Source organism: Enterovibrio gelatinilyticus, assembly GCF_028683095.1.
Classification (GTDB): Bacteria; Pseudomonadota; Gammaproteobacteria; order Enterobacterales; family Vibrionaceae; genus Enterovibrio; species Enterovibrio gelatinilyticus.
The window spans coordinates 57,672-173,014 of the sequence record NZ_JAJUBC010000008.1 but is presented as its reverse complement, the minus strand read 5'-3'; the positions used below and the strand labels follow the sequence as shown (position 1 = coordinate 173,014).

Here is a 115,343-nt window from a genome sequence, read left to right as displayed (position 1 = left end):
ATCAAATGGCCAAGGGTAACGAAAGGCTTCCCACGCCAAATTTACCGATGCACGTCGTATCGCATCAGGTCCTAATCGCGCCCCTGATCGGCCAGTTGTCGCCATGTCATACGGCATACCCAGTACCACGATATCGGCTTCGGTCGCGGTAGGGTCTTTCACCATGGGAAGACGAAGAAACGAGTAGGCATTGGAATATAGCGAATCGTCTTTTCTTTCAAATACGTTTTCCATAACTACCTCATAAAATGTTTAAGCCTCGGTGAATGGGTAAACAGCGCTAGTCACTGAATCGATAGCCTTCTTTTTTCAAAGTAGCAGGATGAAAAAAATGCTTTGTCTATTTTCTGCGGCAGCGGACAAATGGGTGCAAGCTTTGAAAGGTAAAGCCCCAAAGTGTGAGACTGGCTAGCTTGTTGTCTGGTGAACGGAAATCTTAACCATGATGTCTGACTTATTGGTCTATAAAGACTGCTAACTGCTGATTTATATACACATCATTTCCCTTTATAGACTAAGGACACAGTATGGCGACGACACGAAAAAAGAAAAAACCAACGGTATGTTTGGTGTTACAAGGAGGAGGGGCGTTAGGGGCTTATCACATTGGAGCTTATCAGGCGTTAACTGAGGCGGGATACACGCCTGATTGGTTCGCTGGCATTTCAATTGGCGCGTTGAATGCGGCGATCCTCGCGGGGAATACGCCAGAAAAACGACTAGGACAACTTGAAGCATTTTGGGAGCGGATTTCTCGACCAGGGACGGATATCGATATCCCTCCTTTTTTTGCGCAAGCATTTAATAGTGTAAGTGCGCAACAAGCGCTGATGTTTGGTCAGCCTGATTTCTTTACCCCCCGCCCAGTAAACCCATGGTTGGCGCCAGCGGGCGAAGGGGCAACAAGCTTTTATGATACAACGCCGCTGTTTTCGACGTTAAGTGATCTCGCTGATTTTGACATGATCAGTAAAGGCGCAGCGCGATTAACTGTTGGAGCCACACGAGTTACTGACGGCGAACTGGTCTTTTTTGATAGTAAGACAGATACGATTGAGCCCGCACACGCTGTGGCAAGTGGTTCTTTGCCACCAGGCTTTCCAGCAACGAAGATCGGTGAAGACCATTACTGGGACGGTGGTGTGGTGTCGAACACGCCGCTAAACGGCATTTTGGATCTTGCTGATGACGAAGAGTTGTTGATCTTCATGGTGGATTTGTGGAATGCCAACGGAGAGTTACCACAAACCATGAGCGAAGTGCTTTGGCGAGAAAAGGAAATTCAGTATGCCAGCCGATCATGTGAGCATATTGAAGCCTTGGTGGCTAAACGTAATCTTGACCAAATTCTGGCAACATCGCCTGAGATCATTGCCAGCCAACAAGTGCCTGACAAAACATCGCTCAGTGTCGGCAAGAAGATTGATATTGTGCATATCACGTTTGACCCGCTTCAGGGCCATATCCCGCTCAGTGATGCAGAGTTCTCTCGTCGTTCGATCCGTTTGCGTCGTGATAGTGGCTACGCTGACATGAAACAAGCTATTGAAGAATCGCCTTGGACACAAGACAACGAAGGATTGCCTGCGCATTTTTACCGTCGTCATCGTGATGGAAGTTGGTTGGAGAAAAAGCCGCAAACCAAGCTACAAACCAAGCCACAAAACAAGTCACAAGATAAGTCACAAGATAAGTCACAAGATAAAGCGTTAGATGAAGCCTCTTAATGAGTGAACTGATCAGTCTGTTGGCAGCCAAAAAATAGGCTGGTGAATAACGCAAAAAGCCCCAATCATGGGGCTTTTCACTTTCTCTCACAGGGCAGTGGTATATCGCGGGGATCAATCGCGATGATGTGGAGAATCTTTGCTATATCGCCTTTGACAGCTTAAAGCGTCCTACAGAGCGTTGGAATTGACTAACAAGACCATTCACTTCACGCGCCGAACCTTGCACATCGGCAGCGGATTGGTGATTGTTATTGGCCATGTCGGCAATATCTTGAATACGGTGTGCGAGTTCTTGGTTCGCTTGTGATTGCTCGTGGAGAGAGCGAGAGACCTCTTCAATAATATTGATGAGATCTTGTGATTTCTGGTGCATTTCACGGACGGTTTGTTCCGCCGAATGGGTTTGTGACATGTTGTCACTCACTACAAGTACACTATCTTCGATGTGGCTGACCGTGGTTTCGATACCGGATCGTAATTCTTGAATGGTTGATGCAATCTGCTTGGTCGAATCAGATGTTCGTACAGCGAGGTTTCGTACTTCATCAGCAACCACCGCGAAGCCGCGGCCTTGGTCGCCTGCACGCGCGGCTTCAATGGCGGCGTTTAACGCAAGTAAATTGGTTTGCTCTGCCACGTCATTGATGACACTGATGATGCCTTCAATTTCTTTGGAGTGCTGATCAAGCTCAGAAACAGCCGTGCTTGAGCGCTGGGATTTTTCTGACATTTGATCCATGTTGGCAATAGTACGCTGCATGCTGGTGGCGCCTGCTTGCGCTTGTATGCCACTCTCATTGGACAGTGATTTCATCGTGTCAGCATCATGGGAAATGGTGTTGATACTGGCTGCAAATTCTTCAACCAAGGCGGCAATACTGCCCGTGTCTTCTGATTGACGTGTAGACGCGCCAACAATGTGGTCAGATAGGTTCTCTAATTTGGATACTTCGTTGTTCAGATGATTTGCCCCAGATGCAATGCTGGTTAACGTCTCTTCAAAGGCGCTCATTAAGTTATTAAATGCGCGACCAAGATCTGCAATTTCATTCTTACCTTGAGGGCGGAAACGTACAGTGAGGTCGAGATTTCGTTCAGCATCTTGTAGCAAGCTTTGTAGGCGACTCATTGGTGTAGTGATGCTTTTTGTAATGGTGATTGAAATCGCCATCAAGACTAAGGCTATCGCGCCTACGAGAAGTAGTAGTCGTTGTACGTCCTGGTAGAACACCGCATCGACATCATCCACATATAGTCCAGTATTTAGTACCCAACCCCAAGGAGAGAAAGGCAGTGAGTAAGCCACTTTTGGGTAAGGTGTGTCGTCTTGGCCTGTTTTCTTCCAATGGTAAGTGACGAAGCCGCCGCCATTCGCTGCCATTCGAACTTGGTCACGAATGATATATACGCCATTGGTGTCTTTTAAATCCACCAGATTCTTACCGATCAGGTTCGCCGCGATAGGGTGGTGGACCATGTCTGAGTTCATGTTGTAAATCATGAAGTAGCCATTTTCACCATAACGCATGGCATCGAGCGCATTGATGGACTGTTGTTTAGCTTGCTCCATCGAGATGTCGCCATTTTGCGCTTGTTGATAATAACGTTGTACCAAACTTTGTGCGGTTTGGACTAACACTTGGATTTGGTTCTTGCGTTCATCCATCATGTTGTCCTTTTTCAGAACAAGAGAGATGGTGGTGACTGAAACCAAAGACAGCACAGCAATGGCAATGATGAGCGATAACCGTTGCCTAATCGACAGGGCATTCATAATCGTCGTCCTTAAGTGATAGTTAACTCACTAAATAAAATAGAAATTATCTGTATTGAATGTAGCACTCACGCATCGTCTTGCAGGGGATTCATCGGAGTGTTTGAGTAGGAGTTTGTAGCAATGAGCAGACGAATAAATGTTTGAATTAATGGACACTCAGGTACCTAAAGGGCTGCAGGCTGATAAGGTCATCATTGATTGGTTTGGTGAATTTTTTATTGCAAATTATGTCATTTAAGAAATGTGAACTAAGGCGGTTTGATAAGTAACTTTTGTTGGTGTGGTGTTGAAGAGTATCGATGAAATGTAGCGTTTAGAAATCGGCTTGGTAACCAAGTTAGGTGGCTGAAAGTATAATCCCATAAAAAGTGGGTGCTTATCATGTTTGGCGCTACCCGTCCTTGACCGATTGGTTTAGACTACCACCCTCTTTACCCATGTGAACCGAGGTAATCATCAATGTCTCTACCAAATTGCCCACAGTGCAACTCTGAATACACTTACGAAGATGGCGCATTATATGTATGCCCTGAGTGTGGTCATGAGTGGTCACAAGATGCATCTGCTGATGCTGACGACGTTAAAATCATCAAAGATTCTAACGGTAACGTCCTGCAAGATGGTGACACAGTCACAGTCATCAAAGACCTGAAAGTGAAAGGTTCTTCACTTGTGGTTAAAGTGGGTACTAAAGTTAAAAACATCCGTCTGGTAGACGGTGACCACGACATCGATTGTAAAATCGACGGTGTTGGCGCAATGAAGCTGAAATCTGAGTTCGTGAAAAAAGTGTAATCAACACTTAAATTAACTGATAAAGCCGCGCCTTGAAGTGAATTCAAGGCGCGGCTTTTTTGTACCTGCGTGTTTGCACTGAGAGATTTTTTGCCAGTGTTCGTTGACCTCTGATTCACATCAGCGACTTGCCTTTCTTAGCGCTGCTGAATATCGTCAAGAGTGAACGATTCTTATCGAGACTCGTACTGAAATGTAAATCACACTCGCCGGAGGCATTGTGGCCGCGTACGATAACGGAAAAGACGGTAAGAAAATCCCGAGCAATAGACTTAGCCGAGTTGGCATGTTTGGTTCGGTTGTCACCAAAGTCGCCACTAACATGGCTACTGAAGGTGCCAAGCAACTCTTATCGGGAAAACGCCCGTCAGCAAAAGATCTTCTGCTCACGCCTAAGAACATCGGCAGTATTACTGATCAACTCGCGCAACTTCGCGGGGCAGCCATGAAAGTCGGCCAACTGCTGAGTATGGACGCTGGAGATGCGCTACCCAAAGAGCTTACGGATATACTTGCCAAGCTAAGATCTGACGCCGCTCCTATGCCTGCAAAACAGTTGGCTTCTGTGTTGGAAACTGAGTGGGGAAAAACCTGGCAAAAGCACTTTATTTCATTCAAGTTTAAACCTATTGCCGCTGCGTCTATCGGACAAGTCCATTTTGCTTACGGTGATGATGCTTCTGAGTTAGCGATTAAAGTGCAATATCCCGGTATCAAAAAAAGCATCAGTAGTGATGTAGACAATGTTGTCACTCTGCTACGTTTGACTGGCTTAGTACCAAAAGAAGTTGATTACAAAAGCTTGCTAGATGAAGCAAAAAAGCAGCTTCATGATGAAGCCAATTATGAGCTTGAAGCGGAAATGGCTGATGCGTTTTATCAGCTACTCAACGATGACAATCGGTTCATCGTGCCCAGAGTTTTTAAATCACTCACTACTTCCTCAATTTTGACCATGAGCTTTGAGCAAGGAGATCCGATCGAGAACTTGCAAGATTTACCACAAGTGGCTCGTAACCATTTGGTGAGGAACCTGTTTGAGCTTCTGTTCAAAGAAGCGTTTCAATTTAAATTGGTCCAGACAGACCCCAATTTTGCCAATTATTTGTATCAACAAGAGAGCGGGAAAATCGTGTTGCTCGATTTTGGCGCAACAAGACGGTATAGCGATCATATCAGCGAGGGCTATCAAAAGCTGCTGACCAGCGCCCTGAACAACGACAAAGACGGCGTATCAGAGTCAATGGCCCAAATTGGATTTTTCAGTGACCATATCTTCCCAGAACAAAAAGCCGCGGTGGTGAACATGGTGATGACCGCGTGCGAGCCAATCCAATATGATGGCGACTACGATTTTGGCAATACTGATCTCGGTAGTCGAATTCATGCAGCAGGGATGGCATTGAGTATGGAACAAGGTTACTGGCACACCCCGCCAGCTGATGCCTTGTTTCTACACAGAAAAATTGGCGGTTTGTTTTTGCTTGCAGCGCGACTTAACGCCAAGGTGAATTTGCGAGAAGCCTTTGAACCGTTTAAATGGAAAGCAACGTCAACGTGCAAGCGCGCAGGTTAGGTGCGAAAGCAACCAAGTACTTAAAATTACAGGCTTAGGGTCAAACTTTTGGTCACCCTCTTTTGAAAAAGAGGGTGGGGAGGAGTAAAAGCGAAGTAACGTTTATCCAAGTTAATACCAAGGACAGCCCGTATGCCAAGCCGCATTTACAAACACCTCGAAACCCTTTGGGATTTTCACCAACTTGGTCACGCCCCACAGCCTTCTGATTGCATCTTCATTCTTTGCAGTAACGACGTGCGCGTCGCTGAATATGCTGCTGCGCTATATCGACAAGGTTTTGCCCCTTATGTGATGATATCCGGTGGTTTTGGACGATTCACACAAGGTCAATTTGTAAAAACCGAAGCGGAGACCTTTGCCGATGTCCTTCTCGATGAAGGCGTGCCAGAGTCTGCAATTCTTTTGGAAACCAAGGCCACCAACACGGGTGAAAATGTCACCTTTGGTTATCAAATCATGCGAGAGAAAGGGCTCGATTTCAAAAAGCTACTTTTGGTGCAAAAGCCATTCATGGAGCGCCGCGCATATGCCACGTTCATCAAACAATGGCCGGGTGAGTGGGAGTCAGTGTTGGTGACATCGCCACCGATTTCACTAGTGGAATACCCAACCGAAGACATCCCGTTTGATATGGTGGCAGAGGCCACGGTATCTGATTTCGAGCGGGTACGTGATTACCCAACGCAAGGCTTTCAGATCGAACAAAGCATTCCTGCTCATGTTACCGCGGCATATGACGAAATCAAAAAGCAGGGGTTATGGTGAATCTTGCGGGGAATACTCTGTGGTATCCACATAAACATACGCTATGAACTCTATCGAATATGAGAAAATTTGCGAGCAGGCGAATGTTCAATCTGCAAGCTTCTTAAGGGACACGTTGTTGGCCCTTAAGAAAGTGGGAGCGAAAGAAGCAGGCTTAATCGAAGTCATCCTTCGTTCTGTACCTATTCCTTTTCCAGAGAAGCACAGTCACAAATCAGAGCGCTTTTATACCCAAACAACCTGAAGATGCTCGATTTCAGAGGCCATCAGTGTGTTCAATTCAAGGCAAATTCTTGTAGGAATAGTTTTTTATTTCACGGGAATTTAACGATGAAGTGGGCGCACTGAGAGCCTCCCTTCGGGCGAGTTTACTGACGCCATGCTCGGTGTTATCCCTTTTTGAGGGAGATCACTACATCGGCAAAGGGACGCCTTGATCATAACGTCAGTAAACCTCGCTGAATCCTGCATCTTCAGGTTGCTTGGGTATATATATTAGGTCTGACTGAGTTTGAAGTGGAGAAAATCATCGATATATTATTTGAACTTGAGGCATCATCTGTTCAAATTGATGGTGTTGCTACCACAGAAACTTATGAGTATGTTGATTTGGTTAACACTTGGAGTGAAATGACTGGAAAAATATAATCATTCGGGAAAGATGTGGTTTGACTTCTTTAATATGAGCTTGGGTTAGTATTACACCCGCTGGCTTGGGAGTATATAACGCTAAGTTGATATTTAATTTCTCCATCTATATGTTTGGGTTCTCATGAAAGATTACCAAGAAAAGTTAGAAATATTTAAACAAGAGTATGTTAAGTATTTGCATTCCGACTTTGTATCGGAGGCGGAGGATACGGATGAAAATGTTCGAATAAAATCGGGAGTGCTCAATTTACTGACGGTCGTTAAAAAACATGAGAGCTATGAAAGCTACAAATCGTTCAAGGATTCAGTGGTGAACTACTTGTGTGAAATTTCAGGTTGTTCTGAAGACTTAGCCATTCTCGAAGATCATTGCCCTGAGGTGTTATCGCCAGATGATATTGAATATATTATTCAATATTCCGCTTTATCAAGGTGGTTTTAACATTAAATAAAGTCTTAATCGTGTTGGCTTCGTCTCTCTCCAGAATGTCATGAGTACTAAGTCGTGAATGTCAGAGAGTATATCTGCTTCTATGAGTGGTGAGACGCTGATTTTCCATACTATTTTCAGGGTATATCACGTATCGATCATTTCTTGTGTTGTAATATGCTTTTTATTTTGATTTATTAGAGTAAAAAGTCTAGGAAATACTGTCTAATTTTTTAGAGAAAATTGTTAGGGTGTTCGCTTGAGTGAGACATTACACAATGTGAAATTATGGCACCATGCATGCACCTAATAGATGAATACTATGAATGAAATAGTTAAATCAGGACTGATTGTTATTGTATTTTCGTCTTTGCAAGTGAATGAAAAGGTTTTGGTGGGGAATGTGTTTTTCCTGATATTGAGAGTTTATTAAATTTCGACTTCAATGCTGTTCGAAAAGTGACAATTGGCCATTCTCAACGCCAGAATTGTTTGAGAACCAGCTTCGTGATCTAATTGTTTATTGCTTGGTTACCGTTGTAGAGTATGAAGCTATAACAAATGAAGAATTTGATTCAACCGTTGAACTTTATGAGTGGCTAAATGAGGTTTGGGATAAGGTTATTGGTAAGCCGATTTGACAGACATAACAATTACAAACCATTTGAGCTAACTTCACGGCACTTCAACAGTAGGATGCGATTAGATACACGAAGTGTATTTTTAGTTATTGCTGGATGAGGTGAACAGAGAGAGAATAAACTTGCGTGTCGCACGGCACGAAAATGGGTATTAATGATTGCGGATGGTTTATTTTAAAGAGATGAGCTGTTGAGAAGAATTTTTCGTTGAAGTAAATATATCAGCATCGCAGAAGGAGGCAGAGTGAGCGCTATTAAGGATATTAGTATAAATGAAGTAAAAGTTATGTTAGAAGACACGAACGATCCTATTGCAAATAAAATAAGCTGGAATCCCGTCAAGCGCGGCGGCGCTAACTTTCAAATCCATAAAATGGTTGAAAGAGGTCTAAAGATTGTTGTTAGACGTACCTTTAGAGCACTAGTGTTTTATTCTGCATTCATGATTCCCGGCTTAGGATTGCTCTTGTACATCAGTCCTATTATGTATCAGCAAGGTGCGGATGCCGCAGGTACAATATCGCTAGTGATTGGTATAACATTTACTGTATCTAGCTTTTTTATGTGGGCGAGGAACCAAGGGATGACCTTTGATAAAGCGTCAGGCACTTATTTCAAAGGTAAACGCTATGATTCATTGATAAAAGACAAACCAACTAGCCAAGGAAAGCTGAGCGATATTTATGCGTTGCAGATAATAAGCGAGAGCGTACGCTCTGATAATGGCTCTTTCCAAAGTTATGAGCTGAATTTAGTCTTTCGTGATGGAGAGCGTGCGAATGTCATGGAGCACAGTAAAAGCTCAGCTCTCGATAAGTCTGCTAAAAAATTAGCAGGTTACCTCAACGTGCCTGTTTGGAAGGCAAAATACTAGGACATGTTGATCTTTGTTGTATCGAGAAAGATCTGAATATCGTGCCTCGTTCAATACATTTGTTGGGGTGTGGTTTTTGGCGAAACACATTGCATAAAAGAGTACGGTGTACGTCCTTCTCATTGTTTAGTGAATAGATGTTTTGATATTGATTGCCTAACAATTGTCGAACATTGTGGTCTCAAGTTTGAACTCGACATTAAATGTTATTTGAGTACCTTAACAGTTTTCCGCCTTATGCAATCATGACAAAAACGACCCTCAAACAAAGGGCCGTTTTTATTTTTCTAGTAAAGCTTAAATCAAACGTTGTTGATTAAACGATATCGATACCAGATTGCGTCACATGTTCAGCATCGGTCCAGACAGTAATTTGAGCACTACTATCTGAGTCTTTAGTAAAAACGTACGCTTGTAGGTCGGCGGCTTCAACTGACGTTAACCCCATTTGTAGCAGCATCTCTGGAGAAATATCTGCGTTGGAGGTGCCTGCTGCATCATAACTCCAGTTTGTACCTACAAGGTTGAGTGTGTCGTCACCTTCTCCCAAATAAGCAACAAAGCCATCCCAATTGCTACGATCGATATCGTCTGATTGTGCAAAGATAGCATGTTCTTTAACGGTAACGGTTTGATCTCCCGCGTCACCAATGACGGCTTCAACACCAGAAATGACATTGCCCTTGATGCTGGCGTCTGATTGATATGCTTCACCCGTAAAATCGGCATGAACATCACCATTCACTTTGAGAATGTCAAAGCTGGTTGTCGCAGCGTAAACCTTCGTGTTGACTTCACGGCCAGTTGAACTGGTAGATGTGCTGCCATCGAAGTCATTCACATCGAAAATAAGCGTATCGCTACCAATTCCGCCACGATAACTGTCAACGCCTGCGCCACCATCGAGTGTGTTGTTGTGTCCGTTACCAGCAAACAGATAATCGTTACCTTCCCCCCCCAGCAACGTATTGCTGCCAGTACTGCCGAACAACTTGTCATCGCCAGCACCACCCTCTAAGGTGTCATTTCCGGCTTTGCCGTGCAAAATATCATTACCATCTCCGCCATCTAAGGTGTCATTACCAAGACCTCCTCGAAGGTCGTCGTTACCTGCATCACCACTTAGTTGGTCGTCACCACGTCCGCCGAAGATAAGGTCATTTCCTTCGCCACCGGAAATTGTGTCTTCGCCAAGCCCACCATAGACAATGTCATCACCACCTTCAGCTGAAATCGTGTCGTCATCAGGTTGGTTTGGAAGGAATTGATTGACGTAAATATCAAACGTTGTATCAACGAAATCGCCACTGCCTAGATTCCAGCGGTCATCCCAGATACTGGTATCGCCATCGATTAGCTCATGGTCTTGTCCATCGCCATTTTCGTTTGCTTGAGAAACGTAAACGATCGATTCAATCGCACCTTGAGCAACAATGGGAACCTGGCCAGAAATATCTAAGGTGACTTCGCCATCAAGGAAGCCCTGTGAGGCGCCATCGGGAATAAGGAACAGACTCAGAGACGTTGCACCTTCAGTATCTACTTCATAGTCATTGGCGCTGGTAGCGGTTTGTGCATTAGAAGCCATGACTTCAGCTTTGAGAATGTTTCCGCTGCTATCGAGGAGAAAATATCCGATAGAGTTATTGAATTCAGTGTCGTTAGTGAAATTCGATAGGCTGATGTTGAATGTGTCGCCGTTGCTTACATCATATGTGCCATCAGTGTTTCTTGAGCTTGGTGAGGCGCCGTTGGCTAACTCCCCCCCAATAATGACATCATTGCCATCACCACCATTGAGAACATCATTACCCGCTAAACCATAAATGGTGTCGTCGGTAGAGGTGCCATTTAGTGTATCGTTTTGGTCGGTACCAATAATAGAAGCCATTTTTCATTGCCCTGTTTATAGATAGAGTCGAAGCTCTGCAACTGACATTCATTAAAATTCCCAACACCTTTTATGTTCGTCACCACGATGAGATCGTGATGCGATTATTCGCCTTGTGGCCGCTGTCTTATGTTGTGCTGAGTGAGAATGTACTGAGAAGACCGACGACATTCTGGTCAAGTACATAGGCAGAATGTAAATGTACAAATTTCTATGACAAGGGATAGGCTGTTAATTAAGTGGAATATGGAAAATAGTCTGATTTAAGTGTGAGCATATTCTTCTTAAAGTATGTAGTACGGTTTAATGTAAGTGCCAATAAAGAGGGGGAGAGACAATATGTTAAAGTGGCTCACTTGCTTGTTAACCGCCACTATTCTCCTTGTTTGAGAGCCAAGAAAACCAGAGCTTGGTGTGTATGGAGTTCAAGGTTGTCCCATGTTGGCTTTATGGGTTGTATGAAAAACTGATGATAAATTGCACGGTTAACTGTGCATTAAATTGTGATCGAGAATGTTGTTGGTGAGGAGAATCTAGGCACTCTTCATCCTCTCGTTAACGAGCAATATGTTCATGAGGAATCTTATGCTTGTCGGTATCAGCGTGCGGTATTACACAGTGGTCTCGTCTTTGGCGAATGGTGGTGTGCTATTTTTGACCTGTTTCTTGTAACGTTCGCTTATGGTGAGTTTGCGATTTTTAGATGTGGAATGCGTTATGGTTAAACGCATAATTTATAGGCTTTCACTATTTTGATACGCGTAGAGTTAATGATGCTAGAGAAGTTTGAACCGTTGTTTTTGGATTTTATTAAGCGTGAAATGCAGCAAGACTTAGCCCATGATTTGAATCATGTTCTTAGAGTCGTAAAGGTAGCAAAATCGCTATGCCATGAAGAAGGCGCGAAGCTTGAAGTGGTTGTTCCTGCGGCTTATTTGCATGATTGTTTTTCTTTTCCTAAAAATCATCCAGAGAGGGCTACAAGCTCTTTGTTGGCAGCACAAAAAGCTCAGGAATTTCTAGAGGGTCTGGCATATCCTTCAGAGTATTTTCCTGAAATCAGCCATGCAATTGTTGCTCACAGCTTTAGTGCCAAGGTGAAGCCGAAAAGCTTAGAAGCGAAAATTGTGCAGGATGCCGATAGGTTGGATGCCATTGGTGCAATTGGGGTTGCGAGGTGCTTGCAAGTGGGTACCGCACTGGGTGTTGGGCTATATAATGCCTTTGACCCATTTGCCCAAGAAAGAGAGTGGGACGATCGACAATATTGTGTCGATCACTTCTACATCAAATTACTCAAACTGGCAGATACCATGAACACAGCGTCGGCAAAAGCAGAGGCAGATAAACGAACCGTGTTTATGAAAAACTTTTTGACGCAGCTTGGCACTGAAATATAAAAAAGGTGTTGGATTTAGCGCCGAGGAGGCAACTGATTCCGAGGCGATCCATCAGAAACAAAAAAGCCGCGATTCATCATCGCGGCTTTGTGTTTTCTTCACTAAAGCATCTTAACAAGGTTAGTTAGTCAGTTTTACAAACCTTGTTGATACTGATCGTTAGTGTTGATTGGCACCATGGTAAATAGAGCGTCTTGGACACTCACATCACCGTTAACCAGTTTTTCAAAATGCTTAACGAGCTCAATTTTATCTGCTTGCTCTTTCGAGCCGCTACCGATGTTAGTCAAATCAATAAAGAACTCGTCAAATAGGCCTGATAGATCTTTCACGGCATCCATGTTCAAGAACTGCTCGTGATTGTAGATGCTCGGGTAGCCGCCTTTTTGCTTATCAACGGCGAAGGAAATGCCTTTCACATTGGTAATGGTCGTGGCTTTTTCACATCGCAACATACAACCTGCTTCGATAGCCGGTTTGTTACAACCTACCGTTTGCTGGAAGAAGCACTGGCGACTCGTCATCATCAAAATTGGGTGATATATGCTGTACGCCAATTTGAAGTTTTCAGGGCGACGGATTTGTTTCATCTGTACTTTGTTTATCTCGTTTGAAATAAACGCACCCGCACAGTTCAATGACTCTTTCAGGGTCACTAGAGCGTGTGAGTTAGTGGTGTTGAGGAATGGGCCCGCAATCCATTCAATGCCCATTTCAAACGCTTTATAAGCAATGCCCGTGTTGTTGGTCACGATGCGCGCCGGTTTGACCTCTTCGAGGACTTTTACCGCTTCATCGTAATCTTTACCGATAAGAACCGCAGGGAACCAAGGGATCAAACGTGGGTTATCTAAGAAGATATTGATGTATTTTCTATCACGCTTCTTAAAGCTCTCTGGCAACTTAAAGTAGATGTCGGCGTCTGTGACATCGCATACGTTTAAATCAGCAGTGTCAGCGATAAGCATTGATAGTTTTGGTTTCTCTTCAACTTTCGCGTATTGAGGAAAAGCAGGCACTTCTACGTGCTTAATGACATCTCGAGAGCCATTTAATAGGAAAGCGATGCGATCTTTCATTTCCGTGATTTCACGGAAGGGAACCACTAAGTTTTCTGCTAACTCGGAGAAGTCGTAACCGAGTAATTCGTAGTTAGGGTTGATCACGCCTTTGAAGCGTTTTTCGAGCTCCTCTGAAGTGATCGCTTTTTCATCAGCTGCTCTCAATAGGGAAGTTGATTGCACAGAAAATGTATCGTGCACGTTGTCAGTGGGCGTGACGACAACAACGAAAGGTTCACCCAACGACGCTTTGAACGCAATGTTCACTGCAATCTTATCAATGCTCAGTGTTGCTACTTTCTCTCGCAGCGTCGCGCCAATAGCATTTTTGTCGTTATAAAGGTCTGTTCTGACATCTTGAATTTGCACCACATCAATCGCATTTCTCTTTTCAACGGCGTAATTCACGCTGTTGTCGCGAGGGTTATCGATAAACATGTCTCTGGTCAGGTTACCTTTCAAAAACTTGTTGGTTAAACCACGGTTGAATACTTTATGGAGATTGGAGTCATCTTCATAGAGGTCGCCGGTTTCAACAAACTGATTAATGTTTTTGCGCCAGTTCTCCACCACGGTATAGACGTAGTGAGCACCTTTAATGCGGCCTTCAATCTTTAAGGAATCGACTTGAGCGTCAACCAATTCTGGAAGGTCAAAATATGCAGAGTTATCTTTCAAATTTAGCGGATACTTAGTGCCGACATTGGTCACTTCGTATTCATCGCGACACGCTTGGCTGCAACGGCCTCGGTTTCCGGAGTTACCGACACTAACAGAACTTGAGTAACACTGACCGGAGAATGCGATACACAGCGAGCCGTGAACAAACACTTCAGTGAGCATGTCATGTTCATGTGCTACGGCTGTCATCTCTTTGATTTCATCTATGTTCAGTTCGCGAGATAAGTTAACGCGTGATGCGCCTATTTGGGATAGGAATTTAAGCTGACCTTCGTTGTGCGTAGTTAACTGAGTAGAGGCATGAACATCTAACGTGGGGAAATGCTTTTTGATCAGGTTAAATACACCTAAATCTTGAACAATGATGCCATCAAGTGTCGTATTCACAAGTTGATTGAGCAATTTCACTAATGAACGGATTTCGTGCTCAAGAATCACTACGTTTAAGGTCAGAAAGACTTCACAACCATACTCGTGAGCGAGTCGTAGAACGCCGTTTAACTCATCAAATGAAAGATTGGATGCACGGTTACGGGCGTTAAAAATATCTAAGCCACAGTAAACGGCATTTGCCCCAGCTACGATGGCTGCTTTGATCGCTTCTACATCACCACCAGGTGCCAATAATTCAATTTTTCTACTCATTGTGAAACTGCTCGCTTCGATTCTTGTTGATCATTTTTTCGAGCAGGCATTCTACTCGCCTCACGCTTTCATTGCCACTCATTAGGGTTTTGTTGATTCAGATCATATATGAATTGGGGTGAATCCCATTTTTTCTTCAGTTATTATGGGTTTATTCGTTCATTGTTAAGCTAGTCATTATGACCGTGCCTATTCTGTATTCACTGAGACAATGCCCGTATGCGATGCGCAGCCGACTTGCCATTTTGCACGCGGGACAAGCCGTGATTTTGCGTGATATCGATATGAACAATAAGCCAGATGACATGCTAGCTATCTCGCCAAAAGGGACGGTTCCCGTGTTAGACCTTGGTGATGGAACCGTGATAGATGAAAGCCTTGATGTGATGATATGGGCGTTGACCCAATCTGATCCAAATAACCTGCTGTATTCTCATGACAGTGAACAGCTACCCGCTATGCGTGAGTTGATTCAACGCCACGACGTTGAGTTTGTTGGTGCATTGCAAAGGTACCGCGCGGCTTCTCGTTATCATGATAATAACAAAACAGAGTGTCGTGATAAGTGCTGTGAGTGGTTGGCGCCCATCGAGCAAAAACTTTCTGAGCATGCCTACATCATGGGAGAGCAGCCCAGCTTAGTTGATTACGCTATGTTGCCATTTATTCGCCAATTTTCGCGCGTGGATAAACGGTGGTACGCGCAAGCACCGTTCCCTCGTTTACGAGCGTGGTTAATCAATCACTACAATGACCCAACCTTCTCGAAGGTGATGGTTAGTCACCCCAAATGGAAAAAGAATGATGAGCCTATTTTGTTTGGTGGCCATCCGAATTGAAAAGAGGTGCACTGAACCGTCCGTTTATTCTCTCTTATTTGGACCCTAACGCCCTTGCTGACCAAGCGCTAAATTCCACGTCGAAACGGTTGCAACGCCTCACTCAATGCTTGAATTCCCTCGAAAACGATACTGCCACTTGTCGTGTTCCTATAAATGAGTCTCTTATCGCCGGTAAGCAGTGATTTAATATGTTGAGTATTCAATCATCATAACAATGACATACCACCGTCAGATAACATGGCTATATAAGGACGTTTCCATGACAGCAAGTGAACACACAGCAAACATTCAAAACAACACAAAAGAGCCCAAGCTTTGGCAAGTCTCTCTCGCCTTATGCCTTATCTCTGTGTTGCTGGGGGTCGCCATTTTGTTCATCGAGGAGATCTTGGGCGTAGTCATGCCAAACTCCGGTGTGCTTTCGACAGTGATTCCGACCATGTTGACAGGCTTTTATTTTGGTCATAAAAACGAAGTTTTGATGGTTTCCAGAACGCGCTGGCTTGCTGTGATGGTTTGGACGGGTGCGAGCTTGTTATATGTTGCCGGAATAATGCGGTTTTATGAGTTTACATTGGCGGATCTGACCGCTGAGTTCGGCAGTGTGTTCTTGTGGATCGGTTTTGCTTTCCTTTTGATCATGACAGTTGTGAGTTATTTCATGATCAAATCCGGTGAGAAAATGGGCATCAAGAATCGGGTGAAAGTGAGGGAAAAGCAGCTTGCTAAACAGCAAGCGAAAGAGAAGCAGAGCGTTTAACTCATTCAACACCGTAGTATTTTAATGTAGACATGGAAACCCTGAGTGCGGGTGGCATCACGTTATCGAGGTGCTTTTTAAATCAGGGAATCCGTGTTGTTCGATAGCGGCTTTATTTGGAATTTGAGTGAGGTCCGGTGAAATAAAGCGCAGCCGAGTTTCGTTCGAAAACAACTCTTCATTTGTGTAATGCGTCAGCATGATTTCTTTGTCGAGCATGCAACGGTTAGCATTGAAAGTACCCGTCTTAGTGTTTTAATCCATCATCAACCCTAAATCCTAAACCTAAAGGCAGGTCAAACGCATTTTGGAATAATTTTGGCATCTCGGCTGTGCCGTTAGCCACATTGTTTCTGATGCGAGGGAGGCTGGTAGCGCATTGATGCATCTTGCTTCAAGAAGATGTTACTCGCGACCACACTTCCCAAGCACACGAAGATTAGCGCGACGGCTGTCATTATGTCTGGTTGTTCACCGAAGATAGGAATAGCGAGCAGCGTGGCAACCACAGGTGTTGCACTGCCAAACGCCGCACTTCTCTCAGCCCCCAAGCGCTTTACCGCGTATAAATAGGTACACGATGCAATAATCCCAGCACCTACTCCCTGTAAAAAGGTATGACTAAGTACCGCTTTCCAGGGCCAATTCACCATCGGCGTATCGTTCAATACGCTGGGCAGCCAGCCAACCCAAATAGCGACAACGAGCACCAAGCAAGAAAGGATGGCCAATATCCCTGAACACGCGAGCGCATTTAGGTTAGCGACACGTGCACAAATAGTAAACGTTGCCCACATTGCACTACCCACCAGAAACAAAATGTGCCCTTTTGATTGAACCCAATCGTAGTTCTCGCCGATGCTGGTTGCCAGAAACAATGCAGTTCCAATAGCAATGGCGATGAGTCCAGCTACGCGATGAGCACTTAGCGGTTGCCTAAACACCACCACGGCAATTGCGGTCACAAACAGCGGTAATGTACCTGGTACGAGGGCGCTACCATGAGAAACGGGCACATACTGCATCGCTGAACTTGCCACGAGCAAATAGGGCAGACCGCTGCCAACAAACATACAGAGTAAATACTTAAACGGAATAGCTGCAATCTCGTAACGCGCTTTATAGACAAAAGGGGAAAGGAGTACCGCAGGCACAAGGAATCGCATTAAGGCGAGATCTGCTGGAAGAAAATCAGCATTCGCACCCCCTTTCAGTGATAGAAAAAAACCCGCCCAAAGCAGCAAGGTGATAGACATAGCAAGGTAGCCAGTGACTCGGCGTTTTGATGATTGGCGGGCACTTGGTATGGCGTGAGTCGATGCTGGAGAATCCGCTAGTGTCGGGTTCGCTGATAAGGGCTGTTCTGCTGACATGAATGGGTCCATTCCTTCTCATTATCTGAAGGGACTATTATCTGGCAACCCTTTGGGTGTTTGGAGGCAATCTTGCGCTTGTTATCAGTATGTATTGATGGAATCCGCTATTATTATCTTAATTATTAATGGAAATCGGCGCGTGGGAAATGGATCGTATTGATAAGCAGCTGTTGGACTTGATGCAGAAAGATGCTCGTTTAACAACGGCAGAGTTAGCGGATTTGGTAGGCCTGTCAGCGTCACCGTGTGCGCGACGTATTAAGCGCCTTGAGAAAGATAACATTGTTGCGGGTTACCATGCCTCACTGTCTCGCGACAAAATTGGCATTGCCATGACCATGTTTGTTGAAGTGAGTTTGAACAACCATCAAGTCACGTCTGTGGATGACTTTGAGCAAGCAATAGGAGATATGCCGGAAGTGGTGAGTTGCCACGTGGTATCCGGCACATACGATTATTTGCTGGAGGTGGTCGCCAAAGATTTGATTGGCTACGAGCAATTTACTCGCAAGCTACAATGCCTACAGAATGTGAAAGACATACATACCCAGTTAGCGATAAGGAAAGTGAAAGACCGCGGCATCTTGCCCATTTATGTTTAATGGCAGCAATATGGTGCCAACGCGTTTGTCGTCTATTTGGCACCATATTTGGTCATTGCAATACGAAACGGACAAGACTTCTTTTTGATAAAAGCCAGCGTCATTTTATATCGGGTTCAAGTAAAGCCTGCAAGTGCTCATTCGCTTTTTGATATCCTTGCTCAGCGGCCAGTTGATACCAATATATGGCTTGGTCCATATCTTGCTCTACGTGAAGGCCTGAATCATAAAATCGGCCTAAAATGTACTGGCCTGCTTCACTACCTTGGTTTGCGGCTTCGTGTGCGCAAGCAAACGCTTTTTCATTATCTTGCTCTGTGCCAATGCCTTGCAAATAGCACTTAATGAGCGCTAGATGAGCGTCCACATAATTATTTTGAGAACTGGTTAAAAACCATTGATAGCTTTTTGATTCATCCTGATCACAGTGCTCACCATCCTCAAAATAACAGCCTAAAAGAAATTGTGCTCTGGCGTTGCCATTGGAGGCTGCGAGCTCTATCCATGAAAACCCAGCCTCAGGGTCAAATGCATCACATTCTGAATCGAGCAGAAGCTCCCCTAGTGTGATTTGCGCAGGCAAATGGTCGTTTTCCGCAGAGGTTTTTAGCCATCGAATCGCCAAATCAAGATCATATGCTGGCGTTTCATCATCTAAGTATTCAAGTGCTAGTCTGAGTTGAGCTTTGGCGAAGCCATGGTTTGCAGAAAGTGTCAGCCATTTACTCCCCAAATCAGGGTTGGCAACGTGCTCTTCATCTAGATACAGGCAAGCGAGTTTAAACTGGGCTTCCATATCATCTTGTTTTGCAGCCTTCGAAAACCAATGTATAGCTTGTTCAAGATTAGCTTCGACATTTGAACCGTTATGATACGCGATGCCTAAGTTAAATTGACTATCAATATCGCCTAAATCAGCGGCTAATTTGCACCAATATAATTCCAATTGAGGATCGCGAAGTTGTTCATCATCACGATAGATTTGCACTAACATGAGCTGCGATTTTAAGTTGCCTTGCTTTGCGGATTTTTCATACCAATGCACGGCTTGATGTATATCTTGATCAATAACATCGCCATTATAATAGCAATGACCTAAGTTACGTTGTGCGTGTTGATATTCTTTCTCTGCAGCATATTGAATCAATGTTAATGCTCGCTCGGGGTCTTTGGTGAGCCCATCACCATTGAGCAGAATCACCCCCAGTCGGTTGTAGGACCATAAGTCACCGGACTCGACCGCTTTAGGAAGCAAACTGTTGGATGTCTCGATATCATCTAGATCATGAAAATATAACTTAGCCAAGTCTGCAGCCGCGGGTAAATGGCCTTGATCTAAAGCGAATTGATACCAATGTTTCGCTTTTTCTAGATTTTTTTCACCGCCTAGGCCTGTTTCGAAAGCGTTACCTAGATTGCATGCAGCAATTGAGTTGCCAAGCTCCGCCGCCTGCTGGAATAAAGCACGCCCCTTGGTGGTATCTTGTTCGACACCTGAACCGTTTCGATAGAGTACACCAAGGTTATTGAGTGCAGATTTGCATTCTTGGTCAGCGGCTAATTGATACCAATGTGCAGCCGATAGGTGGTCTTTCTCTGCATCATCGCGATTTGCGAAATAAAATCCTAGTGCATATTGTGCACTTCTATTGCCTTGCTTGGCTGATTCGGTCCACCAAAATAGGGCGGCTTCGTCATGGTCTTCGCTGTCGGGCTGACTAGAATAGAACTGCGCCAGGCTATATTGACCTTCAGGGTACCCTTGCTCTGCGGAGCGTCGTAACCACAAATGAGCCAAATAGCTACTAGCTTCAACGCCTTTACCCTCTAAGTAGGCACAACCTAGATTGTGCTGTGCCCAACTATTCCCTTGTTTGGCGGATAGGCGATACCAGTGTGTTGCTTGCTCATCACTCTGAGCTAACCCTAGGCCTCTGCTAAAGTTCAAACCGAGATTAAATTGCCCCCAGCTGTGACCCATCTCAGCTGCTTTCAAATACCACTCGCAGGCTATCGTTTCATTAACATCAATACCTATTCCTTGGCTGTAGGTATACCCAATATGAAATATCGCGTTAATATGGTTTTGACTGGCAGCTTTATGAAGCCATTCAAGCGCCTGGTGGGTGTTTTGCTCGACACCAATGCCCTGACGGTAATAAAGGCCAAGTTGTAACATGAACTCGAGATGGTTTTCATTTGCAAGTCGTCGGATTATTTCGAAGGCATACGGTTCGTTTTCTTCAACACCAATTCCGTAGGCATAGCAATCGGCTAAGGCCAATAAGCCATCTTCATCATCTAATTTCGCAGCTTGTTCATACCAATAGAACGCCTTTTCTAAAGATTCTTCTACGCCCAATCCATAGCGATAGATAGTGGCCAATCTCATCATTGAAGGGCAATAAGATTGATTTATTGCGCAATCAAACCAATATAATGCTTCATCAATATTTTGATCACACCCTAGGCCATGCTCATAACATCTTGCCAATGAATCTTGTGCATACGCATCGCCTTGCAATGCTGCTTTGCAAAACCACTTTGAAGCCTCTGCTTCGTCTACTTCAACACCTAGGCCTCTCATGATCAAATAGCCGAGAAAAGCTTGAGCTGCTGGTAGATCTTGATCGGCAGCCTTTCGTGTCCAGAGCAAAACGGTCTGTGGGTTCTTTTCAACACCCTTGCCTTGATGAAACAACTGGCCTAATGCGAATTGAGCGGAAGGGTGATTCTGATTCGCGGATTGCGCATACCAATATGCAGCTAACTCATAGTCTTGTGGTGTTTCTTCTCCTGACTCATAGATATGACCGACGTTAAACTGTGCCTCTGAATCTCCCGCTTGCGCGGCAGGTAAAATATCTTCTAGCAGGTAAAAACTATCAGAATCCATTCGATTAAAACTTGAATCATTGTCCATTAAATACCATCTCAGTAAACCAATGAATATATTTCGTAAGTGGAGTAATCATATTTTTAAGGAATAAAAATAATTAAATAGAAAGCTTATTAGCCATCCAGATGACACTTTGAATGATGTTGTATTCTGGAATGCATATGACCTTATCAACGTGAGTGAAACCATAACATAAACTCATTCAGGCTTACGTTGCGACAATGAGACCTACAGTGGTCAGTTATTTTTTGTTAGACCTGGTTATCACAGGCGTGATTCTTTTTCGCAACGAACAAATAGTGGTTTTGAGTGAAACTACACAATGCTCTATAAGTCACATTCTGTCTGCTCGCATTAATATTCCATCGTTGAGACCACTCTGAATGGGCATGTTCTGGTCGATTGAGTATATTCGAGCCGCGAGGATGCTTTTACAATACTGCTTGAGGCGTCTAAGCCCCCGTTTTCTTGTCTGCTAACCACTCACTGAGTTGTCTTTGAATCATAGAAATTTCATGTTTAATCAAGGGCTATTTTAGTGTCTAGCAGTGACAGATTTATAAGGAATTAGGGCGTTACGTGGTAGAGTTCATGCATGTCTGCAAAATCATAAGTTTGCAGTGATGAACGTTTACTATCTTGGACTTAATGGTTTAAGAGCGACCCCAAAATCTTTATACCGTACATGGTGAAAGGAAGAATTATGGCGTGGGAATTGATGAGCGGTTCATCCCCATGGAGTCTCTCAGACTCAACGCAGACAATTTGCTTAGACAATGAAGCCAGATAAAATGTCGAACTGGTGACGTTCACTTGAACGTGCCAATGTGGGCAATATTGTCAGCGTTGAGGGTGTTTTACCCGCCTACTTCCGGAAGTTTCGGTGTACACGAAATAATTAGCAGGGATATAAAATGCATAAGATTCAGATAAACGGCAGAAACATGTCGTATTTAGATGTGGGTGATGGTCCTGTTGTGTTGTTTGGACACAGCTACTTGTGGGACAGCGCCATGTGGAAACCTCAGATTGACGCTCTGAGTAAGCAATACCGTTGCATTGTGCCTGACCTTTGGGCTCACGGACAATCTGACGCCGCTCCTGATTCAACCACTACGTTAATTGACTATGCCAACGATGTGCTGAGCTTGATGGACTCGCTAGACGTAGAACAATTCGCGCTGGTGGGTTTGTCAGTGGGCGGAATGTGGGGAACAGAATTAGTGCTTAAAGCCCCAACCCGAGTGAACGCATTGGTGTTAATGGATACATTCGTTGGATATGAACCCGAAGTCGCAAAGGCAAAATACGTGGCCATGTTCGATACCATTGAGCAGTTAGAAATGGTGCCTCCGCCAATGATCGATGCCATCACGCCACTGTTTTTTGCTAATGACGCCGAGCAAGAAAACCCTGAACTCGTTGCTGGATTTAAAGAGATGTTATCTGCGCTGTCGGGAGAGAAAGCAAAAGCGATTGTGCAGGTTGGTCGAATGGTGTTTGATCGCCGCGATACCTTTGATGACATTGAAAAGCTCACGTTGCCAACGCTTATTGTGGTTGGTGCAGAAGACAAACCCCGTCCGCCGCTTGAGTCTATGTTATTGCATGATGCGATAGATGGAAGTGAGTTTGTGTTGATCCCAAAAGCTGGGCATATCAGTAACCTTGAACAACCTGAGTTGGTGAACGCAGCTCTGACGCGATTCTTGGCGAAGACGCTCGCTTAAGGGACGATTTTCTCGCTGTCTTCCTAGCAATCAGGCGAGATTGCAAATATACGAGATAGCAAATATGCGAGATAGAAAATAAGCGAAACGTTGTAAAATCATGGTCTAGGCTTCAAAAAAGCACTGAGTGATAGTGAATCACCCAGTGCTTTTTTCGGCCATCAATCACTGTCCCTAGCTCAATACTTAAACCGTCCAATCATGACATTAAGGCTTTCTGCTTGTCCGCTTACGCCGTCCATGTTGTCGTTAATCCGGTGCAGTGTTTGTGCGCTTTGTTGAATGCTATCACCGACACCTTCAACGCCTTGTGAGGCATCATTAACTCTCTCAAACTGCGCTTTGATCGAGATGTTAACGCGGTCGAAGTTAGCACAAACCTCATTGTTTGAGTGGGTGATTTTATTGAGCAAATCGCCGGATAAACTCACTTGTTCGACGCCGAGAACAATGCGTTCATCGGATTCAATAATCAGAGCCGAAATCTCTTTAGCGGCTTCAGCGCTACGCTGAGCTAGGTTGCGCACCTCCGCGGCTACTACAGAAAATCCGCGTCCCTGTTCACCAGCTCGCGCCGCTTCTACGCTGGCATTGAGAGCGAGTAAGTTGGTTTGAAAGGCAATGCCTTCAATCGTACTGATGATTTGTTGCATCTTACGACTCGAGTCCGTTATTGACATCATGGCGGCATCAATTTGTTTAACTAACACTTCACTCTCTTTTGCATGGTCGAGAGCTTTTTGAGAAACCGTGACAGAGACATTGGCATGATCGAGGGCTTCATCAATATTGCTGCGCATGGCTCGCATGAGTGTAGAAACATCCTTGAGGTGCTTCACCTGTGTGTCGATTTGCTGATTGAGTCCTAATACTTCGGCTGAGGTTTCTTCAGATTGGTGCGTGACGGTAGATGCCGTGCCTTGAATTTCATGAACCATGTCTGCCAAACTCATGATGGTTTGGTTAATACCGGATTTGAGTGTTTGGTAGTCACCGTTTACTTCGAGTGAAAAGCTGTCCTTTAGGTTACCTTGCGCTAATTTATCGAGTACTTCTCGGGTGTGAGTGAGAACATGCTCAATGTTTTCTGCTGATTGGTTTACCGACGTGGCCAATTGCAGTAAGTCGCCTGATACGTTGTGTGTATTACAACGTGCTGATAGATTTCCGCTCGATACTTCTTCCATCACTGAAACGATGTTGTTAAACACTGAACCAGTGGTTGTGGAGGCGCCATTGACTGCCACTTTCATTTCGTTCATTTTTCCATGGGCGTTTAGCGCGACGGTTTGGCCAAATTTCCCTTCACTCATGGACGCCATGACGTCGCAGATATTAACGATGATCCCTTCAGTATTGTCGATGGACTGGTTAATAGACTCTTTAAGGGAGGCTAAGTCGCCAGCCGCTGGGGCGGTTATTCTGCGGTTATAGTCACCCACTTCCAATGCCCCCATGACCATTTTTGCGTCGTCAATAAACGCAGCGGTGGTCGCAGCTGAGCTGTTAACCTGATTTTTTAGTGTGGCCAGTTGCCCCTGAGCGTCGACTACCACGCGGCTTTTAAAATCACCCTGTTCGATCTTCGCCATGACGTTTCCAATATCTTTGACGGAGATTTCGATTTTGTGAGCAAACTGATTGATACTTTGTTTCAACACGAGAAGATCGCCCGCCATATCCGTGTCGACACGCTGTGAAAAATCCCCTTGAGACAAACCACTCATGGTGTCCGATATACAACCTACAGCGCCATTGAGTGAGGCAAGCATGGTGTTGAGCGCTTCCGCCGCTTGGCCTGTCTCGTCTTTGCTGTGCACTTCGGCGCGGCTAGAGAAATTCCAATGCTGACGCAGGGAAAGAATAAAGGCAGATAAATCTTGTATGGGCCGAGAGATCCGTAGCCCAAATGTTTTGGCGGTGAATAACACTAAAGAAATCATGATAATGACAACAAAAAGGTAGATGATTTTTAATGTATTCACCGCTGAGAGCGCTTCACTTTCACTTTGCTCTACGACAACGAGCCATTCAATATCGGGTGAAATAGCCACTTTTTGATAGAGTGTAAGTGTCGATTCTCCTTGATAGTTGTCGCCGTGAAGAGCGGCATCAGGCTCTTTTGTTTGGCTGCCGAGTGCGGCATTGATAGAGTCAGTGTCGAGGGTGAGGTTGTTTTTGAAAGAACCGTCTACCGTCAGTGATTCATTATGGAAGGTGTCTGATCGTAAGCGCTTATCTGAGCCAATAATGAAAGATTCTCCGGTCTCCCCAAGCCCATAATCTTTACTCATGACGGCAGAAATTTGATCGGTTGCCAGTTGCACAACGATGACGGAAATGGCGATGCCATTATCATAAACAGGTGCAGCAATAAAACTTGCCGGTGCATTGTAGGAAGGGAAATACTGCTGGTAGTCAACGAATACCGTATCCACGGATTCTCCAGAAGACACTTGATTCCGTACCATTGAAAAGGCCTGGCTTAACCCTGAATCGGCGAAGGGGCCATTGTCTAAGTTCGTCGCGTAATCAATTTCTTTATAGACGGAGTAGACAACATTCGCTGTGGCTATGTCGACCAAAAAAATATCGTAGAAACCAAAGTCATTGGCATAGTTTCTAAAGTCGGAATGAAAACGGCGGTGAGCAAAGTCGTACTCTTGATTCCCCCCTTGGCGCATAAGATCTTTTTCGCCTAATGGGTTTGGATTATTCACGATATAGTTATGTTGAAACGCCAAAGCTTTTGGGCTGAGGTTGTCAGCCACAGCCTCAACATCAGGCAAGTTGTTAGCATGGGACTCAAATTTAGATAGAAAATCTTTTCGATAGAAACGCTGGATGTCGGAAAATTGTTGCGGCAGAGAATCACCATAAAGGGTAAAGGTATTATTGAAGGCAGGGGCTGCGGCCAGTGTCATCGGGCTTTGTGCAATGCTTAGGACAACGCGATGGCTGTTATCAAAGTAGCTCTCAATCGCATCACCTTTTAAATGCGCAATGGCTTGGAGTGCATCACTTTTCTCGGCTTCCATGGAAGCCCAAGAGCTGTATAGGCCAATGGCGGCAGTAATGACGGTGGGCACGAGGCCGATAAGGCAAAGAATGACGGTTAGTTTTTTTATCAGAGCGTAGTTCTCAAATTTCTGCATCCACGTTTCAAGCACAGTTTTATCCGTCCTAGCGTTATTTGTATCAATGTTAAGAGTGTAGGAAGGAATCTGTGTGCTGTGTAGTTTGGCAGGCATGATAGGTTGATGAATTTTAAGTAACATACTTGCTAACATTCTCAGTATCAGACAAGCGTTGCCTAGTGGTATGTTTCCGTTTAGTCTCACTTGAGACCCAAACCGACTGAATATGGTAGCTGCCTTTTGATTGTTCAGGCCGCTTGGGCATTTTGATTGGTGTGACTGCCCGATCCTCGTGCCATTGGAGTTGGAATAGGCATTTGCATGGAAAAAAGGGATTATTTGTGGTGATCTCTTGTTACAAAACGTGGTGTAGACGATTTAAGGAGTGAACATTGGAATTGCGTGAAAAAGTGACCAGCGAAACGGAAAATGTGGCGGTGCTCAACAAGCCATTGTCATTTGTCATTGTGATGGTCGGTGTTGCTTTTGCTGTGTTTAACCTACAACTTGTGTTTGCTGATGAACACGTAAGCGCCTTGAAAGCCTTACTCTTTGGCGTAATGGCGTTTATCGCCATTTTTGTAGTGTTGTTTTGGGCGTTTGATTCAAAGAATACTGTCGTGAATGATGCGTTTATTTCGAAAGGGAAAACAAAAATTCATTGGACGGACGTGACTGACTCTAAGTCGAATGATTTTTCAATAGTGATTACCGCAGGAGAAAAAAAGGTGGTGGTGAACTACTACGCCTATTCTAATCCTGAAGACTTGATGGCGACGATAAAAAAGAATGTGAAACGCTCGCTGTAAGCACAGGAATAAACTTAGGTTCAACCTGTAGATTTATCTAGATTTGAAACCAAGATTTGAAACCAAGATTTGAAACCAAAGTATTAAGCCCTCAGTAGAAAAAGCCCCATGAGAATCTCTCAAGGGGCTTTTTCCTATCTAGCCATTACTCGTAATCTGTTGCGTATGTTTCTTCGTAAGTGTGAGAGTAAAGCTCGAACAGGTTGCCAAACGGGTCTTCCAAATACACCATTTTCGCTTGCTTGCTGTCGTCCTCTGGGTGGTAACGCATGATATCCATACGGACTTTACCGCCAAATGCTTTGACTTTCTCGATCACGCCGTGGAAATCGTCTGTTTGTAAACAGAAGTGGAAAATACCTAAACGTGTGAAATCAACAACATGACGCTCTTGGCGCTCTTTCATTTCGAATAGCTCAACGCCAATCCCATCAGTGGTGACAAGATGCGCGATGTTGAAGCCCTTAAAACCGTCACCAAATACTGCAATACACATTCGACCAATCGCGGTTTCGCGTTCTTCAATGACTTTGGTGTTACCCATGACAATGCTAAGACCCAGTGCGTTGGTGTAAAACTCAACCGCTTTGTCCATGTTGCCGACCATAATGCCTACGTGATTCATTTTCATGACGTTACTCTCTAGTAATTCTGATAATAGGTACGCGTATTGTTTTACGTTAGTACTCGTAATTTGTTTCGATGGAGAGAGTATAGGGAGAACTTTTGTTCCTTAAAAATTATCAATAATTATATTATTGATAACAAAAATTTATATAGAGAGGGGTCATATGGAAAGGGAAGATCCTAGCTCTCAGCTCTGAAAATGGCGCGATAAGTGCCTACAGTAGTAACAGCCTGAATGACGGGAAGAGATAGAAAGAAGGGCGAGAAAGGAAGATTGCCTGAAGCGCCACGTATGGGTAGCGCCAGACAATCCTTCTAAGAATGAGTACGTATTAGCCGAGCCAATAAATTCCTATCAATACCCATGTTGCAATAGCAGCAGTTTCAATGACCACCATCAGGATGGGTTCATAACCTATGGTGAAAAGTTTTTTCACTGAGGTTTTGATGCCCAACGCAGCAACCGCAGCAACCAGACACCATGAAGACAGCCCAGACAGAGTACTTGTCACCGTTTCAGGCAAGATATGGGCACTGTTAATGGCGACACAAATACAAAAGCCGATAACGAAGAATGGCAGTAATGGAATGTCTGATTTCCCGCCCGTTTGTTCCGGGTGGCTACGAAAATACAGAGAAATGACCAATATGACGGGTACAAGGAGAGCAACACGTAACAGCTTGGTGATAGTGGCAAACTCGCCGGCTTGCGGGGAAATGGAATAACCAGCACCTACCACTTGCGCGACATCGTGAATGGTTCCGCCGATGAAGATACCTGCGAGTCGGTCATCGAAGCCCAATATGTTGACGAAGATCGGGTAAATCACCATGGCGATGGTACTAAAAGCGGTCACCGCGATAACGGTAAACAGGGTGTTTCGTTCACTGTATTGATGTTTGGGAAGAACCGCGGAAATCGCGAGTGCCGCCGATGCGCCACATATGGCGACAGAGCCACCTGTTAGCACGCCAAATTGTACGCGTCGCCCAAGTATTTTAGCGACCAACATACCAATGGTGATAGTGAGCGCGATACCACAAGCCACCCAGACTAGCATTTCCCAACCGAGTGAGGTCATCTCTTCCATGGTAATGCGCAGCCCTAATAAGGCGACGCCAAAGCGGAGGACTTTTTTGGAAGCAAATTCAATACCCGGTTGGCATTTTGAATCATTAGCCAGAAAGTGAAAAGCAATGCCCAGTAACAGGGCAAACAGCATTTGAGGTGCACCATAATGCGCAGAAAGAAATGTCGCCGCCGCAGCAACAGTGACAGAAAGCAGTAGTCCGGGTGCCAGTGAACGACAGCTTTGGCTTATGGTCTGCCAATTTGGAAGGCGCTGCTTGGTGGTTGATGTCATGAATAACGCTCCATGTTATTAATAGTATTTGTTTTTATAGTGATTTCTTAGGGTGGGCTAAATCATTTAACTCTTTGAATGCAGCGTCTGTTAGAGCTAGCCCTTTTTCGAGTACTCGATCACGTTGGCGTAAACGTCGCTCTCCGGGCAAACGGACACCATCTTGCTCGCACATCGTGGAAAACAAGGCTTCTAGCCTTTCCGCAAACAATGGTGCAATGAATGTTCCAGAAACAGAGGGATCAATGGCGATCACTGAATGTCCTATCGCGGGTGGACCTCCTTCGGTATCAAAGAAGTTGGAGGCTTCGTAACCGTAAAGCGCCCCCGTGAGCGTTGCTGACAGTATTTCAACCATGAGTGCTAACGCTGCACCTTTTGCATCACCAATAGGAAGCATCGATCCTGCGATGGCGGCATTAGCATCGGTGGTCGGGTTGCCTTGGGAATCAATGGCCCAACCTTCTGGGATTGGGGCGTCTTTTTTCCGCGCAAGTAGCACTTTTCCTCGTGCCACTTTACTTAGGCTCATGTCTATCACGAGCGGGGGAACGCCCTGTCGAGGGCAAGAAAATGCAATCGGATTGGTGCCAAATATTGCTGTATTACCACCCCATGGCGCAATGGCGCTTGGACTGTTAGAGAAGATCAGGGCAATACAGCCTTGTTTGGCAATACGCTCAGCGTGATAACCTGCTTGGCCGAAATGATGAGAACGATAAACCGTACCTAGCGCAATGCCTTGTGCTTTCGCCATCGCAGGTAGCAAGCTGACCAACTTATCCATGGCTGGGAAAGCAAAGCCTAGCTCTGCGTTGATTTTACAAACACTCGGCTTTGGCGTTTCGACTTTGGGAACTGCATCTCCAATGACTTTGCCGCAAGTCACCTGATCAATGTAGGCGGCAAGACGAGCCAAACCATGACCGGGCTGTCCGTCAATTTCTGCCTGAATGAGAGCATGTGCGACTGAGGTTGCATTGGGTGACGTCACACCGACGTTTTCCAGTGCTTGGACGATGAGCGCTTTGGCATCTGTTGGGTTGATGTACACAGGCATGTCCGTCTCCGGTGTAAAAAAACGGAAGAAAAGAGACGCTGGGTTACCCCAGCGTCATACTCACTGTGCGATTTAAGCCGAAGGCTTATGCACTACGGGAACGCTTATGCGCTTCGGTAAAGCTTAGTCAGTACGAATTCACGGTGACCAAGAGATTCCGCTGCCGTGTAACGGCCGTTTGCTGTACGAAGTGTCATGTCGATCAGCGCATCACCCGCTGAATCCATGTTCAATTCGCGAGCAAGAATGCCAGATACATCAACATCGATGTGCTCGCCCATGGTACGCACGGTACGTGGGTTCGCAGTGATCTTGATAACAGGCACAATCGGGTTACCGATAACGTTACCTTGACCCGTAGGGAAGAGGTGAACGGCAAAACCTGCTGCGGCTTGCAAGGTCACACACTCTGCAGCAGCAGAAGAGGTGTCCATGAAGTACAGACCTGGACCTGCTGCTGGGCGCTCAGCGGGCGTCAACACATCAACGAACTGGGTGTGTTTACCAATTTTCTGGTAGTTACCGAACGCTTTCTCTTCGATGGTGGTTAAACCGCCTAAGATGTTCCCTTTGGTTGGCTGGCTGTCAGACAAGTCAGAGGTTTTGTGTGGCTCGATAACCTCATCCATGTACGCTTGCCATGTGTTCAAGAACTTCTCACCGATTTCAGGTGAAACAGCTCGCGTCGCACAAATTTGCTCTGCACCTGTTAGTTCTGATGTCTCACCGAAACACAGGGTTGCACCTTGTGCAGACAGTTTGTCACACAGGTTGCCCACGGTTGGGTTAGCGGCTAGACCTGATGTGGTATCAGACTCACCACACTTCATGGAGATCCATAGCTCACTAACATCACACTCTTCACGGGTGATTTCACTGGCGGCTTGAACGTAATCTTTCGCAACACGTGAAGCAGAAGCAATGGTGTTGATGTCGCCGTTTTGCTCGATTGCAAAGCCTTGAACTGGCTTACCAGAAGCTGCAATTCCTTCAACAACGCGTGCTGTCCACTCAGGTTCAATACCAATAACAACCACGGCTGCTACGTTCGGGTTACAACCTGTACCAATCAAGGTGCGGAAGTGAAGCTCTAAATCTTCCCCAAACTGAAGGCGACCGTATGGGTGTGGAATGGCCATCGTGCCTTTAATGTTGTTGGCAACGGCTTCACATGCTGCGTTCGACAAATCGTCCAATGGCAGAATGATGACATGGTTACGTACACCAACACGGCCATTCTCGCGGCGATAGCCCATAAATTTATAGTTGCTCATGGCTTACCACCTCTTCGTTTTAACGTTTTGAACGTGAACATGGCCGCCTTTGGCAATGTCTGCGATTGCTTTACCGATGTCGTTGTCGTACTTCAGGATAGTGTCGCCATCCTTAATGTCGTTTAGCGCGACTTTGTGCCCCAGAGGGATTGCATCTAGTGCAAGTACTTCGATGGTTGCATCCGTGTCCATCACCCATCCAACAAGCGTCTGGCCAGCTTCTAAGCCCTCAACCACAATCACGCCAACAGAGTCGGTCGAATCGTGGACGAGAAAATCTGGTTTTTGCATTTTCATCTCCTTTTGAATAAAACGATCTTTCTTTTCTTGGGTTACTTTTCGGGCCGCAGCACGACTTTGGCAGCGGCTATACGTCCGTTAAGTAAGTCGTCAAAAGCGTCCGCACCTTCACTGAGCGGGCGTTCTTGAATCCAGTCCAGCGCGCCTAACGCGCCGTTATGCATGGCTTCCACTGTCGCGTGGAAATCTTGCATGGTGTAGGTGTAGCTTCCTGTGAAGGTCACTTCTTGTAGCGTGAATTTGCGTACATCAAGCCCTTCAATGCTGTCTTGCAAACCCACATGGACAATCACTCCACCAGGTTTAACGGCATCGGATGAACCCATACGGGTATGTTTGTTGCCCACGCAATCCACCACTAAATCGATGCTGTTACTGGCAACGAGCGGGTTGGAAAGTGGGTCGAATACGGTACAAACGCTGGTGGTTTTTACTGTTTCTCGGCGCAGCTCATTGGTTTCAGCAAGGAATATCTGACGACAACCTTGTGCGTACAAAGAAAGCGCAGCTGCAAGCCCCACTGCACCGCCGCCATACACTAATGCTTTGCTTTCTACCAAAGGACGATTCACTAAATTCGCGCCTTTGGTCACTGCATGCCAGCCCGTTGCAATGGGCTCGGCGAGCGAAGCGGTTGCCATTGACATACCTTCAGGCACAGGCACCAAATTACGCTTTGGAATGGCAACGTATTCGGCAAATGCGCCTTGTCGTGGTGGCATGGATATGATTTCGCGGCTTGCACATTGGTTTTCAAAACCCGTGCGGCAGTAACTGCATTTACCGCAGCTGACTAGCGGGTTGATCACCACAGGCTTACCATCGAGATCGCTATTGCCTGTGTTGTCTGCGCCGCGAACAATACCTGCGCCTTCGTGCCCCAAAATCAGTGGGGCAGGGCGGCGTGAGTCATGACCGAGGTAAGCATGAAGATCTGAACCACAAATGCCGACTGCGTTGATTTGCACCAAGACTTCGTCATCTCGAAGCGTTGGCATCTCTGCGTCTTCGATATAGGTCAGTGATTTTTCTCCGGTATACACCAGTGCTTTCATCGTGCTTTCCTTTTGGTCGTTGCGTTTGCTTTCATGTTTTCGCGTTAAGTCGAACGCTAGGTTTCGACATGCAGCTATTTCGCTGTGTAGCCACCATCAAGTGAGATCATCTGGCCTGTGATGTAATCCGAGGCGCGTGACGCCAAGAACACCGTCAGGCCATCAAAATCTTCTAATTCGCCATTTCTACCGATTGCTGTCATGCCTGCGTGATGTTGCGCGAGAGCGTCATCCGCAAAAACGCGTTGGGTTAGCGGCGTTTGGAAGAAGCCTGGTGCAATCGCGTTAGTAGTGACACTTTGGCTCGACCATGCTTCTGCCATGGCGCGAGTGAGTTGGGCCACGCCGCCTTTCGACGCGCCATAGGCGATCGAGTTGGCAAAGGCGCGATACGATTGCAGTGAACCAATGTTGATGATTTTTCCGCGCCCTTTTTCGAGCATGCCTGGCAAGCAGGCTTTACCGAGAAAAAAAGGCACCGAGAGATTGAGATGAAGAGTTTTGTCCCAACTCTCGATGGAAATGTCATCCGCTGGTTGACGTAAATTCACCCCCGCCGCATTGACTAAGATGTCAGGTGCGCCGAAATGTGAAGAGGCTTTGGCAATGAACTCAGGCAAGGTATCGCGTTTCGTTAAATCCACGACAACCACCGCGGAATCACCACCTGACCCCGCGATAAGCGCAGCGGTCTGTGACAAGGTTTCTACGTGGCGGCCAGCCAGAAGAACCTTAGCGCCAGCTTGGGAGAGGGCAAACGCCATGCGTTGTCCGATGCCCGAGCCTGCGCCTGTCACTAAAGCGACATGTCCGGTTAGGTCAAATAAGTGGTTTAACGTACTGCCTGTCATTTCATCTTCCTTATGTTTATGACGTTGTATCCATTTATAACGTTGTATCAATGGGTGGCGATTTATTCTGGTTTCAGGTTGAACTGCTCGTCTGGGAAGTATTTTGCTAAACGTGCATCACCGGTTTTAGCATGCGCTTCCATGCCTTCAAGGCGTGAAATGCGAGCGGTCACTTGTGCAACATCTTTGCTAGCTTCAATCGACGAACGTTGATACGTCACGACTTTGATGAACTTGCCGACACTGAGGCCGCCGGTGTACTTGGCGGCGCCTTTGGTTGGTAGAATGTGGTTAGGGCCTGACGTTTTATCGCCGAACGCCACATTGGTTTCTTCACCAAGGAAGAGTGAACCGTAGTTGCGCAGGTTCTGAAGCCACCAGTCGAGGTCTGCAGCGTGCACTTCGAGGTGCTCAGACGCATATTCATCGCTGACTTTTACCGCCTCTTCACGTGTTTCATAGATGATCACTTCGCCATAATCACGCCATGCTGCTTCTGCTGATTTACTGTTTAGTTCTGGTAGGTCAGCAATCAGTTCAGGCAGACGTTTCATCACGGTTTCCGCTAATTCTTCTGAATCTGTTAGCAACCATGCTGGGGTGTTAGGGCCGTGTTCTGCTTGACCGAGAAGGTCAACTGCAACCAGTTCTGGATCGGCATCTTTGTCTGCGATCACCATCACTTCAGAAGGGCCTGCAAACATGTCGATACCGACACGGCCATAGAGCTGACGTTTTGCTTCGGCAACGAATTGGTTACCTGGGCCAACGAGGATGTCTGCTGGGTGACCCGTGAACTGACCGAATGCCATGGCTGCAATGCCTTGCACGCCGCCTAGGTTCAAAATGGTGTCGGCACCAGCGAGTTTTAATGTGTACAAAATCGCTGGGTGCATGCCGCCTTCACGACCCGGAGGTGAACATGCGATGACATGGTCAACACCCGCGACTTTCGCGGTAGTGACAGACATGATGGCGGATGCGATGTGCGAGTAACGCCCACCTGGTACGTAACAGCCCGCAGCTTGCATTGGGATCAATCGTTGGCCAGCGAATAAACCGGGGGAAAGCTCCGTTTCAAATTCATTCATGCTCGCAAGCTGTGCTTGTGCAAAGTCACGAACTCGCTCGTAGGCAAACTGAATATCTTTTTTTAGCTGCTCTGGCACTTTGTCTTCCGCTGCATCTATCTCCGTTTGAGATACAACGATGTCGCCGTGCCAGTTATCGAATTTTTTTGTATAGGCAATGCAGGTTTCTTCGCCGCCTGCTTCGATTTCCTTCAGCATGTTTGAGACAATGTCACGAACGTCGTCTTCACCTGTTGCTGCGGTTTTTTCAGCTTTTTTCAGATACTTAACAGCCATGTTGATAATTTCTCCGTTAAATTTTGGGTGCAACTCTCCTGTCCGGCTTTTTTGAGGAAAGCCGGAGAGGCATTGGGTTGTAGAGTTAAACCAGTGTTAAGAGCCGTTCCGTAGCGTTGAGTTAATCCAGCGCCCAGAGTGATAGTTCAGGAATAAATGCCAACATTAATACGACGGTCAGCATGGATATTACATAGGGGCCGGATCGTGCTGCGATCTTCAAAACAGAAGTCCCTGTCAATCCGGATACCACAAAGAGGTTTAAGCCAAGTGGTGGTGTAATGAAACCTACTCCCAGCGATGTCACCATCATGATACAGAACTGAACATCTTCCATACCTATCTCACGTGCCAGCGGCAGCAGGATAGGGGACAGAATCAGAATGTTCGGCGTCGTTTCCATAAAACAGCCAGCCAGAATCAAGATGCCGATCATGATGAGCGTGAGGGCAACGTGACTGTCCGTAATTGACGTCATGCTTTGAACAAATGCCTGCGGTACGTCTAGTGCAGCCAGTGTTTGTGCCAATGGAAGGCTTAGCGCGATGATAGGCAAGATAACGCCATTCACTTTTGCCGAGCTTTCTAACATCTTCGGAAAATCACTTACCTTCAATGTGCCTTGGAACAGACCAATGATGATAGTGGTAACAACAGCGATAGCAGCTGCTTCTGTTGGGGTGAAGATGCCTGAGTAAATACCACCTAAGATAACGAACGGCACCATGAGCGCATAGCGAGCATCAATAACCACCGATATCCAGCGCTTGAACGAGAAGCCTTGTCCTGCGTTCTCATAGCCATGAATGCGATTCATCACGACGTTGGTTAGCATGATGGCGCCCATAACCATTAACCCGGGTACTGCGGCTGCAAGGAACAGTGTCGATGCGGATATACCCAGCACTAAGCCAATAATGATGTACGCAATGGATGGCGGGATCAGGATGCCTGTACATGCCCCCGCGGCGACTAACGCACACGCATAAGGTTTCGGGTAACCTTGCTTCACCAACCGGTCGATGGTCATACGACCGACTGCAGCAGCCCCCGCGGCATCAGATCCTGAGATACAGGCAAAGAAGCCACATCCGAGAACCGTTGCGCTACCAAAGCCCGCTCGTGCACCGCCCACACTGGCTTCTGCAACGTCGAGTAACTTGTTTGATAGGCCAGTACGAACCAGCACATCACCTGTCAGGATGAAAAGTGGAACGGCAATCAGTGCGAAAGCATCAATGCCATCAAAAAGAGATTCACCAAACAAGGATAACGGTAAAACGTCAGTAATAAAGAGCAGTGCGATGGAACCCAGACCGAGTGATACCCATACTGGGACAGCCAGACCAATCAGCACTAGCATACCAATCACAGGGCCATAAAATTCCCAGCCGAGGTCGACAACCACGTCTGTTTGATAGTAATTCAGCATGACACTCTCCTAATCAAACAACTTGTTGCCTTCGAACACGGGCGTGCCGTGTATCAGGCTATGTGTATCGCGACGGATCGATTGAGCCAGTCGGAACAACATCAAGGAGAACCCCAGCGGTACTGCCGCCATGAACCACGCTTGGCTGATGCCTAAACCGTGGGTGACTGAGCCGAATTTTAACGATACTTCAATCGGGTGAATTGACCAGTAGAGTGCAAATACAGCGACGATAAGTGTCATCAAATCGCCAAAAAGATACATGACGGCTTTACCACGTTGCGGTAAATAGTGGAGCAACACGTCAATGCGGATATGTGCACGCTCTTTAACAGCCGCTGAGGCACCGATCCAAGCGAGATAAATAAACGCGTAACGGGCGACTTCTTCTCCCCAAATGGAGGAGTAGCTGAATACAAAACGGCGCAGCACTTCCATTGCAATGGTAATAACGATCGTGGTGTAGAAGAAAAGGAGCAACCAGCGTTCGCCATTCTCATCAATGTTTTTAAGTAGAGATTTCATAGGCCATGTCCAACGTGCGTTGTGGAAATCGAGAGAGTAGCCTCTTGGAAGAGTCCCAAGAGGCTTGGTGACTCAGACGTTACACATCGTGGACATAGAAACGGCTGTTGCCGTTCGCGGCATCTAGCAGTTTATTGAAGGTGGCTTTCGAACCTGCCAGTTGCAGTTTAAAGTCATCCCACTCTGGACGCTGGTGACCCGCTTTGTCGATCCATTGGCGCATTTCATCCGCATTTGGCGCGTAGAATTCAACACCTGCATCGCCAAGTTCAGCCATCGCATACGCGCGTGCCGCAGGGACTTTCGCAAGGTTCTGAATAGAGGTCACTTCACTCGCAAACTCAATGCCTTCCTGAATGTCCTTCGGTAGGCTGTTGAACCACTCGAGATTACAAGAGAACACTTGTGAGTCTGGCACGGCGCGGTTGAACGTGACTGACGAAAGTACGTCTTTAAAGCCAAACACATTCAATGCTTCTACCGATGGGTCCAATGCATCTGCAACGCCCTGTTTAATAGCTGACGGTGTTTCACCCCATGCCACTGGCGTTGGGTTTGCACCCAGTAGGCGGTACATTTGCTGAAGAATTTTCGACCCTGGCACACGGAATTTCACGCCTTCAAGCTGGTCAGGTGTTTTAATTGGGCCTTCCAAACCTCGTCGAATCGCGACAACACGTGGGTCAATAACCACATACCAAAGCGGTTTAAAGCCTTTAGCTTCAACGCGAGGGTGAATTTCTTCTTTCCAAGCGTTTGATGTCACGAGATTGATGAATTTTTGGTTTTCACCACACCAGTAAGGGATGTTGATAAGATCAACGGCTGGCGCAAAAGGAGCAAAGTTAGAAAGTGAGTGTTGCGCTGCCTGAATCGTGCCAGCTTGTACTTTCTGAGCTAATGCTCCGCCAGCACCGAGTTGACCACCTGGTGCGAGCTTCACGTAAACCTGACCTCGCGTCATGTTCTGGATATTTTCCTTAAAATCCAGCTGCATGATTGGGTAACTGCGGGAGGCACCGATGATGTACGCCGTAGCGATGGTCATGGTGTATTTCGCTCTTTTCTGTCGTTCTCTCTCTTCATTTGCTGCAGCGTGCGCATTTGTTGAAGTCAACAAGGCTCCTGAAGCGCCTGCGACAACAGCGGCCGTGAAACCTGCTTTTTTAGCGATTTCTAGAAAACGGCGACGCTCTGCATTCTGTGGGGAGTCATCCTTATGGTGAACAGACATAAATGTACTTCCTTCCTGCGTTTTATTTACCCAATCAACGTCGAATACTTCGGCGAACGTTGGGTGCTCTTATTCTGCCGAATGCTGGCTTGCATCTTTTTCAGCAAGTAGCATTGCGACAACGAAAGTTAATGAAGCAAGAATGAGTAAAATGAACTCAAACACGTCATTAACACGAATAATGTCGTTAGTCCCTGAAGCAAGTTGAACCTTGGTGGCAATCACGTTGAGCATGTACAGCGAGAAAAGCACCAATGGAAGGATGTAGCGTTTCTTGATGTTTAAGACAGAGCTCATGGTTAGCCTCACAAGGGTCAGAAGACGATTTACCGTCGTATTTTAGTTATAGCACTCGCGAACACTTGTAATGTAAATGTTAAATGTAAGCGCTTACATTGTTGAGAATAGTGCGCGAGTTGGAAGGCTGTCAAGTTTTTGGCAGCGAAAAATTTAAGCAACGCTATAATCAGTTAGATTGTGGTTTTGCAATCTCAATAACGAGTCAAAGAACTAACGAGTTATGACGAAAGATATTCCTTCTTCGCGTAAGCGCTTACAAAAACGCTCTGTAGATGCGCCCACAGCGGAAGATGTCGCTATTGCCGCAGGGGTTTCTACGGCAACCGTATCGCGGTATTTGGCAAAGCCGAGTTCGGTGAGTGAAAAACGTGGCATGCTTATCCGCTCTGCCATTGAGTCACTCGGTTACATTCCGCATGGCGCCGCTCAAGCGTTGGCCTCTCAGCACTCGAAAACGATAGGCGTGATTGTGCCTACGTTAGATAACGCGATTTTTGCGGAAGGCATTCAAGCATTTCAACGGCGCTTGCAAGAAAAGGGGTATACCTTGTTCATCGCGAGTTCTGATTACTCTGTCGATGAAGAATTAGCGCAAGCTGAAAGGTTGATTACTCGAGGCGTTGATGGACTCATGCTGGTAGGGGCAGAACATCATCCTCAGCTGTTCGACATCATAGATAAAAAGCAACTGCCATATTTATATACCTGGTCATACAAACCTTCGTTAGATCATCCATGTATTGGGTTTGATAACTATCGCGCATCGGCGCGCTTGACTGAATTCTTGCTCGAGCTTGGACATACTGAATTCGCGGCAATACCCGGTATTACACGCCTGAACGACAGAACGAAAGATCGTTTGGCGGGATGTCTGAATACTTTGCAAAATAGCGGTATTGAATTAGGCGATGAGCGCGTGATTGAATGTCGCTATGATTTAGCAGAAAGTCGCCAAGCGTTACGAAAACTGCTGGCGACCACCCCAAGACCAACTGCGATTGTGTGCGGCAATGACATTATTGCGATGGGGGCATTACTGGAATGTCAGTCTATTGGGGTGAAGGTGCCCGAAGAGGTTTCCGTTGTGGGATTTGATGATGTGGCTATGGCGTCGCATATTCACCCTTCGCTTACCACAATGCAGGTACCTTCTAGGACGATGGGCGAAAAAGCGGCCGATTTTTTGTTGGCCAAGTTAAATCATGAATCGGTTACCGATAAATTGGAGTTGGAAGCCAAATTGGTGGTGCGAGAAACCACAGCGGCGGTGAAAAAATCCTAATATAACGTATGGTTAGACTAAATTCTTAGAAAAGAAAGGGCGGTATTATACCGCCCTTTCTTTGTATTCAACGCAGTAAATAACTACCAGACCCAATCGGTTTGTTCGTTAGTTATCCGCATTTGAATCGGTGTTGTGCCGTCGTAGAAGAATACTTCTGCCAACATGTAGTATTGCGAGTCGGCAAGCAAGTAGTCTACATCACCGAATCCACCCTCTAGCGTTTTTGCGGTAATTCGACTGTTATAGTCAGGTGAGTAGGAGCCATCAGGGTTCTCTACAAAGCCACCGTAAATCGACACATAGGCTTGGCTTGTCGAATAGGCAGTGATATCAACCTCTAAACTCTGAGCTATAACAGGGTCGTAACTGAAGTTGTCTTCCACCACCATTTCTGACATCTGTGTTGCATCACTGGAGACTGTGGGTGGAATGTCTACCACTTGTGGATTAGCACCCGTTAGGATAGAAGCTGATGGCGCGCTATCAGAGGCAGAGGGGGTTGAGCTCGAACCTCCTGACGATGAGTCGCTGCTACTGCCAACACTTGCGGAGTCTGTATTCACTGTCGTCCCGCTTGTTGATGACGAACCACCGTCACCGCCACCACCACATGCCGTTAAGAGTATGGCGAGTGAAGCTATTGCAATCGGATAGATATTCATGATTATTCCTCCGGCTCGAAAACGGTGCCTGTTGTGGCTTTTTCATCCAAATACCAGCTGGTGTTGTTAAGGCCCGATGTTTCAGCGTAGCCAGCAAACTCAGGGTAGGCCGATATCAAATCAACGTGCTCTTGAGGCCATTTCCATGTGTCATTGATTAACAACGCCCACGGTAGATTGCCCGATGTTTTGAAGTAGCGGCTTTCCGCAGGGTTACCCGTGTCAGACCACCATCCGTACCAGTATGTATCGAATTTCTCAGTGGGTGCTTGGTCAGCCAAGTGGATTTCTAGGCCGCGACCTGGGTTATACCACAATCCATCACGCACATAAGGCCCTGGTGTGGCGAATATGAATGGGTCATAGGGCATGTCCATCAGGCCGTAGGTGTTAACGCCTTCATTAGTGTAAATGTCGATTTCAAATTCAAACGATATCGCTTCCTGACAATATTGGGCAGTTCGATAGTAATTACACTCGGCGGGGACTTTTTGTTTTAAATCGTCCGAGATAATGAAGATGGCTTCAGTGGCATCAGATTCCAACCCATTACTCTCTTGTACGACGCCGTTGTACTTCATCGTGGTCTGAGCATTGTTTATATCCACGTAATTGAGGCCAGGAAGTCGCATCGCGAAGCCGTTGTGATAACCCGCGCCATATGCCGCGAGGTAGCCTGTGATGAGGATGCGTGTTGCTTGATTATCTTCGTCTAGCGTTTCTGTTATACGGAAGCGGAGAACGACATCATTCATGTCATAGTCACCTTCTTTTGGCCAATTATCTTCAAAGGCTAAGGTGGCGTAGCCACGCTCACTTGGGTAATGCACCAATGTTGTACCTGTCTTCATTACGGTCACGGGGTGATCTTCTACCTCACCGCTAGTTGCACCGCCGAAGTAATCCAAACCGGCTTGCTCTGAGAATCGGAAGCGGCTGTAAGTTGAACCCACTGCGGCATCGGCTGGAACAGCGACAGAAAGGGTATTGGTACCCGAACTTAGGACAGAATCATTGATAATTTTCTCGCCTGCATCTTCAAAATCGCCATCTTGGTTCCAATCTAGCCAAGCGGAGAGATATCCAGTAGCCGAGGCTTGAACTGAGATGATTGCGGTGGTTCCCGCTTCGAGTGCAGTAACAAAACCCACACCATCTTCATCTTCAACCCCTGCTTTGTTGTCATCCAGCGGGGAGATTAAGCCATCGCCTTCACTGTCTGGAGCGACTAAGCCCAGGTAATGCCCTGTTCCGGTTTGGTGGCGAGGGCCGTTGGAATCAAGAAGGGTTTTGTAGCTGTCCGGCGCGTCACCGAAATCAATAGTGGAATCTTCATCGATGACGGGAGCATCTTCACAACGCGCGCCGTCGTTTTGGTTTGAATTCGGGCCGTCTGCAAAGGGTTCCGCTTCGACATTTTGGCTATTGATATTGTCGGTATCAGAAAGGTTGATACGGAATATGTCTCCGTTACTATTGCGGGATATGTAGAAGTAACCGTTTACATCGAAGTAACCGGCACCAAATGTGCCTGTTTTTCCCGTATTGCCAATTACGGTTGAAGCACCTGTGTCGGTATCTATTTCGTACAACTTGCCGTTGGTGTTTTTCACTGCATAAAGTTTGTTGTTGCCTGGATGAAATGCAAAATCAGTAATACCTAATGGGGCATTTGTGGAAATGGTTTCTGCCTGTAATGTGGCATCTGGATCGGTGTCTAACGGTGTTAAATCGATTTTATAGAAACCGGTGCCTGGGCCATAAAGGTAGTAGTAACGGTCGTATACATCACCCACGTAGAAGCTGAAGTTCGGAAGGCCCGTCACCTCAATCACATCTGCATTAAAGTCTTTGTCTAGACGAACCACTTTCTTGCGGCTTTTCTCAAAGCCATAAATGTATTTGTGTTCGAAGCCTTCGCCGTCCCCTGTGCCGTTATCAAAACCGACAGCGTTGATACCCTCGTTCGACAAACCTACATCGTTAGTGATTAGCGCCGTCAACCCAGTTACTAGATTAACGCTGTGTACCTGCACGGGCTTTGACTGAAACAAGTAGGCTTTGCTTGGACATGTATCAAACGGTGTCGACAACGCTAAGGGCGATACCGTTGCAAGTAACGTAGCTGTTAATAGGCGAGACATAGACATCTCCTTGGTTTGAGTCTGAGGATACTCATACAAGGAATATGCCAATCTTAAAACGTTGAAATATAGTGATTTAAAATAACTGTGCGTTTTCTGTTATTTGATAAACGGTCAGAATGACAATCAAAAAAAGTAATGATTGGTTGTTGTGTCAAAATGAGAAAATAACAATATAGAGTATGGTAAAAATGGCATTGTTAGACGGTTTTAATGAGGCTATTAGCTATTTCACGGACAAGTAAAAGGAGAATGACTCCGTTTGATGTGTGAATTTGTATGTCCTTCATCGTGCGATTAACTCTGTGTTTCCTATCTGCAATCTACTATCTATGTGGAGCCATTTATAAGCGTTGAAAAATGCCTCTGATTATCCTCTTCTACTTTGGTTTTTACACTAGTGAGACATTCATCAGCAAATCAGGCTTTTCCAAGCTATATTGAAAAATGTGTTTCATAATTGATACGCCATTTGGGTACGTTGAAATAAAAGGGTAAAAATGAAAATTATTTTTGCAGATGACATGGCGGATATGCGTGAAAGCATCGTTAAATCCTTAGAGGCCGTCGAAGATCAGTTCGGACCGTTTGAGATTCTTGGTCAAGCGAAAGATGGACAGGAACTTATTGCCTTGGTCGAGAGATACCCAGATGTAGATCTTGTTCTTACAGATTTGAGAATGCCAACCATGGATGGTCTGTCCGCGTTGGTCTACCTCAAAGCTAATGTAAAAGTGAAAAAGATTTTTGTCATTTCGAGTGAAAGTATTATTTCTATCAGCCAGGCAGAAAAACGGAAAATCGAGGCGGACATCGAAGAGAAAATGGGCCTGCTCGATAAAATTGCTCATCGAGTGATTGATAACGAAGTGGTGGAAGGGAAAATAAACTCGATTTTGACAGGTTGCGAAAAATTGCGACTTGATCCGATTAAAGTGGCTGAATACTACGGTGCTTCTGGGTATATGAGAAAGCCTATTTCCAGAAGAAAGATTGCCAGTCTATTTGAAGAAATGGCGACATCTAAGGGTTTTGTCAATATTGGACTTGTCTAGTCAGTTGCAAGAAAAGCGGTATTAGGCACTTATGTGTCAAAACGCTCGATAACATTGAGTAGGGGGAAAGGAACTCCTGATTTGAGGTGCAAACAATGAGTAATGTATTAGATCAGCAAGCATCATGCTTATCAAAATATGCAGGAAGTACGGCATCCGATAACAATGTTGTAAAGCGTACCGCCCAAAAGAATCTTGTTTTTTCGCTTGAGGATGAACAGTATGGCATTCCTTTATCCTCAGTAAAAGAGGTGATTGGCTTAGTGAAAGTCACGCCTATTCCTCATGTGCCTCCATTTTATAAAGGTCTTATTAATCTTCGAGGACGTATCATTTCAGTGATAGATCTTAGGTTAAAATTAGGTTTATTAGAAAAAGAGTATGAACCCAAGAAAACCTCCATCGTTATTAGCGATGTTAACGATCTAACTATCGGCAGTATTGTTGATGATGTGAATGAGGTGGTTGGTTTTGACGAAGAACAAATAGAAAGAGATTTGGAAATTTCACATAGCGTTAGACGTGACTACATTACAGGTGTCGCGAAAGCAAAAGATAATTTGGTTCTACTGCTCGATATACATAAAGTGCTGGACTCAGAGGAACTGGAAATGATTGGTCATCACAGCGCGATTTCATCTCAAAATGATAATGAGGGATAAGCTATGTTCGATAATCTCTCTCTTCGTGCAAAAATAATCCTAGGGAATGCTGTAAGCCTTATATTTTTGGTCATGTTATCTGTGCTCAGTTTGAATAGCATTAAACAGATTCGAGATACCGATGAATGGGTTGATCATACGCACCGCGTTATTAATCAATCGCTAAATGTTGTAAATGCTGCGGTAGATATGGAAACAGGAATGCGTGGGTATTTGTTATCAGGTGACGAAGTATTTCTCGCTCCATATAACGAAGGAAAATTACGATTTACTCAACTAATCAATGAGCTTAAGGAAACAGTGAGTGATAACACTCCTCAAGTTGCATTATTAGGGCAAGCTGAGGCAACCATCAATGAATGGCAACATTCTGTGACAGAGAATGCCATTGCACTTCGAGGTGAGATTGGCTCAGCTCAAACCATGAATGATTTGTCTGATGAAATAAAAAAAGACAAAGGGAAAAGGTACTTTGATCGCTTCCGAATGTTGATAACTTCGTTCGAGACGGAAGAGAGAGCATTGCTTGCTCAGAGAGAGGCGAAACTTGAAAACTCGGTCGATGTTGAACAAAGCCGTGAGGCATTAGCGTGGGTGCAACATACTTATCAGGTGCTTCAACAAGTTGATCAGATAGAAACCACTGCGTTAAACATGGAAACAGGCATGCGCGGTTATTTATTGACGGGTAAGGATGCATATTTAGCGCCTTATAACGAAGGTCGAAACCGCATCGACTCCTTGATAAGTGATCTTAAAACGAAAGTCAGCGACAATCCTTCACAGGTTCAGAGGTTAGCTGACGTAGCGTCTGTCATTTCCGAGTGGAGAGTGCAGGTATCAGAACGAAACATTGAACAGCGTCGTCAAATTGGCGACTCGAAGACAATGGAAGACATATCTGATTTGGTCGCAGAAGCAAGAGGTAAGATATTCTTCGACAAATTCAGGGATCATATTGGCGACTTTGTAGAGCGTGAAGAGGCATTATTGCATGACCGTCAGGTTGAGCTTCGAGAGGCGGTAGTTTCTACTAATAACTGGCTGATAGGGTGTGTGATTGTCGCTGTGTTGATATCTATCTGTATCGCTTTGCTGCTTAGCCGCTCGATTATGCGTCCTTTTCAGTTGATTTTCAAAGGATTACACTCCTTTAGCTCGAAAGAGCTATCAGATTTAAGCATGGCATTCAGCAGTGTCGTGAAAAATATGTCGAGCAGTGCAGGGCGCTTAACGACAGTCGCTAACAACATTGATAATGCTTCGCAGAATTTGTCTCAAATATCAAATCGTCAAGCGAGCTCCATAGAAGAAACGTCAGCAAGTACCGAAGAGATCTCGGGTATGGTTCGCATTAATGTTCAATACGCCGAAGAATCAAAAGACCTTTCCAAAGAGGTCGGCAACAAGATGACCAGCCTGGATGATGCGATGCAAATGATCTCTGAGTCCAATCATAAAATTGCGGAACTGGTAAAAATCATCGGTGAGATTGGGTCTAAAACAGCCATTATCGATGAAATCGTTTTCCAAACGAAATTACTTTCTTTTAATGCGTCTGTCGAAGCTGAACGTGCAGGTGAGCATGGACGCGGGTTTGCGGTGGTTGCACAAGAAGTCGGCAACCTTGCTCAAATGAGTGGTAAGGCTGCCACGGATATCTCCGCCATTGTAAAACAAAGTATTTGTGAGGCTGAATCGATCGCAAAGGAGAATACATGCCGTGTTGATAAAGGGTTGGTCATTGTTGCGGAAACGCGCAAGCAATCAAACTTGGTGCTTGAAGGCGCTTCGAAAATTTTTGATGCTTCCAATGAGCAGGCTCGAGGGATTCAAGAAATTAGCAATGCGGTTGAATCCATAAACAAAGCCACCCAGCATGCTGCTTCCATCGCAGATCAAGCATCTAGCTCAAGTTCAGAGCTTACCAAACAGGCAGAAGACTTAAACCGAATGGTGTTAAACCTGAATAGTTTCCTTCGTGGGCATGATACCGCTATCTCGGATGTATCTGAGCCAATGGTTAGTGCAGAGTTGCGGGATAAATATGAAGAGCAATCGTTGTCGGGGATTCGACGTCAAATCGATAATGCTGTTCGCCCGTCTCCTGAGGCGTCAAGCGAAATGGAAGATAATGATAATCAAGCTGCGTGGAATCGGCTCTAGATTGACGTTTTAGGAGCGCGCTTTATGCATTCCGAAAATTATAGTCACAACGTATCTTACGCTATTGAAACGTCGTGTATTGGCAATTCAGAAAGTATGACTCAGCAGGAGTTCACATATTTTTCTAATTTGATTTTTCAGCATGCAGGTATAAAGCTGGAAAATGAAAAACGCAGCATGCTTGAGATGCGTCTGTATAAACGCTTGAATGCACTTAAACTGAGTTCATTTGGCGAATATATGCGGGTGCTGCAGCAAGACGCAAGTGGTGTTGAGTTGATCGCTTTTACCAATCAAGTTACAACAAATAAAACCTCTTTCTTTCGTGAAAAGCGCCACTTCCACTTTCTTCGAGATAATATTATCAACCACCCTCGCCCAGAAAAAACATTCATTTGGTCAGCGGCATGTTCAAGTGGAGAAGAGGCTTTTTCATTGGCCATGCAGTGCGAAGCTATTAAACATGAACAGGCTAATTTCGACTATCGTATTCTTGCCACCGATGTCGATACTCAGCGCCTTGATATGTGTGCGTTGGGAGAATACCCCAATGAAGACCGTGAAGATATACCCAAACTGTTTCAACATCAGTTCACTCAACGGGTCCCCCATGATGACAGCATGTTCATGGTCGCTGACAGGTTGAAAAGAAACATTAAATTTAGACAACACAATCTTATTCATTACCCCGAAAAATTTGGCATACAGTTTCACTATATATTTCTGCGCAATGTACTGTTCTATTTTCCTCGCAGCACTGGGGAAAAAGTAGTACGAGCCTTAGTCAGTCAATTGGAACCGGGCGGGCTGTTCTTTGTTGGATTAACAGAATCATTGCAGCATATGGATGTAGGTTTAGAACTGGTTGATGTCTCTGTTTACAGGAAACCCGTGTTGGGGAGAACAGCTGATGAATGATATTCAAGTTCGTTCTGGGGAATTTCAATTTGCTTATCAGAAACCTACCTGGTTTAACGCCGTTGTTGGAACATGTGTCGTTGTATGCATCTGGGATCAAGAGAATCAGAGTGGTGGTATGTGTCATTATCGTTTACCTATTGCGCCAAACGCTATCGCAATGGGAGAGCAGGTTAATGACTACGGAACGTGTGCGATCCCTAACTTACTGAAGAAATTCAAACATACATCGTCAAATCCTGAGAACTTAATGGCGTGGGTGCTAGGCGGCGGGCAGGTGAATGATGGTGAGTTTATGCAATCTCAGCAAATTGGGGAGCGAAATGTCCTCGTGGCACTTGAAACGCTTGCGCACTATGGATTGCCCATAGTTGGGGTATCTGTCGGGGGCAGTTCTGGCAGACAAATTCGATTTAATCCAAAGACCGGGCAGGTTGACTTTCGCTTTGTTGATGAAGCAGCCAATCAAACTGATATCGCAGGGTCAACGTTAGCGCAAAACCTTAAGTGGGTATACGCGATATCCGCAAGCGATACGTTTAAAGCGTCGGTAGAGAAGACGATAGGTAACGATCCTAGTATTCATGTACATGTCTTGAAAGATTTAGAAAGTGTAAGCCAATGCTTCGATCATCAAGCACCACAAGTGCTGATCATTGATTCGGCGTATCTATCATCAGTCTCTGCGTCGGCTTCCTTGACTTCCAATCGGCTAGATAAAATATCAGAAATATCTCTTTTATCTACTGTGGTAGTTGCAGATAGGGCAACACCATTGATCGGTACTCTATATCGCACATTGGCCAAATTAGTCGGAAATCGAATCTTGGTCTCGACACTACAAAATCTCGACAGGGTATTAGCTTCAGCAGTGCGCTTGAATTCTCCATCGGTTCCTTTGCAAACCCTCGCGACGACGTTATCAAAGGAACACTCATTAGAGAAAGATGAGACAGAACCTGCTGGTGTAGTGCTTATTGGCTCCTCAACGGGTGGGGTGGATGCATTAGAGGTGTTATTAACCCAATTTCCAAGCCGAATGCCACCCATTTGTATTGCGCAACACATCCCTGAAGGTTACTCATCAGCATTAGTTCAGCGGTTGAATACAAAAAGTGAGCTAACCGTCAAAGAGGCCATTGATGGGGAAGTCCTTTCCTCATCTCACGTCTATTTTGCCCCGGGTAACAATCACATCAAGCTAGTACAACTGAGTGATGGCAATGTGGTTGTCCGCACAACACAGGAGCCACCGATTAATTGTTTTAGGCCCTCTGTGGATTACCTGTTCGACTCAGCGCTCAAACTCAAAGGCTGTAGGATTGTCGCTGCGCTATTGACAGGGATGGGAAGCGATGGTGCAAAAAGTCTTAAAAGGTTAAAGGGAATAGGCGCATTTACCTTAGTTCAAGATGAGGAAAGCAGTGTTGTATATGGCATGGGACGAGTTGCAAAAGAGTTAGGTGCAGTATGTCGAACCGTCCCTATTCAAGGGATGGCACAGGCAATCCTTGACGCCTATAAAACTCAGTACGTTTCCGAATTGTCCCGTGATGGAAAGAACATGTTTAATAGGGAGTTGCGTTGATGTCACAGGCTGACTTGCACACCCTTTTGAGCGAAATAACAAACGACTTCTCAGATGTTGCTAATACGTTGTCTTTACCGATTGCTATCAGTGATATTAAGCAAGGTTTCTCTGGCCTAAATAACAAGCTTGAATTAGTGGTTGAGGATGATCCGAGATTTAGCACTCTCCATTTTCTCATTCAACAAACGGTCACTCTACTGGAGTTCTTAAATGTTGATTCCAATGAGGCAAGTGAAGACCTACTTGCGCTATTAGACTCCTTGATTGAAACGGCGCGAACAGAAACAGCCGCACACTCATCAAGCGATAGCGAGTTTGATGAAGACAAAGAGGGCGAGATACCGTGTAACGACGGAATGGTTAGCGAACTTAATTCGGTCGCTATCTTTGCATTAGATGCATTGGGCGTTGATGTCACACTCATTGAAGATGGGCCTGTGTTTGACGATGATGTCTCGAATGAACTCGATTACCTAAGTTCTCTTTGCCATTCCGACGCAGGGAGTGATACACCTCGCGATGATAGATACCTACCGTCAATAGCGAGAAGTAAAAAGCCGAAAGACGGGGAAGCACAATCCAAATTCGAAGCAACAACAAGAGTCAAATCCCATCTTCTTGAACATCTGATGAGCTATTCCGAGGAGCTTGTGCAAATCAGGAATACGCTTGCTGATTTTGCCGAGAAACAAGAGAGCCTGGCACTCACAGAGTTATCTAATAAGTTGAAGACAGTCTCCGATGGGATGCTTAATGACCTACTGAAAACGCAAATGCGCCCCATTGGAAACCTACTGAGTAAATATCGCCGTATTGTACGAGACCTCTCCAAAGAACTGGGTAAAAAAGTGGATGTAGAGATTATTGGAGAAAACATCGAACTCGACAGCAACGTGATTGATGCGATCAATGAGCCACTTACACATCTTGTTCGAAATGCCTTAGATCATGGCTTTGAAACCCAAGAGGCTCGCGCAGTTTCTGGAAAATCAATGATTGGTAGGCTCCTTATTCATGCCTATAACGAGGCCGGAAAAGTTGTGATTAATATTTGCGATGATGGCAACGGTATTGACAAGGAGAAGGTGCTGAGTAAAGCCATCTCTAATGGGTTAGTCACTATGGAGAATCAGCATCAATTGACAGACAAAGAAGTGCTGGAATTGATTTTCCACCCAGGCTTATCAACGTCTGACAATGTTAATGCTCTCTCGGGAAGAGGGGTAGGAATGGATGCGGTTAAACGAAAAGTAGAAGACATTAAGGGCACCATTGATATTCACTCTGAGAAAGGTGTCGGTACTGAAATTGCGCTAATCTTCCCCTTAACAATGGCAACGTTAAAGGTGGCCTTGTTTGATATTGGAAATGTCACTTATGCCATCCCGTCTTCTGATATAGCAAGTATTGTTGGTATCAGTAACGATGAGGAAAACTCGACAGTCAGGTTTGATAGTGGCCACGCTCTTTTGTATCAAAATAACAAAGTGATCCCGCTGGTTGAGCCTCATGAATATTTGAATGAGTTGGCAGAAAAAAATGTGTTCAGACGAACATATAATCAAGGTATGCGTAATAGCGTTGTCCTATTTACACACCGAGGTCAACAGTGGGGGTTGCCTGTCGATCATGTTCGAGCATTTCTAGACATTGTGATTAAACCGCTAGATCGATCAATGAATGGTAGCGATGTCTTCTCAGGCGCTGCGGTGCTTGGGAACGGGGACTTGGCATTGGTGCTCAATTTAAAAAAAGTGATTCAATTTGCTCGGAGCTATCACTGATCGAGCCAAGGTTACTTATTGTTTCTTATAATTAAGATTAGTGTCATCGGTAACAGGTGAATGGAATGAAACTCTTAGGCAGCTTTTTGTTAGATTTCGACATCATTTCAGCAAAAGATTTGGCTGATGTGATGGTTGAACAAATTCGTCAGACACCCAACAGTTTGGATATCATCTACGAAAAGCAGATGATAACGCCGGAGCAATTTCTATCCATTGTCACACTGCAAAACGATGAGCATTTAGACCTACGTTCAGCCTGTATACGACTTGATATTTGGCGTAATGAGTTTTTCGATGTGATCAATGAAGAGGTATCCAAACGCAGGTCGACGTTGGGGCGTTTACTCGTTGAAAAAAGCTTAGTTGAGCCACATGTGTTGCTACCGATTCTCAAGCAATATCATGCGTATCGCGCGGAAAACAACAATGACTTTGCCTTGTTCTCTGAGAATACACTGTTAGACCTCAATGAAAGCGAGGCCGATGAAAGCGCTCCACTTGTGCATTTCGAGCCTGACTTCTTACATGTTCAGACTAGCGACCCATCCGACTACATTGACCTTTTTTCTGAAGAGAAAGAAATTGAGCTTGAGCTCGTTATTTTGGGCATTGAATCATTGGGAAGCGACAAAAATGAAGCAGATCCAGAGGAGTTGCTGAACCATTTTTTTACAGATTACCATTCCCTAAAGGGCACAGCGCGAAGCGTTGGCGCATCGCTGACTGAGAACCTCATTCATGAATCCGAAGACTTGCTTACGTTCTTCAAACGATTCCTTCATAAAGTAAATAGCGCTGACTTTGCTGCGCTTGCCGCTGTTAATTTGAAGGTGTTGGATGTTCTCAGCAACTTGAGAAATGAAATGGTGAACTCTGGCTCAGAAGAAAACTATTGGTTGATCACTGAATCTAAGGATAAATACCTCAAAACACTAGGCGACATTAAGCGGCTTAACGAAGAATTGGAAAATCGAGGGTATGAAGTGAAGCTTGAAGACGTCCAAGATCTTTTTTAACAACGCATACTGCGTTACACAACAAGAGTATTCTTCTTCAACTCACGACGAATGTATACCCAATCAACCTGACGATGCTCGATTTCTGAAGGCTTCACTTCGAGCGAGTTTACTGACGCCATTCTCGCTGTTATCCCTTTTTGAAGGAGATCACCACATCAAAAAGGGACGTCTTTGCCATAATATCTGTAAACCTCGTTGAATCCTTCATTTTGGGTACATGTTTTCGTTGAACAATCACGAAGTGATATGTTTTTTCGCTAAAACTACGTCCCACCTCACGTTGCATTTCTATCTGAGTAAATGAATTTTTGCTAATGTATCCAATGCTTTAGATGATGGTTGTATCTTGGTTTAAGGCTTACAAGTAGTGACTAAGTGATAAGATAATAGTTAGAAAGGAACGCTTATGAATTTGAATCAAGTGACATTGACAGTGAAAAATATGGAGGAAGCGGTAACCTTCTATAAAACCCTTGGGTTTAATCAAATTGTTGAGGATGAGCACTATTGCCGTTTTGAATGTCCTGAAGGTGATTCTACATTTTCACTCTATTTGGGTGACCCGGACTCCCAAAGTAATAGCGTTATTTATTTTGAGCATGAGCAGTTGGATGCCTGGGTAGAGAGTTTGAAATCCAAAGGGATTCAGTTTGTTCAAGAGCCGACGGATAAAGAATACTTGTGGAGAGAGGCAATGCTAACCGACCCATCAGGTAATGAAATTAAGCTTTACTGGGCGGGAGAAAACAGAATCAACCCACCTTGGCGCGTCAAAGCGTAGCCCTGAGCCTAATATGTCAGTTCTTAAAGGCCAGCACTCAATGTTTGTATGAAAAGTTCTGATCGTTTTTGCTATGGCTAGCGGCTGTCTCAATGGAGGTTTTGGTGCAGTTCGGTATAGTCCGGTCAGTATCGTTGGGTAAATATAGTTGGGTAAATATGGCTGGATAAGAATGGTTGGTTAAGTATGGTTCGGTAAGCATCCTACTGTGCGTATGGTGCGGAGAGTTAAAGCTCATTGCTACATTCAAAGTGCTGATTCATGAAGTCACTAAACGGTAATGTTACAAAACCACAAAGCGGCTGCTCGTAAGCGAAGAAATGATACTGTTGAACCGTCTCCCAATAATGTGTGATTTCATTGTATGATAAAAGAAGGCTCGCTTTTCTTTTGTGACGGATATACCCATGGGAGACGTTCTACACCAATTGCAATTCTCGTTATCTATCACCGGCCCTATCTGCTTGATGCTGATACTTGGGGTTGTATTCAAACGCATCGGCCTTATTAACGACAACTTCATTGAAGTTGGCTCAAAACTCGTTTTTCAAGTGACCCTTCCGACCATGCTTTTTTTAAGTATTGTCGTCTCCAAACATGACTTTTCTGCCGCAAGTGGATTTGTAAATTACGGCATCATCGCCAGCATCCTATTTTTTGTCTTTGCTTATATCTCGGTCAAATTGCTGTTCAAAGACTCACCCAATCAAGGCGTCATTATTCAAGGAAGTTACCGTGCCAATACGGGTATCATTGGCATCGCTTTTGTAGCGAACGCGTATGGCTCGCAAGGGGTCGCATTAGCAGCGTTGTATGTGGCGGTGACGACGTTTATCTACAACGTGCAAGCGGTGATCTGTCTTTCACCCAAAAAGGCAGCATCTGGCGCACAAACTGCAAAACTGATGCTTCGCACCCTGACCAAAAACCCACTGATCATCTCAATCCTTTCCGGTATGGCGTTTTATGTGCTTTCCATACCTGTACCCGACGTGGTGGTTGATGCAGGAAACTACTTAGCGAAAATGACGCTTCCCTTAGCGCTGTTATGCACGGGGGCATCGCTTAATTTTAGCTTGATGAAAAAAGAGAAGGGGCCTTCGTGGTTTGCAGGTAGCTACAAGCTCATTGTTGCGCCTCTACTCATCACTTTTGGGGCTTATTTAGTTGGTTTTAGAGGGATAGAGTTAGGAATATTGTTCTTTATGAATGCCTCTCCCGTCGCAGCGGCAAGTTATGTCATGGTGCGCTCTATGGGTGGGAATGCCGTACTGGCAGCGAATATCATCGCTTTTACCACGGTGCTTTCTGCGGTGACATGTACTGTGGGCATTGTCATTCTCAAAGCGTATGGGTTGATATAGTCAGACGATAGTCACTATTTTTTCTCTAAATTGCGTAGGCGCTAAAAACGTAAACTTCTGCTTCACTCATCTTCGTATTCACTTCTCACTTCTCGCCCAAAACGAGGAATGTAGAAAACACGACGATGCTTAAAGGTGTTGGCTTTGAAGTTGCATTGCTAGTTAGCTACTTAGCTACTTAGCTTTTGCCGTAATGAGCACGTTCTGCCACATAAGTATCCCTGCTAAAAACGCAATCTTATAGCAAGATACTCGATTCTCTTGATGGAAAGTTTAGCGGTAGTCGTGATGTTAAGGGATCAACCAAGTTTAGTGAGAGTGAGGTCATTCCCTTCGAGTTAGGATTTAGTCGCATGTATTGGAGAGTGAAGCCGATTTATGAATAGTGGGACACTGATTTTGTAGATTATCTTGTAAAATTTGAATGTCGCGGATCGTTTTTTTTGGTGGGCTCGCTAGTTCACAGCGTTAGATTCAATATGGAGTGTTGATGGAGATCAGAGTAAATATTACAAAACTTGATTTGTTTTGGATGAATTCACAAGCATATATATCGTCCCCTGGAGCTAGAAATATTGCAATATATGCTTGGCTAGCTATGGCTGGGGTGTTTTTTTATAAAGGCGGGTTTAATGCTAGCGTTGATGAAATACTTTATAGATTGACTGTCTTTCTAGGCTGGGCAGTTCTGGTATACGGGTTTTTCTACGTTCTTTCTACTTTGGCAGTATTAGGTAGTGCATCAAAAAATTACGGTCAGTTAGGTGACCACACCTACGAAGTCACTGACACTGGGTTTATTGAATCAACGGACGTAAATGAGACAGTTACGAAATGGGAGGGTATCTATGAATTAGTGAAAACCAAGCGTTATTTATACATAAAGACTGCGCCGCTTCTTGTATATGTTATTCCTCTTCGTAGCTTTTCAACTGAAACTGAATTTAACGAGTTTTATTCTAAGGTTAAAGGCGGCTATGATAACGCGTCAGCCCAGGCACATTGACTCAGACTCTTTTTCACGGGCTTATTTTTGTGATGGTCGATGTTATTGCTTCAGTTGCATGATGTGAGATGAGTTCGGCATCAAGCCTGTCATTTTATCCTTCTGTCCGAAATCGTCAGCAAACCTTTTGATGTGCTGAGAATTAGCGTTTGCGCAGGCCAGAAGAAGCGAATTTCCAGTCGTCAGGTAGCTTCAACGACGAGGCGTAGAGGGCGATATTTTTTATGCGATTTTCCAATATTTTCAAATAAACGCGCTCTCTCATGGTATACAATGTGGGCTGTTGGTCTGGTTCCTAACTTTATGGATAATTGAAATGGCAAAGGTATTAGTGAGTTCTTGTTTGTTGGGCTGTAAAGTTCGTTATGACGGGAATAATCTTGAAGTGAAATCGAGTGAGTTTGACGAGTTTATTCAATCGAACGATATCACTCCTTTTTGTCCTGAAGTCGCTGGTGGATTACCAATACCACGTATCCCCGCTGAAATATGTGGTGGTACGGGTGATGACGTACTTAATGGTTCAGCTAAAATATTTGGTAAAGATGGTAGGGATGTAACGAAAGCCTTTTTAAACGGTGCTGAGCTAGCGCTTAAAACTTGTCTGGATAATAAAATAGAATATGCAGTCTTAACTGAATCAAGCCCATCTTGTGGAAGTTCTATTATTTACAACGGGAAGTTTGAGGGTGTTAAGGTGTCAGGAAAGGGGGTTACTTGTAGTTTGCTAGAGAACAACGGTATTAAAGTTACAAGCCAACATGAGTTAGAAAAATTAAAAATTTAAATCGTTGATGACAAGTCAACACGATTTGCTACATTCGGCTTTCTATACCCAAACAATCTGAATCCTGCATCTTCAGGTTGATTGGTTATAGATGGTTTTTTGGTTTACCGAGTTAAGTGGTAAATTTAGGTTTAATCTGTACGTAGCAAATGTATTGTACAGGTGCTGATAACTCCCACATAATTCGCCCATCCATATGCCGGAATTTTCAACACACGGAACGCTTCTTGTACTTGCATTCTATTGTATATAAGCGCGTTGTCTGAACCGCGTTTAGCGTGTCCTTCCCATTGTTTAGACATGGAATGTTTGAGAGTTTAAGCTAGGCGCAGATGTTATAAACAGAAGTGGTTGTGGAATAACCTCCCTTAATAAAACGCTCCCCAAAGACAACTCAGTTCGCTGCTTTTTTCCCTCTGATGAGGCCCTTCATGGTGTCGGTGACTTGCTTTAGCTTTAAGCTCTGTTCTTTATAACTCATAGATACTTGAGAGGTTTCGTTGGCAATGTGATGGTTGCTGTTTACGATTCCAGCCATGGATTCCATTGCGGAATTCACCTGCACAATCCCTTTCATTTGTTGGTTGAAAGCCTCACTGAATGAATCAATTTCTTTCGAAAGCCCCTGAATTTGTTTTGAAATGCCGGAAAAACTAACTTGCGTTTGTTCAGATAACGCTTTGCTTTCTTTTACGCGTAGTTCAGTTTCCTTCACGATTTCGCCGACCGTGACCATAGAGTCTTTCAGCAGTTTGTCGATGTCCTGCGAGGCTTGGCCTGATGTCAGAGCGAGTTGGCCGACTTCCTGTGCAACTACCGCAAAGCCGCGCCCATGTTCGCCTGCTCGTTCTGCTTCAATGGACGCGTTGAGAGAAAGGAGCTTGGTCTGGAACACGATGTCATGAATGACCTTGGTGTAATCAGAGATTTTTTGAATGATGTCGTTAATCTCTTGCAGATGCTTATTGGAGTTTTCAATCAACACAACAGAGTGTGCAAGTTTCCCCATGTTCTTGCTGCCTTCATTGCTCAATTCAAGTGTGCCTTTAGATACATCTAAACAACCTAAAACGTTCTGGTTAGTTTGCTTTACCATTTCGGTGATTTCAGAAATGGCCGACACATTGGAATCTAGCGCTGCGCGTTGTTTCTCTACGCCGTCAGCGAGGCTTTCTGCGCCCTTTAACACTAGGCGTGAGTTATCCAGCGCATCATCAGACACCAGAGTGAGATCTTGTGTAATCGCGATGAGGGGTTTAGAAAGGCGCAATGCAACAAGGTATATAATGATGCAGAGCAGGGCGATGATGGAGAAAAAGCAAGCCAGAATAACTTTAAGGTTTTGTTGTAGAGCGGCCGTTGAATTCTCTTCGTTGTAGGTAATGTTAAGCACACCTAGCAATGTGCCATCCTCCATCAAAATTTCATCAGAATAGTTTTTGACGGCGTAATTCACGGCTTTTGGCTTGGTTTCGGTATAGGGTATTCCGCTTCCATCGATGAACTCAATGTGGTCGATATCGGCATCCTTCATGCCGACGTCAACGAAATCTTCTAACGCGGATAGGTCGTAATTTAAGATGTAGGTTTTGCTCGATTGCTTGAGAAAGCTAGCGAGGGCTTCCACTTTACCTTGCTGAATCTTGGAAAGCTCATTCGATGTCATTTGATGGAAGAAAAGGGCCGCAATGATCAGTAACACCGTGATACTGCCAATCAAAGGCAATAGAATACGATATCGTAGTGACAGCCCAGAAAAAATCTTAAACAACATAGTCATACAATCACTTCATTTTCTGAATAGGTAGGGCTTTTCCATCTTCAATTTGTGTCAGGTAAACGTCGTCTAAGCCTTGTCGATCTGACTTGCTAAAGTTGATTTTTAAGCCGCCAAAGTCCTTGTTTTTCATACCCTCCATGGCGCTGATAAAACGCTCTCGTGTTAAGTACTGACCCGATTGGTCTAGTGCATCAACGATGACCATGGCATTCAGGTAGCCTTCCAATTGCGTGTAATATGGGCTGTCGACACCGTAGTTGCTCATGTCGGCTTTGAAGTCAGAGATAATTTTGAGTTTGCTTTCATCGGGATTTGGCATCACTTGCGAAATATAACTGCCATTTCCTGCAGTGCCGAGTTCAGCGATGAGTTTCTTCGTTCCCACAAAGGAAATGTTAGCGAACTTAGGATAGAACCCTTTGTCATGGGACATCTTGATAAACGCTCCACAGGCTTTGTAAGCGCCCACCATAATAACGGCGTCAGGCTTTGCGGCCATGATGCTATTTAAGCCTTGCTCGACATCGAGTGTATTACGCTTATATCTGCCTTCTGCGTGGATTTTAAGACCACGTTGTCGAAGCGCTCTTTGTACACCCGCTTTACCTGCCGCGCCGTAACCGTCATCTTGGATAAAAACGGCGATCTTTTTATAACCGAGGTCATTGATAAAGTGATCCACCAGTTTTTTGGTTTCATTAAAATAACTGGCTCGGATGTTAAAGATGTTATTTTTTGCAGGGTTACGCAAAAATTCTGCGCCTGTGAAGGGGCCGATATACGGAATCTTTGCTCGGTTGACTTCAGGCATGACGGCTTTCGACGTTGGGGTGCCGACAAAACTAACCAAGGCAAAAACTTTGTCTGTATAGATGAGCCTTTTCGCATTTTTGGCCGCGCGGTCGGGCTCATAACCATCGTCGAGCGAAACCACGCTGATCTTTCGGCCGTGAATACCACCTTGCTGATTGATCTTTTCGAAATAGGCGAGTGTCCCTGCTTTAACGCCACTGCCTAGCCCAGATGCAGGCCCTGAAAGGGCATTACTCATACCAAAAGTGATCGTTTTGTCTGTTACGCCAACTTCGGCGGCAGCAGCAGTTGAAAACAACCAAAGCAACATGATGGTGCAATGCAAACCTTTCATTGGTATTCCTCGATTAATAACTGAGTTATCAATGAGTATAGGAAAGAATTCACATGTCTCATTATTGATTTAAGTGAGTAATGAAACTGCTCCCTTCTATGGCTTGGCAAACCGCGAATGAATAACGCATTGGTGAATGTGCGCAGAGAAAAGAAAACCCCGGCATGCGGGGTTTTGTCTTATGGCGTTAGTGCTTGCCTTTTAATCTTATTTTGAACAAGAATGCCAAGCCCAAATAACCAGCAGCTTGAAGCCAAAGTTGAGTAAGGTGGCTAAGTTGGCTTTGGAAATCCGCACCCATCTGATTCAGTTGTAAGGTGGCTTGGATCACCACGGTAGATGGCGCAAATTGCGCGATAATATTCAACCACGAGGGTAGGGCGCTACTAGGCCAAACGAATCCGGCAATAAAAAGCAAAGGCATGGAGCTCAACAGCACGATCAGTGTGATCATTTCTGCGCGTTTAATCGCAATACCAATCAAGGTGCCAAGACCGATGGTGGCTAGCAAGAAGGGTAAGATTACTGCTGCCAATTGCAGTGGATCAGCCATACGGTTGACACCGTTAATGTCTAAACTCGCACCCAAATAATACATCGCCATGATGCAGTAAATGGCAGCCAGAATTGCTGTTCTTGCCCAGAGGCTTTTGCTGTTTCTCGCGGATACAGGGTTTGATGCCGAGCCAGAGTGACTGCCGCTTTCTGAAATGCCCAGCATGCCTGATGCAATCAGCAAGGTTTGTTGCAAGATCAGCATAAATACGCCGGGAACCACATAGTCTCCATAACCCATTGTGGGGTTAAACACGGGCACAGCATTGAGTGAAAACGGCGCATATTGCTTGGTAGCCAATGGCATGGGGGTATCATGCGTGAGCGTGCGTTGTACTTTGACTTGCGCACCCAATGTGCTGCCTGTTGCCACCACGCCTTCAACAATGGTGCCGTAGGTGAGGAAAAATGACGCATCCCCGCCGACGGACACCACTGGGCTTTTACCGAGCAGAAGATCACGAAAGAAATGCTGAGGTATGGTGACCACGCCTTCGATCTCTGCTGAGGCAAAATACGGGCTGGATTCTGTCTCGTTTCCAAGTTGCTTGACGACCTTCACTTGCGGTGTGGCATCCAACATGCGAATGAAGGTGCGACTCTGTTGGCTTTGGTCATGATCGACAATGGCGACATGAAGCTCGCGGGGCAGCTGATTAGCATACGGCAGCGGGTAGAGCAAAGAGTAGATAATGATGCCGCCAAATACGGTAAAAACCACGGCAGGGTTAGAGAACAACCGACGCAGTTCGCTGATGAATACATCGCGCCAATTCATGATGATACCTCTGTAGACTTCACATTATCTGAATGAGCTACCTCGGGGGTTGCGGATAGGCGTTTCACTTTTACCCCAATCAACAACCAGATAAGACTAAATGATGCCAATGCGAGTAGGGCTGGCATGGCCTGTTGAAGTGTTGCGCCATAGTTGAATTGACCAATTTGCAGCGTGATGTAGTGGCTGATAGGTAGCATGGAGCGCCAACATTGCGCGAAGAAAGGCATTTCGCTCGCAGGAAAACTTACGCCCATAAACGCGAATGCGGGAGCCGTAAATCCTGCCACCAGACTCATGGCGCGCACTGCATTGCGCGAACCCACATACAGCAATGAGCCAACCGCTACGCCTGCCAATACCATGAGCCATTGTGCAGCAAACAAGATGGACCAATCGCCGTTCATTGGCCAGCCCAATCCCCAGTGCATACCTGTCGCAAATCCGATGCCTAACAACCAAAGCGGGAGCGCAGAGCCCAGTGCTTTTACGGTGAGCTTTTTCACCACAGCACCACGAAAGTAAGCTTCAAGTCCAATGCGTTTGTCCGTCAGCGCCATCGATAACATGCCACTGGCGACAAGAATGATTTGCCACAGCGCTGGAATAATGGCGGAAACCAAGAACTGCGCATAGTTCGTGCCTGCGTTAAACAGGGGGACTATCTGAAACCTAAGCGGAACAGACAAGCCTGCTGCTTGCGTGGCAACTGTGGTGCCGTGAAGCATTTCGCCTTGTGTGGCGACCAATGCTGAAAAGGTGCCTTGTGCTTGACTGATTGCCGAGCTGACGAGCTTACCAATCAAGATGTACTGGCTGTTGTATAACGCAGTGACATCTGGGTTTTCACCCCGTTTAGTCGCCTTTTCAAAGTTCTGAGGGATCACGACAGTGGCATAGGTTTGGGCACTATTTAACGATGACGATGCGTTATCTACATCACTGAAAGTGCGAACTGCGAGCGTTGGTGTGGCATCATAATAACGAACAAGTGATCGTGACAACGCGCTGTTGTCTAAGTCGACAACGCCAATGGGCAAATCGCGCCCCGTTCCTGAAGAAAATATCGCCCATACCAACAAGAACATGGCTAATGGCAAGCCACCTAAAAGGGCAGCCAGCCAACGGTCAGAGACAATAAGCCGCCATTCTTGCCAAAGTAAGGAGGAGAATGAGGTGTTATTCATGCTACTTACCCTTGGGTAGCGTTTTCGGTGACCAACACGCTCATGCCAGCACGCAGTTGGTGTATCGGTTCAACAGGGCGTGCTTCCACTTCAAATGTTCGCATGTCATAGCCTTGTTGGCTGTTAGTCGCGCGCCAAGTGGCGAAATCACCCATTGGAGCAACGTGCGTGACTTCAAAGCGATACGCATTGTCACCCAACGCTGGAATGTTGGCGTTAAACTGTGTGCCTTTTTGGAACTGACGCAGTTTGTCTTCACGAATGTTAAATACCGCCCATGCGTCGTTCATATCGATAACTGTCACAACAGGGAAACCTTGTGGTGCGAGCTCACCGGGGTGCAGCAGCACTTGGCTAACTTCGCCTTGGTACCAACTGTGGATCTTGGTGTCTTGGGTGTAGGCTTCCACTTCTGCAACCGCGCCAGCCGCCATTCGCACTTGTTCTTGTGCTGCGCGTTTGGTTTCGGTGCGCGCACCTTCTTTTGCCATTTCATACATTTGGCGAGCGGCATTTTCTGTGTATTCCGACGCTTTCCATTGGGTAAAAGCTTCATCGCGTTTTTGCTCGGCTGTTACACCTTCACGGTATAACGCATCAACACGGCGGTAGGTTTTTTCATAGAGCGAAGAGGCGGCTTTGGCTTTTTGCCATTGGTCGCGTGCGGCATTGATCTCTTGTGAACGTGCGCCACTTTCTGCTTGCTCAGCCATAGCGCCTGCGGCTTGTTCACCGGCTTTGGCTTGTTCGAGCTTGGCATCAAGTTCTGGGCTGTAGAGCGTGAAGATCAGATCCCCTTTGTCGACTTGTTGGCCTTTACGCACCAACACTTCATCGACACGCCCTGGCACTTTCGAAGACACGCTGTATTGCTGCGCTTCGATTTGCCCTTGAAAGCGCTCAGGCGCTGGTTGGTAGGCTTGATAGAAGCTGTAACCTACCCAACTTACCAGTGCGACAGCAGGAACAACGAGAATGGCAGATTTTACGTTAGACATGATGTTTATCCCTGTTGTGAGGTTTGAAGAGTAAGGGTTGGCGACGTTGACAGTTGCAATGCGGCGGCTTGGTAATTCACGAACTCGTTCATGTCACCACTAATCGCCAGCAGGCGAGAGAGTGACAAGACATACTGATAAGCGGCAGCGAGTTGCTGGGTTTTGATGCTGGCGAGGTAAAGCTCTGCATCCACCACATCTAATGATGTAGACAGACCTTGCACGAAGGCTTTTTCGCGTAAGCGAAGGTTTTCATCTGCCAGTGAAATGCTAGATGCTAGGCCTTGGTATTCTTCGAGGGCTTGCCCTGCTTCACGCCATGTTTTCTCAACTAACAGTGACAAATCTTGTTCAGCTTGAGCGCGCAGGTGGTTCACTTGCACTGCCGTACTGTGTGCTGCTTTCAGTTTGTCTGAACGGCCGCCACTATCGACAAGTGGGATGCTTACGCCAACACCAACCGCCCAATCTGGGGTCAGTTCAGCGGTCAACGAATCACCTTCATATAAGTTGTAGTTTCCGTAAAGGAAGACTTGCGGGTAGTACTTGCCTTTTTCGAGGTCGACAAGGCCATTGGCTTGTTGGCGTTTGGCATCCAACACTTTTAAGCCGGGGTAAGTGGCAAGCGTTTTGGCAAGAAACGGAGACATCGCAGGCACAGTGTCTTGGGTAAACAGGCCGTTTGAAGGCGTGACAGGTGCGGTGCTTTTTACCAGTGTTTGGAGCGCAGCGTGCGCAATGTCGAGGTCGCGTTGCGCTTTCTTGCGTTCAGTTTTTGCTTTGTCGTACGAGACTTCTGCTTGTAGTCGCTCAACACGAGCAATTTGACCTTGGGCCTCCATTTTCTTCGCGTGGTCGAGGTGTTTTGCAAGACCTTGCTCAACCTCCAAGCGAGTTTGAACCACTTGTCCTGCGAGCACGGTTGAGAAGTACACCTTGGCAAGATCTTCAAACTTGGCTTGTTGCGCCATTTGCATCAAATATCGCGCTTCCTCTTTTTGCGCGCTGGCAATGTCTCCAGCCGCGAGAATGCGACCGCCCGTAAATATCGGCCAGATGGCACGGATCGAGCTGGTGTACACATCGCGATCTGCCAATGTGGTGGTAAGCATGCTATCGAGATTACCTAAGCCGGGCGGAAGTAACCCGGCCAAATTGCCAATCGCATCGCCACCTTTCATATGGTGAGCAAGCTGGGAAGGTGAGACTTCCACGCTCTGATCTAACCGCGTGTAGTTACCGCTGACAGAAATGCTAGGGAGATGATGGGCAGAGGCGGCGCTTTCCATGTGTTCAGCGCGTTGCACATTGGCACGTTCTGCGGCAATCGCATCATTGCGGGTTAATACGGCTTGCCATGCTTCGGCAAATGACATGGATTCTGCTTGAGCGTTTGGCGATACAAAAGTGACGGGTAAAAACAGGGTCACGAGGGCAAGCGCACGCAGAGAAAAAGGTATTCTGGCAAACATCGAGGTGTCCACATTGGGATAGATGGATATATTTTAGAGTTAATACTCTAAAAATGCCAGTCACTTAAGACAGGGGGCTTGTCTATGTGGTCTATGAGGCGGTGAAATGACCATTGATTTTATTATGATTAGAGGTAGAATCTCGCCTGAAAGCGAATGCTTTCTCCTATCTATACCCAAACAACCTGAAGATGCAGGATTCAGCGAGATTTACTGGCGCAATGATCAAGGCGTCCCTTTGCTGATGTAGTGAACTCCATCAAAAAGGGACAACACCGAGCGTGGTGTCAGTAAACTCGCCCGAAGGGAGGCCCTCAGAGCGTCCACTTTATCGTTAAATTCCTGTGAAATAGAATGACTATTCCTACAAGAATTCGCCTTGAATTGAACACTCTGATGGCCTCTGAAATCGAGCATCTCCAGGTTGTTTGGGTATAAGCCTGCGCGAACGTTTGTCTCATTGATTGATGTTATCGTTTCCCATGGCAACACAAAGTAACAACTGTCAGGTTACATTGTGGGAATACAGCATTTTTCTCCGCTGTATTTTTTGAGCTGGACTCATCCATGACCTTTTCGCCTCAAGCCGTGATCCCGTCTTAGGTAAGCAATCAGACGCTAAAGCAATTTCTCAACGTTATTTTCTTTGTTGATAATCCAACCCGAAAGAAAACTTCACCTCTGGGTACATACAATCCCATGCAAACGTTTGTCTCCTATAAAAAGGTGTTGTAGGTGGCTAAAACACGATACGTTTGGGAAAGCATAGCGTTTGCAATTTGCACTTTTAATTACAAGTGAACTTTTCAAAGAATAGGGGGTGATATGCCAACCAATGCATTGAGCGAGCGTATGATTCGCTTTTTGATTTTGATGATTTTTCTCGCTGCGGCGATGGAGACGGACATCTATCTTCCTGCTTTTCCAGATATGATGACCGCATTTAACACCAACGAAACCATGATCCAACGCGTGCTAAGTTTTAACTTCCTTGGTATTTGTCTGGCATCGTTAATCTATGGGCCATTGTCCGATTCCGTAGGTCGTCGTAAAGTTCTTAATGTTGGCTATGCCTTATTTATTGCTGGCAGTTTGGGCTGTGTGTTTTCAAGCAATATTGATGTTTTGATTTTCTGGCGATTCGTTCAAGGCTTCGGCAGTGCGGCTTGCATGATAATCGGCGCAGCCATGGTCTTCGATTTGTACAAAGCAGAAAAAGCCACTGAGATTGTGTCAGATCTGAACAGTTTGGTCGTGAGTATCATTGCGTTCGCGCCAATGTTAGGTGGTTGGATTAACTATCAGTTCGGGTACACCTATAACTTTGTGTTTATTGCTGCGTTGACCATCGTCACTGGCCTGATTTGTTTCATCAAATTGCCGGAATCACTGCCTGTAGAAAAACGCAAGCCGCTGTCCATTAAGGGCATTGGTAGTGACTACGTGACAGTACTGAAAAACGGCGAGTTCTGGGCAAACACGTTGATCACCACCGCCATATTTTCTGGCTACATGGTGTTCATTTCTAATATGCCCCTGATTTTTGTGAATCACCTGGGTATCGATAGTGCGGTATTTCCTTTTTATCAAGTGAGCTTGTTGGTGGCGTTCGTAATTGCGAGTATCAACAATGGTCGTTTAATGAAGTGGTTTGGCGTTAACTTCCTGCGCCGATATGGCTTTCTTACCATCGTGTTGATGACGTTGACCATGTTTGTATTGCCGACAAGCTGGCAACAACTTCCGTTGGTCGTGACTTCACTCATGGTGCTTTACTCTCTGGGAGCTGGTGTGTGTATCGGAATCTTCTTTGCTCGTTCAATGGAAGCCGTGCCGAATCAAACGGGTGTGAGTGCCTCTTTAGTCACAGCGATTCGTTTAGCGTTGGTGGCCTTGGTCATAGACATTAGTGGTGCGATGTTTGATGGCACAATGACGTCTGTTATCAACTTAATCAGTGGGTGCATCTTGCTGAGTGTGATCATCTATCTTGGTGATAATCTTCGAGCTAGACGGCATAAGAAGACGACTAGCCTTAAGGTTTGATGGTCTAGTCGTAAGATGTCCAATCGCGAACAGAGCCTGCATATGATGCAGGCTTTTTTGTGTTCGCCCCAGTAGGGAGAGTATCTCTAGGTTGCTTGGGTGTAGTCGTGTAATGCACTTTCGATGGCATCAATCGCCATTTTTACGCCAATCGGCACAGTGCCGTGGAATGGGTGAAGGGCATATACGTTTACCCGTGGCATCTGAAAATCGGGTAACACGGGTTTCAGTTTTGGGTTTGTGGAAACAGTGAAGTTGGGCAAAATCCCCAGGCCATAGCCAGACTCAATCAGCGCGAGTGTCGTTTGCATCGCGTTCGTTCTATGTCTCGGTGAAAACGTTAACGATCGGGTCTCATTAGTTAACGGATTATAGAGTTCATGGGATACCGTTTTAGGTTGCCATTGATGGGCGATATAAGGTGCGTTAACCAACGAAAAATCACTGTCTTTGGCGCAACATAATACATCTCTAAACTCGCCAATCCGTCGTTGCTTATTGTTGCTAGGTAGAGACCTTCCAGCACGAATCGCGAGATCGATGTTGTTTTCCATGAGATCGAGTTGATTGTCGTCATTGATCAAATTGAGTTCGACGTCAGGATAATCCGCATAAGCTGTCAGTAGGGCTGGGACGACTAACGATGACATCAGGGCGTTCGGTGCAGTTAAGGTGATTTTCCCTTTCGGAATTGTCTGCTGAACCTTCATTTCCTCCCATGCGTGCTCCGCCACTCGATGCATTTCACAACAGTATTGGTAGAAGTGTTCCCCTGATTGGGTAAGCGATTGTCGGCGCGTTGTGCGTGTGAGTAGCGTTGTGTCGAGGTCTAATTCGAGTTGCTTTAGCGCCTGACTTACTACGGATTTGGAGGTGTCTAACTTGTCTGCGGCATTGGTGATTGAACCCATTTCTACCACATGCATAAACAAGGTCATTTGTTTAAGTTTATTCATCTGTGTTTGCATATTGTTTCTCTCACAAGAACAATGTGTTTGTTTTGCTTTATTTATCTAATCTAATCGTGTTTCTACACTAAGTCCTTAAATATCTCCAAGACAGAGCGAAACAAATGATGAATCAAGACGTACTTATTCCATATAACGAGGGAATCAAAGCGTGGCAAGATGCCTTCAACAATCAAGATGCAGCGGGCTGTGCCGCGCAGTATGCAGATCACACTACCTTGATGGTCGCGCGTCCCTTTGGCGAATTTACAGGTCGTGAGGACATCCAAGCGTTTTGGCAGCAAATCATGGATCAAGGTTTTGCTGATGTTGATTACACCAATGTGAAATGGGAACCAGCAGAAGACGATGATGGCTTCATTTTATGTGCTGATTGGACCATGAATAAAGCATTTGGTGTGGTTCACCGTGAGCATTGGAAGATTCAAGAAGATGGAAAAGCTCGCTTAGTGTTTGATGAATTCGAAGTGCAAGGCGAGCGTTAATCTCGGCTTTGAAACCATCAATAAACGCGGAGGCTATGGCATCCGCGTTGTTGTCTTGGGCCTATGATCTGAACGAAGCAATTTCTTCATCGCTAAGGTATCGCCATTCTCCAGCATCAACATCAAGCAGGACCTCACCAATGCGCTCTCGATGTAACGCAACAACACGGTTGCCAACCGCAGAAAACATGCGCTTAACTTGATGGAACTTCCCTTCTGTGATCGTTAGTAAAACGTCTTGCGGGCTTAGCACATCGAGTTTTGCTGGCTGAGTGGGTTTGCTCTCTCCTTGCAGCAGAATGCCATGCTTGAATCGATCAGCCTCATCACCTCTAATTGGGCGAGAAAGACCAACGCGATACACTTTTTCGCAGTGTTGGGTTGGCGTGGTGATATTGAACGACCAATGACCATCATCAGTGATCAATACAAGCCCTGTTGTGTCCGCATCTAATCGCCCTGCGATGTGTAATTCTTCTGTATGCTCGATGTTTGTGGTGGAAAATAGTGAGGGGTAGACTTCATCGATATTGGAGCAAATGGTTCCAGCAGGTTTATGCATTAAGATATAGCGAAACGGGCGAGGGATTAATGTGTGACCCTGTAACTGAATGGTGTTGTTTTCATGCACCTGTGCGAACTCGTGAGTCACGACTTGTTCGTTCACCGTTACCGCTCCGTTTTGAATCAGCTGGATGGCATCTGCACGGTTTAACGCAGTGCTTTTACAAACGAATTTATCAAGGCGCATTTTTACAACAATAATCAAGAAAATGTGCAGGCATTATCCATCCTAAACCTGATATGGCAACCTGCATTGAACGGACATCAAACCGCTGAATTGGGTATAAGTAAATTCCGATGTACAGAGAAAGAACAATGGAAGCCTGATAGCTCTTGATGGTCTCTTGCTTTAATGCCCTTACCCTCGGTTTCGGTGTTGATTAAACGCGAGTAGCTTTTCAATAAACAGATTGACGGGAGCACTGCTTTTTCGATTGGATTGGCGAAGTATTGAGATCGGCCGACGTGTCTCTGCGTCCTTAATTTTTATGCGTTTTAATATGCCACGCTCAACTTCTTCATTGACGGTTGCGGCAGGGACAATGGCAATACCGAGTTCGGCTTCTACGGCTTTTTTAAGCGTGTAGATATTGTTATGCGTCATTCGGATGTCCACAGTTGTCCGTGTGCTTTCCAGCAATTTATCAATGGCAATGCGCGTGGGGATTTTCTCACCAAACGTAATAAATGCCTCATTATGAACTTGTTGAAGTGACACCGCTTTTTTATGACTGACCCAGTGCTTATTTCCGGCAATGAGTACCAACTCATCCTCGGCATAGGGTATGGCTTCAATGCCTGGCTGTGAGTGAGGATAGGCGACAATGCCGACATCAATTCTTTCTTTGTGGATTTCTTGATAGATCTCATCACTATGCCTGTATTCAAGATGAACAATCACTTTAGGATACATTTTCATGAATGCGGCGAGGAAGTCTCCTAGCTCATACATTCCGACACTATGAATGGCTGCCACTCTCACGTGACCTTCAAGCACGCCTTGTGAAAAATCAGCCCTTACTTTGATGTTCTCGCAGAGCCTAATAATCTCTTTCACATCTTCCAATATGATTAAACCTTCCGGCGTTAATTCAGTGGTTTGAGATGTTCTCGAGAACAATTGTTGGCCAAGAGCGTGCTCCAGTTTCTTAATGTGGACGCTGACGGCTGGTTGGCTGATGTGATTAAGCTTTGCCACTTTAACAAAACTTAGTTCGCGCGCTAACTCATTGAAAAGCTTTAACTGGGTGAGATTCATAAAGATAACTTTTCGTTATTAAACCTATAGATTAATAACATTTAAGTTACATGTTTAACTATTGCATAATTAAGTTTGTTAATGATTTTCTTAGAAATTAGACGTTCTGAATGTTACGAGACGGATGATGGATTGAACCTGATGGTGGAGGGAAATAATGACACAGATACAAACACTTTCTCTGGAAAGAAATGCAGCTTCAAACATGGATATCAATAATAAAGAGCCGTTTAATTTTGACCTCAACAAAAAAGAAAAACAATTGGCGTGGAATGCCGACGGTCACTACCCGTATAAAAAGAAAATGAATGTTGTTGAGTACGAGAAACACAAGCATGAATTACAAATTGAGTTATTAAAGATGCAAGGTTGGGTTAAAGACACCAATCAGAGAATTGTGATCTTGTTTGAAGGGAGAGATGCTGCAGGGAAAGGTGGCACAATAAAGCGGTTTATGGAGCATCTTAACCCTCGTGGTGCACATGTTATCGCGTTGGAAAAGCCCAATGCACGAGAGCGAAACCAGTGGTATTTCCAACGCTACATAAAACATTTACCCACCAAGGGTGAAATCATCTTGTTTGACCGCTCATGGTACAACCGTGCAGGCGTTGAAAAAGTCATGGGTTTTTGTGATGACACTGAATATTTAGAGTTTTTGCGACAAGCCCCAGAGTTAGAGCGCATGCTGGCAAACAGCGGTATCAAGCTGTTCAAGTACTGGTTTTCGGTAAGTCGTGAAGAGCAATTTAGACGGTTTAAATCACGAAAATCTGACCCGCTGAAGCAGTGGAAATTGAGCCCTGTAGATCTTGCATCTTTGTCTAAATGGGATGATTACTCTGCCGCGAAAGACACCATGATGTTCCATACCAACACCAAAGATGCCCCTTGGACAGTGATCCTTTCGGACGATAAAAAACGGGGGAGAATTAACTGTATGCGTCACTTCCTGAGTCAGCTTGAGTACCCCGGTAAAGATCATGAACTCGTGAATAAAGTTGACACACAAATTGCAAAAGCGCCCTAAACAAGGAGTAGGTATGGGAAAGGTCAATATTAAGAAGCTTCAGCTAGATGTTCAATTGTGCCAAGACGAAGCAAAGAAAGCGTCTGAAGGTGTTCTGTCTGCAAAGGCGCAACTAAAGCATGCAGAGGAGGCTATCCGAAGTTCAGAAAAGAAAGATAAGAAGTGCGGGAAAAAACTAAAGAAAGCCAAGGCGAGATTGAAAGAAGCGCAATCTCTTGATGTTGCAAAGAAACAAGCGTCGAAGAAGTCTGCGATTAAAAAGGCTAAAAAGATCAGCAAAAAACACAAGAAGTAGCGTTTCTCGATCGCCAGTTATCTCTGGCGATAGGAACGAAAAAGGCCGAGCCATCGGCCTTTTAATTGGATACTTCACAAGACGTTTGGTGCTATGCAGGCTTCGATTCGTCTTGGTTTTGCTGTTAAAGCAATCGGGTTATTGTTGTTGATTGAAATATTCATATAATCAATCGGATAGGGTAATTCAGAGTTAATTGTTCCATATGTTGGAAAGTTAGCCACTTCCCATATATCATTTTGGCTTAGATTTTTTGCCAATATTAGCCTTATTTATGCCGTTCGAAATACGCCCCTTCCATCCAAGCGATTTGCCGTCGCTATATAAAATCTGTTTGTTAACGGCTGACAATGGTCAAGACGCCAGTTCGCTGTATCAAAGTGATGAATTAGTCGGACATTTTTTTTCAGCGCCCTACGCGATAATGAATCCTGACATGTGCTTCATTGCCACGCGCAACGGAGAACCTTGCGGTTACATCGTGGGTACAGAAAACTCTAAGCGGTTTTCAGAGCGCTGCGAAGGTGAGTGGTTGCCAGCTTTGCGCGAACGATACGCTCTAGAACATTACAAAGGGCAGTCTGCAAGTGACTGGGTTGTAAATAAGATCCACGAGGGCAATGCGCCTCGGCCTGAGTTTGATAGATATCCTGCCCATTTTCACATCAATTGTTTGCCAGAAACGCAAGGGTTTGGTTTGGGGAAAAAGTTGATGATGGCGTTGATAGAGCGTCTAACGGCTTCAAAAGTGTCAGGCGTTCATCTTGAGGTATCAACGGTGAATACAGGCGCAATCAAATTCTACGAAAAACTTGGGTTCCAAAAGATTGCGACATTTGAACATTCTTTGGGGTATGGAATGTCGCTGAATCCGTAAATCGCTGAATGATATCGCGGGTTTTTAGGCTTCAGAGTATGAAATTCACGAATGTCTGAGAAACAAAAAAAGGCCGATTTCTCGGCCTTTTGATTGTGCTTTTTATAGTAAGTTTTGCGTTATGCAGGCTTCAATTCGTCTTGATTTTCTTCTTCTAGACGCTTACGTTCGCGCATTAGATCATCGAAAACCATACGTGCTTGCTGGGCAGACTCAGACGCTTGAAGTTTATGCTCTTTGGCTGCCATGGCTTCGTCTGTTAAGCGTTGGATTTCGTCCAATTGCTCTTGAGGCGCGTCGCCAAGCTCCATGCCAGATTCGCCTTGTGAAAGAGCTGTGGCACGAATTTCTTTCTTCAGGTTCCAAATCGCGTTCAGTTTTTCACGCTCTTCTTCTGCCGCGGCAACTGCTTCATCTTTCAGGCTCTCAAACTTAGCCATCGCCATGCCTTCTTTTGACCATGGGTCAACGTCTGGGAACTCTTCAATGTTGATAACAGGATCGATGTAACCTTCTTGGTGAGAAAGGTCGAGGGTCGCCGCTTTCACGCCTGAAATCATTAACATCACAGCAATAACCAGTAGTGGTAAACCACCGACAATAGCTGCTGTTTGTAGCGTCGCAAGGCCGCCCATGAACATCAGTACCGATGGCATGAATGACAGGGTGAATGCCCAGAACAGACGATTCCAACGCATTGGGTCTTCAGTTACGTTGTTCTGAACCACAGAAGCCAGTATGAACGAGATGGAGTCAAACGTTGTTGCGGTGAAGATAATACACAGTACGGTGAATACCGCGATCACCACGGTGCTCATCGGCAATGTTTCAAGAATTGAGAAGATGGCGCGAGTCGGGCCTTCAGAGTTCAGGATGCTCACCACATCAAGCTGACCAGACAGTTGCAGCGACAGACCATAGTTACCCAAGATCATGAAGTACAGTGCACAGCCTAGTGAACCGAAGAAGATGGAACCTGACACCATTTGCTTGATGGTACGACCGCGGGAAATACGCGCAACGAACAAGCCCATGCTTGGTGCAAACACTAGCCACCATGCCCAGTAGAAGATGGTCCAATCTTGTGGGAAGTGTGTATCCTCAAACGTACCGTAACCGCCGAATGGTTCTGCCCATGTTGCCATGATGAAGAAGTTAGACAGCATGCGACCGATTGAATCTAGGCCGGTTTCCAGCATGAATAGGGTTGGACCCGCGAACAGTACGAACGCAAGCAGACCTAATGCACCCCAGAAGTTGATGTTACTTAGTACCTTGATGCCTTCATCCATACCTTTGTAAGACGAGTAAGCAAACAGCGCCGTACATAGCAACAACACACCGATTTGTGAGGTCGTTGAAGAAGGAATGCCGAATAGGTAGCTGATACCTTCGTTGATCAGCGGCGCTGCAAGACCAAGCGTGGTTGCTGCACCACCAAGTAGACCAAAGATGAACAGTACATCGATAAGTTTACCGGTTTTACCGTGGCTGCGTGCTTCACCGATCACTGGCATTAGGGCTGCTGATACTTTCAATACTGGTTGCTTACGCACATAGAAGAAGTAAGCAATCGGAATCGCGGGAATCAGGTAGATGGACCATGCAATTGGACCCCAGTGGAAAATACCGTAAGTCGCTGCCCAACGTACTGCTTCTTCACTGCCAGCCTGTAATTGGAAAGGCGGATTTTGGTAGTAGTAAGCCCACTCGATCGTACCCCAGTAAAGGATACTTGCACCGATACCACCACAGAACAGCATGGCTGCCCATGAACCCGTAGCAAATTCAGGCTTTTCGTCAGCATCACCAAGTTTGATTTGGCCAATGTCGCTGAAAACGATGTAGACCATGAAAAAGAAGGCGGCGATGCCAAGTCCAAGATAAAGGAAACCGAGTTTGTCGGTCATAAATGTTTTTGCAATCGCTATCCATTCTGCGCCTTGGGTAGGCCAAATGAGAAGTGGGATGATCACGGAAAAGAGGAGCCCTAACGCGCCAAAAAAGGTTGGCTTGTCGATGAGCTGAAAGTGGCGTCCCATATGTTGTATCTCTCCATTAATATGTAAACCAATGGAATTGTCATGTTTATGACGCTACGCATCAATTCGCGCTGTTTGTGCTTATAAGCATAAAATTTCATAATAATGATGGCGTGAATAAGAGGTCGGCTTTTAAGTCTGTCGGTGAATGTGATGGGTTATGAATTTGATGGGAGTAGTTAACGAAAGTCGGTGAATTAATAAGGTTTTATTACGAATCGAATATGTATTTAGTGATTGAGCGAATTTTTGGCTCAGTCGTTTAGTTGTGTAACGATTTTTTTTAGATTTGCGGCGTTAGCCGATTCAATAGCCGTATAAACGAATTGAGCGCCTGCATTTGTGTACAAAAGCCGGCGCTCAATGTGAAAACGTGTTTGTTAGCTGGCTAACGGAACGCGTTGGTTATGCGATTTTTTCTGCCTGCATCAGGCGGTATTGGACCATGTCTTCAATGGTGAGTACTGGCATATCGTGCTTTGCGCCGAATGCAATGATCTCGGGCGTTTTTGCCATCGAGCCATCTTCGTTTTGCACTTCACATAACACACCTGCAGGTGACAACCCCGCCATTTGCATCAAATCAATGGTGCCTTCTGTGTGACCACGACGTGTCAAAACGCCGCCGTTACGTGCACGAAGAGGGAATACATGCCCAGGGCGTGCCAAATCAGACGGCTGTGCATTTGGGTTGGCTGCGGTTTTGATTGTAGTTACACGGTCAGCGGCTGAAACACCGGTGGTGACGCCCACTTTTGCTTCGATAGAAACCGTGAATGCGGTTTGGTTGGCGCTGTTGTTATCCACCACCATTGGGTTGAGCTCAAGTTTGTCAGCTTGTGCTTCTGGCAGGCATAGACAAACGATGCCGCTGCATTCACGGATCATTAATGCCATTTGTTGATTGGTGAGGTGATCGACAGAATAGATGATATCACCTTCATTCTCACGGTCTTCGTCGTCGAGTAGCAATACGCCTTTACCTTGGCGAAGTGCTTCTAGCGCAGCTTCAACGCGTTGAAATGGGGTGCCTAATGGAGCAAGTAGCGAAGTGTGTGTCTGATTCATGGTAACTCCTATAATACGTACCAGAATCAGGGCATAGATGAGCGGTATTCGAGTGTTCGAATACGCACAATTCACCGATAAGCAGGTGCTGAAAACAGCCACTTAATGGGTAAACATATCATCCTCTTTCATCCGGACTCTAACCGTCGGCCTTGGCATCTCACCAAGTCTGCTGACCCCGAACTAGGTTCGGGCGCTCGCGGGCTCGTCAATAATTTTCACTGACATACCGCCGGTGGGGAATTTCACCCCGCCCTGAGAATAATTAATTTGTGATGTTCTGATTGTTCAGAACACGCTGAGTTTACTGTGTTTCTCGCTAAAAAGGGAAGAGGGGCGGGTGCGAGTGTTTAAAGAATGATCACGCTTCAGCGGATTTTTCTCGTGATTTTGCATCCTTTAGACTGTTTGACGATGAGCTGCCTCTTACAAAGAAAGGTGGCGAAGATACTCATTTGGGGTGCAACCTCTGACACGTTTGAAGGCTTTGATGAAGCTCTGCGGATGGGTGTAGCCGAGTAATTTTGCTATGTGGTCTGGGGCATAACCTTTGAGTAGGTAACGCACGGCGATATTATTTAGCACATACGCCACGATACTGGTAAACGAGAACCCAAGCTTTTGTAGGCGGCGTTGGAGTTGCTGAGGCGAAAGCGCCAGTAGATTCGCCACTTGTTCTACCGTCGGCATGCCGTAATAACGCGCGTAATTCACCACTTCGTAAAGCGCTTTGGTGGGATCATCCCGTTGCGGCATGTTAACCAAATCATCCAGTTCGTTGAGGGACAGTACCGCTTCTCGATTTTGCTCTACCGAGGCAGTGTGCTCCAGCAATAACAGCTTGGTATCAAACCATACTTCGGTTTGCTCACACCCTGTAACCACCTGACACCCAAACCATGCTTCTGCTTCTTTCACATCAATGTTTGAGCCTGCAAGGCGAACCATTAGGGGGGAATAGGACGAGGGTTTAGTCTTTCCTTGCTGTTGCAAGTGATTGGCAGGGACGGAGACATCAACATTGGGCGAAGAGAACTGGCGCAATACTTGTGTAAACATGATAGCGACACGCAATGCATCCACATCTGTTACATCTTCCGTAAACGCATTGTGATAACACCATTTGAGAATATGACCTGATTGGCGCCCTACATAGTGGCCGCTCGAATGAAAACAACTCATACCGTAATTGATGCGTCGGAATGTGATGGACAGATCGGGTGAGGCGGTTAACCAGTTGGCGCAAACATCAATGTTTGTCACATCGAGGAAGGAGGCAATCTTAAAGGGAAAATGTCTATCCCCCGTTAACGCAATAATTGAACGTAACCAGCAGTTAATTTCGGAATGGGGGATCAGAGCCATGTCGTCGGCGTATAGGGCGTGAGGAATACCGAGCTGTGTAATGTCGAGTCGATATACCTGCATAACGCCTTTGAGAAGCGGTTTGATATACGCCATTCGGCAAAAAGTAATGTCAATCATGCGCTGCCATGAAACTGGATAGATTCAATCAATATACACGAATTAGTGAATCAATCGTTCCTAAATGTTGCACAAAAGAGACATTGATGTAACTATCTGTTCTCTTGTTATTTCTTGGAGACAGTGATGAGCCTATTGGCGACACCTTTTGTTGATGCTTCAACGGATACTGTGCTGCATGTTGTGGCAGCAGTGGTTTTAGTGGGTTCCGTTTGCGCCATTGCGTTCGGGTTTTGGAAAATTCACGAACTGCCCGTTAGCAAGGCAAAGAAAAAGAAACATCAGCAGATGGGGCTGATCACGGCACTCACGTGGATAGGTTTTTTGTGGCACTGGGTCTGGGTGGTGGCGGTCATTGTTGCCTTTGTAGATAGTGATCAAGCGCTTCGTCGCATTCGAGATATTTGGCGTGAACCTACGAAGGCTCCTAATGATGAACAGAAAGATCCTGCTATCGAGGAAGTTTCTGCGAATCAAAACGTCCATTTGGAAGGTGGCAATCAAGATCTGAGTAAAGAGGAGAAAACCAATGCTTGAAGGTTTAGCGGTATGGGCGCTGTTTATCTATCTCCTTCGCATGGTAGGTATGCCTTGGAACTTATATAGCAAACTGTTCGCCTACATTGGTGGCGGAGCTTGGTTGTTGTTCGTTTGGATTGGATTGTTGAATTACACGCCAATGGATTTGTCGGGAGGCTCTGTCGTTCAATCTCCTCATATTCAGCTTCGTCCAGGGTCTAGCCAAGTGCGCGGCAACGTTGATGAGATTTTCGTTACACCAAACCAAGAAGTGAAAAAAGGACAATTGGTGTATTCGATAGAAGATGAGCCTTATCAGATTGCACTTAATCGTGCCATTGTCGCGGAGAACTCTGCACTAGTGGCCCTAGATGTATCCAAGCAAGACGTCACGTTGACAGAGCAACAGTATCAAGCGACAAAAGCTGATTTGAATGTTCTAGAAAGCCAAATGATTGCAGCGCAGGAAGATGCCAAGTGGAAAGTGAGCCAACTTAATCGTTACCTAGAACAAAACAAGAAAGCCCCTAACACGGTGGCCACGTCTGTATTGGATGAGCAGCGTAACAAAGTGCAATTGGCGAAGTCTCAAGTTAGCACATTACAAACACAGATTGAAAAAGCGAAAATTGGTGTTGAATATGCCCGATTGAGCCAAGAGAAATCGGAGCTTGCTGTTGATGCTAAGCGTGCTGAATTGGACAATGCGGTTGAGGCGGTGTCTCAAGCGCAATGGAATCTGGAACAAACCCAAGTGACTGCGCCTGCTGACGGTTACGTGACTAACTTCATCATGCGAGAAGGTCAATATGTGGGTGTGTTACCGCGCTTACATATGTATACCGATGAAAAATACGTATTGATGCGAGTGAATCACCAAGCGATTCGTAATGTGAAAGTGGGACAATACGCAGAATTTGCCAGCCCTGTGTATCCGGGCAAGATCTTCCAAGCCGAAGTGGAAGGCATTGTGGAGGCGACGGGTGAATCACAAGGTAAATTGCTGGCGCTAGAAGAAGGTGTTCGAGTCACGACAGGTTCAAACTTGATGAACAAACACCATTTCGTTCGCTTGAAGTTGGAAGAGCCAGAAGGTTATGACATTCCCGTGGGAGCAGTCGGGTTGGCATGGGTGTCGGGTGAAAAGCCTATCGCCTTTATGAGTTTTCTTGATGTGGTGCGTGGCATCATCATCCGAATGAAAGCACAACTCTACTTCATACACTCGGTGTAACGAAAACCGAACACAGCAACAAATCCGAAAAGGCCCGAAAGGGCCTTTTTTCTTGCCCTTGCTACGACAGCGGCGTATTAAGTTAGCCAATCTTTAACTGCACCAAAACAATACCAGTTATAAGTAGCCAACAGAGCGGGAAAAAATGAGTGTGGCAGGGCAATCACCAAAGGGACTAAAAGCGATCGCAACGCTGGAAGCGTTCAAGGGGATTCTTTCTTTGGTTGTAGGTTTTGCGTTGCATGAGCTTGGAGGGAAAGAAATCCAGCATCTCTGCGAAGCCTTGCTTCAGCATTTACATCTCAATCCCGCCAGTGAAATTCCCAGTGTGATCATGCATTCGGTGAACGAAATTAACGATAAGAATCTGACGCTTGTGGCGCTAGGCTCAGTGTTGTATGCCTCGATTCGGTTGGTGGAAGCGTTTGGGTTGTGGCGTGGTTATGCGTGGACTGAGTGGTTTGCATTGGCAAGCGGTGCCGTGTACTTGCCGTTTGAAATTTATGCCGTGGCGACGGAAGGTAAGTTGCTCCCTGTCATTGCACTTGTGGTGAATCTTGTGGTTGTCGGATATATGTCGATTGTGATTGCGCAACGACGAAAGGAAAAACGCGCAATGTCGTAACCGTTTACGCTTGGGCGCTAAGGCTTTGGTGGGGCATCAGAGCTTGGTTTTTGTGGTGTTGGTGACGGTTTATTTGCCGCTTTTTGCTTCGCCAGTGAGCGTTGTAACAACTGGCTATATAGCGGTTTTCCCCCGACCACTTGAGCGGTCATGGTTGCGCCTAACGTAGTAATGAGCAAGGGGAGAATGAGCTCATAGTTATGGGTTAATTCTATGACTAAGAGAATACCGGTGATAGGAGCGCGAACGGTGGCAGCAAAAAGAGCGCCCATACCGGCGACAGCAAACATGCCTGCCGTAATTTCCATGTTGGGAAAAAGGTGCATAGAAAACATACCAAACCCTGTGCCGAACAAGGTTCCTAACGCCAGCATGGGAGCGAAAACACCGCCGGGAGCCCCTGAGCCAAAACAGATGAGGGTTGTGATAAGGCGAGCCATAAACAACAGTGCCAGCATTGAGAGTGCGAAGTTGCCATTGACAGAGTTGGGAATGAGTTCGACGCCTTCCCCCGTCAGTTTCGGCAGTAGAAGTAGCATGACCCCAAAGCTAGCCCCCAGAAGCGCGCCAATCCCTACAAATCGTCCTGTTTTATGCTGGTGAAGACGTTCGAAGCCATCCATAGTGATGATAACCAAACGATTGAAAATGACCCCGACAAAACCAAATATCAGCCCTAAGAGTAAAAACAGCGCCAAGGCAGTTAAAGGTACATCGGAGTGCGCAGGTAAAGGGATCATTGCGCCTTGACCTTGAAGACTGCGATAGACCACCGTGGCGGCGATTGCAGCGATCATCACGGCTTTAATCGATATCAGGTTGTACTTGAACTGTGGCCGCATTTCTTCGACGACAAACATAATGCCCGCCAAAGGCGCATTGAAAGCGGCGGCTAAACCTGCCGCTGCACCAGAAGCCACCAAGGTATGTCGGCCTTCGTCATCGTTAATGCGGAAAAGGTCAGTGAGCATTCGGCCGACACTTGCCCCCATCTGAACAGAAGGCCCTTCTCGGCCTAGAACTAAACCCGCGCCGATAGTGCCGATACCACCGAAAAATTTCACGGGTATCACTCGCCACCATCGGACAGGTTTGAGGTTATCTAATGCGCCTTCAATTTCTGGAATGCCTGAGCCAGCGGCTTCGGGGGCAAATCGTTTCACCAAGAAAAAACCGAACGCGGATAACAACGCACTGGTGATAACCACGACAGCGATAGTGAGAGCACTCACGCCACCTTCGGTTTTCACCCAAGTCGATCGTCCATTCACTAGCCAATCGATCACAATATCGAATGCTGTACAAAGCAGGCCAGCGATGATGCCAACAATGGTAGATAGTAGAAGCACCGAAATAGGGTTTTGGTGATAAGAAATAAATCGGCGTATCGTCTTGGTGGGTTGCTCGGTGGGTTGAGTGTTCATCGAGTCAGTAGGGATGCGCTCAATGAGTTCCGGGTCCATGTTAGCTTGCTGTTTATCAACAGCCTTTTTTTCGTCAGAGTTTGAAGTCATTGCGCATGTCCAAGCGATCTATCTCTTTCCCAGCGTAGAAGAGTTCACGACAAAGGCGTTTTCAGAAAATGATACAAAATACAATCAGGGCATTAAGTCATCACAAAATGCCCAAATGGTCGATGATGAGAATTGTCGTGCAGATACTTCTACACAACACACAACACACAACACACAACACACAACACCAAACCTTACAGCTCGATATTAATATCTCCAGACAAGGTCGAAGAACAGGCTAAAACATAACCTTGTGCAATCTCTTCCTCCGTCAGGGTTTCTTGGCTGGTGGATGCAACATGTCCTGCGGACACTTTGCATTTACATGAGCCACAAACACCGCTTCGACACGCCACAATGATGGGCAAACCTGCGTCTTCCAGCACATCGGCCAGTGTTTGGCCTAGTTGCGTTTCAACGGTCTGTCCAAATGCGGGAATGTGAACCTGAACGCCAGATTCGGCGGGCGCTGTGTCTGTGTGTTCGCCTGAGTTTTCTGGCGCAAATCGAGGTATCACGTTTTCATCTGAAGGCGAGAAGCTTTCTTCATGAAAGTGAGCTAAATTGACGCCTTCTGCGACCAAATAGCTGCGAACATCGGTCATAAAGGAGGCTGGCCCACATAAATATACCGAGCGAGAATGAATGTCTGGCACCAGTTGCGTTAGCCATGCTTGGTTTAAGCGCCCTTGTGGGTGCGGGGCATCGCCCGATTCTTTGAGCAGGAGCTTAAGCGAGAAATTGTCGTGCAATGCATTTAACGTCTCAAGCTGATCTAAGTAGATGGTTTGTGCTTTGTCTTTTGCAACATGAAGAAAATCAATCTCAATGTCTTGCTGAGTTTGAAGCCAAAATGTCGCCATAGAATAGACTGGCGTAATACCGCAACCTGCGCTTACCAGCAATACTTTGGTTTTCTCACCAAGGTTTTTCTTTGGCGGAAAATCGATGCAGTTAAATTCCCCTGCGGGTTTGAGGACAGACACGGTATCGCCAATGTTGAGATGATCAACGATATGGTTAGACACAAGCCCGTTGTCGACCCGTTTAATGGTGAGTTGCAGATGATCTTCACCCGGCACTGAACTTAGGGAGTAAGCGCGATATTGAGTCTTTCCGTTTATCTCTGCACCTAGTGAAACAAATTGTCCCGGCTTAAACGTGTATGTTGTGGGTTGAGAAGGCACAGTCAGTTTGATGCTAACGGTGTCTGGCGTTTCTTGCCACTTATCCATACACGTCATTTGGACAGCTTGGTGTTGTTGCCACGCATTAAACATAGATCGGTTACCCTAAAAACAAAACAGAAAGAAAAATAGGAAAAATCAGCCCTGACCTGCTGGGAAATCAGCAAGTAGGGCTGTTGTTGATGATCTCGCGAGATTACGCAGCGAGGATTGTTTTTAGGTCCGCTTCAACGGTCGTGATTGAGCGCATGTCGAACTTCTCTTGAATGATGGCAATCAGGTTATCGGTCAAGAAGGCTGGTGCAGTAGGGCCGGTGTAAATACCTTTTACGCCCAGAGCGAACAAGGTCAGCAAAATAACAATCGCTTTTTGTTCGAACCAAGAAAGCACAAGCGTCAGCGGCAATTCGTTGATGTCGCAATCGAACTCTTTCGCCAAGGCTAACGCTAACTGAATAGCAGAGTACGCATCGTTGCATTGGCCCACATCTAATAGACGAGGAATGCCGTTGATATCGCCAAACTGATTTTTGTTGAAACGGAATTTGCCGCAAGCCAGCGTCAGGATCACGGAATCTTCTGGTGCTTGTGCGGTGAAATCTGTGTAGTAACTACGCTCCGATTTGTCGCCATCACAACCGCCCACCAAGAAGAAGTGGCTGATGTTGCCTTTTTTCACTTCATCAATCACCGCAGGTGCTGCGTTCATGAGTGCATTGCGACCAAAACCAACAGTGATCATGTGTTCGATTTCGTCATACTGGAAGCCCGGTTGCGCAAGCGCCGTTTCAATCACCACGCTGAAATCATCGCCTTCTAGGTGCGCAACACCCGGCCAACCCACAATGCTACGAGTGAACAGACGGTCTGCGTATTGACCCACATTAGGATTCAGTAAGCAGTTGGATGTCATCACAATCGCGCCAGGGAAATTAGCAAACTCTTTCTGCTGGTTTTGCCATGCGCCGCCGTAGTTACCTACAAGGTGCGGGTATTTGTTTAGTTCGGGATAACCGTGTGCTGGCAGCATTTCACCATTGGTGTAAACGTTAATGCCTTTCCCTTCGGTTTGTTGCAGGATTTTTTCAAGGTCGTGTAAGTCGTGGCCTGAGACCAAAATGCATTTGCCTTTCACTGGCTTCACGTTCACGTTTGTTGGTGCTGGGTGACCAAAAGTTTGAGTTTCACCCGAGTCCAGCATTTCCATCACGCTGTAGTTCATCAAGCCAATTTTCATCGAGCATTCAAGCAGTGCACCCAAGTCCTCTGGATCTGTACCTAACCACGCCATGATTTCATGATATTCACCATAAATAGCGTTATTGGTTTGGCCTAATACCAGTGCGTGCTCCATGTAGGCGGCTGCACCTTTCAAGCCATATAAGCACAACAAACGCAGACCAATGACATCTTCATGAACGCTGTCTTTACCACGGTTAACAGCAACTTGTGGTGCAAAGGCAAGGATTGCCTCTGCGGTGTCTGGTAATTCGAAACAAGCGACATTTGGCAATTCAGGTAGTGCTTTGTCCGCTATGTGATACGCGGCGCGGACGTGTTGTTCAAGCTGCGCTTTGAAGGCAGACGCTTGGTGTGTTAATTCAAGAATGCGTACTGGGTCGAAGTTAACGTTGGTGAGGGTGGAGAAGAATGCTTTCGGTGCCCATTGGTTGATTTCATCATTGATGATGTCGAATTCGCGAGCGAGATTTGCCCAGAAAGATACCCCTTGTAATGCGTACACCAACACATCTTGCAGGTCTGATACCTCAGAAGTCTTGCCACACATACCTTGTGCGAACGAGCAGCCTTTGATGGTTGGGGTTTGAATTGTCTGCTCACATTGAATACAGAACATAGTGGGTCTCCAGTGTTTATTGATTTAATTCAATTGATGTACTGGAAGTGCAGGGTTTGTGCCAACATTCAAGTTATTGAAATATATAGGAATGGTGGGCAAATTAGCTGGCGGATGATGTAAAAAAGACAACGAATGCGTTGTCTTTTTTACATCGAGATTGAAATCGGTCAAGGAAGTGCGTTAACGATTGATCCCAAGCTTCTTGCCCATGCGATAGAGGTTACCTCGATCCATGTGTAAAAATTCAGCAGCTTTTGCCCAAATACCGCCCGTTTTTTCAAGGGCATGGGAAATAAGATCGCGCTGGTAGGTTTCTACCAATTCACGCATACCATGATTTTCTTCAGGGAAATATTGCGATGTTTTTTTGACATCGCCATTAACTGCCACCACATCAAAGTGACCCATTTCGATAGTATGGCATTGCTCTTGAATCGCGCGCAGTGCCGCGCGGGTGAGCGTGTGTTCTAATTCACGTACATTCCCCGGCCAAGGTTGTTCTTCTAACATGGCTAAGGCTTTAGCGTGGATGTGAAGGTTTGGCACATTGAACTGGTGTCGAACTTTTTCTAATAAATAGCCTGCCAACACTGGGATATCGCCGTCGCGCTTGCGTAGAGCAGGTACTGCAATCGGGAATACATTCAGGCGATGAAAAAGATCCGCGCGGAAATTGCCTGCGTCGACTTCTTTCTCCAACATACGGTTGGTAGCCGCAACGATACGGACATTCACCAACAAATGTTTGTCACTCCCCACCCGCTGTAATTCACCTTGTTGGATCACACGCAGTAATTTGGCTTGCAGGACCAGCGGTAATTCGCCGACTTCATCGAGAAAAAGCGTACCGCCATCGGCTAATTCAAATTTCCCTGCACGGTTGCTGTTTGCCCCAGTGAATGCGCCTTTGACATGACCAAACAACTCACTTTCGGCTAAGCCTTCAGGTAATGCAGCACAATTCACGTAGATCATCGGCTTGTCGCTGCGGCTGGATTGGGCATGCACACTGTGTGCGACCAACTCTTTCCCTGTACCGGTTTCGCCAGTGATTAATACGGCGTAACCCGATGTCGCGACCGTGGCTATATTGGTACGAAGTTGCTGCATTTCTGGGCTAAATCCAATCATGTCACCTTGCAGCGATCGGGCTTGTTGGATCAGGGTTTCGGTAACAGATTTTTGCTTATTATTTTGCGCTTTGAGCGCGTTCACCAAGCCTATGTTTCGCAGTGTGGCCGCCGCGAGCGCAGCAAAGGTTTCAATGGCCACGGGTTCAATATGATCAAATGCGCCGACGGTTAATGAATCCATGGTTAATGCGCCAACTAACTGACCATCAACATATAGGCTACATCCCATGCAATCATGCACATCAATAGAGGCATCTTCGGTGAGAAGCACACCATCAAACGGGTCGGGGAGTGGGCTGTTTGTATCAAAGCGAACTGGCTTTTTAGTTGCAACAATGGCTTCAAGGCGCGGGTGCGATTTTGGGAAAAAGCGCCTGCCAAGCACGGCGTTAGATAAACCTTTAACAGCAACGGGTGTTAAGAACCCTTCTTTATCGAAAATAAACAGGGCGCTGGCATCGCAGGGGAAGACTTGGCTCATTCCCTCAATTAGGTGCTGATATTGCTTTTCGCTAGTGAGATTAGAGCTCAGGTTCAAAGCGATATTGAGCAGCACATGATCCATGTTGGTAGGCATAACGAAAACCATGGTTGGGACATTCAGCAAGAGTATCAGCTTGATGTTATTTTAACATCGGCGATATGAAATGAATGATGTCTGATTGACGACGATCAATTTCCTAGAGATTTGAGTTATTTTTCGTGGTTCGATACGGATGGGATGCAGAACCCAATGCCTAATGATACGGTGGTGGATAACAACCAGAAACGAATAAGGAAATACAATGTTCAGTCATGTAATGCTAGGTGTTGAAGATTTGGAAAAATCCAAGGTGTTTTATGATGCGGTATTAGGTGCATTGGGTTACAGCGAAGGAGTGATGGATCCCAAAGGGCGCTATTTCTACTTTTCGCCTACTGGGGTTTTTGGGATCACAATGCCAATTAATGGTGAGCCCGCAACACATGGCAATGGTAGTACGATTGGTTTTGCTGCGAGCAGTCCAGAGCTTGCTGATGCCTTCCATGAAGCAGGTATTGAAAACGGCGGCACAACCTGCGAAGAGCCTCCCGGTGTAAGAGAGTCATCTATCGCGAATCTTTATCTTGCGTATTTACGCGACCCATCTGGTAATAAAATTTGTGCGACTCATCGCTTGCCAAATTAATTCGGGTAAAGGGCAAGATTTTTGCCCTTATTTTTCATCCTGTCTTCTGTCTTTTGTTCTGCGTTCACGCCACTAACAAGTTATGACTGCACTGAAACGACCTTGTTTGGTTTGCTATTGGATCAATAAACTCCACAGATTTCGCCAGCAGTTGTAACGGGGCGTTGTAGTTGTCTGCAGAGAATGGCTGCAGTTCTGGGTAGTATTTGTCGTTCAATATTGGCCAACCCAAGGATTGCATGTGAACACGCAATTGGTGGGTTTTACCTGTTACAGGGTGCAGCTCAAACAGCGCCTTCTCGTTGGATTGTTCTAGGCACCGAATCACTGAATGGCTATTGGCATCACCCTCTGTCACCTGCATACGAAAGCGTGGCTCTGATTGCACAATACGGTTTTTGACTTCCCATTCTTGACCGACGATATTTTCATTCTCGTTGACGCTAGCAACCGCTTGGTAGGTTTTGTGTATCTGGCGGGTTTCGAATAGATGATGGTAGAGATGGCGTGTCTCTGGGTTAATCGAAAACATCACCAAACCGGCAGTTACCCTGTCCAAACGATGTAACGCCTGCAAGTCCTCAAAGCCCATACTTTTACGTAAGCGATGCTGCAAACATTCATTGACGAACACTCCACCAGGGGTCACGGCAAGAAAGTGAGGTTTATACGCCACTACTATGTGCTCATCTTGAAACAGAATTTTTTCTTCAAAGGGAATACGCGGCTCACTTTCAACTTCGCGGTAATAGCAGATACGTTGCTGCGCTTTAAATGGTGATTTTGCGGTGACGAGCGTACCGTCGTGATAGTGAACTTTGCCGTCACTGACACGTTGTCGCCAAACCTCTGCATCAATAAATGGGAATTTGATGATGAGGTATTCCAAAACCGTTGCGACTCCCGGGTTGGTTTGCGGCAAGCTCAGTGTTGATGGGTATGTTGAAATGGTCATTGGGAATCTTCTGTTCGGCATGGTGGGCGATTATAGAGGATGGCAGCACTTAGCGTAAGAGTATGCATGTCCAACGTATCAAGAATTGTTTAGTGGCACTTCTCACACTGAAAACCAATGGTGTTTGGCTACTTGTCATGACTGTTTTCGTCTTGCCATCACCCATATGAAGCAAATCCAACACCCAGAGAACCAAACTCAATGCTTGTCGGAGGGCGGGTATTGCGTTTGAGTCGATCCGCTGCACACTTAAAGAGAACTCATACTCGTTTTCTTTTCATTGAATGCAGCTCTTTGAATGCATTTAAGGGAATGGCACTCGAGTTTTGCCCATTCATCGAGTACACATCTAATAACAATCACATGGAGTGATGATGACTGAATCAGTACCTACGCTGGTGACATATGCGGTTTTGGGGTGGATGGCGCTCAATGTCATCTTTTATATCTCGGAAAAATGGATGGTGTTTTCTGACATCATTTGGATTTTGCTAGCAGGCATTGCTTATGGCTGGGTGTCGACCAATCCAGACTCAGGTTTGCCGGAGCTGGTAATGGACCCTGATGTCGTTCTGTATGTCTTCGTTCCGTTGTTGATCTTCGCATCGACGAAGAAAATGTGTTTGTTCCATTTCAGGCCTATTATTGTGCCCGCGGTGATTGCGGGAACATTCGGTATCGTGGTGAGTATGTTAACCGTTGGTTTGGCTATTCACTGGTTATTGGACGTGGCGTTACTGCCTGCATTGTTGTTTGGCGTGATCATCTCAGCAACTGATCCACTTGCGGTGAGTGCGTTGTTCAAGGGCAATGAAAGTATCACTGAAAATCAAAAATTACTGATTGAGGGGGAATCGATCCTCAATGATGGTTTTGTTGTGACCGTAGCAGGTATTCTCGCGTTGCTGATTTTCAGCATGACGAGTTTTAGTGTTGTTGATACCAGTGTGAGTTTTGTTACGCACATCGCTGGCGCATTAATCAGTGGGGCAGTGCTTGGTAGATTGGCGCGTTTTATTCTTCGTTTGATGCACACGTCGCATTACATACTTACTACTAACATTACGCTCGCCCTAGCCTATGGCAGCTTCGTTGTGGCCGAAACCATGCATTTTTCTGGCATTCTCGCGGTGTTTGCAGCGGCACTTGCGTATGGTTACAAACCAGACAAAGACAGCACAAATCGCCTCGCTGAAGAAAGAGTGTGGGAGTACCTCGATTATGCAGCCAATGCCTTGTTGTTTTTCCTGCTCGGCACCAGCTTCTTCGCGCTTACGGCGAATACCGATTTACCCATTAGCTACGCTCTGCTAGCCGTGGGACTTTTGTTTGCGGGTCGATTTGTGGCGCTTTCAGTGTTGCAGCCAGTCATGCGTGTGGAAGGCATGCGACTGTCGATGAATGAGTTTTGGTTACTGAACTTTTCAGGGGCACGGGGAGCCGTTTCGGTGGCACTTATCTTGCTATTGCCTGCTGATTTTCAATACCAGTCGCTTTTCTTGTCATTGGCGTTTGTGATGATTCTGTTTTCCTTGCTCGTCTACCCGTTAGTAACGGTTCGAATTTTACGCAAAATGACGAGTTGATAGTCCCGTTTTTCAGCGCTGGTTTTAACGAAAGGCAAACGCATTCACTGTGTTTGCCTTTTTCGTTTTGGATGTTTTTACTTTAAGTGAGTGGCTCACACAATGTTTCGTGGTCTAAATAATCGCCAGTTGAGCATTTTGACTGACTCCTCACCCATGTCTGTATTTTATTGATAAATATAACATTAATTCAAAGTGTTCATATTCGCTCACAGTTATAGCCCAATGATCATTTTGACAACGTGTGTATTATTTGTAAGTCTATTTTTAATTGAACGTTCAATCAAAAAACATTTTGGCTACATTTGTAATCAATAAAAGGAGAGGTCGATGCCAAAAGTAGGGATGCCAGCAATTCGCCGCCCGCAGTTAGTAGAGGCAACCATGTCTGCCATCGACGAAGTCGGTTTGGCAGGAGCCAGTGTTGCTCTGATTAGCCGTAAGGCGGGTGTGTCTGCTGGGATCATTAATCACTACTTTGGCGGCAAGCACGGCTTGCTTGAAGAGACCATGCGCTCAGTGATGCGGGAACTCTCTAAAGGGGTTCAATTGCGATTGTCTATCACCGACCAGAATGACGCTAAAGCACGCATTCTTGCGATTGTTGACGGTAACTTCGATGGTAATCAGGTGAGCAGTAAAGTGACCAAGACTTGGCTCGCCTTTTGGTCTCATGCCATGCACGACCCCACACTGTTTCGCCTCCAACATGTTAACGAAAGACGTTTGCTCTCTCACCTTCGCGTTGAACTCAAAAAGCTCTTGCCACCTGAACGTGCACAATTTGTTGCCCAAGGTATTGCCGCGTTGGTGGATGGTATCTGGCTTCGCGGTGCGTTAAACCCTCAAGGTATCGACACTCGCGCAGCAATCAAAACGATTGAAGATTATCTCGAACGTCAGCTTCACGATTCTCAGCCATAGAAAAGGCAAAAATTAAATGGATATTAAACAACTATACATTCACGGAGGGTACGTTGATGCCACTTCAGGTGAAACATTCAAAACACTAAACCCCGCCACGGGCGAGACTCTGGCTAGCGTGCAACAAGCGAGTCAAGCCGATGTGGATGCGGCTGTGAAATCTGCATGGGAAGGGTTTCAAGTTTGGTCAGCCATGAGTGCACCAGAACGCCGAGCCATTCTTAATCGCGCCGTTGCTATCCTGCGTGAACGCAACGATGAACTGGCCGCATTAGAAGTGCTCGACACTGGTAAGCCGATTCAAGAAGCTTTGTACGTCGATGTGGTGACAGGTGCTGATGTGATCGAATATTACGCTGGCTTGGCGGTGTCGATTCAAGGTGAGCAGCAAAGCCTGGGTGAAAACCAATTTTTCTACACCCGTAAAGAGCCGCTAGGCGTTTGCGCAGGTATTGGAGCATGGAATTACCCCATTCAAATCGCCATGTGGAAAGCGGGCCCCGCGCTTGCTGCGGGTAATACCATGGTGTTTAAACCATCAGAAGAAACGCCATTAACTGCACTGAAATTGGCCGAAGTGTTTACTGAGGCGGGTATGCCTGCCGGCGTGTTTAACGTCGTGCAGGGTGACTACCGCGTAGGCCAAATGCTGTCTCGCCATGACGAGATTGTGAAAGTATCGTTCACGGGCGAGTGCGGGACTGGCAAGAAAGTCATGGCGGATGCGGCAGGGACGCTGAAGTCGGTCACCATGGAACTGGGCGGTAAATCTCCGCTGATCGTGTTTAACGATGCGGATCTCGATAACGCAGTCTCTGGTGCCATGCTTGCTAACTTCTATACACAAGGCGAAGTCTGCACCAACGGCACACGCGTGTTTGTTCATGATGATATTTATGATGCCTTCATCGAAAAACTGGTGGCAAGAACGAACAAGTTGATCGTAGGAGATCCCACTCATCCTGATACCCAGATCGGCGCATTGATTTCGAAAGGGCATGTAGAAAAAGTGCTGGGGTTCATCGAGCAGGGTAAGCAAACCGAAGCGCGTTTGCTTTGTGGCGGCTACCAAGTCACGGAAGGCGAATTGGCGAAAGGAAACTTCATTGCACCGACTGTGTTTGCGGATTGCACTGATGACATGCCCCATGTGAAAGATGAGATCTTTGGCCCCGTGATGTCTATTTTGCGCTTTAGTGATGAACAAGAAGTGATTACTCGCGCTAATAACACCAAGTATGGACTCGCAGCGGGCGTATTCACCACTAACTTCTCCCGCGCACACCGCGTGATAGCCAAGCTACAGGCCGGTATTTGTTGGATCAATAACTGGGGCGCTTCTCCGGCGGAAATGCCAGTCGGCGGCTATAAGCAATCGGGCATTGGGCGTGAAAATGGCGTTCAAACATTGAGCTTCTATACCCAAACCAAAAGCGTTTACGTTGAGTTGGGTGATGTAGACAGCCCGTACGCGTAAAAGGATTTTTAAAGCATCATGGCAGTTGAAACAGAATTTGATTACATCATTGTTGGCGCAGGGTCGGCAGGATGTGTATTGGCAGATCGCTTGACTGAGTCCGGCGAGCATAAAGTATTGATCCTTGAAGCGGGTGGCACAGACAGAAGCATTTTCATTCAAATGCCGACGGCACTGTCGTACCCAATGAACACCGAAAAATACGCGTGGCAGTTTGAAACCCAAAAAGAGTCAGGCTTAGACGGTCGTAAGCTGCATTGTCCACGTGGCAAGGTACTTGGCGGCAGCTCATCCATCAACGGAATGGTGTACGTTCGCGGTCATGCTTGTGATTTTGATGAATGGGAAGCCAATGGCGCACAAGGTTGGAATTATCAATCATGTCTTCCGTACTTTAAACGTGCAGAAACTTGGGTGGGTGGTGAAGACGAATACCGCGGTGGTAGCGGCCCTGTCGGAACGTGCAATGGCAATGATATGGCGCTAAATCCGCTTTACCGAGCATTTATTGATGCGGGTGAGCAAGCGGGTTATCCAGTCACAGAAGATTACAATGGTTATCAGCAAGAGGGCTTTGGCCCAATGCATATGACCGTGGATGGCGGTGTGAGAGCATCAACTTCGAATGCGTACCTTCGACGCGCTTTGAAGCGCAATAACCTCACGTTAATTAAAGGCGTGACGGTCAACAAGATATTGCTTCGCGGAAAGCAAGCTTTGGGCGTTTCATACAGCAAAGGTGGCAACCACCACGAGGTAAATGCGCGTAAAGAAGTGATCAGCGCGGCAGGTTCAATTGGTTCACCACAACTGCTGCAGCTTTCAGGCATCGGCCCTAAAGCAGTATTAGAAAATGCGGGTGTTGAAGTGAAACACGAATTGCCTGGTGTGGGCGAGAATCTGCAAGATCACCTCGAAGTCTATTTCCAGTATTTCTGTAAACAACCCATCACTCTGAACGGCAAGCTTGGTTTGATCAGCAAAGGCTTGATCGGTACGCGTTGGATTTTGTTTAAAGACGGTCTAGGTGCAACCAATCACTTTGAGTCGTGTGCGTTTATTCGCAGTCGAGAAGGCATTAAGTGGCCGAATATTCAATACCATTTTTTGCCAGCAGCCATTCGTTACGACGGGAAATCTGCAGTTGAAGGTCATGGATTCCAAGTTCATGTTGGGCCCAACAAGCCTGAAAGTCGTGGTTATGTACGAATCACCAGTGCCAGTCCGGACGACAAACCCGAAATTATTTTCAACTACATCAGCACAGAGCAAGACAAGCAAGATTGGCGCGATTGCATTCGCCTGACGCGTGAAATCTTGGCGCAAGACGCGTTTGCTCCGTTTGGGGATGGTGAGATCCAACCCGGCGATGGCGTGAGATCGGACGACGAGATCGACACATGGGTTAAAGCCAATGTGGAAAGTGCCTATCACCCATCCTGTACTTGCAAAATGGGGGCAGACTCAGATCCGTTAGCGGTGCTAGATGAAGCGCTTCGTGTGCGTGGTATTGAAAATCTGCGTGTGGTCGATTCATCCGTATTCCCTGTCATTACCAACGGTAATTTGAATGGCCCAACGATTATGGTGGCAGAGCGGGCAGCAGACTTGATTTTGAATAAGTCATTGATGCCTGCTGAAGGCGTGCAAGTGTGGCTGGATCCAAACTGGCAAACCCAACAAAGGCTTCATCCGTCAGCGAAATAAAACGCGAATAATGACAGCGATAAAAGCAAAAAAATAGACGTAAACCGAAGACAGAAAAACGTAAAAGCAAGGCGAATAAAAAACTGAAGGGCAAGGCTTACTGCACTGCCCACAGACAAAGAAAGGAAGAGGGAAGCAACCATGGACATGAAAAAGACTCAACGACTGACAGCACTCAGCCTGACGTTAGCAGCCAGTGTGGCTGCAGCGCCAGCGATGGCCAATCAGTGCGAGAAAGTGACGTTTTCAGATGTAGGTTGGACTGACATTACGGCGACGACTGCCGCGACGACGCTTGTACTGCAAGGTATGGGGTACGAAACCGACATACAACTATTGTCGGTACCTGTTACCTATACCTCGCTGGCAAATGGCGATGTAGACGTGTTCCTTGGCAACTGGATGCCAACCATGGAAGGTGATATTGCAAAGTATCGCGAAGCCGGCACGGTAGAAACCATCAACATGAACCTAGAAGGTGCCAAATACACGCTGGCAGTGCCAAAGTATGCGTTTGAAGGTGGCGTGAAAACGTTTGCGGATATCGCCAAGTTTGATGATGAATTCAAAGGCAGAATTTATGGTATTGAGCCGGGCAACGATGGCAACCGCCTTATTCAAGACATGATCGATACTGATGCCTTCGGCTTGAAAGCCTTTGATCTGGTTGAGTCCAGCGAAGCGGGCATGTTATCTCAGGTGAAACGCGCTGTGCGTCGTGACCAGTGGATTGTTTTTCTTGGCTGGGCGCCGCACCCAATGAACAGCAACTTTGAGCTTGAGTACTTGTCAGGCGGTGATGATTACTTCGGCCCGAACTATGGGGGGGCAAATGTGTTTACTAATGTGCGCAAAAACTTCACCGCGGAATGCCCGAACGTTGGAAAACTGCTGACGAACCAGAAATTCACGCTCGCCATGGAAAATGAAATCATGAACGGCATTTTGAATGATGGTGCGAAACCTGAAGTCGCAGCAAAAGAGTGGCTGCAGGCCAATCCAGACGCATTAACTGCATGGTTAGACGGCGTGAAAACTGCCGATGGCAAAGACGCACTACCTGCGGTTAAAGCACACCTGAATATCCAGTAATGCGCTAACTGCTGCCCGTCCGCAGTTAGTGTCGGGAGCAGCGGGTGGATAGCGGCTTTTTGTTGCCGTTATCCACCTAAACCATGATGGATTTTGGAGTACACATGAACTGGATTACTGATAATAAAATACCCCTAGGCAATTACATGGAAACCGGCGTGGATTGGCTTACGTATAACGCCGCTGGTTTTTTCGATGCGCTGTCTATTTCACTGGAATGGCTAATCCTTTCCCTTGTTGATTTAATGCAATGGTTTCCGCCTTATGTGCCTATTCTGTTGACCGCAGCGATGGCATGGCTTCTTCATCGAAGCCTGTCGCTGGTGGTATTTGTCTGCGTTGCATTGTTATTGATTCTGAATTTAGGGTACTGGCCGGAGATGATAGAGACCTTCGTGCTGGTGCTTACGGCAACATCGTTGTCTGTCATGGTGGGTGTACCTCTTGGTATTCTTGCCGCACATCGCCCTTGGCTGTATACCTTCATGCGACCCGTGTTGGACTTGATGCAAACCATTCCAACGTTTGTTTACTTGATCCCAACACTCGTGTTGTTTGGTCTGGGTGTGGTTCCAGGCCTTATCTCGACCATTATCTTCGCCATTGCTGCACCTATCCGCTTGACGTATTTGGGCATTCGTAGCGTGCCTGAAGAGTTAATAGAAGCGGGCAAAGCATTTGGTGCAACCCCAAGTAAGCTGTTGTTCAAAGTAGAATTACCCGCTGCCATGCCAAATATTATGGCGGGGATTACCCAGTGCATTATGTTGTCTCTTTCTATGGTGGTGATTGCTGCGCTGGTTGGTGCTGACGGATTAGGTAAACCTGTCATTCGTGCATTGAATACGGTGAATATCTCTCAAGGTTTTGAGGCAGGTCTTGCCATCGTATTAGTGGCTATCATTTTGGATCGCTTGTGCAAAGCGCCAGCTTCACAAGGGAAAGAGGGATAATCATGAAAGCGGTAACCATCGAAAATTTAGACGTGGTGTTTGGCCATTCATTAGATAAAAGCCTGACCTTGCTGGATGAGGGAAAAACGCGCCAAGAAATCCAAGAAGAAACGGGCAACGTGGTTGGGGTACACAATGCCACACTCAGCGTGGAAGAAGGCGAGATCTGTGTATTGATGGGGCTATCTGGCTCAGGGAAATCAAGCCTACTTCGTGCTGTTAATGGCTTGAACCCTGTGACGCGTGGCTCCCTGAAGGTACGCAATGGCGATGAAATGGTCGACCTTGCCGGGATTGATGAAACGGCATTGCGCCATTTGCGTTCACACCGTATTTCTATGGTGTTTCAAAAATTCGCCTTGATGCCGTGGCTCACCGTGGTGGACAACGTGGCATTCGGCTTAGAAATGCAGGGCGTAGCGAAAGATGAACGCCGCCGACGAGCGATGGAAAAGCTGGATATGGTGGGTTTGAGCGAGTGGCATGATAAGCATCCTCACGAGCTATCAGGCGGTATGCAGCAGCGTGTGGGTCTGGCTCGCGCGTTTTGTATGGATAGCGATATTCTCTTGATGGATGAACCTTTCTCTGCCTTGGATCCGCTCATTCGTAACCAGTTGCAAGATGAGTTATTGGAGCTTCAACGTAAGCTCAACAAAACCATTTTGTTCGTTAGCCATGACCTTGATGAAGCGCTGAAAATCGGCACTAATATCGCGATTATGGAATCAGGAAAAATCATTCAACATGGTAAGCCCGAAGACATCGTGCTGCGTCCTGAAAACCAATATGTGGAAGATTTTGTTGCCCATACCAACCCGTTGAATGTATTGCGCGGACGCTCACTCATGACAGCCATTGGCGATTTGGCTCGTGATGGGGACACTTTGTTACTGAGCCGACATGAACATACGGTACTTGAAGCCGGTGCCGATGGGAAAATAGCAAAAGCAACGCGACTTGGCATTGAATTGTCAATGGTTAACTGGCGAGAAGGCGAAAGCATTGAAGGGCTTGCTGTCGACTCGGTGGTCACCGTTTCGGCAGACATTTCTATGCGCCATGCATTGGAAGTCCGATACCGCACGGGACAGCCAGTGTTACTGAGCGATGACGAGAAAATCATCGGCGTGTTGTCAGACAATGATTTTTATCATGCATTACTAGGCAAGCACTTTTCGAACGCTGCGTAGCGATATTGTCATAGCGATACTTGAGTGACAGCCAGAAACCAAAAACGCCAACATTAAGTTGGCGTTTTTGTGTTTGAACAAGTGTGCTTATTTACCGCAGCACTTCTTGTATTTTTTCTCGCTACCGCATGAACAAGGATCGTTGCGGTTTGGCGTTTTATCAAACACGGTGGTTTGTGGTTTGCAAAGCAGTGTTTCGAATTCGGTAATCTCTTCTGGTTGCTCTGCATCTACGGTAATCGCCACAAACAACTGGTTTTCGAGCGCCTTGGCTTCAAGCTCTGCTTTACGCTCTTCAGTTTGCACCGTCAGCGTCAACGGAAGGTCTTCTGAACCCGGTTTTGCTGCACGCTTAGTGTTATAACCAAAACTTTGATACTTTGGCTTTTTCTCAATTCTGCCTTTATAGAAAAACTTAGACATGGGATTTTTCCGGGTTAGTTAAATGCGGAGAGAGGTTATACAGCAAAATGCCCGCCTAATAAACGTAATCTCGCATCGACAGGCTTATTGTGGTGTAAACGTAAGGTAACTAGCGGGCAACGGCATCTTGTAAGCGCTTAAATGCATCACTCAGCTTATCGTCTTCTCTACAGACACTCAGCAAATCTTCAATAAAGAACTTCAGTGCGCGATGTTCGATTTGGCGTAGGTTTTGTTGCTGTTCATTGGACAGCATGTGGTACATGCTCGCAGCACCAAAATCACCAAAGATGATGTTTGATTCGTCATCAAATAAGGTGTTGTGGGCGTATAAATCACCGTGACAAACCTGCTTGTCATGCATGTGATTAAACACATCTTCCATTTGATTGACCATTTTATCGATTTGCGCGATTGAAAGTGTAAACCCTGCAGGGAAGGTATCACGCGTACACGTATCAAAGTTTGGCGGTAAACCAAGATTCTTAAAGTGCGGTGGGATCAGATTCATCACCAGCGCGAGGTGATTTTTCTCGCTGACTTGAGCCAAAGGCTGCACAAGACTTGGGTGGTAGCCAACCTTCAAGCACGCGTTGAGTTCGTCCTGCGGATAACCATCGCTGGTGACTTCGCCTTTGAACACCTTCACTGCAATATCAGCAGGGTATTCGGTTTGCGGGTTGTTCCAAACGGCGTTTGAAATTACCCCAGACGCGCCTTGCCCTAATACACTTTGCAACGTGAAGCTAGACGAAGGGACGTGTGGCACCGAGTCGATGCTGTTTGACGATTTGTTTTCAGACGATTGGCAGAATGGATTCCCTGAGAACGCGAACCATGCCAATTTAGGAAGACTAAATACATGGTCTGGACAGTCTTGCAATTGGTTCGCAGAGATTCGCAATAGCTCGAGGTTGTGAAGCTCGCTCATGGTTTTTGGCAGCGTGTTTAATCGGTTACCTGCAAGCGCAAGTTTTTGCATGCGAGGACGCAGACCTAAAGAATCTGGCAAGGTTTCAATTTGGTTGTCAGTGAGGATTAGCCAACGTAGTTTCGGTGGCAGAGCATTCTCTGGAACGACACTAATCTGGTTTGACTTAAAGCCGATCATATCCAGTTCAGGGCATTGACCCAGCACTTCCGGCAGGACATTAAATCGGTTATTTGACGCAAAAAGAATTTTCAGTTTTCGCAGTTGCACAATTTCTTGTGGCAATGACGACAATTGATTGTCTGATAAATCCAGAATCTCCAACGTATCAGCAAGAGAAAGGATCTCTAAAGGGAAGGACGTTAGGTTTTCGGAAAGTTTAAGGCGTGTGATACCAGCAAGTTCGCCAGATCGTAGCTGAGAAAGAGAATGCAAAATGAAAATCCATGGTAGCGATAAAACAAACCGGGTTAGTTTACAGAAAAGAGCACCAAACCGTTAGAGGAATGCCACAGAACTCACACTGTTGATAGGGGCTTCTTAGAGGGAGACTCAGCAATAAATGCTAAGAGGTGGGCACTATTACGTATATCTGGGAAGGGCCTTTTCACCACAACATGGGAAGTTGTGGGGAACAAAAAGACCAAACCCAGCTTTCAGCAATTATTCAGTAAACATTAGGCTGAAAGTTCTTTTCGGATAATTTCCGCACCGGCACTTAGCGCATTAAGTTTGGCAGTCGCAACATGGCGAGGCAGAGGAGCCATGCCGCAGTTGGTGCAAGGGTAGAGCTTATCAGCATCGACAAACTTAAGGGCTTTTCGCAGTGTATTGGCGACTTCTTCTGGCGTTTCAATGGTATTGGTGGCGACATCAATAGCGCCTACCATCACTTTTTTACCTCGAATAAGTTCAAGCAATTCAATGGGCACATGAGAGTTGTGACATTCTAATGAGACAATATCGATATTGGATTTTTGTAGTTTAGGGAACGCTTTTTCATATTGACGCCACTCTGATCCCAACGTCTTTTTCCAATCTGTATTGGCTTTGATGCCATAGCCATAGCAAATATGGACCGCGGTTTCACACTTCAGTCCTTCGATGGCTCTTTCTAACGTCGCAATTCCCCAATCGTTGACCTCATCAAAAAACACATTAAATGCAGGCTCATCAAACTGAATAATATCAACGCCAGCCGCTTCTAACTCTTTGGCTTCTTGATTGAGAATTTTGGCAAACTCCCACGCCAGTTTTTCGCGATTTTTGTAATGATCATCGTAGAGCGTATCGATCATTGTCATTGGGCCGGGTAGTGCCCACTTGATCGGTTGACTGGTTTGCTGTCGCAAAAATTTCGCATCTTCAACAAATACTGGTTTTTGGCGCGAAACAGCGCCAACGACAGTAGGTACACTCGCCTCATAGCGGTCACGAATTTTAACGGTTTTACGTTTTTCGAAATCCACACCGTTGAGATGCTCGATAAACGTCGTGACAAAGTGTTGGCGTGTTTGCTCGCCATCACTGACAATATCTATCCCAGCCTGTTGCTGCTCATGCAGTGACAAACGTAAAGCGTCTTGCTTACCGTCTATGAGTTCATCTCCTTCTAATTTCCAAGGAGACCAAAGTGTCTCAGATTCTGCAAGCCAAGAGGGTTTTGGCAAACTGCCTGCCGTCGAAGTAGGTAATAAGTTTTTCATAATAAATGCTGCTGTATATCTGAGTGAATGATTAAGCGTATTGCGAGGACCAGAGCTCAAGAATGTTTTGGTACGGTTTGATGAAGTTTTCTTCAGCAAATTTCCCTTGATCAATCGCTAATTGGCTGCGTTCTGCTCGGTCATAAACAATTTGAGTGAGCGAATGATCTGCATTCTTTAAATTTGGCTGATAGTGCTTACCCGCGACAGCGTTTGCATTGTAAATTTCAGGCCGATAGATTTTTTGAAACGTCCCCATTGTGCTAATAGTACTGATGAGCTCAAGATTGGTGTAATCATTGAGTAAATCGCCAAAAAAGTAGAAAGCTAAAGGTGCAACACTATTGGGTGGCATAAAGTAGCGAACTTGCAATCCCATTTTCTTGAAGTATTGTTCGGTCAAAGAAGAATCATTAGGTTTATATTCATAACCTAAAACGGGATGTTGATTGTCAGTGCAATGGTAAGTTTTGTTATCAGAAACGCTTAGACAAATAACCGGTGGTTTCTTGAAATTCTGTTTGTAAGACGCTGAGTTGACGAAATGCTTGAACAGTTTTCCGTGTAATTCACCAAAGTTTTCTGGAATGCTAAATGTTGGTTGGTTCTTATTATGATTCAATAATAATACGCTAAAGTCATAATCTCTCACGTAAGAGGAGAAATTGTTACCAACAATACCCTCAGTTCTTTCATTGGTTTTGTGATCAATAATATTCGTTTTTAATATTTCGATAGAAGGGAACGCTTTACCGTCACCGTTAACATCCATATCAACAGAAATGATCTCAAGCTCGACTGAGTAACGGTCACCTTTAGGGTTGTCCCAATGGGCTAAGGTATTGAAACTGTTATCTATCATCCTAAGCGCGTTTTGCAGATTCTCTTTTCTACTCTCACCCCTTGCCAAATTGGCAAAGTTTGTCGTGATGCGGGTGCTGTTTGAAGGATGATAATTTTCATCGAGCAAGATGCTTTTTATCGTAAACGTAAAGTTGTTATTCATAGCGGTTTCCATATCCATTGTGACGAGAGGAAATCCCTGAGGGTAATTATGGTTATTCAGGGTTTTGTCCTCGAATTAATGCTCACTCTAAAAATGGCACTAATTGTGATGTCATTTAATATTACTCAATGAGTATGTTTATACGTTGATTGGCGTGAGGTTTAAAACGCTTTTATCTAACGTTCAACATGAAGAATATTCATGATCTATTCTGTTTGAATGTTTAAGTATGTCAGTTATATTGCGTGGCTCAATACGTGTGTGTTTATATTTTTTTCGTATTGGAACCAAATGTATATTAAAAGGTGAACTGAATGGGTGACGTGTTGTTGTTGGTTTTATACTGTGCAGTACTGGGTAGTGGCGTTGGGTTTTTAGCCGGACTGTTAGGTATTGGTGGCGGCTTGGTTATTGTTCCCGTGTTGAGCATCATTTTACTTCACTTCGAGGTTTTACCTTCTGAGCAGGTCGTCGTTGCTGCAATTGCAACGTCATTGGCATCAATATTATTCACATCAACTTCTTCAGCGCTTGCACACCATAAGAAAGGCAACATACCCTGGGAAATAGCGCCTTGGATAATGGTCGGAGTTGCCATTGGCGCACTTATTAGTGGCTTCATGGCTGCATTGTTGCCTGAAAGAATCGTTCGCCTAGTATTTGCTGTGAGTGTCGTGCTGATTGCACTGAAAATGTTTTATAGCAGTACAAAAAGTGACTCTTCAACCGAGCGGCAAATGCCCCACAACGGTGTGCTAACTATTTTGACGACAATCACGGGTGGATTGTCTGCCATGATAGGTATCGGTGGTGGTGCTCTGCTTGTACCTTTGCTGACGTTTTTCTCGCTTGATATGAAAAAAGCAATTGGATGTGCTTCTGCCTGCGGTATTGTCATCGCACTGTTTGGCTCAATTGGATATATCAGTTCAGGTAGTGCCCATTTTACGTTAGAAGATGGATTTGTTGGGTTTGTCTATCTCCCCGCATTGTTAGGCATCGTTTGCACGTCTTGGTTTACGGCGCCTTTAGGCGCTAAAGCGACAACGGCTTTACCTGTATCAACCATAAAGAAAGTTTTTGCCGTATTATTGTTAGCCATGGCTGCCAACATGATGCTGAATTAAGCGAGCACACATATACGCATTCAACTCTGTTGATTCACTTGTTTCATCCATTGATGAATCGATCTTTGGTCTAATCATTAGTGAATCATTGGGATGGAGACTTTAAGGCGTACGTTCTGATGTTGACTGACGATACTTATTGAATGCGGTTTGTGAAGATGATTTGGGGTTATATTGAATTTCGTCTTAAAGCGCCAACAGCGATTGGCGCTTTATTATCTGAAAATTAGTGCTTCTTCGGGCCGTTACGCACTAAGTCTTTGCCTGTTTCGAATACTTCTTGGGTTACCCAACGTGCTAATAGCAATTGGTGCTTATCATCCAATACGGCAACGAACGGGCGACCGTCAGTGTTGTTGGTCGCAAGCGCGATGCCTGCGACGTCTTTCAGCCCCAATCCACCATTTTCGATAGCGATCAGGAAGGTCTCAAGGTCTTGTAGGTTGTCGATGATATCGGTTTCGTTGTTCATGTGTTCAACACTCTTTCTGTGTTTCAAGCTTTCTGTTTGGGGATTATTTCATGGCATGCCCAGCGTGGCAATCAGGTATCCCGACTCATTACAGTGCCTTTTCAAATCCAATCTAATTTTGTTTGTTTTTCACTCTGCTCGCACGCGTATATCTGTCATTACCTCAGGGTGAAATTCTACTCAATAACCCATTTATACCGAATATCGTACGCGTTCATAAGGATGAGATTATTTCGTCCTTATGCGCAATATTCGGCCTCTGTTCTGAGCGATAGCATGAGAAATCGCTGTGAAACTTTCCTGAAATGGTGGTGGTAACAGCGAGGAGCAGTGATTCATAAAGACAAATACAGGGAGTATTAAAAAGATGAAGACTCATGCAATTCGTTTATTGCCGCTCAGTTTGGCAGTGATGAGTGTAAACGCGACAGCGGCCATCACCTTGTACGAAGATGACACTCATTCAGTCAGCACAGATCTGTTGGTGAATGTTTTTTATACCCATTCAAGCGTTGACCGACTTGCGGATTTTGACGATGCCAACAGTGGTAAGGTGAGTCGAGACCAATCGCGTGTTCGCGTTGGCTTTCTGCCGAACTACATTGGGTTTAATTACAACACTGAAACGGATGACGGTTTGAAGATAGGCGCCCGTTCCTCCTTCTGGGTAACTTTAAACGACACCGACGTGAATCGCGGTGCGGAAGGTTTGGGAACACGCTCAGGTATCGATGTTCGTCAATTCTACGCAACGGTGGATGCGGATTGGGGACAGGTTTTGCTGGGCAAAGATTTTGGTTTGTTCTCTCGCAGTAATATCCTGACGGATGAACTGTTGTTGGGACACGGCCAAACCAGTGATTTTTATGGATTGATTGATGGCGGTAACGTGTCGTTCGGTAATATTGGTTCGGGCTACACCTATCCGTTCCCGAAGGCGCAAGTCACTTATCGTAGCCCTGATATGTCGGGCGTTCAGATCGCTGTTGGTGTGATGGATCCGAATAAGAAAAGTGCGAGTAGTTCTGAAGACAGCCCGCGTTTTGAAAGTGAAATCACGTACAACAATACGTTTGATGCGCTGGATCTTAAAGCCTACATCAATGGCGTCACCCAAAGTTCGAAGGACAACGCCGGTAAAACTGATTCTAACGGCTTAGGCGGCGGTATTCGTCTAGGCTTTGCGGGCGCAGCGCTCAATGCCTCCGGTTTTAGTACTGAAGGCTTAGGTGATGTGGCGGGGTTAGATACCTTAATTTCTAATGAGCAAACCAAATCAAAAGGTTATTTGTTGCAAGGTTCTTATTCGTTTGATGCGGAGCGTCTTGTGTTGTCCTATGGTCGAACCGATGTTGAAACCAAGGGAACCACTAGCCTTGAATACGATAATTATGCCATCGCTTGGTTCCATACAGTGAATGCGAACCTGAGTTTAGTGGGAGAATATAATCGCACTGAAGTGAATGAGGGTAGAACTGAAGAAAATAATACCTTCGCGATTGGTGCGGTTGTCACGTTTTAATTCATTGCGCTCGGTGGCGTGCTAGCGTCCGCTGCTGAGTGCAGTGACCCTATTTTTTGTGCTAATCCAATTAAGACACGGTTTGTGTAGATGATGTGAGATATATCCGTTTTATGTGTCACAAGCGCTAAGTCATGCTTGGCGCTTGTTTTTTTATGCATATAAGAAACGACTCCAAAAAGGAGCCGTTCATGGGGTGGGTGTTTATTCACATCAAAGCGTTGGATGTAAAGTTTGTTGTGCTATTTGCAGGGTCACAGCTTCACAAGATCACAGAGTACGTTGATTGAGTGACTCAGCAATGAAGTCGGCCTGTCGGATTGCGAGCGCCACGATAGTGAGAGTTGGGTTTTCCGAGGCACCGGTGGTGAACTGACTGCCATCTGAAATAAACAGGTTTTTAATATCGTGTGTTTGCCCCCATTGATTCACGACACCTTCTTGCGCCTTCGAACTCATGCGGTTAGTGCCAAGATTGTGGGTGGATGGATAAGGCACCACATTGTGAACTTTCACCGCGCCAACGGCGTTGTAAACTTCTCCTCCTTTTTTGTATGCGTAATTTCGCATGGCGACATCATTGGGGTGGTCATCAAAATGTACATTAGGTACGGGTAAACCAAAGCTGTCTTTCACATCGGAATTGAGTGTGATGCGATTACTCTCCCTGGGCATATCTTCACCCACAATCCACATTCCGGCCATTTTCTCGTAGCCTTCCATGTTTTCAGCAAAGTCTTTCCCCCATGCGCCGGGTTTCAAGAATGCCGCCATAAATGGTAATCCTAGGGACAAGGTTTCCATTTCAAAGCCACCGACGAAACCTCTGGAAGGGTCATGACGCGACTCATCAGTAATGATCCCAGCCATAGTGGTGCCTCGATACATATGAACGGGGTTTTCAAACTCTGCGTAAACTGACCCAGTCACGTGACGCATGTAATTTCGTCCTACTTGGCCTGAACTGTTTGCAAGGCCTTCTGGAAACATGCTGGTGGCGGAGTTGAGTAAAATACGCGGGCTTTCTATTGAATTACCTGCCACGCACACAACTCGCGCTTTCTGATGTTGTTGTTGGCCGTTGGCGTCGACATATAGCACGCCATCCACATTGCCTTTCGCATCGTGGGTGATAATTTGAACGTGACTGCTTGGACGAAGCTCAAAATGCCCAGTTTGTTCTGCTTTTGGGATTTCTGAATACAGCGTTGACCATTTCGCACCATAACGACAGCCTTGGAAGCAAAAGCCTGTTTGTTGGCAGGCTGCACGTCCATCTCGAGGTTGCGAATTAATCGCCATTCGACCGGTGTGCACATTCTTATAACCCACCTTCTGTGCGCCAGCTTGCATTACTTTGAAGTTGTTGTTTCCCGGCAAACCCGGAATATCGTGCGTGCGGGTCACGCCCATTTTGTCTTCTGCTTTGGTGTAGTAGGGGGCTAAATCTTCAATTGTAATTGGCCAATCAAGTAAATTTGCGCCGGCGATATCACCATAGGTAGTTTTGGCTTTTAATTCGTGTGGCTGAAAACGAAGACTAGCGCCCGCCCAGTGGAGTGTTGAGCCTCCAACGGTTTTACAAATCCATGCGGGTAAACCGGGAAAATCTCTCGCAACTTCCCACGTGCCTGATGTGGTTCGTGGTTCTAACCAGGCTTCTTTACTAAACATGCCCCACTCGTTGTTTTCAAAGTCGGTGCGATAGTCGAGCCGTGTCCCCGCTTCTAAGCAAATCACATCAACCCCTTTTTGGGCGAGCTCATTACTTAATGTTCCGCCGCCAGCACCTGAGCCGATAACCACTACGACGTTACGGTTGTCGTGTGCAAATTCCTTTTTCATCTTGCTTACTCCTTTTCAGCGTCAGGCAACCAATTGATGTCATCGAATCCGCGATGAAGATAACCACCTTGTGCGAACGATGGACCTTCATAGCCAAACAACGGCCAGATTTTTGGGTTGTCGTAAAGCGATACCACCATGTTTCCTCTGACAGTTTGAAAAAAGGGTGTGCTAGAGATGGCTGTCAGAATAGCGCTTTTGTCGATTTCGGAGAGGGTACTCCATTGCCCATTTGAACGCTGGTTGATGTCGTCTAGACCGCTCGCGAGCAGGGAATGAGTATCTGGGTTTTGAGCTGCCTGTTGGTCAAGACTTTCAACACTGGCAGCGTAAAACAAATCGCCAATTTTCGGATGAGGGTAAATACTTCGACAAATACTGAGCAGTGTGTTTGCTTGCGCCTCTGAGAGCGCAGATACCGTCATTGCCCAACTGTTAGCCGGAACGGTTACTCCTGTCATTGCGATTGCAAAGGCGGATGCGGCGGTGAGTGACCCCATCTTGAGTATCTCACGCCGTGTAAAGGCTTTTGGTTCCATCTTATATTGCCTCCAGATCATTGTATTTACGTTTGTTTTTACATTTGTGGTTGTGTTAATTATGTTTCGCTAATCATGGTGCTGTACTGCACCAACGGGTGAATTTTTGTCATGCTTTGATCGCTTCTTCCTACTCACAGAAAACGGCCAAATCGCTTTAACACTTCAATTTTGTAACCGTCGGGATCGGTAATGAAAAAGAAACTTGCCATAGGCGTATTTTCATAAGACATAGTTTTGATGTCGGTCGGAGAAAGACCACTGTCTAAAAGGAATTGGTGGTGTTGTTCTAAGTCATCGACAGTGACAGCGAGGTGCCCATAGGCATTCCCATGTTCATAAGGAGCATTTTGATCATGGTTATAGGTGAGTTCCAACTCAAACACGTTGTCTTCGCCTCGGAGGTAAATTAGGGAGAAGTTTGCGAAGTCAAAACGAGCTTCGACGTGCATCCCCAGGGCGAGCTTATAGAAGGAAATGGATTTTTCAGGGTTAAATACCCTGATCATTGAATGGATAGGTTTAGCCATAGATACGCGCTCCTCACTGTTTTTTTAGCAGTGTAATGCGAGGGAGCTTTTGGCAGGTGGTATTATGCTACCGCATGTTAACCATTCGTTAATTTTTTGGTTTTGAGTTCGGTGTTGGCAATGTGCATTGTTTGCTCTGGAGCGTCTAGATAGAGCAAACAACTACAACGGAGTAGAGAGGCGAAATTACTCACATCTCCATTTATATCAAGGGCTTCATCATAGATGGTGGAAAGAAATTTTCCTGTGTTTAAACCTTGGCTATTTGCAATATGGTCGATAACCTGCCAGAACATTCGCTCTAAACGAACGCTGGTGCTATGCCCCCCAAGACGGATTGAGCGGGTCTGGCATTCGTAATTTTTTGGGTCTTGTCCGGCAAATATTGTACACATAGCATCGACTCCTTAATACGAGTTACTTCAAGCCAAGAGCAACGTTGCGATGCAATCACGTGCTATTGGCCTCCTCATAATTAAGCCTACGTTAAGTTCGTAAAGTGCATTTATCTCAACATGAAGACAAATTCTAAAAGTGCCCATGGATATTCACTAACTGTCGGATAACTAAGTAGTCATTGGTCACTATTTCTTTTCGCCCTAACGAAAGGTTGTTCAGCCTCTGGCGATATTTTGTGTCTTGATTCGTAAATGAAAAACGTAAGAAGTGACTTCGGGGTGTGAGTGCTGATAATGCTGCTAATCACTTTCTGACCACCCGACTTGAGATAATAGGGAAGAAACGGAGTCATACAGAGCGAACAAGCAAAGGAGTTATTAGGTTGGAAGAGCTATCTGGCGGTCGAGAGGGTTCGATTTACAAAAAGGAACACACTGTCGTAAGACCGCTAAACCCATGGTCTGACAATGTGCACCGTTTGTTAAATCATTATCAGAAGCAAGGCATTAGTGAATGCCCACAGTTTGTTGCTATAAAAGGCCAAACCGAAGTACTCAGCTTCGTCAACGGGGATACATACAACTACCCGCTGACGGGGCCTATCGCGAGTGAATCGGCATTGATTTCCGCGGCGAACTTATTGAGGAAACTGCATGATGCGTCGGTTTCGTTTCTCGCAGAAAATAATGATGAAGAATTAACGTGGATGCTGCCAGTAAGAGCGCCACAAGAAGTGATGTGTCATGGTGACTATTCACCCTATAACGTGGCGCTTAATGGCGACGTGGTTGTCGGTGTGTTTGATTTTGACACTGCACACCCAGCGCCGAGAGTCTGGGATTTGGCCTATGCAGTGTATTGCTGGGCTCCATTTAAAACGGACGAGATAGATGCGTTAGGTTCGCTTTATGATCAAATTGATCGTGCCAAACAATTTTGTGATGCCTATAGCGCAACAGAACAGCAGAGAACAGAACTGGTGGATGTGATGGTAGCGCGTTTAGATGCGCTCGTGACATTCATGCGTGATGAAGCTGAAAGTGGCAATGAACAGTTCGCCGCTAACCTTGAAGATGGGCACCACCTGAGTTACTTGGCTGATATTGAATATTTGAAAGCCAACAAAGCGCAGATCTCTAGACGTTTAATGGAGTGAAGCGCTGAATCGCTCGTTAGGGCGAAACTGCGCTTCTAGGGGGAAGGGTTGGGCAGAGTTTCTCTGCCCAATTTATTGTGTGTTAGTAAATAAATTCCTTACTTAGCAAGCACGCTTTTCATTTGTTCAGCGACTTTATCGACCTTGCCTAAGCCAACGACTACTTGCAGACCGGCTTTCCCCATTGGAATGACACCTGCTGCGCCGAGTTGTTTTAGCTTGGCAGCATCTGCCATTGCTGAGTCTTTCACTGTAAGTCTTAAGCGGGTAACGCAGTTATCAACTTCTACAATATTGTCGGCACCGCCAATGGCTTCAATGTAATCCAGTGTTAGGGGGCCAATGTCTTGTGTATTGGCATTTTCTTCTGATTTTTCGTTGCGTCCTGGCGTGCTCAAGTTGAATTTCACAATCGCGAATCGGAAAGCGAAGTAGTACAGAGCAAAGAAGAACAGGCCTTGAACAATTAACATATACCATTGTGTCGCCAGCGGGTTTTGGCTTGAGAGAACGAAGTCAACAAACCCAGCAGAGAACCCAAAGCCCGCCATCCATTCCATGCTTGCTGCAATGTAGAGAGATAAGCCAGTCAGTACTGCGTGAATGAAGTACAGTGCGGGCGCTAGGAACATAAAGCTAAACTCAAGCGGCTCAGTAATACCTGTGAAGAATGAAGCCATTGCTGCAGCAATCATGATAGAGAAGGTCGCGGTTTTGTTTTCAGCGTCAGCACAGTGGTACATAGCTAATGCCGCAGCAGGTAGACCAAACATCATGATAGGGAAGAAACCTGCCTGATACATGCCTGTTTTGCCAGGGATAGCCGTACCATTCGCGATAGATTGTGCACCGCCAAGGAAGTTAGGAATGTCATTAATTCCCACCACATCAAACCAAAACACAGGATAGAGCGCATGGTGCATGCCGACGGTTAATGTGAGTCGGTTAAAGAAGCCAAATAGTCCTGCACCCACGGCATCTAATGCCAGTAAGTGATTACCAAAAACAATTAATGCGTCGTAAATCACCGGCCATACGTAGAGTAATACGAACGACAAAAACATACCCGCAATAGAGGTCAAAATGGGAACTAATCTTTTACCACTGAAGAATGCGAGTGCTTTGTGAAGCTCTACTGTGTGGAATCGGTTATAAATTTCCGCAGACAAGATACCAACTAAAATACCGATAAATTGGTTACTTATTTTCCCGAAGGCAGCGGGTACTTCTTCACTTGAAACATTCAGCAATTGACTCACTGCTTCTGGTGACAATAGTGTTGTTACAACCATAAAAAAGATGAAGCCAGACAGCGCTGCGGCCCCATTTTTATCTCGGCTTAGTCCGAACGCCACGCCAACAGCAAACAGCACTGCCATATTGTCGATGATTGCAGCACCAGACTTGATCAAGAATGCAGCAATGATGTTCTCAGAACCCCAGCCAACAGGATCTAACCAGTAGCCGACCCCCATTAATATTGCCGCTGCAGGTAAAGTGGCGACTGGCACCATCAATGCTTTACCGACTTTTTGCATGTACCCAAGGATATTCATGTAGCCCCCAAAATTGTCATCTGAAAATGTGATAAGAATTGCTTGCTTCTACAGTGGGTTTGATTCGAAAAAACATGTAAAAGCAAAGATATTGGGGATATTTACGCATTAATTTCCGTTGCAAACAAACCAGTTGGTGTGCACTATGGATTAAGAATTTTAATGCATAGTGTTTTTATGAATCATCAATCTCTTCTGCGAAATTTGCACACCTTTAGCTCAGCAGCCCGAACACTGAGCTTTACAGAAACCGCAACCGAGCTTCACTTAACGCAAGGAGCGGTAAGTCATAGAATCAAAGTGCTCGAAAAAGAGCTGGGTTTTAACCTTTTTATCAGGCGCACACGCAAGCTAGCGTTGAGCGAAGAAGGCGAAAAATTTCAGGCGACATTATCAAAGTCACTCAATTCTATTTTCAGCGAAATTGACAATATTCGGACGACGGAGCTCTCAGGTGAATTGACGATCGCGACATCGCCGGGTATCGCCAACGAATGGCTCATTCCACGCCTTTCAGACTTCAAAGCCAAATACCCCAAGTTTAATCTCAACATCCTTACCAATGACGTCGAGCTAGATTTTGATGCGCACGGCATTGATGTCGCGATATATTTCGGTGAGCGCGAGAGAATTAATATGTTTAACAAGAAGATGTTTGGCGAAAAGTATGTTCCTGTTTGTACACCGGGTTACGCAAAAACGCATCGATTGTTTGAAGATGGATTAGATTCGCTGAAGCGCGTGAATTTCCTTTATGCAAAGAAATCGACGGCTTGGAAACGCTGGGCAAAGCAGCAAAAGGTGGTGCTTGATACGTTCAAACAATTTACGACCTTTACCCATCAGGATATGGCTGTATACGGCGCTAAAAAAGGCTTAGGTGTTGCAATGGGCCGATACCGTTTCGTGAAAGATGCGTTGGAATCTGGTGAGTTAGTTGCTCCTTACCCCAGCATGGAGACAAATAGATGCCATAGTATCTTGTGCCCACAAGGCACTGAAAATCGTCCGAAAGTTCGCACCTTTCTTCAATGGGTCGATAGCCAATTGGTGTAAGGGGGAGTTTGCAGATAATGTGACAGAGGAGAATGGAGTCAAAGGACGCTGAGTTTGTCGAACTGGCCGCTCACATATGCAATATGGTTATTTCCTGTCGCGCTTAGGGTTAAATCTTGCGATAAACACACATAAGTAGTGGTAAATGATATTTCAGTACTTAGAATGCGAGCATTGAAATTTATATCGAATTAGAGTGATTTTATGCTTCGTGATTACACCTTTGAATGTCTCGTCACCATGCCCCGCCATGAACTGGAAGAGTTTAGTGCCCGAATCATAAGTAGAATGGTGCCAGAAGACGTGATGAGTGAGATCTTCACTTTTGAGCAAGAAGAAATCGACAGCGAGGAACGACTGTTGTCGGCACGCCTTGATGCAATGTTGCGCATGACGGCGATAGCTCTGAATGAAACTCAGCAAGCGTTTGATGACTCAGAAAATGCGAAGCAAAACAGTGAGAGGATGACCAGACTGGTCCTTTGGCACTTTTATGCAATTTCGTTTCGTTTGGAGCAAGCTATTTCTCTCGAAACACATTGTGAGCACGTTGAAGCGATACTCAAAAATGCTCCTGTAGAGGTGTTTGGTTGGGTTAATGCACTGACTGAACTTCTTCATGGTTATGCAGAGATCAGTGATAAACAAAACCCTGAAGGCTAAGCGGTAAATATCAGCAAGGGCGAAATAGCTTCTACCTGTTCCCCCCTTTCAATGGCTAACTTTGAAAGGGGTTAGACTGAGTGCGTTCTGCAGACTCTTGCCTCGCCCTTGTACCTTTTGTCATTCTTTTATTTGGGCGATGCGACGTGTTCAACGATATCAATACGCGTGCCTGCTGGATCCTCAACCATAAAGTGTATTTGTCCCCATACTTCTTCCTTCAATTCCATCGCAATGTTTAGGTTCATGGCTTTTGCATCTGCAAACGCTTTTGCTGCATCTCTTACTTCCAATGAAATCACGTACCCGTCAGTCACCATGTTGGTGTGCAAGAAATCGGGTTGTGAGGGGTGATTTGGCATGAGAAAGCCAAGCTGGATGCCTGTTGATGGTGACACTAGATGCAAATAAAACGTTGGATCGTAGTACACGGCGTCAAAACCGAAAGTTGAGAGATAAAACGTCTTTAGCGCGTCTAATTCTGCAGTGACGATAACGGGAAACATCGACTGAAACTCAATCATTTTCATTGTCCTTATTGAATAACGTTCGACGAGTATCTGCGGTAGGGGCTAGTCGATATTGTACAAAACGGACAAATTAAACAGTTCGCTAGGTGTTGAGCCAGACATGCGCTTAAACTCTCGGATGAAGTGAGATTGATCGTAGTAATTGTCTGCCCATGAAGCGCCATTCGGATTGCGCTTGATCGCATCTAGTGTGTGTTGAAATCGCATGACTCTCGCAAATTCTCGTGGTGAAAGACCAAACTGAAGCTGAGTCAGTCTGCGAAGCTGTCGTGCTGATAACCCAAACTCAGAACATGTTCTGTCAGAAAGGACGATGTTTGATGAAATATTGTGGTGACAGTAGCGGATAAAGCGTGCGAGACGATGATCTATGTTGGGTTGTCTTGCTGCGTTCAGCAAAGAAGCCGACACATGATGGCAGCGTTCCTCAAACGAGAGGTTAAATGTAATAGATTCTCGAATTGCGTTTAATACCCTCGGCGGGATGACATCGGCTTTTCGTGTGTCAGTGGATAGCAACATTTCCCAGTTTTCAAGCGGCGTTGAAACAACAACCTTGTGTCCGAGCAATTGAAATCGGATACCGAAATAGGCTTCAGGCCCTGAAAGCTCGAATGACATTGCTGATGAGTATGGTGTCACGATGAATATGTCTTCTGCATCATGCAGGTTCGCAATCACATCAACGCAATTATCAGGCATGCTTCGATAGCAATGGCGGCCCAACGGTACATTCAACTGCCAATAACTATGCACCCAATGGCTAAGAGGCGCAGCAGGGGACAAGGTTATATAACCTTGGTCTTGCAACACACTTCCTTGAATGGGGTGGTAGTTAATATCTGTCAGCATGGCGTGATATCACAACCTCAAATATCTCATCAGGCAAAGTATAGAAGGTTTGAAGTGAAGAAGCCGTCAAGCTCATTCTCGCTAAAAACGCCCACTTGCCCGTGAGCGTTGATGTTGTTACGCAGTCAAAATCAAACCAGCGATTCAATGCCGTATTTCTTACCGTAATTCTCGACAACAAAATCGATATCTTTATCACCTCGACCAGAAAGGTTGATTAATATCGACCCTTTTTCGCCTCGTTTAGCGAGTTTAATCGCATAGGCGACGGCATGAGCTGATTCGATAGCCGGAATGATTCCTTCCAATCGAGACAACTCGAAAAATGCATCAATCGCTTCATCATCACTGACTGTACCGTAGTTTACTCGCCCACTGTCTTTTAGATAGCTGTGCTGAGGTCCTACTGAGGGATAGTCTAGTCCGCTCGCAACCGAGTGCACTTCTTGGGGTTCGCCTTTGTCGTCTTTGAGCATGTATGACTTAAAACCATGCATAATTCCTGGTTCACCCAGGGTCAATGTTGCAGCATGTTCCCCTACTAGGTTCAATGAACGACCCGCTGGTTCTGCACCGTGGATTGCAACTTCATCATCTTCAAGAAATGCAGTGAACAAGCCCATGGCATTTGAGCCCCCTCCAACACAGGCAACAAGGTTGTCGGGCAGGCCACCTGCCATCTCCTTGAATTGCACTTTTGCTTCATTGCCAATGATTGATTGAAAGTCACGAACCATCATAGGGAAAGGGTGCGGACCCACCACAGACCCGATGGCATAGATTTGCGTAATTGGGTCTTTCATATAAGCTTCAAATGCAGCATCAACCGCTTCTTTAAGTGTTTTACGGCCATGAACCGCGGGAATAACATTGGCACCAAGAATACGCATGCGTACCACATTTGGGTGCTCTTTCTGGATATCCACTTCTCCCATGTAAATATCGCATTCCAGCCCTACTAGCGCCGCAGCCGTTGCGAGAGCAACACCATGCTGGCCGGCGCCTGTTTCGGCGATGAGTTTCTTTTTACCCATTTTCTTTGCCAGAAGGGCTTCACCTAAACAGTGGTTAATTTTGTGTGCGCCAGTGTGGTTGAGATCTTCACGTTTCAGGTAGATATCAGCGCCGTATTTTGTAGAAAGGTTTTCTGCATGAAAGATAGGACTCGGCCGGCCAACATAGTGCTTATATAGGCGAGCTAGTTCAGCTCTGAAAGAAGGGTCTTTACGGCACTCATCATAAGCTGCAGCAATTTCAGCCATGATGGATTCCAACTCTGGTGGGATAAAGCTTCCACCATACTCACCGAAATATCCTTGTGAATCAGGCAGTTTTTGGTCAAAGGAATTTTGCATTGGGTACTCCTGCTCTCTGTCCTTGTTATTGCAACCTCTACTGGCATGAAACCAAAATAGGGCGCTGAGTTATCCCTACAAAATATATTGATTAAAGAAGAAGCTGTACGGTATAGCCGCAGTTTTGTGACAAAGGAAAGAGAAAGCTGTCGCAGACCACAGTAAACAATGGACTGACCAAGGTGGGCAGAAGCAAAGCGTAAAATAAAGAATTGAGCGAAAAACAGAGCGATGAAGAGATCAAAAAGGAATACTTTGTTAAGACAAGCATCAATTAATCAGCCTCTGAAAAATGTGGCTTGAAAATGAAATCCCATTACTCTTGCCACCCCGCAAAGTGTGTCAGCAAATGATCGATAGCGAGACGCGCTTTGAGCGGTAAGAACTTACGGTTTTGATACACCACCCATGAGGTGATTTTCTGTGTCCAATATGGTGTGAGGACAGGAACCAAGTCGCCATCTTTGACTGCGTTTTGAAAACTGCTTTTTGGCATGTAACCAATCCCCAGCCCGCCTTTACACGCTTCCACCAGTGCGTTGGCATTGTTGCACCGGAAACGCCCTGATACCTTCACGGGTATTTCTTTGCCTTCATGCTCAAATAACCATGTATCGTTGTTGGTGATTAAGCATGAATGCTGCGCCAACGCTTTAGGATGCTGTGGCTCGCCATGTTCCGAAAGATAATTCGGTGATGCCACTGCCATTAAGCTACGATCAGCGAGCTTTCTCGCTACCAACCCAGAATCTTGCAATCGTCCATAGCGAATCGCGAAGTCGATACCGTCTTCCACAAAATTGACATGTCGTGTGCTGAAATCTACTTCGACTGTCAGCTTTGGATGTTGCTTGGCAAATTCCACTAGTGCGGGAGCAACGAATTGCTCTGCAAACGACCCTGCCATGCTGATGCGCAGCGTACCTTGTAAATCAAACTGCGTCCCTGTCACCATCTCATTGGCTTGATCAAGCCCGCTCACTAGTTCTTGGCATTGATGATAATACTGCTGACCAGTCTCTGTCAGTTTTACCGAGCGTGTGGATCGTGCAAATAGGGCGGTGCCAAGTCGCTGTTCTAGACGAGAGACTTGGCGAGATACATGGCTGACAGAACAGTTTAAACGGCGCGCTGCTTCGCTAAATCCTTTGGTTTCAGCCACAGTCACGAATTCAACAATGCCATCAAAACTGAGAGAGTGAAGATTCATTTTATTATTGCCATATAGCAAAGACGGTTTTTCATTTTAACGGATTATCACCCATTTGGCGAAAGCATAGAATGGTGGGTATCGAACGGCTTACTTTTCTCCAAGTCGATTCGCATCAAAAGGATTAGGTTATGAAAAAGGTTCTTATCATCGTTACGAATCACGCCACGCTGGGTACAACTGATCAAGCGAACGGCACGTACGCCCCTGAGATGACTCACGCATTGGATGCATTTTTACATGCGGGTTTCAGCTACGACGTTGCCTCCATCAATGGCGGCGCTGTGCCTTTTTATGGCGAAATTGTAGAAGGTGATGAGGTAAACGCGCGCATTTTTAATGACGCTGAGTTTCAATCTCGTGTGAACAATACCATTCCCGTGAGTCAGCTTAACATCGACGAATACGATGCCATTTTCTATCCAGGTGGGTTTGGTTTGCTTTCTGATTTGGCCGAGCATGCTTTGACAGCAAGTCTAGCAGCAACGCTCTACGAAAAAGGCGGCGTGATTGGCTCAGTGTGCCACGGCCCAGCGGCTCTGCTTCCTATTACCTTGAGTAATGGACAGCCCTTAATTGCAGACAAAGCTGTAACAGGTTTTACTCGTGAAGAAGAAGTTGATTTTGGTACCATTAACGATATTCCTTTCCTATTGGAAGAGTCGCTGGCGCGTAAAGCGGCGAAATTTAGCAAAATCCAGCCTTGGGGCGTGCATGTTATTGCTGACGGACGTCTGGTAACAGGCCAAAACCCAGCAAGTGCTCACGGTGTCGGTGAGGCTATGGTCGCGCTTCTTAAATAGAACTGATCAACACGTAAAAAGTGCAACATGACACGCCGGTGACGAGCAAACCACTGCCTTGCTCGGCATCGGCGTTTCTTGTCTGTGCACCCGCCAATTAGACAGGAGTGTCATAGTAAGACGTCGCCTTTTGCTAAGACACATCTTGTCCTTATTTTGTCCCCTTGAGTTGTCAAAAAGCGTCCACTGTTTGTCATGTCATGTCATGTGTTGTTCGTTAGCTCGTTAGCTCGTTAGCTCGTTAGCTCGTTAGTCAGTTTGTTACAATGCCCCGCTATGGGTTTGCATCTTCCACTGACATGAGAGATTGCTCTTCGATATGTCGGAAGTAATCCCTGTCTTCCGTCAGAATATGCATAATCAGCCAATCGGTGAGGAACGCTTTTACTTTGTCGGGCTGGTCAACAATGCGATCGTTAATGACTTCAAACTGCGTTTCATAGACTTCAAAGATTTGATTGATCAGTTTTTGATGGTGGGCCTTATGGCGCAGAGCTTTTTCTTCGGGATAGCCGATTTCAACCAGCATGTTTTCTTCGCGGCGGAAGTGGGTTTCGGCATAGCGAATCAATTTATTGAGGGTTTCAAACACAACGGCATCATCGTCACCGCGGCGAATATTGTCATAGAACTGATTTGCGATGTGGAACAGCATTTTGTGTTCGTTATCAATTTCTTCGACGCCAGATTCGAAAATCTTTCCCCAAGCAATAAATTTCTCAGCCATATCATCTCCTTAACAATTTGACGCCAGTGTAAGACAGTTAAAATGTTGAGGAAATGATAGACATCTCGAATGTTAAATTT

The 115,343-nt window shown here is 45.8% G+C and carries 101 protein-coding genes and 1 riboswitch (1 of these 102 only partly in view); of the genes, 48 read left to right on the top strand and 53 right to left on the bottom strand.

Translation table 11 applies throughout. From position 1 onward, the window contains the following. Nucleotides 1-234 carry the beginning of an agmatinase gene (speB, locus tag LRP50_RS09255; RefSeq protein WP_274164172.1) on the bottom strand. Its footprint begins 684 nt before the window's first position, so the window shows 234 of its 918 coding nt (coding positions 1-234); the start codon lies at nt 232-234; its stop codon lies off the left edge, out of view. Between the two features lie 293 nt (nt 235-527). Here speB and LRP50_RS09250 point away from each other — a divergent pair, with 293 nt between their 5' ends. Continuing rightward, a complete protein-coding gene (locus tag LRP50_RS09250; RefSeq protein ID WP_274164171.1) occupies nt 528-1,727 on the top strand; it encodes a patatin-like phospholipase family protein in 1,200 nt (399 codons plus the stop codon). Between the two features lie 142 nt (nt 1,728-1,869). Here the strand turns inward: LRP50_RS09250 and LRP50_RS09245 are convergent, their stop codons facing one another. Further along, nucleotides 1,870-3,504: a methyl-accepting chemotaxis protein gene (locus LRP50_RS09245; protein WP_274164170.1), complete on the bottom strand. Its 1,635-nt coding sequence runs from the start codon at nt 3,502-3,504 to the stop codon at nt 1,870-1,872. Between the two features lie 462 nt (nt 3,505-3,966). Between LRP50_RS09245 and LRP50_RS09240 the strand changes: the two genes are divergently transcribed. The 7 genes from LRP50_RS09240 (at nt 3,967) to LRP50_RS09210 (ending at nt 9,242) form a co-directional block, all read left to right on the top strand. Continuing rightward, on the top strand, nt 3,967-4,302 hold the full coding sequence (locus LRP50_RS09240) for a zinc ribbon domain-containing protein YjdM (RefSeq protein ID WP_017014763.1): 336 nt from the start codon (nt 3,967-3,969) through the stop codon (nt 4,300-4,302). A 220-nt stretch (nt 4,303-4,522) separates the two neighbouring features. Continuing rightward, nucleotides 4,523-5,878 carry an ABC1 kinase family protein gene (locus tag LRP50_RS09235; protein WP_274164169.1) on the top strand — a complete coding sequence of 452 codons (1,356 nt, stop codon included), beginning with the start codon at nt 4,523-4,525 and terminating at the stop codon, nt 5,876-5,878. A 132-nt stretch (nt 5,879-6,010) separates the two neighbouring features. After that, complete coding sequence (locus LRP50_RS09230) at nt 6,011-6,646, top strand: YdcF family protein (RefSeq protein ID WP_274164168.1); 636 nt, start codon at nt 6,011-6,013, stop codon at nt 6,644-6,646. Between the two features lie 43 nt (nt 6,647-6,689). Further along, nucleotides 6,690-6,890: a hypothetical protein gene (locus LRP50_RS09225; RefSeq protein ID WP_274164167.1), complete on the top strand. Its 201-nt coding sequence runs from the start codon at nt 6,690-6,692 to the stop codon at nt 6,888-6,890. A gap of 272 nt (nt 6,891-7,162) precedes the next feature. Then, complete coding sequence (locus LRP50_RS09220; protein WP_274164166.1) at nt 7,163-7,294, top strand: hypothetical protein; 132 nt, start codon at nt 7,163-7,165, stop codon at nt 7,292-7,294. Between the two features lie 124 nt (nt 7,295-7,418). Continuing rightward, nucleotides 7,419-7,739 (top strand): hypothetical protein, encoded by a 321-nt coding sequence (locus tag LRP50_RS09215; protein ID WP_274164165.1) that lies wholly within the window; start codon nt 7,419-7,421, stop codon nt 7,737-7,739. An 873-nt stretch (nt 7,740-8,612) separates the two neighbouring features. Next, nucleotides 8,613-9,242: a hypothetical protein gene (locus tag LRP50_RS09210; protein WP_274164164.1), complete on the top strand. Its 630-nt coding sequence runs from the start codon at nt 8,613-8,615 to the stop codon at nt 9,240-9,242. Nucleotides 9,243-9,558: 316 nt separating this feature from the next. Here the strand turns inward: LRP50_RS09210 and LRP50_RS09205 are convergent, their stop codons facing one another. Then, nucleotides 9,559-11,133: a calcium-binding protein gene (locus LRP50_RS09205; RefSeq protein ID WP_274164163.1), complete on the bottom strand. Its 1,575-nt coding sequence runs from the start codon at nt 11,131-11,133 to the stop codon at nt 9,559-9,561. Nucleotides 11,134-11,906: 773 nt separating this feature from the next. Between LRP50_RS09205 and LRP50_RS09200 the strand changes: the two genes are divergently transcribed. Next, the gene (locus LRP50_RS09200) at nt 11,907-12,533 is read left to right on the top strand and encodes an HD domain-containing protein (RefSeq protein WP_274164162.1); all 627 of its coding nucleotides are present in this window, start codon (nt 11,907-11,909) and stop codon (nt 12,531-12,533) included. 134 nt (nt 12,534-12,667) lie between these two features. On the opposite strand, the gene LRP50_RS09195 is transcribed toward LRP50_RS09200, so the two are convergent. Continuing rightward, nucleotides 12,668-14,920 carry a peptidase U32 family protein gene (locus LRP50_RS09195; RefSeq protein ID WP_274164161.1) on the bottom strand — a complete coding sequence of 751 codons (2,253 nt, stop codon included), beginning with the start codon at nt 14,918-14,920 and terminating at the stop codon, nt 12,668-12,670. A gap of 179 nt (nt 14,921-15,099) precedes the next feature. On the opposite strand from LRP50_RS09195, the gene LRP50_RS09190 reads away from it, so the two are divergent. Further along, the gene (locus LRP50_RS09190) at nt 15,100-15,759 is read left to right on the top strand and encodes a glutathione S-transferase (protein ID WP_274164160.1); all 660 of its coding nucleotides are present in this window, start codon (nt 15,100-15,102) and stop codon (nt 15,757-15,759) included. A gap of 262 nt (nt 15,760-16,021) precedes the next feature. Next, nucleotides 16,022-16,522, top strand: coding sequence for an ABZJ_00895 family protein (locus tag LRP50_RS09185; RefSeq protein WP_274164159.1), 501 nt, complete (start codon nt 16,022-16,024; stop codon nt 16,520-16,522). Between the two features lie 338 nt (nt 16,523-16,860). On the opposite strand, the gene LRP50_RS09180 is transcribed toward LRP50_RS09185, so the two are convergent. Continuing rightward, on the bottom strand, nt 16,861-17,895 hold the full coding sequence (locus LRP50_RS09180; RefSeq protein ID WP_274164158.1) for a DMT family transporter: 1,035 nt from the start codon (nt 17,893-17,895) through the stop codon (nt 16,861-16,863). A 149-nt stretch (nt 17,896-18,044) separates the two neighbouring features. Here LRP50_RS09180 and LRP50_RS09175 point away from each other — a divergent pair, with 149 nt between their 5' ends. After that, entirely contained in the window at nt 18,045-18,500 is a 456-nt protein-coding gene (locus LRP50_RS09175; protein WP_274164157.1) for an Lrp/AsnC family transcriptional regulator, read from the top strand. 100 nt (nt 18,501-18,600) lie between these two features. Here the strand turns inward: LRP50_RS09175 and LRP50_RS09170 are convergent, their stop codons facing one another. Continuing rightward, nucleotides 18,601-21,423: an SEL1-like repeat protein gene (locus tag LRP50_RS09170; protein WP_274164156.1), complete on the bottom strand. Its 2,823-nt coding sequence runs from the start codon at nt 21,421-21,423 to the stop codon at nt 18,601-18,603. An 890-nt stretch (nt 21,424-22,313) separates the two neighbouring features. Here LRP50_RS09170 and LRP50_RS09165 point away from each other — a divergent pair. Then, entirely contained in the window at nt 22,314-23,129 is an 816-nt protein-coding gene (locus tag LRP50_RS09165) for an alpha/beta fold hydrolase (RefSeq protein ID WP_274164155.1), read from the top strand. A gap of 179 nt (nt 23,130-23,308) precedes the next feature. Here the strand turns inward: LRP50_RS09165 and LRP50_RS09160 are convergent, their stop codons facing one another. After that, nucleotides 23,309-26,299 carry a methyl-accepting chemotaxis protein gene (locus LRP50_RS09160; protein WP_274164154.1) on the bottom strand — a complete coding sequence of 997 codons (2,991 nt, stop codon included), beginning with the start codon at nt 26,297-26,299 and terminating at the stop codon, nt 23,309-23,311. A 359-nt stretch (nt 26,300-26,658) separates the two neighbouring features. Here LRP50_RS09160 and LRP50_RS09155 point away from each other — a divergent pair, with 359 nt between their 5' ends. Then, complete coding sequence (locus tag LRP50_RS09155) at nt 26,659-27,075, top strand: hypothetical protein (RefSeq protein WP_274164153.1); 417 nt, start codon at nt 26,659-26,661, stop codon at nt 27,073-27,075. A 145-nt stretch (nt 27,076-27,220) separates the two neighbouring features. On the opposite strand, the gene LRP50_RS09150 is transcribed toward LRP50_RS09155, so the two are convergent. The 12 genes from LRP50_RS09150 to LRP50_RS09095 form a co-directional block, all read right to left on the bottom strand. Further along, nucleotides 27,221-27,706 carry a VOC family protein gene (locus LRP50_RS09150; RefSeq protein ID WP_274164152.1) on the bottom strand — a complete coding sequence of 162 codons (486 nt, stop codon included), beginning with the start codon at nt 27,704-27,706 and terminating at the stop codon, nt 27,221-27,223. A 328-nt stretch (nt 27,707-28,034) separates the two neighbouring features. Further along, a complete protein-coding gene (locus tag LRP50_RS09145; RefSeq protein ID WP_274164151.1) occupies nt 28,035-29,066 on the bottom strand; it encodes a YeiH family protein in 1,032 nt (343 codons plus the stop codon). 34 nt (nt 29,067-29,100) lie between these two features. Next, nucleotides 29,101-30,126 carry an Ldh family oxidoreductase gene (locus tag LRP50_RS09140; protein ID WP_274164150.1) on the bottom strand — a complete coding sequence of 342 codons (1,026 nt, stop codon included), beginning with the start codon at nt 30,124-30,126 and terminating at the stop codon, nt 29,101-29,103. A gap of 104 nt (nt 30,127-30,230) precedes the next feature. Further along, complete coding sequence (locus tag LRP50_RS09135) at nt 30,231-31,400, bottom strand: UxaA family hydrolase (RefSeq protein WP_274164149.1); 1,170 nt, start codon at nt 31,398-31,400, stop codon at nt 30,231-30,233. A gap of 3 nt (nt 31,401-31,403) precedes the next feature. Next, a complete protein-coding gene (locus tag LRP50_RS09130; RefSeq protein ID WP_017007649.1) occupies nt 31,404-31,691 on the bottom strand; it encodes a UxaA family hydrolase in 288 nt (95 codons plus the stop codon). A gap of 41 nt (nt 31,692-31,732) precedes the next feature. Then, nucleotides 31,733-32,755, bottom strand: a complete 1,023-nt coding sequence (locus LRP50_RS09125) for an alcohol dehydrogenase catalytic domain-containing protein (RefSeq protein WP_274164148.1) — start codon at nt 32,753-32,755, stop codon at nt 31,733-31,735. A 74-nt stretch (nt 32,756-32,829) separates the two neighbouring features. Then, nucleotides 32,830-33,606 carry an SDR family NAD(P)-dependent oxidoreductase gene (locus LRP50_RS09120; RefSeq protein ID WP_274164147.1) on the bottom strand — a complete coding sequence of 259 codons (777 nt, stop codon included), beginning with the start codon at nt 33,604-33,606 and terminating at the stop codon, nt 32,830-32,832. A 62-nt stretch (nt 33,607-33,668) separates the two neighbouring features. Beyond that, on the bottom strand, nt 33,669-34,973 hold the full coding sequence (hisD, locus tag LRP50_RS09115; protein WP_274164146.1) for a histidinol dehydrogenase: 1,305 nt from the start codon (nt 34,971-34,973) through the stop codon (nt 33,669-33,671). A 121-nt stretch (nt 34,974-35,094) separates the two neighbouring features. Further along, nucleotides 35,095-36,405 (bottom strand): TRAP transporter large permease, encoded by a 1,311-nt coding sequence (locus LRP50_RS09110; protein WP_274164145.1) that lies wholly within the window; start codon nt 36,403-36,405, stop codon nt 35,095-35,097. A 9-nt stretch (nt 36,406-36,414) separates the two neighbouring features. After that, on the bottom strand, nt 36,415-36,930 hold the full coding sequence (locus LRP50_RS09105; RefSeq protein WP_028022316.1) for a TRAP transporter small permease: 516 nt from the start codon (nt 36,928-36,930) through the stop codon (nt 36,415-36,417). Between the two features lie 79 nt (nt 36,931-37,009). Continuing rightward, on the bottom strand, nt 37,010-38,164 hold the full coding sequence (locus tag LRP50_RS09100) for a TRAP transporter substrate-binding protein (protein ID WP_274164144.1): 1,155 nt from the start codon (nt 38,162-38,164) through the stop codon (nt 37,010-37,012). Nucleotides 38,165-38,233: 69 nt separating this feature from the next. Further along, nucleotides 38,234-38,461 (bottom strand): hypothetical protein, encoded by a 228-nt coding sequence (locus LRP50_RS09095; RefSeq protein WP_274164143.1) that lies wholly within the window; start codon nt 38,459-38,461, stop codon nt 38,234-38,236. Between the two features lie 223 nt (nt 38,462-38,684). On the opposite strand from LRP50_RS09095, the gene LRP50_RS09090 reads away from it, so the two are divergent. Beyond that, entirely contained in the window at nt 38,685-39,746 is a 1,062-nt protein-coding gene (locus tag LRP50_RS09090; RefSeq protein WP_274164142.1) for a LacI family DNA-binding transcriptional regulator, read from the top strand. 83 nt (nt 39,747-39,829) lie between these two features. Here LRP50_RS09090 and LRP50_RS09085 read toward each other — a convergent pair whose 3' ends face one another. Together LRP50_RS09085 and LRP50_RS09080 are read right to left on the bottom strand one after the other, a co-directional pair. Next, nucleotides 39,830-40,411, bottom strand: coding sequence for a hypothetical protein (locus tag LRP50_RS09085; protein WP_274164141.1), 582 nt, complete (start codon nt 40,409-40,411; stop codon nt 39,830-39,832). Between the two features lie 2 nt (nt 40,412-40,413). Further along, the gene (locus LRP50_RS09080) at nt 40,414-42,555 is read right to left on the bottom strand and encodes an LruC domain-containing protein (RefSeq protein ID WP_274164140.1); all 2,142 of its coding nucleotides are present in this window, start codon (nt 42,553-42,555) and stop codon (nt 40,414-40,416) included. A gap of 500 nt (nt 42,556-43,055) precedes the next feature. On the opposite strand from LRP50_RS09080, the gene LRP50_RS09075 reads away from it, so the two are divergent. The 11 genes from LRP50_RS09075 (at nt 43,056) to LRP50_RS09025 (ending at nt 55,691) form a co-directional block, all read left to right on the top strand. After that, the gene (locus LRP50_RS09075) at nt 43,056-43,610 is read left to right on the top strand and encodes a response regulator transcription factor (protein ID WP_274164139.1); all 555 of its coding nucleotides are present in this window, start codon (nt 43,056-43,058) and stop codon (nt 43,608-43,610) included. Between the two features lie 95 nt (nt 43,611-43,705). Further along, nucleotides 43,706-44,272: a chemotaxis protein CheW gene (locus tag LRP50_RS09070; RefSeq protein ID WP_274164138.1), complete on the top strand. Its 567-nt coding sequence runs from the start codon at nt 43,706-43,708 to the stop codon at nt 44,270-44,272. Between the two features lie 3 nt (nt 44,273-44,275). After that, on the top strand, nt 44,276-46,438 hold the full coding sequence (locus tag LRP50_RS09065; RefSeq protein WP_274164137.1) for a CHASE3 domain-containing protein: 2,163 nt from the start codon (nt 44,276-44,278) through the stop codon (nt 46,436-46,438). 24 nt (nt 46,439-46,462) lie between these two features. Beyond that, nucleotides 46,463-47,356, top strand: a complete 894-nt coding sequence (locus LRP50_RS09060; RefSeq protein ID WP_274164136.1) for a CheR family methyltransferase — start codon at nt 46,463-46,465, stop codon at nt 47,354-47,356. Continuing rightward, nucleotides 47,349-48,944, top strand: coding sequence for a chemotaxis protein CheB (locus LRP50_RS09055; RefSeq protein WP_274164135.1), 1,596 nt, complete (start codon nt 47,349-47,351; stop codon nt 48,942-48,944). The genes LRP50_RS09060 and LRP50_RS09055 overlap by 8 nt, the downstream gene beginning before the upstream one ends. Beyond that, nucleotides 48,944-50,731 (top strand): chemotaxis protein CheA, encoded by a 1,788-nt coding sequence (locus tag LRP50_RS09050; protein WP_274164134.1) that lies wholly within the window; start codon nt 48,944-48,946, stop codon nt 50,729-50,731. The genes LRP50_RS09055 and LRP50_RS09050 overlap by 1 nt, the downstream gene beginning before the upstream one ends. 65 nt (nt 50,732-50,796) lie before the next feature. Next, a complete protein-coding gene (locus LRP50_RS09045) occupies nt 50,797-51,750 on the top strand; it encodes an Hpt domain-containing protein (RefSeq protein WP_274164133.1) in 954 nt (317 codons plus the stop codon). A 409-nt stretch (nt 51,751-52,159) separates the two neighbouring features. Beyond that, a complete protein-coding gene (locus LRP50_RS09040) occupies nt 52,160-52,534 on the top strand; it encodes a VOC family protein (RefSeq protein ID WP_274164132.1) in 375 nt (124 codons plus the stop codon). Nucleotides 52,535-52,941: 407 nt separating this feature from the next. After that, complete coding sequence (locus tag LRP50_RS09035) at nt 52,942-53,898, top strand: AEC family transporter (RefSeq protein WP_274164131.1); 957 nt, start codon at nt 52,942-52,944, stop codon at nt 53,896-53,898. A 490-nt stretch (nt 53,899-54,388) separates the two neighbouring features. Next, on the top strand, nt 54,389-54,904 hold the full coding sequence (locus LRP50_RS09030; protein ID WP_274164130.1) for a YcxB family protein: 516 nt from the start codon (nt 54,389-54,391) through the stop codon (nt 54,902-54,904). A 316-nt stretch (nt 54,905-55,220) separates the two neighbouring features. Beyond that, complete coding sequence (locus LRP50_RS09025) at nt 55,221-55,691, top strand: 2-thiouracil desulfurase family protein (protein WP_274164129.1); 471 nt, start codon at nt 55,221-55,223, stop codon at nt 55,689-55,691. Nucleotides 55,692-56,085: 394 nt separating this feature from the next. On the opposite strand, the gene LRP50_RS09020 is transcribed toward LRP50_RS09025, so the two are convergent. From LRP50_RS09020 to LRP50_RS08995, 6 genes are all read right to left on the bottom strand, one after another. Then, entirely contained in the window at nt 56,086-57,471 is a 1,386-nt protein-coding gene (locus tag LRP50_RS09020; protein ID WP_274164128.1) for a methyl-accepting chemotaxis protein, read from the bottom strand. Nucleotides 57,472-57,475: 4 nt separating this feature from the next. Next, on the bottom strand, nt 57,476-58,618 hold the full coding sequence (locus LRP50_RS09015; protein WP_274164127.1) for an ABC transporter substrate-binding protein: 1,143 nt from the start codon (nt 58,616-58,618) through the stop codon (nt 57,476-57,478). A 187-nt stretch (nt 58,619-58,805) separates the two neighbouring features. Then, complete coding sequence (locus tag LRP50_RS09010) at nt 58,806-59,951, bottom strand: ABC transporter permease (protein WP_274164126.1); 1,146 nt, start codon at nt 59,949-59,951, stop codon at nt 58,806-58,808. After that, nucleotides 59,948-61,138 (bottom strand): ABC transporter permease, encoded by a 1,191-nt coding sequence (locus tag LRP50_RS09005; protein WP_274164125.1) that lies wholly within the window; start codon nt 61,136-61,138, stop codon nt 59,948-59,950. Before LRP50_RS09005 ends, LRP50_RS09010 begins: the two co-directional genes overlap by 4 nt. Before the next feature lie 5 nt (nt 61,139-61,143). After that, nucleotides 61,144-62,136, bottom strand: a complete 993-nt coding sequence (locus LRP50_RS09000; RefSeq protein WP_274164124.1) for an HlyD family secretion protein — start codon at nt 62,134-62,136, stop codon at nt 61,144-61,146. Between the two features lie 5 nt (nt 62,137-62,141). Continuing rightward, nucleotides 62,142-63,608 (bottom strand): TolC family protein, encoded by a 1,467-nt coding sequence (locus LRP50_RS08995; protein WP_274164123.1) that lies wholly within the window; start codon nt 63,606-63,608, stop codon nt 62,142-62,144. An 825-nt stretch (nt 63,609-64,433) separates the two neighbouring features. On the opposite strand from LRP50_RS08995, the gene LRP50_RS08990 reads away from it, so the two are divergent. Further along, nucleotides 64,434-65,654 (top strand): multidrug effflux MFS transporter, encoded by a 1,221-nt coding sequence (locus tag LRP50_RS08990; protein ID WP_274164122.1) that lies wholly within the window; start codon nt 64,434-64,436, stop codon nt 65,652-65,654. 86 nt (nt 65,655-65,740) lie between these two features. On the opposite strand, the gene LRP50_RS08985 is transcribed toward LRP50_RS08990, so the two are convergent. Beyond that, nucleotides 65,741-66,622: a LysR family transcriptional regulator gene (locus tag LRP50_RS08985; RefSeq protein WP_274164121.1), complete on the bottom strand. Its 882-nt coding sequence runs from the start codon at nt 66,620-66,622 to the stop codon at nt 65,741-65,743. 104 nt (nt 66,623-66,726) lie between these two features. Between LRP50_RS08985 and LRP50_RS08980 the strand changes: the two genes are divergently transcribed. Next, nucleotides 66,727-67,107: a nuclear transport factor 2 family protein gene (locus LRP50_RS08980; protein WP_274164120.1), complete on the top strand. Its 381-nt coding sequence runs from the start codon at nt 66,727-66,729 to the stop codon at nt 67,105-67,107. A gap of 61 nt (nt 67,108-67,168) precedes the next feature. Here LRP50_RS08980 and LRP50_RS08975 read toward each other — a convergent pair whose 3' ends face one another. Together LRP50_RS08975 and LRP50_RS08970 are read right to left on the bottom strand one after the other, a co-directional pair. Then, nucleotides 67,169-67,858, bottom strand: coding sequence for a pseudouridine synthase (locus LRP50_RS08975; RefSeq protein WP_274164119.1), 690 nt, complete (start codon nt 67,856-67,858; stop codon nt 67,169-67,171). Nucleotides 67,859-68,029: 171 nt separating this feature from the next. Next, nucleotides 68,030-68,929, bottom strand: a complete 900-nt coding sequence (locus LRP50_RS08970) for a LysR family transcriptional regulator (protein ID WP_274164118.1) — start codon at nt 68,927-68,929, stop codon at nt 68,030-68,032. A gap of 157 nt (nt 68,930-69,086) precedes the next feature. On the opposite strand from LRP50_RS08970, the gene ppk2 reads away from it, so the two are divergent. The 3 genes from ppk2 (at nt 69,087) to LRP50_RS08955 (ending at nt 71,131) form a co-directional block, all read left to right on the top strand. Beyond that, nucleotides 69,087-69,959 carry a polyphosphate kinase 2 gene (gene ppk2 / locus LRP50_RS08965; protein WP_420791212.1) on the top strand — a complete coding sequence of 291 codons (873 nt, stop codon included), beginning with the start codon at nt 69,087-69,089 and terminating at the stop codon, nt 69,957-69,959. Between the two features lie 13 nt (nt 69,960-69,972). Continuing rightward, nucleotides 69,973-70,254, top strand: a complete 282-nt coding sequence (locus tag LRP50_RS08960) for a hypothetical protein (RefSeq protein WP_274164117.1) — start codon at nt 69,973-69,975, stop codon at nt 70,252-70,254. A gap of 436 nt (nt 70,255-70,690) precedes the next feature. Then, nucleotides 70,691-71,131 carry a GNAT family N-acetyltransferase gene (locus LRP50_RS08955; protein ID WP_337992909.1) on the top strand — a complete coding sequence of 147 codons (441 nt, stop codon included), beginning with the start codon at nt 70,691-70,693 and terminating at the stop codon, nt 71,129-71,131. A gap of 119 nt (nt 71,132-71,250) precedes the next feature. Here the strand turns inward: LRP50_RS08955 and LRP50_RS08950 are convergent, their stop codons facing one another. The 3 genes from LRP50_RS08950 to LRP50_RS08940 form a co-directional block, all read right to left on the bottom strand. Further along, on the bottom strand, nt 71,251-73,173 hold the full coding sequence (locus LRP50_RS08950) for a BCCT family transporter (protein ID WP_274164116.1): 1,923 nt from the start codon (nt 73,171-73,173) through the stop codon (nt 71,251-71,253). Nucleotides 73,174-73,578: 405 nt separating this feature from the next. Beyond that, nucleotides 73,579-74,241, bottom strand: coding sequence for a 3,4-dihydroxy-2-butanone-4-phosphate synthase (gene ribB, locus LRP50_RS08945; protein WP_274164115.1), 663 nt, complete (start codon nt 74,239-74,241; stop codon nt 73,579-73,581). Nucleotides 74,242-74,357: 116 nt separating this feature from the next. Continuing rightward, nucleotides 74,358-74,508, bottom strand: a riboswitch (FMN riboswitch). 159 nt (nt 74,509-74,667) lie between these two features. After that, complete coding sequence (locus LRP50_RS08940) at nt 74,668-75,726, bottom strand: helix-turn-helix domain-containing protein (RefSeq protein WP_274164114.1); 1,059 nt, start codon at nt 75,724-75,726, stop codon at nt 74,668-74,670. A 126-nt stretch (nt 75,727-75,852) separates the two neighbouring features. Between LRP50_RS08940 and LRP50_RS08935 the strand changes: the two genes are divergently transcribed. The 3 genes from LRP50_RS08935 to LRP50_RS08925 all read left to right on the top strand — a co-directional run bounded on the left by LRP50_RS08935 (nt 75,853) and on the right by LRP50_RS08925 (nt 78,104). Next, complete coding sequence (locus LRP50_RS08935) at nt 75,853-76,263, top strand: MFS transporter (protein WP_274164113.1); 411 nt, start codon at nt 75,853-75,855, stop codon at nt 76,261-76,263. Beyond that, nucleotides 76,256-77,479 (top strand): HlyD family secretion protein, encoded by a 1,224-nt coding sequence (locus LRP50_RS08930; RefSeq protein ID WP_274164112.1) that lies wholly within the window; start codon nt 76,256-76,258, stop codon nt 77,477-77,479. The genes LRP50_RS08935 and LRP50_RS08930 overlap by 8 nt, the downstream gene beginning before the upstream one ends. A gap of 145 nt (nt 77,480-77,624) precedes the next feature. Next, nucleotides 77,625-78,104, top strand: a complete 480-nt coding sequence (locus LRP50_RS08925; protein ID WP_274164111.1) for a DUF2127 domain-containing protein — start codon at nt 77,625-77,627, stop codon at nt 78,102-78,104. Nucleotides 78,105-78,121: 17 nt separating this feature from the next. On the opposite strand, the gene clcA is transcribed toward LRP50_RS08925, so the two are convergent. From clcA to norR, 4 genes are all read right to left on the bottom strand, one after another. Next, on the bottom strand, nt 78,122-79,528 hold the full coding sequence (gene clcA / locus LRP50_RS08920; RefSeq protein WP_420791213.1) for a H(+)/Cl(-) exchange transporter ClcA: 1,407 nt from the start codon (nt 79,526-79,528) through the stop codon (nt 78,122-78,124). Between the two features lie 284 nt (nt 79,529-79,812). Next, on the bottom strand, nt 79,813-80,898 hold the full coding sequence (locus LRP50_RS08915; RefSeq protein ID WP_274164109.1) for an FAD-binding oxidoreductase: 1,086 nt from the start codon (nt 80,896-80,898) through the stop codon (nt 79,813-79,815). Between the two features lie 103 nt (nt 80,899-81,001). Then, complete coding sequence (gene hcp / locus LRP50_RS08910) at nt 81,002-82,663, bottom strand: hydroxylamine reductase (protein ID WP_274164108.1); 1,662 nt, start codon at nt 82,661-82,663, stop codon at nt 81,002-81,004. 183 nt (nt 82,664-82,846) lie between these two features. After that, a complete protein-coding gene (gene norR / locus LRP50_RS08905; RefSeq protein ID WP_274164107.1) occupies nt 82,847-84,376 on the bottom strand; it encodes a nitric oxide reductase transcriptional regulator NorR in 1,530 nt (509 codons plus the stop codon). A 208-nt stretch (nt 84,377-84,584) separates the two neighbouring features. On the opposite strand from norR, the gene LRP50_RS08900 reads away from it, so the two are divergent. Next, nucleotides 84,585-84,968 carry a VOC family protein gene (locus LRP50_RS08900; RefSeq protein ID WP_274164106.1) on the top strand — a complete coding sequence of 128 codons (384 nt, stop codon included), beginning with the start codon at nt 84,585-84,587 and terminating at the stop codon, nt 84,966-84,968. Between the two features lie 64 nt (nt 84,969-85,032). Here LRP50_RS08900 and LRP50_RS08895 read toward each other — a convergent pair whose 3' ends face one another. Beyond that, complete coding sequence (locus LRP50_RS08895; protein WP_274164105.1) at nt 85,033-85,923, bottom strand: pseudouridine synthase; 891 nt, start codon at nt 85,921-85,923, stop codon at nt 85,033-85,035. Between the two features lie 374 nt (nt 85,924-86,297). Here LRP50_RS08895 and LRP50_RS08890 point away from each other — a divergent pair, with 374 nt between their 5' ends. From LRP50_RS08890 to choV, 7 genes are all read left to right on the top strand, one after another. Beyond that, the gene (locus tag LRP50_RS08890; RefSeq protein WP_274164104.1) at nt 86,298-87,509 is read left to right on the top strand and encodes a cation:proton antiporter; all 1,212 of its coding nucleotides are present in this window, start codon (nt 86,298-86,300) and stop codon (nt 87,507-87,509) included. Nucleotides 87,510-87,839: 330 nt separating this feature from the next. Continuing rightward, on the top strand, nt 87,840-88,433 hold the full coding sequence (gene betI / locus LRP50_RS08885) for a transcriptional regulator BetI (RefSeq protein WP_274164103.1): 594 nt from the start codon (nt 87,840-87,842) through the stop codon (nt 88,431-88,433). Between the two features lie 16 nt (nt 88,434-88,449). Continuing rightward, nucleotides 88,450-89,910 (top strand): betaine-aldehyde dehydrogenase, encoded by a 1,461-nt coding sequence (gene betB / locus LRP50_RS08880; protein WP_274164102.1) that lies wholly within the window; start codon nt 88,450-88,452, stop codon nt 89,908-89,910. A gap of 18 nt (nt 89,911-89,928) precedes the next feature. Beyond that, nucleotides 89,929-91,617 (top strand): choline dehydrogenase, encoded by a 1,689-nt coding sequence (gene betA, locus LRP50_RS08875; protein ID WP_274164101.1) that lies wholly within the window; start codon nt 89,929-89,931, stop codon nt 91,615-91,617. Between the two features lie 141 nt (nt 91,618-91,758). Next, on the top strand, nt 91,759-92,709 hold the full coding sequence (locus LRP50_RS08870; RefSeq protein ID WP_274164100.1) for a choline ABC transporter substrate-binding protein: 951 nt from the start codon (nt 91,759-91,761) through the stop codon (nt 92,707-92,709). Between the two features lie 104 nt (nt 92,710-92,813). Then, nucleotides 92,814-93,662 (top strand): choline ABC transporter permease subunit, encoded by an 849-nt coding sequence (gene choW / locus LRP50_RS08865; protein ID WP_274164099.1) that lies wholly within the window; start codon nt 92,814-92,816, stop codon nt 93,660-93,662. 2 nt (nt 93,663-93,664) lie between these two features. Then, complete coding sequence (choV, locus tag LRP50_RS08860) at nt 93,665-94,855, top strand: choline ABC transporter ATP-binding protein (protein WP_274164098.1); 1,191 nt, start codon at nt 93,665-93,667, stop codon at nt 94,853-94,855. A gap of 87 nt (nt 94,856-94,942) precedes the next feature. Here choV and LRP50_RS08855 read toward each other — a convergent pair whose 3' ends face one another. From LRP50_RS08855 to LRP50_RS08840, 4 genes are all read right to left on the bottom strand, one after another. Beyond that, on the bottom strand, nt 94,943-95,278 hold the full coding sequence (locus tag LRP50_RS08855; RefSeq protein ID WP_274164097.1) for a PBPRA1643 family SWIM/SEC-C metal-binding motif protein: 336 nt from the start codon (nt 95,276-95,278) through the stop codon (nt 94,943-94,945). Nucleotides 95,279-95,387: 109 nt separating this feature from the next. Continuing rightward, entirely contained in the window at nt 95,388-96,644 is a 1,257-nt protein-coding gene (locus LRP50_RS08850) for a leucine-rich repeat-containing protein kinase family protein (RefSeq protein WP_274164096.1), read from the bottom strand. Nucleotides 96,645-96,886: 242 nt separating this feature from the next. Continuing rightward, nucleotides 96,887-97,915: a methionine synthase gene (locus LRP50_RS08845; protein WP_274164095.1), complete on the bottom strand. Its 1,029-nt coding sequence runs from the start codon at nt 97,913-97,915 to the stop codon at nt 96,887-96,889. Nucleotides 97,916-97,946: 31 nt separating this feature from the next. Further along, the gene (locus tag LRP50_RS08840) at nt 97,947-98,921 is read right to left on the bottom strand and encodes a DUF1852 domain-containing protein (RefSeq protein WP_274164094.1); all 975 of its coding nucleotides are present in this window, start codon (nt 98,919-98,921) and stop codon (nt 97,947-97,949) included. A 314-nt stretch (nt 98,922-99,235) separates the two neighbouring features. On the opposite strand from LRP50_RS08840, the gene LRP50_RS08835 reads away from it, so the two are divergent. Further along, nucleotides 99,236-100,048 carry a sulfite exporter TauE/SafE family protein gene (locus tag LRP50_RS08835; protein WP_274164093.1) on the top strand — a complete coding sequence of 271 codons (813 nt, stop codon included), beginning with the start codon at nt 99,236-99,238 and terminating at the stop codon, nt 100,046-100,048. Between the two features lie 226 nt (nt 100,049-100,274). Here LRP50_RS08835 and LRP50_RS08830 read toward each other — a convergent pair whose 3' ends face one another. Beyond that, on the bottom strand, nt 100,275-100,520 hold the full coding sequence (locus tag LRP50_RS08830) for a hypothetical protein (RefSeq protein WP_274164092.1): 246 nt from the start codon (nt 100,518-100,520) through the stop codon (nt 100,275-100,277). Nucleotides 100,521-100,887: 367 nt separating this feature from the next. Between LRP50_RS08830 and LRP50_RS08825 the strand changes: the two genes are divergently transcribed. Next, nucleotides 100,888-102,042 (top strand): porin, encoded by a 1,155-nt coding sequence (locus tag LRP50_RS08825; RefSeq protein WP_274164091.1) that lies wholly within the window; start codon nt 100,888-100,890, stop codon nt 102,040-102,042. Between the two features lie 270 nt (nt 102,043-102,312). Here LRP50_RS08825 and LRP50_RS08820 read toward each other — a convergent pair whose 3' ends face one another. The 4 genes from LRP50_RS08820 to LRP50_RS08805 form a co-directional block, all read right to left on the bottom strand. Continuing rightward, nucleotides 102,313-103,887, bottom strand: a complete 1,575-nt coding sequence (locus tag LRP50_RS08820; RefSeq protein WP_274164090.1) for a GMC family oxidoreductase — start codon at nt 103,885-103,887, stop codon at nt 102,313-102,315. A 5-nt stretch (nt 103,888-103,892) separates the two neighbouring features. Beyond that, the gene (locus LRP50_RS08815) at nt 103,893-104,426 is read right to left on the bottom strand and encodes a hypothetical protein (protein ID WP_274164089.1); all 534 of its coding nucleotides are present in this window, start codon (nt 104,424-104,426) and stop codon (nt 103,893-103,895) included. Between the two features lie 134 nt (nt 104,427-104,560). After that, nucleotides 104,561-104,956: a VOC family protein gene (locus tag LRP50_RS08810; protein WP_274164088.1), complete on the bottom strand. Its 396-nt coding sequence runs from the start codon at nt 104,954-104,956 to the stop codon at nt 104,561-104,563. 77 nt (nt 104,957-105,033) lie between these two features. Beyond that, nucleotides 105,034-105,351 carry a ribbon-helix-helix domain-containing protein gene (locus tag LRP50_RS08805; protein WP_274164087.1) on the bottom strand — a complete coding sequence of 106 codons (318 nt, stop codon included), beginning with the start codon at nt 105,349-105,351 and terminating at the stop codon, nt 105,034-105,036. Between the two features lie 386 nt (nt 105,352-105,737). Here LRP50_RS08805 and LRP50_RS08800 point away from each other — a divergent pair, with 386 nt between their 5' ends. Further along, nucleotides 105,738-106,511, top strand: a complete 774-nt coding sequence (locus tag LRP50_RS08800) for a phosphotransferase (RefSeq protein ID WP_274164086.1) — start codon at nt 105,738-105,740, stop codon at nt 106,509-106,511. Nucleotides 106,512-106,609: 98 nt separating this feature from the next. On the opposite strand, the gene nagE is transcribed toward LRP50_RS08800, so the two are convergent. After that, nucleotides 106,610-108,067: an N-acetylglucosamine-specific PTS transporter subunit IIBC gene (gene nagE / locus LRP50_RS08795; protein ID WP_274164085.1), complete on the bottom strand. Its 1,458-nt coding sequence runs from the start codon at nt 108,065-108,067 to the stop codon at nt 106,610-106,612. Between the two features lie 177 nt (nt 108,068-108,244). Between nagE and LRP50_RS08790 the strand changes: the two genes are divergently transcribed. Together LRP50_RS08790 and LRP50_RS08785 are read left to right on the top strand one after the other, a co-directional pair. Then, nucleotides 108,245-109,123, top strand: a complete 879-nt coding sequence (locus LRP50_RS08790) for a LysR substrate-binding domain-containing protein (RefSeq protein ID WP_274164084.1) — start codon at nt 108,245-108,247, stop codon at nt 109,121-109,123. Between the two features lie 204 nt (nt 109,124-109,327). Then, on the top strand, nt 109,328-109,786 hold the full coding sequence (locus LRP50_RS08785) for an exoribonuclease R (protein ID WP_274164083.1): 459 nt from the start codon (nt 109,328-109,330) through the stop codon (nt 109,784-109,786). 128 nt (nt 109,787-109,914) lie between these two features. On the opposite strand, the gene LRP50_RS08780 is transcribed toward LRP50_RS08785, so the two are convergent. The 4 genes from LRP50_RS08780 to LRP50_RS08765 form a co-directional block, all read right to left on the bottom strand. After that, nucleotides 109,915-110,310, bottom strand: a complete 396-nt coding sequence (locus LRP50_RS08780) for a VOC family protein (RefSeq protein ID WP_274164082.1) — start codon at nt 110,308-110,310, stop codon at nt 109,915-109,917. A 48-nt stretch (nt 110,311-110,358) separates the two neighbouring features. Further along, the gene (locus LRP50_RS08775) at nt 110,359-111,168 is read right to left on the bottom strand and encodes a helix-turn-helix domain-containing protein (RefSeq protein ID WP_274164081.1); all 810 of its coding nucleotides are present in this window, start codon (nt 111,166-111,168) and stop codon (nt 110,359-110,361) included. A 131-nt stretch (nt 111,169-111,299) separates the two neighbouring features. After that, entirely contained in the window at nt 111,300-112,523 is a 1,224-nt protein-coding gene (gene trpB / locus LRP50_RS08770; RefSeq protein WP_274164080.1) for a tryptophan synthase subunit beta, read from the bottom strand. Nucleotides 112,524-112,839: 316 nt separating this feature from the next. Beyond that, entirely contained in the window at nt 112,840-113,733 is an 894-nt protein-coding gene (locus tag LRP50_RS08765) for a LysR family transcriptional regulator (RefSeq protein WP_274164079.1), read from the bottom strand. Between the two features lie 131 nt (nt 113,734-113,864). Here LRP50_RS08765 and LRP50_RS08760 point away from each other — a divergent pair, with 131 nt between their 5' ends. Continuing rightward, complete coding sequence (locus LRP50_RS08760; RefSeq protein ID WP_274164078.1) at nt 113,865-114,536, top strand: type 1 glutamine amidotransferase domain-containing protein; 672 nt, start codon at nt 113,865-113,867, stop codon at nt 114,534-114,536. Between the two features lie 274 nt (nt 114,537-114,810). Here LRP50_RS08760 and LRP50_RS08755 read toward each other — a convergent pair whose 3' ends face one another. After that, nucleotides 114,811-115,263, bottom strand: a complete 453-nt coding sequence (locus LRP50_RS08755) for a bacteriohemerythrin (protein ID WP_274164077.1) — start codon at nt 115,261-115,263, stop codon at nt 114,811-114,813. Between the last annotated feature and the right edge of the window lie 80 nt (nt 115,264-115,343).

What these genes read in the sequence shown, in the direction of transcription:
- LRP50_RS09250 (WP_274164171.1), top strand. Translation starts at nt 528, where the DNA reads ATGGCGACGACACGAAAAAAGAAAAAACCAACGGTATGTTTGGTGTTA.
- LRP50_RS09245 (WP_274164170.1), bottom strand. Translation starts at nt 3,504, where the DNA reads ATGAATGCCCTGTCGATTAGGCAACGGTTATCGCTCATCATTGCCATT.
- LRP50_RS09240 (WP_017014763.1), top strand. Translation starts at nt 3,967, where the DNA reads ATGTCTCTACCAAATTGCCCACAGTGCAACTCTGAATACACTTACGAA.
- LRP50_RS09230 (WP_274164168.1), top strand. Translation starts at nt 6,011, where the DNA reads ATGCCAAGCCGCATTTACAAACACCTCGAAACCCTTTGGGATTTTCAC.
- LRP50_RS09225 (WP_274164167.1), top strand. Translation starts at nt 6,690, where the DNA reads ATGAACTCTATCGAATATGAGAAAATTTGCGAGCAGGCGAATGTTCAA.
- LRP50_RS09215 (WP_274164165.1), top strand. Translation starts at nt 7,419, where the DNA reads ATGAAAGATTACCAAGAAAAGTTAGAAATATTTAAACAAGAGTATGTT.
- LRP50_RS09205 (WP_274164163.1), bottom strand. Translation starts at nt 11,133, where the DNA reads ATGGCTTCTATTATTGGTACCGACCAAAACGATACACTAAATGGCACC.
- LRP50_RS09200 (WP_274164162.1), top strand. Translation starts at nt 11,907, where the DNA reads ATGCTAGAGAAGTTTGAACCGTTGTTTTTGGATTTTATTAAGCGTGAA.
- LRP50_RS09195 (WP_274164161.1), bottom strand. Translation starts at nt 14,920, where the DNA reads ATGAGTAGAAAAATTGAATTATTGGCACCTGGTGGTGATGTAGAAGCG.
- LRP50_RS09190 (WP_274164160.1), top strand. Translation starts at nt 15,100, where the DNA reads ATGACCGTGCCTATTCTGTATTCACTGAGACAATGCCCGTATGCGATG.
- LRP50_RS09185 (WP_274164159.1), top strand. Translation starts at nt 16,022, where the DNA reads ATGACAGCAAGTGAACACACAGCAAACATTCAAAACAACACAAAAGAG.
- LRP50_RS09180 (WP_274164158.1), bottom strand. Translation starts at nt 17,895, where the DNA reads ATGTCAGCAGAACAGCCCTTATCAGCGAACCCGACACTAGCGGATTCT.
- LRP50_RS09175 (WP_274164157.1), top strand. Translation starts at nt 18,045, where the DNA reads ATGGATCGTATTGATAAGCAGCTGTTGGACTTGATGCAGAAAGATGCT.
- LRP50_RS09170 (WP_274164156.1), bottom strand. Translation starts at nt 21,423, where the DNA reads ATGGACAATGATTCAAGTTTTAATCGAATGGATTCTGATAGTTTTTAC.
- LRP50_RS09165 (WP_274164155.1), top strand. Translation starts at nt 22,314, where the DNA reads ATGCATAAGATTCAGATAAACGGCAGAAACATGTCGTATTTAGATGTG.
- LRP50_RS09150 (WP_274164152.1), bottom strand. Translation starts at nt 27,706, where the DNA reads ATGAAAATGAATCACGTAGGCATTATGGTCGGCAACATGGACAAAGCG.
- LRP50_RS09145 (WP_274164151.1), bottom strand. Translation starts at nt 29,066, where the DNA reads ATGACATCAACCACCAAGCAGCGCCTTCCAAATTGGCAGACCATAAGC.
- LRP50_RS09140 (WP_274164150.1), bottom strand. Translation starts at nt 30,126, where the DNA reads ATGCCTGTGTACATCAACCCAACAGATGCCAAAGCGCTCATCGTCCAA.
- LRP50_RS09135 (WP_274164149.1), bottom strand. Translation starts at nt 31,400, where the DNA reads ATGAGCAACTATAAATTTATGGGCTATCGCCGCGAGAATGGCCGTGTT.
- LRP50_RS09130 (WP_017007649.1), bottom strand. Translation starts at nt 31,691, where the DNA reads ATGCAAAAACCAGATTTTCTCGTCCACGATTCGACCGACTCTGTTGGC.
- LRP50_RS09125 (WP_274164148.1), bottom strand. Translation starts at nt 32,755, where the DNA reads ATGAAAGCACTGGTGTATACCGGAGAAAAATCACTGACCTATATCGAA.
- LRP50_RS09120 (WP_274164147.1), bottom strand. Translation starts at nt 33,606, where the DNA reads ATGACAGGCAGTACGTTAAACCACTTATTTGACCTAACCGGACATGTC.
- hisD (WP_274164146.1), bottom strand. Translation starts at nt 34,973, where the DNA reads ATGGCTGTTAAGTATCTGAAAAAAGCTGAAAAAACCGCAGCAACAGGT.
- LRP50_RS09110 (WP_274164145.1), bottom strand. Translation starts at nt 36,405, where the DNA reads ATGCTGAATTACTATCAAACAGACGTGGTTGTCGACCTCGGCTGGGAA.
- LRP50_RS09105 (WP_028022316.1), bottom strand. Translation starts at nt 36,930, where the DNA reads ATGAAATCTCTACTTAAAAACATTGATGAGAATGGCGAACGCTGGTTG.
- LRP50_RS09100 (WP_274164144.1), bottom strand. Translation starts at nt 38,164, where the DNA reads ATGTCTGTTCACCATAAGGATGACTCCCCACAGAATGCAGAGCGTCGC.
- LRP50_RS09095 (WP_274164143.1), bottom strand. Translation starts at nt 38,461, where the DNA reads ATGAGCTCTGTCTTAAACATCAAGAAACGCTACATCCTTCCATTGGTG.
- LRP50_RS09090 (WP_274164142.1), top strand. Translation starts at nt 38,685, where the DNA reads ATGACGAAAGATATTCCTTCTTCGCGTAAGCGCTTACAAAAACGCTCT.
- LRP50_RS09085 (WP_274164141.1), bottom strand. Translation starts at nt 40,411, where the DNA reads ATGAATATCTATCCGATTGCAATAGCTTCACTCGCCATACTCTTAACG.
- LRP50_RS09080 (WP_274164140.1), bottom strand. Translation starts at nt 42,555, where the DNA reads ATGTCTCGCCTATTAACAGCTACGTTACTTGCAACGGTATCGCCCTTA.
- LRP50_RS09075 (WP_274164139.1), top strand. Translation starts at nt 43,056, where the DNA reads ATGAAAATTATTTTTGCAGATGACATGGCGGATATGCGTGAAAGCATC.
- LRP50_RS09070 (WP_274164138.1), top strand. Translation starts at nt 43,706, where the DNA reads ATGAGTAATGTATTAGATCAGCAAGCATCATGCTTATCAAAATATGCA.
- LRP50_RS09065 (WP_274164137.1), top strand. Translation starts at nt 44,276, where the DNA reads ATGTTCGATAATCTCTCTCTTCGTGCAAAAATAATCCTAGGGAATGCT.
- LRP50_RS09060 (WP_274164136.1), top strand. Translation starts at nt 46,463, where the DNA reads ATGCATTCCGAAAATTATAGTCACAACGTATCTTACGCTATTGAAACG.
- LRP50_RS09055 (WP_274164135.1), top strand. Translation starts at nt 47,349, where the DNA reads ATGAATGATATTCAAGTTCGTTCTGGGGAATTTCAATTTGCTTATCAG.
- LRP50_RS09050 (WP_274164134.1), top strand. Translation starts at nt 48,944, where the DNA reads ATGTCACAGGCTGACTTGCACACCCTTTTGAGCGAAATAACAAACGAC.
- LRP50_RS09045 (WP_274164133.1), top strand. Translation starts at nt 50,797, where the DNA reads ATGAAACTCTTAGGCAGCTTTTTGTTAGATTTCGACATCATTTCAGCA.
- LRP50_RS09040 (WP_274164132.1), top strand. Translation starts at nt 52,160, where the DNA reads ATGAATTTGAATCAAGTGACATTGACAGTGAAAAATATGGAGGAAGCG.
- LRP50_RS09035 (WP_274164131.1), top strand. Translation starts at nt 52,942, where the DNA reads ATGGGAGACGTTCTACACCAATTGCAATTCTCGTTATCTATCACCGGC.
- LRP50_RS09030 (WP_274164130.1), top strand. Translation starts at nt 54,389, where the DNA reads ATGGAGATCAGAGTAAATATTACAAAACTTGATTTGTTTTGGATGAAT.
- LRP50_RS09025 (WP_274164129.1), top strand. Translation starts at nt 55,221, where the DNA reads ATGGCAAAGGTATTAGTGAGTTCTTGTTTGTTGGGCTGTAAAGTTCGT.
- LRP50_RS09020 (WP_274164128.1), bottom strand. Translation starts at nt 57,471, where the DNA reads ATGACTATGTTGTTTAAGATTTTTTCTGGGCTGTCACTACGATATCGT.
- LRP50_RS09015 (WP_274164127.1), bottom strand. Translation starts at nt 58,618, where the DNA reads ATGAAAGGTTTGCATTGCACCATCATGTTGCTTTGGTTGTTTTCAACT.
- LRP50_RS09010 (WP_274164126.1), bottom strand. Translation starts at nt 59,951, where the DNA reads ATGAATTGGCGCGATGTATTCATCAGCGAACTGCGTCGGTTGTTCTCT.
- LRP50_RS09005 (WP_274164125.1), bottom strand. Translation starts at nt 61,138, where the DNA reads ATGAATAACACCTCATTCTCCTCCTTACTTTGGCAAGAATGGCGGCTT.
- LRP50_RS09000 (WP_274164124.1), bottom strand. Translation starts at nt 62,136, where the DNA reads ATGTCTAACGTAAAATCTGCCATTCTCGTTGTTCCTGCTGTCGCACTG.
- LRP50_RS08995 (WP_274164123.1), bottom strand. Translation starts at nt 63,608, where the DNA reads ATGTTTGCCAGAATACCTTTTTCTCTGCGTGCGCTTGCCCTCGTGACC.
- LRP50_RS08990 (WP_274164122.1), top strand. Translation starts at nt 64,434, where the DNA reads ATGCCAACCAATGCATTGAGCGAGCGTATGATTCGCTTTTTGATTTTG.
- LRP50_RS08985 (WP_274164121.1), bottom strand. Translation starts at nt 66,622, where the DNA reads ATGCAAACACAGATGAATAAACTTAAACAAATGACCTTGTTTATGCAT.
- LRP50_RS08980 (WP_274164120.1), top strand. Translation starts at nt 66,727, where the DNA reads ATGATGAATCAAGACGTACTTATTCCATATAACGAGGGAATCAAAGCG.
- LRP50_RS08975 (WP_274164119.1), bottom strand. Translation starts at nt 67,858, where the DNA reads ATGCGCCTTGATAAATTCGTTTGTAAAAGCACTGCGTTAAACCGTGCA.
- LRP50_RS08970 (WP_274164118.1), bottom strand. Translation starts at nt 68,929, where the DNA reads ATGAATCTCACCCAGTTAAAGCTTTTCAATGAGTTAGCGCGCGAACTA.
- ppk2 (WP_420791212.1), top strand. Translation starts at nt 69,087, where the DNA reads ATGACACAGATACAAACACTTTCTCTGGAAAGAAATGCAGCTTCAAAC.
- LRP50_RS08960 (WP_274164117.1), top strand. Translation starts at nt 69,973, where the DNA reads ATGGGAAAGGTCAATATTAAGAAGCTTCAGCTAGATGTTCAATTGTGC.
- LRP50_RS08955 (WP_337992909.1), top strand. Translation starts at nt 70,691, where the DNA reads ATGTGCTTCATTGCCACGCGCAACGGAGAACCTTGCGGTTACATCGTG.
- LRP50_RS08950 (WP_274164116.1), bottom strand. Translation starts at nt 73,173, where the DNA reads ATGGGACGCCACTTTCAGCTCATCGACAAGCCAACCTTTTTTGGCGCG.
- ribB (WP_274164115.1), bottom strand. Translation starts at nt 74,241, where the DNA reads ATGAATCAGACACACACTTCGCTACTTGCTCCATTAGGCACCCCATTT.
- LRP50_RS08940 (WP_274164114.1), bottom strand. Translation starts at nt 75,726, where the DNA reads ATGATTGACATTACTTTTTGCCGAATGGCGTATATCAAACCGCTTCTC.
- LRP50_RS08935 (WP_274164113.1), top strand. Translation starts at nt 75,853, where the DNA reads ATGAGCCTATTGGCGACACCTTTTGTTGATGCTTCAACGGATACTGTG.
- LRP50_RS08930 (WP_274164112.1), top strand. Translation starts at nt 76,256, where the DNA reads ATGCTTGAAGGTTTAGCGGTATGGGCGCTGTTTATCTATCTCCTTCGC.
- LRP50_RS08925 (WP_274164111.1), top strand. Translation starts at nt 77,625, where the DNA reads ATGAGTGTGGCAGGGCAATCACCAAAGGGACTAAAAGCGATCGCAACG.
- clcA (WP_420791213.1), bottom strand. Translation starts at nt 79,528, where the DNA reads ATGAACACTCAACCCACCGAGCAACCCACCAAGACGATACGCCGATTT.
- LRP50_RS08915 (WP_274164109.1), bottom strand. Translation starts at nt 80,898, where the DNA reads ATGTTTAATGCGTGGCAACAACACCAAGCTGTCCAAATGACGTGTATG.
- hcp (WP_274164108.1), bottom strand. Translation starts at nt 82,663, where the DNA reads ATGTTCTGTATTCAATGTGAGCAGACAATTCAAACCCCAACCATCAAA.
- norR (WP_274164107.1), bottom strand. Translation starts at nt 84,376, where the DNA reads ATGCCTACCAACATGGATCATGTGCTGCTCAATATCGCTTTGAACCTG.
- LRP50_RS08900 (WP_274164106.1), top strand. Translation starts at nt 84,585, where the DNA reads ATGTTCAGTCATGTAATGCTAGGTGTTGAAGATTTGGAAAAATCCAAG.
- LRP50_RS08895 (WP_274164105.1), bottom strand. Translation starts at nt 85,923, where the DNA reads ATGACCATTTCAACATACCCATCAACACTGAGCTTGCCGCAAACCAAC.
- LRP50_RS08890 (WP_274164104.1), top strand. Translation starts at nt 86,298, where the DNA reads ATGACTGAATCAGTACCTACGCTGGTGACATATGCGGTTTTGGGGTGG.
- betI (WP_274164103.1), top strand. Translation starts at nt 87,840, where the DNA reads ATGCCAAAAGTAGGGATGCCAGCAATTCGCCGCCCGCAGTTAGTAGAG.
- betB (WP_274164102.1), top strand. Translation starts at nt 88,450, where the DNA reads ATGGATATTAAACAACTATACATTCACGGAGGGTACGTTGATGCCACT.
- betA (WP_274164101.1), top strand. Translation starts at nt 89,929, where the DNA reads ATGGCAGTTGAAACAGAATTTGATTACATCATTGTTGGCGCAGGGTCG.
- LRP50_RS08870 (WP_274164100.1), top strand. Translation starts at nt 91,759, where the DNA reads ATGGACATGAAAAAGACTCAACGACTGACAGCACTCAGCCTGACGTTA.
- choW (WP_274164099.1), top strand. Translation starts at nt 92,814, where the DNA reads ATGAACTGGATTACTGATAATAAAATACCCCTAGGCAATTACATGGAA.
- choV (WP_274164098.1), top strand. Translation starts at nt 93,665, where the DNA reads ATGAAAGCGGTAACCATCGAAAATTTAGACGTGGTGTTTGGCCATTCA.
- LRP50_RS08855 (WP_274164097.1), bottom strand. Translation starts at nt 95,278, where the DNA reads ATGTCTAAGTTTTTCTATAAAGGCAGAATTGAGAAAAAGCCAAAGTAT.
- LRP50_RS08845 (WP_274164095.1), bottom strand. Translation starts at nt 97,915, where the DNA reads ATGAAAAACTTATTACCTACTTCGACGGCAGGCAGTTTGCCAAAACCC.
- LRP50_RS08840 (WP_274164094.1), bottom strand. Translation starts at nt 98,921, where the DNA reads ATGAATAACAACTTTACGTTTACGATAAAAAGCATCTTGCTCGATGAA.
- LRP50_RS08835 (WP_274164093.1), top strand. Translation starts at nt 99,236, where the DNA reads ATGGGTGACGTGTTGTTGTTGGTTTTATACTGTGCAGTACTGGGTAGT.
- LRP50_RS08830 (WP_274164092.1), bottom strand. Translation starts at nt 100,520, where the DNA reads ATGAACAACGAAACCGATATCATCGACAACCTACAAGACCTTGAGACC.
- LRP50_RS08825 (WP_274164091.1), top strand. Translation starts at nt 100,888, where the DNA reads ATGAAGACTCATGCAATTCGTTTATTGCCGCTCAGTTTGGCAGTGATG.
- LRP50_RS08820 (WP_274164090.1), bottom strand. Translation starts at nt 103,887, where the DNA reads ATGAAAAAGGAATTTGCACACGACAACCGTAACGTCGTAGTGGTTATC.
- LRP50_RS08815 (WP_274164089.1), bottom strand. Translation starts at nt 104,426, where the DNA reads ATGGAACCAAAAGCCTTTACACGGCGTGAGATACTCAAGATGGGGTCA.
- LRP50_RS08810 (WP_274164088.1), bottom strand. Translation starts at nt 104,956, where the DNA reads ATGGCTAAACCTATCCATTCAATGATCAGGGTATTTAACCCTGAAAAA.
- LRP50_RS08805 (WP_274164087.1), bottom strand. Translation starts at nt 105,351, where the DNA reads ATGTGTACAATATTTGCCGGACAAGACCCAAAAAATTACGAATGCCAG.
- nagE (WP_274164085.1), bottom strand. Translation starts at nt 108,067, where the DNA reads ATGAATATCCTTGGGTACATGCAAAAAGTCGGTAAAGCATTGATGGTG.
- LRP50_RS08790 (WP_274164084.1), top strand. Translation starts at nt 108,245, where the DNA reads ATGAATCATCAATCTCTTCTGCGAAATTTGCACACCTTTAGCTCAGCA.
- LRP50_RS08785 (WP_274164083.1), top strand. Translation starts at nt 109,328, where the DNA reads ATGCTTCGTGATTACACCTTTGAATGTCTCGTCACCATGCCCCGCCAT.
- LRP50_RS08780 (WP_274164082.1), bottom strand. Translation starts at nt 110,310, where the DNA reads ATGATTGAGTTTCAGTCGATGTTTCCCGTTATCGTCACTGCAGAATTA.
- LRP50_RS08775 (WP_274164081.1), bottom strand. Translation starts at nt 111,168, where the DNA reads ATGCTGACAGATATTAACTACCACCCCATTCAAGGAAGTGTGTTGCAA.
- trpB (WP_274164080.1), bottom strand. Translation starts at nt 112,523, where the DNA reads ATGCAAAATTCCTTTGACCAAAAACTGCCTGATTCACAAGGATATTTC.
- LRP50_RS08765 (WP_274164079.1), bottom strand. Translation starts at nt 113,733, where the DNA reads ATGAATCTTCACTCTCTCAGTTTTGATGGCATTGTTGAATTCGTGACT.
- LRP50_RS08760 (WP_274164078.1), top strand. Translation starts at nt 113,865, where the DNA reads ATGAAAAAGGTTCTTATCATCGTTACGAATCACGCCACGCTGGGTACA.
- LRP50_RS08755 (WP_274164077.1), bottom strand. Translation starts at nt 115,263, where the DNA reads ATGGCTGAGAAATTTATTGCTTGGGGAAAGATTTTCGAATCTGGCGTC.